Origin of the sequence: Planctomicrobium stercoris (assembly GCF_051465655.1) — a bacterium.
In the GTDB taxonomy this organism is placed as follows: Bacteria; Planctomycetota; Planctomycetia; order Planctomycetales; family Planctomycetaceae; genus Planctomicrobium.
Genome location: NZ_CP195791.1, coordinates 3,114,266 through 3,229,608 on the forward strand (window position 1 = coordinate 3,114,266; position 115,343 = coordinate 3,229,608).

At 54.9% G+C, this 115,343-nt stretch carries 87 protein-coding genes, 1 tRNA gene, 4 pseudogenes and 1 CRISPR repeat array (2 of these 93 running past the window's edge); of the genes and pseudogenes, 42 read left to right on the forward strand and 50 right to left on the reverse strand.

All coding sequences use genetic code 11. The annotated features are described in order from the left end of the window. The 6 genes from SH661x_RS12755 to SH661x_RS12780 all read right to left on the reverse strand — a co-directional run. A protein-coding gene (locus SH661x_RS12755) for a PVC-type heme-binding CxxCH protein (protein ID WP_437221944.1) crosses the window boundary here: on the reverse strand, nucleotides 1-3,812 show its 5' portion. The gene continues 115 nt to the left of window position 1, outside the view; only the first 3,812 of its 3,927 coding nucleotides appear in the window; it begins with the start codon at nucleotides 3,810-3,812; its stop codon lies beyond the left edge, outside the window. Then, the gene (locus SH661x_RS12760) at nucleotides 3,809-5,122 is read right to left on the reverse strand and encodes an MFS transporter (protein ID WP_437221946.1); all 1,314 of its coding nucleotides are present in this window, start codon (nucleotides 5,120-5,122) and stop codon (nucleotides 3,809-3,811) included. The genes SH661x_RS12755 and SH661x_RS12760 overlap by 4 nt, the downstream gene beginning before the upstream one ends. Before the next feature lie 107 nt (nucleotides 5,123-5,229). Next, nucleotides 5,230-6,102, reverse strand: a complete 873-nt coding sequence (locus SH661x_RS12765; RefSeq protein ID WP_437221948.1) for an NAD(P)-dependent oxidoreductase — start codon at nucleotides 6,100-6,102, stop codon at nucleotides 5,230-5,232. Nucleotides 6,103-6,565: 463 nt separating this feature from the next. After that, nucleotides 6,566-6,946 (reverse strand): transposase, encoded by a 381-nt coding sequence (locus tag SH661x_RS12770; RefSeq protein WP_437221950.1) that lies wholly within the window; start codon nucleotides 6,944-6,946, stop codon nucleotides 6,566-6,568. Nucleotides 6,947-6,974: 28 nt separating this feature from the next. Further along, on the reverse strand, nucleotides 6,975-7,244 hold the full coding sequence (locus SH661x_RS12775) for a LamG domain-containing protein (protein ID WP_437221952.1): 270 nt from the start codon (nucleotides 7,242-7,244) through the stop codon (nucleotides 6,975-6,977). A gap of 267 nt (nucleotides 7,245-7,511) precedes the next feature. Continuing rightward, the gene (locus SH661x_RS12780) at nucleotides 7,512-8,885 is read right to left on the reverse strand and encodes a neutral/alkaline non-lysosomal ceramidase N-terminal domain-containing protein (protein ID WP_437221954.1); all 1,374 of its coding nucleotides are present in this window, start codon (nucleotides 8,883-8,885) and stop codon (nucleotides 7,512-7,514) included. An 842-nt stretch (nucleotides 8,886-9,727) separates the two neighbouring features. On the opposite strand from SH661x_RS12780, the gene SH661x_RS12785 reads away from it, so the two are divergent. The 3 genes from SH661x_RS12785 to SH661x_RS12795 all read left to right on the forward strand — a co-directional run bounded on the left by SH661x_RS12785 (nucleotide 9,728) and on the right by SH661x_RS12795 (nucleotide 17,549). Continuing rightward, nucleotides 9,728-10,924 carry an alpha/beta hydrolase family protein gene (locus SH661x_RS12785; protein ID WP_437221956.1) on the forward strand — a complete coding sequence of 399 codons (1,197 nt, stop codon included), beginning with the start codon at nucleotides 9,728-9,730 and terminating at the stop codon, nucleotides 10,922-10,924. 558 nt (nucleotides 10,925-11,482) lie between these two features. Then, complete coding sequence (locus SH661x_RS12790; protein ID WP_437221958.1) at nucleotides 11,483-16,204, forward strand: autotransporter domain-containing protein; 4,722 nt, start codon at nucleotides 11,483-11,485, stop codon at nucleotides 16,202-16,204. Nucleotides 16,205-16,511: 307 nt separating this feature from the next. Next, nucleotides 16,512-17,549: an IS630 family transposase gene (locus tag SH661x_RS12795; protein WP_437221960.1), complete on the forward strand. Its 1,038-nt coding sequence runs from the start codon at nucleotides 16,512-16,514 to the stop codon at nucleotides 17,547-17,549. A 49-nt stretch (nucleotides 17,550-17,598) separates the two neighbouring features. On the opposite strand, the gene SH661x_RS12800 is transcribed toward SH661x_RS12795, so the two are convergent. From SH661x_RS12800 to SH661x_RS12845, 10 genes and pseudogenes are all read right to left on the reverse strand, one after another. Continuing rightward, the gene (locus SH661x_RS12800; protein WP_437221962.1) at nucleotides 17,599-18,912 is read right to left on the reverse strand and encodes a DUF1552 domain-containing protein; all 1,314 of its coding nucleotides are present in this window, start codon (nucleotides 18,910-18,912) and stop codon (nucleotides 17,599-17,601) included. Nucleotide 18,913: 1 nt separating this feature from the next. Then, nucleotides 18,914-21,523, reverse strand: coding sequence for a DUF1592 domain-containing protein (locus SH661x_RS12805; protein WP_437221964.1), 2,610 nt, complete (start codon nucleotides 21,521-21,523; stop codon nucleotides 18,914-18,916). 74 nt (nucleotides 21,524-21,597) lie between these two features. After that, complete coding sequence (locus SH661x_RS12810; protein ID WP_437221967.1) at nucleotides 21,598-22,032, reverse strand: hypothetical protein; 435 nt, start codon at nucleotides 22,030-22,032, stop codon at nucleotides 21,598-21,600. A gap of 73 nt (nucleotides 22,033-22,105) precedes the next feature. Further along, the gene (locus tag SH661x_RS12815; RefSeq protein ID WP_437231195.1) at nucleotides 22,106-22,249 is read right to left on the reverse strand and encodes an H-X9-DG-CTERM domain-containing protein; all 144 of its coding nucleotides are present in this window, start codon (nucleotides 22,247-22,249) and stop codon (nucleotides 22,106-22,108) included. Then, nucleotides 22,226-23,070, reverse strand: a pseudogene (locus SH661x_RS12820) (DUF1559 family PulG-like putative transporter); the annotation flags it as partial. The pseudogene SH661x_RS12820 and the gene SH661x_RS12815, both read right to left, overlap by 24 nt. A 128-nt stretch (nucleotides 23,071-23,198) precedes the next feature. Further along, entirely contained in the window at nucleotides 23,199-23,885 is a 687-nt protein-coding gene (locus tag SH661x_RS12825; protein WP_437221969.1) for a GntR family transcriptional regulator, read from the reverse strand. Between the two features lie 178 nt (nucleotides 23,886-24,063). Beyond that, complete coding sequence (locus SH661x_RS12830; protein ID WP_437221971.1) at nucleotides 24,064-25,278, reverse strand: ISL3 family transposase; 1,215 nt, start codon at nucleotides 25,276-25,278, stop codon at nucleotides 24,064-24,066. Nucleotides 25,279-25,798: 520 nt separating this feature from the next. Beyond that, nucleotides 25,799-26,512 carry an SDR family NAD(P)-dependent oxidoreductase gene (locus SH661x_RS12835; RefSeq protein WP_437221973.1) on the reverse strand — a complete coding sequence of 238 codons (714 nt, stop codon included), beginning with the start codon at nucleotides 26,510-26,512 and terminating at the stop codon, nucleotides 25,799-25,801. A gap of 266 nt (nucleotides 26,513-26,778) precedes the next feature. Next, nucleotides 26,779-28,440, reverse strand: a complete 1,662-nt coding sequence (locus SH661x_RS12840; protein WP_437221975.1) for an alpha-keto acid decarboxylase family protein — start codon at nucleotides 28,438-28,440, stop codon at nucleotides 26,779-26,781. Between the two features lie 703 nt (nucleotides 28,441-29,143). After that, a complete protein-coding gene (locus tag SH661x_RS12845) occupies nucleotides 29,144-30,580 on the reverse strand; it encodes a transposase (RefSeq protein WP_437221977.1) in 1,437 nt (478 codons plus the stop codon). Between the two features lie 840 nt (nucleotides 30,581-31,420). On the opposite strand from SH661x_RS12845, the gene SH661x_RS12850 reads away from it, so the two are divergent. Both SH661x_RS12850 and SH661x_RS12855 read left to right on the forward strand, forming a co-directional pair. Further along, nucleotides 31,421-32,458: an IS630 family transposase gene (locus SH661x_RS12850; RefSeq protein WP_437221979.1), complete on the forward strand. Its 1,038-nt coding sequence runs from the start codon at nucleotides 31,421-31,423 to the stop codon at nucleotides 32,456-32,458. A 227-nt stretch (nucleotides 32,459-32,685) separates the two neighbouring features. After that, nucleotides 32,686-33,081, forward strand: a pseudogene (locus tag SH661x_RS12855) (SMI1/KNR4 family protein); the annotation flags it as partial. Nucleotides 33,082-33,123: 42 nt separating this feature from the next. Here the strand turns inward: SH661x_RS12855 and SH661x_RS12860 are convergent. After that, nucleotides 33,124-33,923 (reverse strand): IS5 family transposase gene (locus SH661x_RS12860; RefSeq protein WP_437221910.1). Its coding sequence is split into 2 segments (ribosomal slippage): nucleotides 33,124-33,584 and nucleotides 33,584-33,923, totalling 801 coding nucleotides; the frame shifts between segments, so codons are not numbered across the junction. 1,108 nt (nucleotides 33,924-35,031) lie between these two features. Between SH661x_RS12860 and SH661x_RS12865 the strand changes: the two genes are divergently transcribed. The 4 genes from SH661x_RS12865 to SH661x_RS12880 all read left to right on the forward strand — a co-directional run bounded on the left by SH661x_RS12865 (nucleotide 35,032) and on the right by SH661x_RS12880 (nucleotide 38,531). Continuing rightward, a protein-coding gene (locus SH661x_RS12865) for an IS5 family transposase (protein ID WP_437221910.1) occupies nucleotides 35,032-35,831 on the forward strand; the annotation gives its coding sequence in 2 pieces (ribosomal slippage) (nucleotides 35,032-35,371 and nucleotides 35,371-35,831; 801 coding nt in all). A gap of 1,260 nt (nucleotides 35,832-37,091) precedes the next feature. Further along, nucleotides 37,092-37,370, forward strand: a complete 279-nt coding sequence (locus SH661x_RS12870) for a hypothetical protein (RefSeq protein WP_437221981.1) — start codon at nucleotides 37,092-37,094, stop codon at nucleotides 37,368-37,370. 4 nt (nucleotides 37,371-37,374) lie between these two features. Next, nucleotides 37,375-37,779: a DUF1559 family PulG-like putative transporter gene (locus SH661x_RS12875; RefSeq protein ID WP_437221983.1), complete on the forward strand. Its 405-nt coding sequence runs from the start codon at nucleotides 37,375-37,377 to the stop codon at nucleotides 37,777-37,779. 161 nt (nucleotides 37,780-37,940) lie between these two features. Further along, nucleotides 37,941-38,531 carry a hypothetical protein gene (locus SH661x_RS12880; RefSeq protein WP_437221985.1) on the forward strand — a complete coding sequence of 197 codons (591 nt, stop codon included), beginning with the start codon at nucleotides 37,941-37,943 and terminating at the stop codon, nucleotides 38,529-38,531. 146 nt (nucleotides 38,532-38,677) lie between these two features. On the opposite strand, the gene SH661x_RS12885 is transcribed toward SH661x_RS12880, so the two are convergent. Continuing rightward, nucleotides 38,678-40,129 carry a sulfatase family protein gene (locus tag SH661x_RS12885; protein ID WP_437221987.1) on the reverse strand — a complete coding sequence of 484 codons (1,452 nt, stop codon included), beginning with the start codon at nucleotides 40,127-40,129 and terminating at the stop codon, nucleotides 38,678-38,680. 472 nt (nucleotides 40,130-40,601) lie between these two features. Between SH661x_RS12885 and SH661x_RS12890 the strand changes: the two genes are divergently transcribed. Then, entirely contained in the window at nucleotides 40,602-42,101 is a 1,500-nt protein-coding gene (locus SH661x_RS12890; protein WP_437221989.1) for a sulfatase, read from the forward strand. A 199-nt stretch (nucleotides 42,102-42,300) separates the two neighbouring features. Here the strand turns inward: SH661x_RS12890 and SH661x_RS12895 are convergent, their stop codons facing one another. Beyond that, nucleotides 42,301-42,780, reverse strand: a complete 480-nt coding sequence (locus SH661x_RS12895) for an NAD(P)/FAD-dependent oxidoreductase (protein WP_437221991.1) — start codon at nucleotides 42,778-42,780, stop codon at nucleotides 42,301-42,303. Here SH661x_RS12895 and SH661x_RS12900 point away from each other — a divergent pair. Continuing rightward, nucleotides 42,763-43,554, forward strand: a complete 792-nt coding sequence (locus tag SH661x_RS12900; protein WP_437221993.1) for an IS630 family transposase — start codon at nucleotides 42,763-42,765, stop codon at nucleotides 43,552-43,554. The genes SH661x_RS12895 and SH661x_RS12900 overlap by 18 nt on opposite strands. Nucleotides 43,555-43,615: 61 nt before the next feature. Beyond that, a CRISPR array of direct repeats spans nucleotides 43,616-44,774; the repeat unit is 36 nt; unit sequence GCTGTAGTTCGCAGGGAAGCTTCGCTCGGATACACT. 50 nt (nucleotides 44,775-44,824) lie between these two features. Here SH661x_RS12900 and cas2 read toward each other — a convergent pair. The 7 genes from cas2 to SH661x_RS12935 form a co-directional block, all read right to left on the reverse strand. Further along, on the reverse strand, nucleotides 44,825-45,130 hold the full coding sequence (gene cas2, locus SH661x_RS12905; RefSeq protein ID WP_437221995.1) for a CRISPR-associated endonuclease Cas2: 306 nt from the start codon (nucleotides 45,128-45,130) through the stop codon (nucleotides 44,825-44,827). 4 nt (nucleotides 45,131-45,134) lie between these two features. Then, on the reverse strand, nucleotides 45,135-46,058 hold the full coding sequence (gene cas1 / locus SH661x_RS12910; RefSeq protein ID WP_437221997.1) for a type II CRISPR-associated endonuclease Cas1: 924 nt from the start codon (nucleotides 46,056-46,058) through the stop codon (nucleotides 45,135-45,137). Between the two features lie 241 nt (nucleotides 46,059-46,299). Then, the gene (locus SH661x_RS12915) at nucleotides 46,300-46,500 is read right to left on the reverse strand and encodes a YegP family protein (RefSeq protein WP_437221999.1); all 201 of its coding nucleotides are present in this window, start codon (nucleotides 46,498-46,500) and stop codon (nucleotides 46,300-46,302) included. A 358-nt stretch (nucleotides 46,501-46,858) separates the two neighbouring features. Continuing rightward, nucleotides 46,859-50,062: a type II CRISPR RNA-guided endonuclease Cas9 gene (gene cas9 / locus SH661x_RS12920; protein WP_437222001.1), complete on the reverse strand. Its 3,204-nt coding sequence runs from the start codon at nucleotides 50,060-50,062 to the stop codon at nucleotides 46,859-46,861. Between the two features lie 721 nt (nucleotides 50,063-50,783). After that, nucleotides 50,784-51,230, reverse strand: coding sequence for a GNAT family N-acetyltransferase (locus tag SH661x_RS12925; RefSeq protein ID WP_437222003.1), 447 nt, complete (start codon nucleotides 51,228-51,230; stop codon nucleotides 50,784-50,786). A gap of 406 nt (nucleotides 51,231-51,636) precedes the next feature. Continuing rightward, nucleotides 51,637-53,025, reverse strand: a complete 1,389-nt coding sequence (locus SH661x_RS12930; protein WP_437222005.1) for a hypothetical protein — start codon at nucleotides 53,023-53,025, stop codon at nucleotides 51,637-51,639. Between the two features lie 95 nt (nucleotides 53,026-53,120). Then, nucleotides 53,121-56,183, reverse strand: coding sequence for a PVC-type heme-binding CxxCH protein (locus tag SH661x_RS12935; RefSeq protein WP_437222007.1), 3,063 nt, complete (start codon nucleotides 56,181-56,183; stop codon nucleotides 53,121-53,123). A gap of 1,372 nt (nucleotides 56,184-57,555) precedes the next feature. Here SH661x_RS12935 and SH661x_RS12940 point away from each other — a divergent pair. The 6 genes from SH661x_RS12940 (at nucleotide 57,556) to SH661x_RS12965 (ending at nucleotide 64,289) form a co-directional block, all read left to right on the forward strand. Then, complete coding sequence (locus tag SH661x_RS12940) at nucleotides 57,556-58,308, forward strand: helix-turn-helix domain-containing protein (RefSeq protein ID WP_437222009.1); 753 nt, start codon at nucleotides 57,556-57,558, stop codon at nucleotides 58,306-58,308. A 91-nt stretch (nucleotides 58,309-58,399) separates the two neighbouring features. Further along, nucleotides 58,400-59,296 (forward strand): sugar phosphate isomerase/epimerase family protein, encoded by an 897-nt coding sequence (locus SH661x_RS12945; protein WP_437222011.1) that lies wholly within the window; start codon nucleotides 58,400-58,402, stop codon nucleotides 59,294-59,296. Nucleotides 59,297-59,963: 667 nt separating this feature from the next. Next, nucleotides 59,964-60,998: a DUF1559 family PulG-like putative transporter gene (locus SH661x_RS12950; protein WP_437222013.1), complete on the forward strand. Its 1,035-nt coding sequence runs from the start codon at nucleotides 59,964-59,966 to the stop codon at nucleotides 60,996-60,998. Between the two features lie 233 nt (nucleotides 60,999-61,231). After that, entirely contained in the window at nucleotides 61,232-62,215 is a 984-nt protein-coding gene (locus SH661x_RS12955; protein WP_437222015.1) for a Gfo/Idh/MocA family protein, read from the forward strand. Between the two features lie 187 nt (nucleotides 62,216-62,402). Next, the gene (locus tag SH661x_RS12960; RefSeq protein ID WP_437222017.1) at nucleotides 62,403-63,752 is read left to right on the forward strand and encodes a Gfo/Idh/MocA family oxidoreductase; all 1,350 of its coding nucleotides are present in this window, start codon (nucleotides 62,403-62,405) and stop codon (nucleotides 63,750-63,752) included. A gap of 138 nt (nucleotides 63,753-63,890) precedes the next feature. Then, a complete protein-coding gene (locus SH661x_RS12965) occupies nucleotides 63,891-64,289 on the forward strand; it encodes a hypothetical protein (protein ID WP_437222019.1) in 399 nt (132 codons plus the stop codon). 162 nt (nucleotides 64,290-64,451) lie between these two features. Here the strand turns inward: SH661x_RS12965 and SH661x_RS12970 are convergent, their stop codons facing one another. Further along, nucleotides 64,452-65,570, reverse strand: a complete 1,119-nt coding sequence (locus SH661x_RS12970) for a formylglycine-generating enzyme family protein (protein WP_437222021.1) — start codon at nucleotides 65,568-65,570, stop codon at nucleotides 64,452-64,454. A 48-nt stretch (nucleotides 65,571-65,618) separates the two neighbouring features. Further along, entirely contained in the window at nucleotides 65,619-66,536 is a 918-nt protein-coding gene (locus SH661x_RS12975) for a beta-propeller domain-containing protein (protein ID WP_437222023.1), read from the reverse strand. Between the two features lie 692 nt (nucleotides 66,537-67,228). Here SH661x_RS12975 and SH661x_RS12980 point away from each other — a divergent pair. The 3 genes from SH661x_RS12980 (at nucleotide 67,229) to SH661x_RS12990 (ending at nucleotide 70,219) form a co-directional block, all read left to right on the forward strand. Then, nucleotides 67,229-67,921, forward strand: coding sequence for a 3'-5' exonuclease (locus SH661x_RS12980; protein ID WP_437222026.1), 693 nt, complete (start codon nucleotides 67,229-67,231; stop codon nucleotides 67,919-67,921). 39 nt (nucleotides 67,922-67,960) lie between these two features. Then, nucleotides 67,961-69,199 (forward strand): ISL3 family transposase, encoded by a 1,239-nt coding sequence (locus tag SH661x_RS12985; RefSeq protein WP_437222029.1) that lies wholly within the window; start codon nucleotides 67,961-67,963, stop codon nucleotides 69,197-69,199. Nucleotides 69,200-69,589: 390 nt separating this feature from the next. Continuing rightward, nucleotides 69,590-70,219, forward strand: a complete 630-nt coding sequence (locus SH661x_RS12990) for a DUF4145 domain-containing protein (protein WP_437222031.1) — start codon at nucleotides 69,590-69,592, stop codon at nucleotides 70,217-70,219. 277 nt (nucleotides 70,220-70,496) lie between these two features. Here the strand turns inward: SH661x_RS12990 and SH661x_RS12995 are convergent, their stop codons facing one another. After that, complete coding sequence (locus SH661x_RS12995) at nucleotides 70,497-71,534, reverse strand: IS630 family transposase (protein WP_437221960.1); 1,038 nt, start codon at nucleotides 71,532-71,534, stop codon at nucleotides 70,497-70,499. A 623-nt stretch (nucleotides 71,535-72,157) separates the two neighbouring features. Between SH661x_RS12995 and SH661x_RS13000 the strand changes: the two genes are divergently transcribed. Further along, a complete protein-coding gene (locus SH661x_RS13000) occupies nucleotides 72,158-72,592 on the forward strand; it encodes a hypothetical protein (protein ID WP_437222034.1) in 435 nt (144 codons plus the stop codon). Between the two features lie 51 nt (nucleotides 72,593-72,643). Here SH661x_RS13000 and SH661x_RS13005 read toward each other — a convergent pair whose 3' ends face one another. Beyond that, a complete protein-coding gene (locus SH661x_RS13005) occupies nucleotides 72,644-72,943 on the reverse strand; it encodes a hypothetical protein (protein WP_437222037.1) in 300 nt (99 codons plus the stop codon). Nucleotides 72,944-73,703: 760 nt separating this feature from the next. Between SH661x_RS13005 and SH661x_RS13010 the strand changes: the two genes are divergently transcribed. After that, nucleotides 73,704-73,792: transfer RNA gene (locus SH661x_RS13010), tRNA-Ser, on the forward strand. A gap of 238 nt (nucleotides 73,793-74,030) precedes the next feature. Here the strand turns inward: SH661x_RS13010 and SH661x_RS13015 are convergent. Continuing rightward, nucleotides 74,031-74,663 carry a tyrosine-type recombinase/integrase gene (locus tag SH661x_RS13015; RefSeq protein ID WP_437222039.1) on the reverse strand — a complete coding sequence of 211 codons (633 nt, stop codon included), beginning with the start codon at nucleotides 74,661-74,663 and terminating at the stop codon, nucleotides 74,031-74,033. A 9-nt stretch (nucleotides 74,664-74,672) separates the two neighbouring features. Next, a complete protein-coding gene (locus SH661x_RS13020) occupies nucleotides 74,673-74,921 on the reverse strand; it encodes an integrase core domain-containing protein (protein WP_437222042.1) in 249 nt (82 codons plus the stop codon). A gap of 77 nt (nucleotides 74,922-74,998) precedes the next feature. Between SH661x_RS13020 and SH661x_RS13025 the strand changes: the two genes are divergently transcribed. Then, nucleotides 74,999-75,292, forward strand: coding sequence for a hypothetical protein (locus tag SH661x_RS13025; protein ID WP_437231196.1), 294 nt, complete (start codon nucleotides 74,999-75,001; stop codon nucleotides 75,290-75,292). Here SH661x_RS13025 and SH661x_RS13030 read toward each other — a convergent pair. From SH661x_RS13030 to SH661x_RS13040, 3 genes and pseudogenes are all read right to left on the reverse strand, one after another. Beyond that, nucleotides 75,179-75,460: pseudogene (locus SH661x_RS13030) on the reverse strand (transposase); the annotation flags it as partial. The gene SH661x_RS13025 and the pseudogene SH661x_RS13030 overlap by 114 nt on opposite strands. Beyond that, nucleotides 75,378-76,175, reverse strand: a complete 798-nt coding sequence (locus SH661x_RS13035) for an IS110 family transposase (protein ID WP_437222045.1) — start codon at nucleotides 76,173-76,175, stop codon at nucleotides 75,378-75,380. The pseudogene SH661x_RS13030 and the gene SH661x_RS13035, both read right to left, overlap by 83 nt. Further along, nucleotides 76,129-76,713 carry a hypothetical protein gene (locus tag SH661x_RS13040; RefSeq protein ID WP_437222047.1) on the reverse strand — a complete coding sequence of 195 codons (585 nt, stop codon included), beginning with the start codon at nucleotides 76,711-76,713 and terminating at the stop codon, nucleotides 76,129-76,131. The genes SH661x_RS13035 and SH661x_RS13040 overlap by 47 nt, the downstream gene beginning before the upstream one ends. A gap of 231 nt (nucleotides 76,714-76,944) precedes the next feature. Between SH661x_RS13040 and SH661x_RS13045 the strand changes: the two genes are divergently transcribed. From SH661x_RS13045 to SH661x_RS13070, 6 genes are all read left to right on the forward strand, one after another. Then, nucleotides 76,945-79,515 carry a PVC-type heme-binding CxxCH protein gene (locus tag SH661x_RS13045; RefSeq protein WP_437222050.1) on the forward strand — a complete coding sequence of 857 codons (2,571 nt, stop codon included), beginning with the start codon at nucleotides 76,945-76,947 and terminating at the stop codon, nucleotides 79,513-79,515. 139 nt (nucleotides 79,516-79,654) lie between these two features. Beyond that, nucleotides 79,655-80,398 (forward strand): SGNH/GDSL hydrolase family protein, encoded by a 744-nt coding sequence (locus SH661x_RS13050; protein ID WP_437222053.1) that lies wholly within the window; start codon nucleotides 79,655-79,657, stop codon nucleotides 80,396-80,398. A 409-nt stretch (nucleotides 80,399-80,807) separates the two neighbouring features. Then, complete coding sequence (locus SH661x_RS13055; protein ID WP_437222055.1) at nucleotides 80,808-81,791, forward strand: DUF1559 family PulG-like putative transporter; 984 nt, start codon at nucleotides 80,808-80,810, stop codon at nucleotides 81,789-81,791. 151 nt (nucleotides 81,792-81,942) lie between these two features. Next, nucleotides 81,943-82,329, forward strand: coding sequence for a hypothetical protein (locus tag SH661x_RS13060; protein ID WP_437222058.1), 387 nt, complete (start codon nucleotides 81,943-81,945; stop codon nucleotides 82,327-82,329). An 81-nt stretch (nucleotides 82,330-82,410) separates the two neighbouring features. Continuing rightward, the gene (locus SH661x_RS13065) at nucleotides 82,411-82,944 is read left to right on the forward strand and encodes a sigma-70 family RNA polymerase sigma factor (protein WP_437222060.1); all 534 of its coding nucleotides are present in this window, start codon (nucleotides 82,411-82,413) and stop codon (nucleotides 82,942-82,944) included. Continuing rightward, on the forward strand, nucleotides 82,941-84,434 hold the full coding sequence (locus SH661x_RS13070) for a LamG-like jellyroll fold domain-containing protein (protein ID WP_437222062.1): 1,494 nt from the start codon (nucleotides 82,941-82,943) through the stop codon (nucleotides 84,432-84,434). Before SH661x_RS13065 ends, SH661x_RS13070 begins: the two co-directional genes overlap by 4 nt. On the opposite strand, the gene SH661x_RS13075 is transcribed toward SH661x_RS13070, so the two are convergent. Then, nucleotides 84,431-85,867 carry a transposase gene (locus tag SH661x_RS13075; RefSeq protein WP_437222065.1) on the reverse strand — a complete coding sequence of 479 codons (1,437 nt, stop codon included), beginning with the start codon at nucleotides 85,865-85,867 and terminating at the stop codon, nucleotides 84,431-84,433. The genes SH661x_RS13070 and SH661x_RS13075 overlap by 4 nt on opposite strands. 214 nt (nucleotides 85,868-86,081) lie before the next feature. Next, complete coding sequence (locus SH661x_RS13080; RefSeq protein WP_437222068.1) at nucleotides 86,082-86,570, reverse strand: transposase; 489 nt, start codon at nucleotides 86,568-86,570, stop codon at nucleotides 86,082-86,084. Between the two features lie 118 nt (nucleotides 86,571-86,688). Between SH661x_RS13080 and SH661x_RS13085 the strand changes: the two genes are divergently transcribed. Beyond that, a complete protein-coding gene (locus SH661x_RS13085; RefSeq protein ID WP_437222070.1) occupies nucleotides 86,689-87,075 on the forward strand; it encodes a hypothetical protein in 387 nt (128 codons plus the stop codon). 20 nt (nucleotides 87,076-87,095) lie between these two features. Here SH661x_RS13085 and SH661x_RS13090 read toward each other — a convergent pair whose 3' ends face one another. From SH661x_RS13090 to SH661x_RS13100, 3 genes are all read right to left on the reverse strand, one after another. Next, nucleotides 87,096-88,520, reverse strand: coding sequence for a neutral/alkaline non-lysosomal ceramidase N-terminal domain-containing protein (locus tag SH661x_RS13090; protein WP_437231197.1), 1,425 nt, complete (start codon nucleotides 88,518-88,520; stop codon nucleotides 87,096-87,098). Between the two features lie 71 nt (nucleotides 88,521-88,591). Continuing rightward, complete coding sequence (locus tag SH661x_RS13095) at nucleotides 88,592-89,032, reverse strand: LamG-like jellyroll fold domain-containing protein (RefSeq protein WP_437222072.1); 441 nt, start codon at nucleotides 89,030-89,032, stop codon at nucleotides 88,592-88,594. 436 nt (nucleotides 89,033-89,468) lie between these two features. Beyond that, the gene (locus SH661x_RS13100; protein WP_437222074.1) at nucleotides 89,469-90,383 is read right to left on the reverse strand and encodes a c-type cytochrome; all 915 of its coding nucleotides are present in this window, start codon (nucleotides 90,381-90,383) and stop codon (nucleotides 89,469-89,471) included. Between the two features lie 221 nt (nucleotides 90,384-90,604). Between SH661x_RS13100 and SH661x_RS13105 the strand changes: the two are divergent. Beyond that, nucleotides 90,605-90,991, forward strand: a pseudogene (locus SH661x_RS13105) (ATP-binding protein); the annotation flags it as partial. A 306-nt stretch (nucleotides 90,992-91,297) separates the two neighbouring features. Here the strand turns inward: SH661x_RS13105 and SH661x_RS13110 are convergent. After that, nucleotides 91,298-92,683, reverse strand: a complete 1,386-nt coding sequence (locus tag SH661x_RS13110; protein ID WP_437222077.1) for a DUF5690 family protein — start codon at nucleotides 92,681-92,683, stop codon at nucleotides 91,298-91,300. Between the two features lie 47 nt (nucleotides 92,684-92,730). Continuing rightward, nucleotides 92,731-93,924 carry a substrate-binding domain-containing protein gene (locus SH661x_RS13115; protein ID WP_437222080.1) on the reverse strand — a complete coding sequence of 398 codons (1,194 nt, stop codon included), beginning with the start codon at nucleotides 93,922-93,924 and terminating at the stop codon, nucleotides 92,731-92,733. A 196-nt stretch (nucleotides 93,925-94,120) separates the two neighbouring features. Here SH661x_RS13115 and SH661x_RS13120 point away from each other — a divergent pair, with 196 nt between their 5' ends. The 9 genes from SH661x_RS13120 (at nucleotide 94,121) to SH661x_RS13160 (ending at nucleotide 106,170) form a co-directional block, all read left to right on the forward strand. After that, the gene (locus tag SH661x_RS13120; RefSeq protein ID WP_437222083.1) at nucleotides 94,121-95,203 is read left to right on the forward strand and encodes a DUF1559 family PulG-like putative transporter; all 1,083 of its coding nucleotides are present in this window, start codon (nucleotides 94,121-94,123) and stop codon (nucleotides 95,201-95,203) included. Nucleotides 95,204-95,430: 227 nt separating this feature from the next. Next, a complete protein-coding gene (locus SH661x_RS13125; protein WP_437222085.1) occupies nucleotides 95,431-96,510 on the forward strand; it encodes a DUF1559 family PulG-like putative transporter in 1,080 nt (359 codons plus the stop codon). Nucleotides 96,511-96,637: 127 nt separating this feature from the next. After that, entirely contained in the window at nucleotides 96,638-97,075 is a 438-nt protein-coding gene (locus tag SH661x_RS13130) for a carboxypeptidase-like regulatory domain-containing protein (RefSeq protein ID WP_437222088.1), read from the forward strand. A 426-nt stretch (nucleotides 97,076-97,501) separates the two neighbouring features. Then, nucleotides 97,502-98,758, forward strand: coding sequence for an NAD(P)/FAD-dependent oxidoreductase (locus tag SH661x_RS13135; protein ID WP_437222091.1), 1,257 nt, complete (start codon nucleotides 97,502-97,504; stop codon nucleotides 98,756-98,758). 23 nt (nucleotides 98,759-98,781) lie between these two features. Next, the gene (locus SH661x_RS13140; protein ID WP_437222094.1) at nucleotides 98,782-100,152 is read left to right on the forward strand and encodes a Gfo/Idh/MocA family protein; all 1,371 of its coding nucleotides are present in this window, start codon (nucleotides 98,782-98,784) and stop codon (nucleotides 100,150-100,152) included. Nucleotides 100,153-100,205: 53 nt separating this feature from the next. Further along, entirely contained in the window at nucleotides 100,206-101,309 is a 1,104-nt protein-coding gene (locus SH661x_RS13145; RefSeq protein WP_437222097.1) for an alkaline phosphatase family protein, read from the forward strand. Between the two features lie 90 nt (nucleotides 101,310-101,399). Beyond that, the gene (locus SH661x_RS13150; protein ID WP_437222099.1) at nucleotides 101,400-102,479 is read left to right on the forward strand and encodes an alkaline phosphatase family protein; all 1,080 of its coding nucleotides are present in this window, start codon (nucleotides 101,400-101,402) and stop codon (nucleotides 102,477-102,479) included. Nucleotides 102,480-102,606: 127 nt separating this feature from the next. Then, nucleotides 102,607-105,693 carry a PVC-type heme-binding CxxCH protein gene (locus SH661x_RS13155; protein WP_437222102.1) on the forward strand — a complete coding sequence of 1,029 codons (3,087 nt, stop codon included), beginning with the start codon at nucleotides 102,607-102,609 and terminating at the stop codon, nucleotides 105,691-105,693. 81 nt (nucleotides 105,694-105,774) lie between these two features. Next, complete coding sequence (locus SH661x_RS13160; protein ID WP_437222105.1) at nucleotides 105,775-106,170, forward strand: DUF1552 domain-containing protein; 396 nt, start codon at nucleotides 105,775-105,777, stop codon at nucleotides 106,168-106,170. 3 nt (nucleotides 106,171-106,173) lie between these two features. Here SH661x_RS13160 and SH661x_RS13165 read toward each other — a convergent pair whose 3' ends face one another. The 4 genes from SH661x_RS13165 to SH661x_RS13180 form a co-directional block, all read right to left on the reverse strand. Beyond that, nucleotides 106,174-107,211: an IS630 family transposase gene (locus tag SH661x_RS13165; RefSeq protein WP_437221960.1), complete on the reverse strand. Its 1,038-nt coding sequence runs from the start codon at nucleotides 107,209-107,211 to the stop codon at nucleotides 106,174-106,176. 106 nt (nucleotides 107,212-107,317) lie between these two features. Continuing rightward, nucleotides 107,318-107,929: a hypothetical protein gene (locus SH661x_RS13170; RefSeq protein ID WP_437222107.1), complete on the reverse strand. Its 612-nt coding sequence runs from the start codon at nucleotides 107,927-107,929 to the stop codon at nucleotides 107,318-107,320. Nucleotides 107,930-107,932: 3 nt separating this feature from the next. After that, nucleotides 107,933-108,732, reverse strand: a protein-coding gene (locus SH661x_RS13175) for an IS5 family transposase (RefSeq protein WP_437221910.1) whose coding sequence is annotated in 2 segments (ribosomal slippage) — nucleotides 107,933-108,393 and nucleotides 108,393-108,732 — 801 coding nt in all. Because the reading frame shifts where the segments join, the coding sequence is not laid out codon by codon here. A 1,056-nt stretch (nucleotides 108,733-109,788) separates the two neighbouring features. Then, entirely contained in the window at nucleotides 109,789-110,856 is a 1,068-nt protein-coding gene (locus SH661x_RS13180) for an IS110 family transposase (RefSeq protein WP_437222110.1), read from the reverse strand. Nucleotides 110,857-112,182: 1,326 nt separating this feature from the next. Between SH661x_RS13180 and SH661x_RS13185 the strand changes: the two genes are divergently transcribed. Further along, on the forward strand, nucleotides 112,183-112,743 hold the full coding sequence (locus tag SH661x_RS13185) for a hypothetical protein (protein WP_437222112.1): 561 nt from the start codon (nucleotides 112,183-112,185) through the stop codon (nucleotides 112,741-112,743). A gap of 156 nt (nucleotides 112,744-112,899) precedes the next feature. On the opposite strand, the gene SH661x_RS13190 is transcribed toward SH661x_RS13185, so the two are convergent. The 4 genes from SH661x_RS13190 to SH661x_RS13205 all read right to left on the reverse strand — a co-directional run bounded on the left by SH661x_RS13190 (nucleotide 112,900) and on the right by SH661x_RS13205 (nucleotide 114,986). Continuing rightward, the gene (locus SH661x_RS13190; RefSeq protein ID WP_437222115.1) at nucleotides 112,900-113,073 is read right to left on the reverse strand and encodes a hypothetical protein; all 174 of its coding nucleotides are present in this window, start codon (nucleotides 113,071-113,073) and stop codon (nucleotides 112,900-112,902) included. Between the two features lie 417 nt (nucleotides 113,074-113,490). Continuing rightward, nucleotides 113,491-113,790: a hypothetical protein gene (locus tag SH661x_RS13195; RefSeq protein WP_437222118.1), complete on the reverse strand. Its 300-nt coding sequence runs from the start codon at nucleotides 113,788-113,790 to the stop codon at nucleotides 113,491-113,493. Nucleotides 113,791-113,854: 64 nt separating this feature from the next. Further along, a complete protein-coding gene (locus SH661x_RS13200; RefSeq protein ID WP_437222121.1) occupies nucleotides 113,855-114,475 on the reverse strand; it encodes a ferritin-like domain-containing protein in 621 nt (206 codons plus the stop codon). Between the two features lie 4 nt (nucleotides 114,476-114,479). Continuing rightward, complete coding sequence (locus tag SH661x_RS13205; RefSeq protein ID WP_437222123.1) at nucleotides 114,480-114,986, reverse strand: plasmid pRiA4b ORF-3 family protein; 507 nt, start codon at nucleotides 114,984-114,986, stop codon at nucleotides 114,480-114,482. A gap of 16 nt (nucleotides 114,987-115,002) precedes the next feature. Here SH661x_RS13205 and SH661x_RS13210 point away from each other — a divergent pair, with 16 nt between their 5' ends. After that, on the forward strand, nucleotides 115,003-115,343 hold the 5' portion of the coding sequence (locus SH661x_RS13210; protein WP_437222126.1) for a transposase. Its footprint extends 1,096 nt past the window's final position; only the first 341 of its 1,437 coding nucleotides appear in the window; its start codon is at nucleotides 115,003-115,005; its stop codon lies beyond the right edge, outside the window.

Genomic DNA, 115,343 nt, shown 5'->3' on the forward strand with positions numbered 1-115,343 from the left:
TTACCAGGAGAGACCGTCACCTTGCTGGGTTCCCCTTGCTGCATGGCTGCCCGTCCGAACGGGTTGGCGACAATCAACCCGTAGTTCCGGACGTGCCACCAGGCCGGGCGGAAATTGGAAGGAGAGGACATGACGGCAATTCCATAGGGACGCCCCTCCATCACCTCTGAGGCATCGCACCACTCCGCTGGCTCTCCCCAGATGTTCTCCGCAGTCCGTTTCTGTCGGCTGTCGAGCAGCGTTCCCCCCTGAAGTTCTGTCAGCGGCCCCGAGAGACGAACTCCGAAACCCATTTCCTCCTGATCCCCGAGCCTGATCTCGCCCCCGTCAGCAACAATGCTGGCGTCCCAGATGGCACGCCACCCGTGAGGTCGGCGGGAGAATGTCAGCCTGTTCAGAAGGCGGCCGAGTGGTTGCTGTCTGGAACTCAGAAGCTGACTTTCTGTCGTCCATGTCAGATTCCCGTTGACGTCTCGAGGTTCTTCAATGAACTGAAGGTGCTGAATCCGGGCCTGATTTCTCCAGAAGTCCTCACCATTGAGATCTCCAAAGGCCAGCCAGATGCCGGGGTGCATGGTGTCGTGATCGATCGCGTCGACATCTGGAACCGGCGGATTCGGTCGCGTGATTCTTGTTCCATTCCCGGTCCGAATATTGGCCAGATGCGGACGCAGGATCCGTGGATCCGCATAGACGTATTCCGCGACTTCCTGATCTGCCAGCAGAACGCGGACCCGGTCTGAGGTCCGTTCGAATCGAAACCCCTCAGGCGTCGACGAGGACGTCGAAGCGGAGAGTCCGGATTTTTGCGTGAGGAGGAAAGCGGTGAGATCGGCAATCTGTTGAGACGTCAGCAATTGAGCCTGTGAGGGCATGGCCGAGATGCGGGCAGATTGCCGAGTCTCGATCTCCTGCTTGCGAAGTTTGACCGCTTCGCCGGTTGTCAGCCCCAGCGAGACGAACAGTCCACTTTCTTCCAGGAGCACTCCCGAGTAGATCCGTCCATCGTCCATGACAATTTGCTGAAGTGTGAATCCCTCAGTGATCACCGCACTGGGATCGATCATTGATTGCACGATGTGTTTGGGATCGGCCCGTCGTCCGAGATCGGCGAGGTTCGGGCCAAAGCCATTTCGAGTTGTGTCCAGGCTGTGACATTTGAAGCAGCCCGCTCCTCCCCGGTGCTTGAAGAGAATCTCTCCGCGTGCGGGATCGGCATTTGCGAGATCCTTCAATGCCGAATCGATCGTGGCAGGTTGAAGCTGCTGCGATAAAGGTAACGGTTCCAGAACGACGATGTACTGACTCTTTCCGCCAGGGACTGCGTTGTCGGTATTTCCCCCGAGTTCAATGCGGCCTGGAGGAAATTCCCGCGTCACCAGCTGGAACTCCCAGTGATCGGCCCCGATCGACAGTGAACTGGGGGTGAAGCTGTGTGCCCAGGTCGGCAAGGAAGGGAGGCGACGATCAAACGCCACCCAGACCCGCAACGGCAACGGGGAATCGAAACTCAGGAAATCTTCCCCGGAAGACGCATCATCTTCATTGAACGTTTGGATGAAATCGGCGCCGAGCAGCGGTTGGGGTATCTGCGTGAACGTGTAATTGCGGTCGCAGTAAATTTGACTTCCCGGAGCCAGTCCACCCGCCACCACTCGATACCCCGCTTCGTTCCCACGCACATGAAGATTCAAGGCACATGGAACCGCTCCGGCCGTCGTATTCGCGGTGGACAGCGGCTTTCCCGCGAGCATCGGGGCGACGTCGGCAGCAGATTTTTCAAGCCAGCTTTCGACAATCTCCCGCACGTCAACGGCAGGATCCGATTGCAGTGAAGCCACTTCCGGGCGAGTCAGTGCGTGAGTTTCCAGCAACGCCAGCAGGGCTCCCCTTCGAACGCGGTCGCGGTCATCATGCAGGAGCGATTTCAGCAGTGCGGGACTGGACAGGGTGACAAGACCTCGCCACGCGGAGTAGTAGGTGACGGGATCGGTTTCTGTTCCGAGGTGATCGACCAGCAGTGCGACCGCATCCGCTCGACCGGACTGAGCCAGGGAAATCACAGCTGCGGATCTCAACCGGGGTTCCGGGCTATGAAGTTGTTCAGTGATGACGTCCGGAATGGGGCGGGACGGATCCGACTTCAGGTCTCTGCCAAGAATTCGAACCGCCTGCAGTTTCAGATTCAGGCTTGATGTGGAAGCTGGCTCTAGAAACGTGAGGAGATTTCTGGTGATCGACTCTCGTGCTGAGGGCATCAGCCGACCGAGAACCCAAACCGTCCATGTCTCCTGGTGTTGAGAGAAACTCCCCTGCTTCAACGTTTCAAAGAGTTCCGGGACGAGTGACGGTCCGCGACGCACGAGTTCATCCTGTGCATCGATGACCCTGACAGGCAGAAGTTCATCCAGTTCATTGATCAGTTCGGCAACCGACCAGCCTGAGAGGTCCGAATGAGCCGGACGGGCGGGAACTGCCTGCTGAGTTCCATTTTCCCAGGTGACGCGAAAGATTCGGCCTTCGCTGATGATCTGCCCGTTTTCGTACTCGGCCCCATAACCGCGGCTCCATCCCAGAATCCACAAGGCACCATCCGGTCCAAATTCCATATCGGTGGGGCGGAACAGAGACGCTCCCCCCTCCACGAACGGTTGCCAGTCCCCCTTTTCTGGACGCATCATTCCCCCGTCCCAATGGGGGCGCCAGACGAACGTCGTTTTTCGCAGCCAGTCGTTGATGAAGAACAGATTTCGATATTCCGGGGGGAACGCCTTCGATCGCCCATAGACAATGCCTGTTCCTGAACCTTCAAACAGCGGCCCGCTCACCGGCGCTGTCGGCGCGTTGAACTGATGGGACCAATGCGCGCTCCAGGGATGGTTCCACCCAAAATCCGCACCTTCGAATGGCATGAAGACGCGATCTCCCTGCGTCTGGTCGTTGTCGGTTCCCAGCATCTGGAAACCGCTGTCGAACGTGATGTCCCAGGGATTGCGAAGCCCGCGCGAGACCACTTCCAGGTTCGCCCCGCCGTCATCGCATCTTAGAATTCCGCCACAGACTCCCCAGTCATCCACCGGATCGTGGTAGGCCCGACGATATGTTTTTGCGCTGAAGGTTTTGGGAAGTGGAATGTCGGGAGTGCCGGGAGGCGCGCTGACTCCCCACAGGTCACGGAAAGGTTTGGGGGCGACCCAGTCCGGAAGCGTCAACCCTTTCGAATTCCCTTTACTCATGTAAAGCTTTCCGTCCGGAGCCCAGTTGAGGCCATGGAGTCCATGCTCGAGATTTCCCAGATCGGTGTAAACCAGCACGTATTCGTCGGCCTCATCGTCGCCGTCCAGATCCCGCACAATCGTGAAGTCCGGAGCGTTGGCGACCCACAGGTCTTTCCCATGCCATGCCAATCCTTGAATCGCATTGAATCCGGTGGCAAAAGTCTTCGTCGTCTCCGCGATTCCGTCCCCGTCTTGATCCGTCACCAGCACGACAGAATCGCCGGGTGTTTCGGGGGTCGGGTTGCGGTACTGCGGTCCCATCCCGATGAACAGGCGTCCGTGGGTATCAAACGCCATGGAACAGGGCTGCCGAATCAGCGGTTCGCGGGCGAACATCGTGATCTTGAATCCCGGCGGAACCGACGGAAGAAGATCAGGATCGGCAGTGCGATCTTCGAACTGGGCAGCTGCGGGGAGGGTGCACAGCAGTGCCATGCAGAACGTGAGTCTGCAAAGCAGCGAACTATTCATAATCCGAGTCAGTTGCATGTTCACATCTTTTTGCAGCAGAGGCCGGGCCAGCAGAATCTTCACTTCGATACTCCACTCAGTTCCTGGGAATGGAGACGATCCGTGGCGACACGTGGAGCGGGAGAGTCATTGGAAATCTCACTCGACGTTCTGGGGATCAGCCAGACGGCAATCAGTCCCAGTCCGTAGATCGATGCGCACAGCGTGCCGACTCTGGGATAGTCTCCGCCCATCCAGGCGAAGAGCATCCCCACTCCCAGCACACCCGCAGCGGTCGCAAACCGTCCGGAATTGAATGCCAGACCGCTTCCCGTCGCACGCAGCCGTGTCGGAAAGATCTCGGGCAGATACACCGCCAGCCAGCCGAAATACAAGGTCGCGACAAACCCCTGCAGAAAGACGATGGGATGGAACGACCTGGTCAGCGGAGCAGTCCCCTGGAACAGCAGCACGGTGAATGCAAACGCTCCCAGGCTGATGAAGCCGTAACTCCATCGCCGTCCCATCCAGCTGGCAAGCTGTGCTCCCAGAAAGCTTCCCAGGACTGCCCCCAGAGCCCACCATCCCTGCGTGATCGCTTTGTATCCTGCATGTGAATCTCCGGCGACTTTATCAGCCCATGGGATCATCCATTTGCTGGCGGCCCACGCACCGACCATCGGAATGGAACTGATCAGGATGGCCGTCAGCGTGATTCGACGGAGGTCCGGACCAAACAGTTCCGACAGGCGGGGCGTTTCCTTCTGTTCGATCTGTCTGCGTGATGCCAGCCAGCGAGGCGATTCGGGAACAAACAGCAGGATCAAAACTCCCAGCAGTGCCGGAAGACCGGAAAGTTGAAACAGCCACTTCCAGGATTGGGGAGTCACCGGCCAGAAATGAGCCAGTTGTGAAAGAGCGAGAATCCCGACGTTCAGTCCGGCGCTCATGACCCCTGAGACGGTGGGCCGGGAGGCGTTCGGCCAGCACTCCGAGACCAATGCAATTCCGTTGGGCCACATCCCGCCGACTCCCAGTCCGACCAGAAATCTCAGCAGCAGCATCTGCTCCTGCGTCTGCACAGACGATCCGATCGCGGAAAAAACCGAGTAGAAAAGAATGCTGATCCCCATGGCACGGGTCCGGCCAATTCGATCGCCAAGGTTGCCCATCAACAGTCCGCCCATCGCTGCTCCCAGCATCAGTGCTGCGGTGAATCGTGCAAACCAGTCCCCTCCCAGAGTTGGCGTGTAGGCTTCTCCGAGAAGACCCTGTGAAACAGACAGCGAGGCCAGCGGCATCAGCCCCAGTTCCATGCCATCGAATAACAGACCTAGAAATGCTGCCGTCAGCACGGTCGTTCGCGCGGACACGGAAAGCGGAGCCAAGGCCATCAGCACGCCTCTTTCAAAAAGTCCATTCCATCGTGATCCGGAACAGGTGTCGTTGTCGGGGCGGAGATTCAACAGGTCAGGTTTTCACGGGACTCAGGAGGCGGTCGCTATCCAGGCTCTTGTGCGCACTGCCAAAGGACATCGATGATTGCGCTGTTGTCCAGTTCGCCGAGTCCAGCTTCAACAGCCGCTTCCAGTAATCTGTGGTGTGTCCGCGACATGGGCAGGTTGATGTGATGATCCTGCGCTGCATCGAGCATCAGGTTGACGTCCTTCAGATGCTGAGACAGCCGGGCCTGAACACTGAAATCCTTTTCGACCATTTTTCTCCCTTTGGCTTCGAGCACCTTGGAGTTCGCTGCACTGTTCTTCAGGACTTCGAGCGCAATTCCCGGTTCCACCCCGATGGCATCGGCGAAGACCAGTCCTTCTGCCAGTGCGGCCCGGTTCAGTCCCAGCACCAGGTTGGTTACGAGTTTGAGCTTGGCTGCGTTCCCGCAACTCCCGACATGAAAGACACGCTTTCCCAGGACAGGCCACAGGTCGGCGCACTCCTCGAACGCCTGCCGTTCGCCCCCCACAATGACGGTCGCGTGCCCCATCCGCGTCTGTTGGCTGGACCCGGAGATGGGCGCATCGAGATAGCGGACTCCACGGTCGGCAAGCCAACGTTCCATCATCACGCTTTGCTCGGGAACTCCGGTCGTCGTGTCGACGAAGCATTGCCCATCCCGCAGCGTCGGTTCAATTCCGTTGATGACTTCGTGGACAACGTTGCTGGAGTACAGGCTGATGACCACGCGGTCGCAGTCACGTCCCGGTTCTTCGCTCCAGACAGCTCCCTGATCAATGAGCGGCTTGGCTTTTTCCCGCGTCCGGTTCCAGACCCGGACGTCGAATCCCTGCTCGAGCAACCGTTCGGAAATGGCAGTCCCCATGAGCCCCAGTCCAATGACGCCAACCTGTCCGCGGGTACTCATGAGATTGTCCTTGATGAATCGCTCGCTGACTGGAGACCAGCCGGCGCTGGAGTCTCCAGTTTGAAAACTGACTGCGACAAGGATGATTTTCTAAACCAGAGTCCCATTCCGACATGCCAGAAGTGACAAATGGTTTGTCAAAACTGATAAGACTCCGCTGATGCATGTTCGGGTTAAGGGCCGTGAATTTCGCACACCGCGAACAGTGACTGAGTCACTTGTGAAGTTCACTCAGCCGCAGGCGAACAATGGGGCTTTCATGCAGAACGTCTTCCGAATCACCGGAGTGCAAACTGCACGAGGGAGTACGGACATTCAAAAAGAGCCGGTGATGAAGGCTGAGAACCAGATGAAGCCTGCAAAATTGCAGGCTTTTTTCTCGTAACGTGTGGCCACTCTCCAGCATCGCTTGATCCGGCAGAAGAAACGTTCAATCACGTTGCGGTGTTTGTAACGCTGTTTGTCATAACGCGTCTTTCGCTGACGGGTCGGGTTGGGACGAGCAGACTTGGGCTTTCAACTGTCGGGATTGCTCCCGGATCGCGTGACTGTCATACGCGGCGTCGGCCACCACGTGCCCCACGGTACCCGGAACAATCTGCTCCAGCAGCACCTTCGCCTGAGGAGCATCGCCCCGCTGACCTGCTGTCAGAATCAGATTCAGAAGTTGCCCGCATCCGCTCACAGCCGTGTGCAGTTTTGTCGTCAGTCCTCCTCGGCTGCGTCCCAGGCAGCGCCGCGGGTGGGCGTCTTCTTTTTTTCCGACGGTTTGAGTCGTCCGGTCGACGAGACTGGATGGGCTTTCACACTGCTGAGATCTCGCCAGTCTCAAGGAAATCGCCATTTCACGCCAGACTGAATGTCCGTACTTCCTAGCGATGGGCCTCGTCGGCGAGGTCCTTCAGCTCCTGTGCAGTCAACGCCCGGCTGTAGAGGCGGACATCCCGGAGTCTTCCGTTGAAGTCGTCATGCCGGCCGCTTCCGATCTTGAGCGGGAGATTGTTGGTGAGATCGAACTGGTCACGTTGAAGTTCCGTGGACTGGCCGACCTTTTCACCGTTCACAAAGAGTTGCAGGGATGCGCCGTTTCGCGTCGCTGCAACGGGCTGCCAACCGGCAGGGAGCTCATGGTCATGTGTCACGCTTTTGCCGGCCTCAAGCGAAAGGACACGTCCAGAAGGCAGAGTTCCGCAGAATAATTTTCCATCATAACTCGAAGCGGCCGATAGAGGCTCACCCATTCCGCAGGCCGCGCGTTGCCCGCAACCTTGTCTTCATGTCGACTCGTCACAAACCCGTGCTGCGGATGCTCGCTGGCCAGTCATCTCTCACCCCACTTCTCAATTGCTCCTTCATCAATAGCAAACGTAGGAATGGCAATGTGAAGTTGAAACGGTCCGGCTCAGGAGTCATTGAGTTGCGAGATCGAGAGTAGATTTCACAATGATTTCTTCAACCTCAGGAGCCCAGATGCTCGGCTGTCCGTAATAAACCATTGCTCCTCCCGCTTCGTACCCCCCTTCAAGCAGAACTCGTCTGGAAGGAATGTATGCCATGACGTCGTTGCTGTAGCTCGCGCACCAGATGCTTGTCGGCACGGCTGCGATGCCGGAATTCTCTTTGAGGCGAATCGCGTAATCGACGACGACTTCTCCCCCCAGAAAGACAAACGACACTTCGTTCCCCAGCTTCCAGACTTCAACAGGATAGGGGTAAGACGGATGGAGAGGGTGACCGCTGCCGATTTGTTCCAACAGCATTTTGGCACAGGCCGCGACATACTGATTCGTTGATTTTGCGTCTTCTTCAAGTCGCTCATTTGTAGGAAGTGCGGCCAACGGCAGATCCACTTCCTTGTAATGCGTCTTCAATATCGGGCTGACGGACTCCATCTCAACGTCGACGACTCGTTGAACGGCGTTTGCCAGTTCCGCGCCATAGCTTTTTGCCAGGTCAATGGTGCGGCGGGGAAGAGGGTTCTGATCTCCACCACAACCCGCCCAGAACATCGCCTGACAACCGGGGTAGGTCTCCTCCAGGCTCAACTGAGCGAATCCGGCGTAATCGCCAGACCATTGCATGATTGACAGGACTGTGTTGTGGCAGGCATACCCAAACACGATCGCCTCAATTTTTCCCTCCTTCCGCACAACCAGGACCGGCACATCGTGGTCGCTGGGGCCTTGCAGCTTCCCTTCCATTCGAAGTGAAACCACATCGTCCTCTTTATTGGTGCGGCGGTTCACCGCAAATGTCGCCTGCCCGCTGCCCCATTTTACTTCGGCTGGCTTCAGCTCTGATACCGCTTCGGCGACCGCACCTACGATCGCCGCTCGCAAGAACACGGCGTACTCTTTGACCAGATTTTGATTTTCTGCATCGAAAAGAAATTGCTGCATTGGCCTGAGGTTGCCATCTACCACGGGGCCGGTGTGCGTGTGAGAGCAGCAAATCGCAATCTGGCTTCGATCCCAGTGCTGTTCGCTTTGAATTTCATCGCAAATCTTAAGCGAAAGTGTGCGGTCGATCCCCACAAGGTCCAGTGTGATCAACGCCGCCTGGTGTCCTTGTGCATCCTCCAGAACCAGCACTTTGGCCCACAAATCGGTTAAAGCGCCGTCGGCATGTTTCATGCCGCGGCCGGCATAACCGGCCATCGGCATCGGCATCGGTGGCGTGATCCTGGCACGAGCCGTTCCAGCTCGCCAGTCAGCTGCATCTGCAGATGTGACGATGCTCAAACCGCAGAGACATGCCAGAATGAGGAGTGATTTGAACTTCATTCGATCGTTTTCCAACAACAAATCTCAGCGTCGATATCAATACCGAAGGACTAATGTCTTTTTGAGGGACGATGCTATAAGACAGGTGCAACGGATTCTTGAAGGATTCGCGCATTTTTTATAAAAACTTGCGCATGGAGCCGATGAAGGAGGATCTCGCAATTTTTGGGACCGGCGAGGGGCTCACCGACGATGACTGCATCTTTTTCGGTTTCTAACCGATGCCCGGGGCCGCGCTAAAGACCGGCGCGGACAATTCACCTTGGCCAATCCGGCCCCTGCCGCTTTTCTTGTCTTTCGGCAGGAAATCCGCCTGATGGAATCAGGTGTCGATGTTATCGGATGATTTGTATTCGATGACAGAATTGCTGAAAGTAGCTGATCGAATGCAAAGAAACGATCTCGTTATCGTGCGAACCGCTTCACGGATGGGACATTGTTGATCACCCCACTTCTTCTTAAAACTCTCGCCAAACGCGGAGATCGAGGATTGGTTGCTGACGAGATGTGTACTCCTTTGATCGGAGGAGGCAAGGAAGCGAATCTAAACCGCTGAACGTCACAATTTCTGGGATAGATGGAACAGTTTGCACGGTGAAGTTCGTTCCAAGTTTTGCCGGCAATTCTCTCGAGAGGTCAAATGTCGGGGATCCTGTCTGACTCTTCCTGAATGAGAGCGCTCCAAGCTCATTCTGGACAATTCTCGAGTTATCTTGATTTCGACGACATGCGCAATCCTTTCAAAATAATGCGCAGCTTGTTCAATCTTCTTTCGCTGCGGAAGACGAGAATGAATGTCTGGCTTATAATGATTTTTCTTCCGAACATCACGTTGAATGAACATGTCGTCATCCCACCAGCAAACGCGAAGAAGCAAGGGTCTTTCATGCCGGGCATTCGAAGGTTCCCCGTCCTATCCGCTTCTCATCGCACTGCTGGTGGCGGTCATTGGTTCTTCCGGCCTCTGTGATGATCCAACTGCCGAAGGACCGGCAACGATCGCCACGGAAGAACTTCCTGTGCGGAGGCTTCCCCGAGAGAACCAGCTTCTCTTTCATGATCCTCAGGGAAATGTTCAGCCTGTTCAGACCATTGACGATTGGCAGCAGCGGCGTCTTGAGGCTCTTCAAGGGCTGCAGGCCATCCTCGGAAAAATGCCCGGTCCCGAAAGAGGCTGTCCGCTGGAGGTTCGCGTCGAAGAAGAGGTGGACGCAGGAACGTATCTTCAGCAGAGAATCACCTACCAGTCAGAGCCCGATTGCCGTGTCCCCGCGTTTCTCCTGATCCCCAAGGGAGCGCTTCAAGAGAAATCGTCAAAGTGTCCGGCTGTGCTGTGCCTGCATCAGACCAGTTCTCTCGGGCCGCGCGAAATTGTCGGGCTCGGCGGGAATCCGAACCTCTGGTATGGCAAAGAACTCGCTGAGCGCGGATATGTGGTCCTCGCTCCTAACTATCCCCTGTTGGCCGAATACCATCCCGATCTGAAAAAGCTCGGATGGGCCAGCGGGTTACTCAAAGCCGCTTGGGACAATCAGCGCGGACTGGATCTTCTGGATTCCCTGCCGTATGTGAAATCGGGACAGTATGCCACGGTCGGACATTCGCTCGGGGGGCATAATTCCGTCTTCACAGCCTTGTATGACAACCGTTTGAAAGCAGTTGTCTCCTGTTGTGGTCTGGATGCGTTGATTGACTACTACCGAGGAGATCCCAACGTCTGGTTGCCGGAACGAGGATGGACCCAGACCAGGTACGTCCCTCGACTTGGTGCTTATCGCGGCCGGTTGCAGGACATCCCTTTTGATTACCATGAAATCATCGCAGCATTGGCACCACGCTCGGTCTTGATCGTGGCACCCGTCAATGACAGCAATTTCCGTGCGGACAGCGTTGATCGGATCGCCCAGGCAGCCAGGCCGATCTTCAACTTATATGGTGTTCCCGAAAACCTGATGATCGAGCATCCCGATGCAGGTCACGACTTCCCGCCCGAGATGCGTCAAAAATCCTATCTGCTCATTGACTCCGTCCTGAAATGAAGAATCGTGGGACGCTTTACGGCCAATGTGATTCGCAGTGTCAAATTGCGGCATGCGACTTTACTGCCATCTCGAGCGTCTTCTGCACCTGACGACACAGTTGTTTCGCATTTCGCTGTACTTTGTCCCGTTGACGAGATGGTTTGAACAGATCAAGAGGATCGACGCCCTCACACAATGTCCGGCAGATCGATTCCTGAACATGGGGAGGCACCAGCGGTCAGGAAGTGCATCAGTCCTCCCCACCGTAAACATCCGTCGTTTCATTGCCCCGCTGGCGATGATTCGGAAGGCGGGGCGTATCTCTCAAAATGCGTCTACAGATGCGAATTCGTCTCGCCCGTTCCTGTCCGCAGCGTACTGCAAGGGGATCAGTGAGCGGGCCGATGGTGCAGGATGTAGGGGATTTCCCGGTCTCAACGAACGCACCGATCTCAACCGGTTTACCTGTCGAACTGCTGCTAAATTGCAGCACACATTTTATGGAAAGGGATGTCTTTCTACCGACTAACTGGGTGGGATATTTTCCTAGACCTCCACTGCCTCGCAGGATGCGAGATGAAAGGCCGAGTCATGAAGACGGGCAAGTTTTTCGGTTTGCTTTGGAAACGATCTGCTCTACGTAACGCGGCAGCTTCGCTGCTGGGATTGAGCTTGGGATTCAATGGAATCCCTCTCTGGCCATCACTTTACGCCGCTGAGTACACCGTCACCAGCGAAGCCGACACGGAAGATGAAGGGACCCTTCGCTGGGCCATCAATCAGGCAAATGCGAATCCTTCTCAATCGGATTCGATTCAATTCGCTGCGGATGTCGCGCACATCACTTTGTCCAAGAGTCTCCCGGTCATTGATAAGAAGGGGGGCTCGCTCTCAATCGCAGGCTCCGGCGCAGCCTCTTTGAAAATCGATGGCGCGTCAGGTTCTCGTCCCTTCTTTGTGTATCAGGGGGAAGTGGAGATCAAGGACGTCACAATCGCCAACGGCAGTGCTCAAGGTGGTGACGGAGGATCGGGACTGGCCGGGGGAGGGGGCGGCCTGGGAGCAGGGGGTGCGGTCTTCGTGGATCAGTCCGCAAATGTCACGTTACGGAACGTCGAAATTGTCAACAGCTCCGCTGTGGGAGGGAATGGGGGCAATGCAGGATCCGGCGATGGTGCTAAGGGAGGAGGGGGCGGAGGCGGTCTCGGAGGGGCAGGCGGTGATTCCGTTGGAGCTAATGCAACCGGGGGAGGTGGAGGCGGTGGATATCTCGGGAGCGGCGGAAATGCCGTGTCGGGTGGTGGGGGCGGCGGGGGAGGTGTCTACGGAGACGGCGGGCAAGGATCTCTGGGGGGAGGCGGAGGAGGGAGCTTCGCTCAGGGAGGAAATGGGGACGAGGGTGGGGGTGGAGGAGCGGGCCTGGGGGCTGGAGGGAATAGTTCCGGAACGACGGCCGGAGCTGCAGGTGCCGAGGGCGGCGGATCGGGCGCTCCCGTCGTGATGTCTTATGGGGGCGGGGGCGCCGGTGGATCCCCAAGTGACCCCGGAGGAAAGGGAGACTTTACCACCGGTGGAGATTCCGGGTTGTACGGTGGTGGAGGTGGAGGAGCCGAGGGTAATTCGCCAGGTGGACATGGGGCCGGTGGAAATGCCCGCGAGTTCGGCGGTGGCGGCGGTAACGGTGGTAATGGGGGTGATTTTGGCGGGGGAGGCGGCGGGGCTGTTGGTCGAACGAATGGAGGCTTTGCAGGCTTTGGCGGTGGCGGAGGAGGCGCGAGCGCAGACGGATCGAGCGGAAGCGCGATGGGGGGAATGGCATCGTTCGGCGGAGGAAATGGCGGAGGCACCAACGGCATCTCTGGCGCGACCGGCCCCGGCGCCGGGGGTGGGGACGGGGGTGGCGGCTACGGGGGTGCGATCTTCGTGCGTCAGGGGGGAACGCTCACGGTCGTGAATTCGAATGTCTCTGAGAGTTCCGTGCATGCCGGAACTGGAGGGCAAGGTTACGGAGAAGGCTCTGCCGCCACGAACGGGGCGAATGGAGAGACTTTCGGGGCCGGCTTCTTTTTCATGAGCGACACGAACATCAATCTCAAGGTCGATGCTCCTGATACCGTGACCTATGACGACGACATCCACACCGGTGCCACGCTCAACAAGGCCGGTGATGGAACGTTGACGATCAACGGCATCATCTCCGGAAAAGGGGCTGTCAAAAACAGCGATGGCGGGACCCTGGAGCTGACGGGCGTCAACACTTATTCGGGGGGAACGACGGCCAATGCAGGGACTATCGCCATCACGGATGACAACAATCTGGGAGACAGTTCCTCAGGGTTCACCTTCAACGGGGGAACACTTCGGACCGATGCCGCCCTCTCGTCGGCCCGCACCATGAATCTCAATGCCGGCGGCGGCACGATCGACACCAACGGGTTCGACTCCACCTTTACCGGAGAGTTTTCCGGACCCGGTGGCCTCACCAAGGACGGCGAGGGGACGCTCACTCTCACCGGTGCCCTGGATTATGTTGGTGACACTCATCTGAAGGCCGGAACTCTCGCTCGCACCGGAGAGAATGCAGGCTTCGGGACAGGAACGATTCAGGCTGATGGAGGGAATTTGCAGTTCAATGGCGGCTCCGAGAAGCAAAATGTCTACAACGGAATCGCGCTCAACCAGGACCTCACGGTGGTCCAGAATGGACCTCCAGAAGAAGAGAGCCTGTTAGTTCTCTATGGGAACCTCTCGGGACAAGGGAAGTTGACTTTCGAACGCGGGCAGGAGGACTCGGCGTCTTCCCTGTGGCTATACGGCGATAACAGTGAGTTCACCGGAGGGATTGAAGTTGGTGAAAATACCGCTGTTACCGCCATGGGCGGGAAGTCCCTGACCCAGCAGAACGATGTTCATATCAACGAGAACGGCCTGCTGACCATCTACAGCTTCAATACTGCGTCAGTGGGAAACCTGACAGGCACGGGAACTCTGCAGGTCGACCTTGGCGCGGAAGTGACCGTAGGGACCGATGAAGATGCGACCTTCGATGGGGACATCGCCGTCGTTTACAACGGAATCCTGATCAAGGATGGCACGGGAAGTCTGACTTTGACAAAGGACTCGGCTCTCGACGCAAAGCTCTCCGTGACCGTTTCGGAAGGAACGCTGATCGGTTCAATTGCGGCTTTCAACGACCACGCGTTCACCAACAACGCGAACCTGATGATCGATGATGACAAAGACGGAACTTATGGTGGAGTGATCAGCGGCACAGGCGTTTTCACCAAAGCGGGTAAAGGCGATCTCGAACTCACGAAAACCAACACCTACTCCGGTGGAACCAAGCTTCAAGGCGGAACGCTGTCGATCAGCAAAGATGGGAATCTTGGGAATCCCTCTGGCGGGATCACGTTCGACGGAGGAAAGCTGCTGATTCTGGACGACCTCGAAACCAGCCGGGACGTGATCGTCGAAGCGAACAACGGAATCTTTGACACCAACGGCTTCGATTCCATCTGGGACGGCACTCTGTCCGGCAGCGGCACGTTGGACATCACAGGCAAAGGCCTGTTGACACTGGAAGGCACGGGGACACACACCGGAACGTTGAACGTTGTCGACGGACATCTGGTGGTCAACGGAACTTATGGAGCTAGTCGGGCGGAGGTGGCAACAGGCTCGCAGCTGTCCGGCTCGGCAACGCTTGGCAGTATTGTCAACTACGGACTGGTCAGTCCCGGAAACGGCATCGGGACGATGACGCTCAATGGATCGTACACTCAGTATGCTTCCGGAACACTGCAGATTGAGATTAACGATGGCTCGTCCACTCCCGTGGCGGGGGTGAACAACGACTTCGTCAACATCACCAAGGGAAAAGCCAATCTCAGTGGAATGGTGGACGTCGTTGCGACCAGCGGAGAGGGATACACCAACGGGATGCGTTTCGACTTCTTCTATGCGGACGGAGGTCTCGACGGCGAATTCGACGGCATCACCGACAACCTCGCCTTCTTCAACGCGGTCCTGGGATACGATGGCGGTCTGGCCTACTTCACGCTCAAGTCCGCTGAATCTGACTTCGCGAAGTTTGCCACGAACTTCAATCAGCTGAACATCGCTAACTACCTCGATTTTCACAGCGAATCTCCCAGTGAGGAACTGAGCGCCCTGATTGCACAGCTCGAGCAGATGACGGAAGAAGATCTGCAGATGGCGTTAAGCCAGATGACCGGCGAAATCTACGGCAGCGTCGCGCAGATTCAGGTTCAGAATGCACTGATGCTGCAACTGATGCTCCGGCAGAACATCCTTGGTGATCAACAGACCGTGAATGGCTTTGCTGCCAATGCTCAGCCGGCGATTCAACGAGGAACGAATCAGGCCAACATCTCTGTGGTGAAGCACACAAACGCCGGGAAGTCGATCTATCTGATCGACTATATGGATCGCCTCACCGCGGATCAGACTCGTGGCTGGATCAGCGGTTACGGACTCGGCGGTACCGCCGACAGTGACGGCAATGCCGGGGCTGCTCGCTATGGGATTGGCGGGACCCTGTTCGGCCTGGACCGAAGCCTCGACTCGATCCACACTGTCGGTCTCTTCGGCTCCTACTCGTATCTCGATCTGAAGACTCCCAGCCGCGGTCAGTCTGTCTTTTCAAACGGAGGACAGTTTGGAGCCTACGGGATTCGCGATCTGGACTGGACCTACACGATGCTCACCGGTGCCATCGGGTTCAGCGAGTACGATTCGACACGTCACATCACCGCCGGCGGACTGGGGTCGAAAGCGACTGCCAATTACCAGGGGTGGCAGGCGAATACCTGGCTTGAACAGGGACTGCGGTTCCGCAATGGAGAAGTCGTTCTGCAACCGTTTGCTGCTCTGAATTACATCTACGTCGGTCAGGATGCCTTCAACGAGTCCGGTGCTGGGGTGATGAACCTGTCGGTCGATCGCATCGACGCCAATGCACTGCGCGGCGTGCTCGGAACTTCACTGTTCACAAACGTGACTGGACGTCGTGGAGGAGTGTGGACTCCGACAACCCGGGCCATGTGGCTGCACGAATTCCTGGATCCGGAAACGAGTCTGAACACCACCTTCACCGGTGTCGGCGGGCCGAGCTTCGCGACTCAGGGGCTGAACTTCGGTCGTGACTGGGCTGTTCTTGGGGGGGGACTGAGCTGGCAGGCCACCAGCCAGTTCTCAGTCTTCGCGAACTACGACATCCAGATGAACGATTATCAGGTCTTCAACGTCGGCAGCGGAGGTCTGCAGTACATCTGGTAAGATGAGCTTCGCGGAATATCCGATCTGAAACTCGCCCCGTGAGATCCTTCAGAGGTCAGCATCTCTGAACTCTCACGGGGCCTGTTCGATTTAGACCAGTTTGGTCTATCATGTGCAGGCGATTCAGGATTTTCACCGCATGAAAGTCCATATGATCGCCTGCGGAACGGAATAGATTATTGGCAAAACCGCTCTAAATAGCTCCACATCGTTTCCGGAGCGTCGTTTTCGATTGGTGTAGGAACAAAAACAGGCTTGGTCTACGTTGGGGAGGTGTACCACCACTTCCCTTTCGAGGAGTCAAGCCATGGATGGCAGTATCCAGCTCACAGCTCAGGAACGCAAGATGCTTTTGCAGGCCTATCGCTCTGGAGCCGATCTCTCCACTTCTCGACGGGCTCATATTGTTCTGCTCCGGGCCCAAGGCCTGACCTGGCAGCAGATCAAAACCGTGCTGTTTTGCAGCTTCGACCTGATTTCGACCACGTTGAAATTGTTCACGCAAGGGGGAGTCGCTGCTGTTCTGCAAAAACCGTCTCCGCAGCGTTCCTTTCCAGTCTGGATGACACAGGTCCTGCGGTGGGTCACTCAGTCCACTCCCCGGGATTTTGGATATTTCCGCTCCCGCTGGTCCTGTGAAACGCTCGCTCACCTGCTGGCGTTTGAAACCGGCCTGCGATTGAGCGGAGAAACGATCCGCCGGGGACTGCATCGGCTGGGCTTGGTCTGGCGTCGCCCCCGTCCAGTGGTCGGCCCGGTTGATCCCCAGCACGCTGAGAAATTTCAGGCAATCCAACATCTTCTGAAGAATCTTTCCCACAACGAAGTCGCCGTCTTTCAGGATGAAGTGGACCTGAATTTGAACCCCAAGATTGGCAGCATGTGGATGAAGAAAGGTCAGCAGGCCGAGGTGGTCACGCCGGGGAACAATCAGAAGTGCCATGTGGCAGGCTCGCTGATCTGGGGGACGGGAACACTGCTGGTGAGTCGTCCCTGCTGGCGACGAAACACGGTCCAGTTCCTGGCCCATCTGGACGACCTGCGTTTCCGACTCAGGAGCTTCCGGAAGATCCATGTCATCTGTGACAACGCCAAATTTCATGACTCGAAAGCGGTGAAAGCCTATCTGCAGAAATGGAGTCACCGGATCGAAGTCCATTTTCTTCCCAAGTATGCTCCGCAGTCGAATCCCATTGAACGAGTCTGGTGGCACCTGCACGAGACGATCACGAGAAACCACCGCTGCCAGACCTTGGAAGAACTGATTGACCAGGCGTACGAATGGTTCGAGGTGAATAATAATCACTACCTCGACATGCGACACTCCTTCGCCAAAGCCGCTTAAAACTCACTCCGAGGACGTGGAGGTCCTATTTAGTGACGGGTGAAGCTTTTCACGCTTCCAGGCCCGTGAGAGACCCTGTACTGGATCCAAACTGGTCTGTTTCGATTTCCATCCGCTGCAGCATCGACACGAACAGATTGCTCAGCGGAGTATTGTGGTCGCTGCGGAAGGTGAGATGCTGGCCGTGCTGAAATCCACCCCCCGCCAGCAGGCTGGGAAGATTCGTGTTGTCGTGAGTATTCGCGTCCCCCATGTTGCTCCCGTAGAGAACCATCGTGTGATCCAGCAGGCGGCCGGGGCCTTGAGTGTTTTCTGCCAGTGACTGCAGCAGTCCGCGAAGGAGTTTCATCTGCAGATAGTCCGCTTTGCGGAGCTGCGCCACCTTCTCCTCCAGTTTTCCGTGATGGCTGAGGTTGTGATAGCCATCCGTGGTGGTGGTCTTCTCATCAAGTTCGAACGCGGGAGTCGCGAAGGCATCGACCATGAGAGTGACAATCCGGGTCGAGTCGGACTCCAGCGCCAGCCGGGCCATGCGAAGCATCAGATCGAACTTTTTAAAGAAGAGTCGCTGCTCATGACACTCGTCGGGAACGGGGAGTTCCGTGACGGGCTTGGGCCGCTTCTCCCAGTCCCCTGCTGACTGCAGTCGATCTTCAACTTCCCGAATGGCGGTGAAATACTGATCCAGCCGGGATCGATCGTCCCGCCCGATTCTTCCGTTGAGCACCCGGGCATCATCCCGGATGGCGTCGAGGATGCTGGCCCGCTGCTCGAGTCGTTTGAGCTGTCGTCCCGTCTCCTCCGGATTCCCTTGCAGAAACATCTTGCGGAACAACGCGGGGGCACTGTCTTCAGCCGGCAGCAGCGAACCGTCCCGCGTCCAGGAAAGGCTGCGGTTTGCCTTATCGATGTTCACCCCGAGATTGATCGTCGAGAAGCGAGTGACCGGGCCGAGTGCTTCAGCAGCATACTGGTCCAGAGAAATCGTGTTGCGAAAGCCACTGTGAGTCGGCCCGCGTGCCGCGGTCAAGAAGCAGTTCTCGGTACTGTGTCCGCCATCGACATCCGGGTGAGAGAGGCCGCTGAACACCGTGAAGTCATCACGAAAATCGGCAAGCTCCTGCAGGTACGGGGAAAGCTCCATCTCCCGTCCAGCACCTCGAGGAAAGAACTCATCGGAGAGAATCCCCAGGTTATTGGAGATCAGCAACATGCGTGTGGGAGGATGATCGGCAGCGATGTCCCCTGCCCCCGAACGTCGATTCAGCGATTCCAGCCAGGGGAGAGCCAGACTCACCCCCATCCCTTTCAGAAAAGAGCGGCGAGGGAAACCAGCCACGCGGGCAGGTCGATGGGTGTTCATGTCAATCATCCTTCTTCGCCTGGCAACCTGGTTGTCCCAGGAAGATTCTGCTGGTGATCAGCCCGCGTAGAAGATCCCCGACGCGATAATCGTTCGGGGCACAGTCATCGAGAATCCGTTCGATCTCATCACGATCGGAGAACCGAACAGGAGTTCCTGTGGAATACACCGTGAACTGCTGGAGGAGATTCCGCGCCAGCGGACGGTGATCTGCCAGGAACAACTTCTTCAATTCGTGGATGTCCGAAAATTGTTCGCCACTGAGCAGCTTCCCGCCGGCTTCGACAGGAGCGGTCAAGACATAAGCAAAATCATGTCCGGCGCGGTCGATGCCGGTCACCTGCTCACCTTCTCCGAGTCCGCGATACCGGGTCTGCCACGCTCCGAGGATGTCGAAGTTTTCCAGGGCCAATCCCACCGGGTCGAACTTCGCATGACATCCGGCACAGGCAGCAGACTTCGTATGAAGCGACAGAAGGCCGCGGATGGTCTTGGCTCCCCGGATATCAGGTTCGACCGCGGGGACCTTCGCCGGGGGTGGCGGAGGTGGCTGACCGATCAGACGATCCATAATCCACGCCCCTCGCACCACGGGCGAGGTGGTCGTTCCATTGGCTGTCACTTTTAATATCGCTGCCTGAGTCAGCAGTCCGCCATACGGACTCCCATCCGGGATCGTCACCTTCCGCATGGCAGAGCCGTCAACGTCAGGAAATCCGTAGTGCCGGGTCAGTCGATCGTTCACAAACGTGAAATCGGAATCAATCAGCACGTTCGCCGGAAGGTTCTCACGGAACATCGCGGTGAAAAACGCCTGCGTCTCCCGTTCCATAGACTCGACCAGATAATTGTCGAAGCGGTATTCCGGATGGAGTTGCACATTCGGCTCATCTCGCTGGAGATGACGCAGATTCAGCCAGTAGTCGGTGAAGCTGTGAATGAACCGCTCGAATTCCGGAGATCCGATGAGTCGATCGGCCTCCGCGCACAGGGTGTCGCACTCGCGGAGCCGATGTTCCCGGGCCAGCTGCATCAGTTGAGGATCCGGGCGGGTATTCGCGAGGAAATGAGACAGGCGGTTCGCAATTGCAAACTGATCTTCCTGTCCGACAGGCTCCTGCAGATAAAGCATATGGCTGGAACACAGGAACGCCTGATACCCTGTCAAAAGGGCTTGAGTCAAACTCTCACCCCGATCCAGCTGCGAGAGGACGAGCTGCTCGAACTTCTGAATGGAGTCCTCGGGAACAGGGGCGCGAGCCGCTTGTGCGATGAATCGCCGCAGCAGCCGGGATGCGTCGGCAGCAGGGTTCTCTGAAATCACCTCCACAGCCAGTCCATCCGATCCCGAACCGGGCCCAATCGGGAGCTCGTCAAAGAGAACGCGATGCGAGGCGGGCGGCCACTCGGCGGGTGTCAATGGCCCTTCGATTTCCAAGAGCTGAAACGCTCCCCCCGGCTGCCCGTCCTTTGGAAACGGAGGATACCGGTAGGTCGGTTCTCCTCCGTTCACGTTACGGGCGAGCGGAACAGGGAGACCGAGCAGACTGTATTCGATCGTCTCTCCGACTTTCAGGAGGACGGTCGTCTCGTAAGTGGCAACCTCAGGCTGAAGATCAATCAGTCCGCCGGTCGCACGGACATCGCCGGAGACGTCAGGCCCGGAAGGCTTCCGGGCGCGGAACGTCATCGGAACAGGCCGGGTTGCCGGCTGGAGGATGAATCCCGGGAGCTGCACGACCGCGCGACCGGTGAACCGGACTCGATATTCACCAGCTTTCTGAGCCACGAACCCGACGGGGTACCCGTAGTACGGCCAGTGAGCGGAACGGAAGATCGCCAGTTCCACGGTCTCGTCATCGCGCAGCTCTTTTAACTGTTCATCGCTCAGTCCCTTCGAATCCCGGGCGAAAAACATCGCCTCGCGATTGCCGAAGGTCCAGGTCTCGGCAAACAGGTTGCGTCCCACCGCCCGGTATTTCGCTGGAACCGGAGGCTGCACCGCCACAGCGACCGCCTGATGCAATGCTTCTTCGGCAGCGTTCAAATAGGCGGTCAACTGCACGCGCGAGAGGTCGAGAACTTCCGTGGACTTGTTGAAGTGAAAGGCCTCACGGTCCTGCGGAAGCATGTCCCGAATGTCAAGCAGCGGAAGCTGGAGGACGTCCCGCAGGTTCTGCTGATACTCATCCCGATTCAGCCGACGCATCGGCCCGCGACCGTGATCCGCAACGTCTGCAAGATCCGCTTCGAGAAGAGGTCCGCGCAGCGAGGTGACGAATAGTTCGCGTTGATCCTTCGGTAAGTCGTCCGCATCCGGCGGCATCTCTCCGGTCCGGACCCGGTCAAAAATCTTGACCCATCTCGCACGGACTCCAGCGTCAGCAAGATCCGTAGAGATCCCGCCGATGTTGAGTCCCCCTTCAGCGTTCTCCTCGCTGTGACAGCCAGTGCAGGTGGATTCGAGAACGACTGAAACAGGCTCGGGGAAACTGAAGCCTCGGGCGTCTTCACTGTTCGCGACACCGGATATCCCCAGGCAAATCGCCATAGTCAGGGCTGAAAGCACAGCCTTGTCACGGTCAGTCATCAGGTCGAACGCAACTTTCATAGTTCACAGAGCATCTCTTCGTGGCCTCTGGTTCCGCAATTCGAGTGATCTGCAGAGGCAGATGCCTGGCAGCCTCACTTTTTCTTGTCTGGATCACTCGTTAATTGAAAATCGTGACCACCGGAAGCAGCTGGCTGCAGATTCACAGTCAATGTCGACTTTCGGTTGTATTTCGTGGGAATGATGCTGGCATATTCATCCACGAGCTTGCCGCCGAAATCGGTGATCTTCTTTCCGTTGGGAGCCGAGGCATTGATCTCGACGCGATACTCCCCTGGAACCGGTCCGGTATTCAGCGGAAAATGATAGTCACCATTTTCGATCCGGGTGCCCACGACCGGCCCATCACCCCGTGGGAAGAATGTAATCGAACCGTCTTTGAGCGGCTCGCCATCGAGGGTGACTTTCCCACGCACTTCGACGCGGTTTAAACCGTCTCCTCCTGAGCACCCTGCCAAGAACAGGGTGCTCAGAACGAACACAACGACACTGAAGTGGCGATAGCGCATTTCATTGTAACTCTGGTTAAGTAGTGGTAAGTCGATCAGGTACGCCGATGCTCGAGGCTGCATCCGTTACCCATCACCACTCCCCAAGCACTTCCCCCCCGTTCATCGAACTGAGCCCTCGCCACGTATCCAGATGGATATTATTGGAAACAAAGCGAACTGAACCGTCTCCGAGAAGTGAGTGAACGCCGCCGGTATGCAGGCTTCGGGCAGCCAATGTGTTATCATACCATTCGCCTTTCACAGCTGGGAGATTTCCTTTGGCGTCATGGGCCGCTCCATAGTACACGACGTCTTGTGCAGTCGAATTTGGGCTGAGCTTTGTGCTGATGCAATAGGTATTGGGCTCGTCATTCCAGGTCCACCCGCGGAAATCAACTTCCCCTTCCGTGCTGGTAGCACTTGTGGCGGCTTTCACCATTTCCATCATCAACAATGTGTTGCTTGTTCCATCGGTGAAATCAGCTAAACGAGCGCCGAAAGCGTTTCGAAATGGAGGAAAATTACTTCCAGTACCGATGAGGGAGCTCCTGGTGTCGCGCACGTCGTAGTCACCGTCTCCATTGATGTCACTCCAGGTTCCTGACCCCCAGTTGACCCCATAATTTCCGCGAGGACCGTACGAAGTCGTCCCGTACATCATGATGGACTCTTTGTCGGTCGGGCAGTACCAGGTGGGGATTCGAGCGAGCAGCACGTCGAAAGTCAGCTGATTATTCCATGAGCGATTGTGGTCATATTTATTGTAGATCGCCGCCTGCTCAATAAAGGGAGCACAAACAGCATGAAGGGAGTCCGTTTTCCTTCTCCGCTGGCTGCCCCGACCCGGTAAAGCATGCCTGGAGGCATGCGATTGTGGGTATCGGAATAATTGTGGATCGCCAGCCCCAGCTGCTTCAGATTGTTTTTACATTGACTCCTGCGGGCGGCTTCCCGTGCCTGCTGAACCGCCGGAAGCAACAATGCAATCAAGACTGCAATAATCGCAATGACCACCAGCAACTCGATTAATGTAAATCCCCGGCGATTAGAAACCATCTCACGCTCCCGATGTTTAGAACAGCTTCCTCCGCCCTGGAAGAGTTCCCAGGCACGAGGATGCAAGACAGGAAAGACCAGCAACGAAACAGATGATAAATCAAGAATCAGTATGTTTTGTGCAACGCTCAGACGCCTGCAAATAAGCCACTGACAGCTCTCTCACACGCAACACTCAAATGCCGGGCCATAGCCCGCCCGGCAGTCTCCGGATCTCGCTTCAGAATGGCCTGTAGAAACTGCTGGTGTTCCAGCAGAATCCCCTCGGGGGTCTCGGAGACATCCTTCACAAGGACTCGAACCACATGCATCATGCGGTCGTAGCGCGTCAGTTCCGCCTGCAGACGCAGAACACCGGCCGCCTTCGAAATGGCCTGATGGGCCGCTCTGTCATTTTTGACGCAGACATCGACCCATTCTTTCGTTCGCGGCGCCGAGATCAGGAAATCCGTCTCGTCAGCGACCCGCTGCAGCTCGTCCAGATTTTCGGCAACGCAGGCCCGCCGGACCGACTCCACCTCAAGAAGACTTCGGACCAGATAGATCTCACGAACCTCTGCGGCCCCAAACGGTGCCACCACCGCTCCCCGGTTCGGATACAGCTCGACGACTCCCAGCCCCGCCAGTTCGACAATCGCTTCCCGAACGGGCGTACAGCTGACCCCGAAGTGGGCAGCCAGATGCTGCACCTTCAATCGTGTCCCCGTCGGGAGGTCGCCCCGGAAGATCGAGAACAGAATCTGACTGAGGATGTCTGATTTCTTCAGTAATCCAATCTCGGAATCGCTGGATTGCGGGGCAAAGAGTGTCGCCATGTTGTCTGCCGATCACTAAGTCCGAATGCCGCTTTCCAGAGATGGGGAAGCGTGGGCGATCCGCCAAATCCCAAGTAGAAGTCACCACGTTGTCGATTATCGATAATATACAAGAAGAAGTCAACAATATTTGATGCGTACAAAAAAAGGGTTCATCCGGGAGATAGGGGTGTTGTCGTTAACCGACGATCTCGAAGCGGGTGGTATGCAGGGACAGGATGCGGAGCTGGAACAGTTCCAGGTTGCGGTAGCCATAGGCTCGCCGCTGCAGCAGCTTGATCTTGTTGTTCACCCCTTCCAGCGGACCGGTCGAAATCGGGTGATGATACCAGGCCAACAGCCCACTGCGGTGTCCCTGTAACGTCCGGGCGAACTGCTGCAGGATGCGAATGCCCGAGGTCTGGGCTCGCCTGCACCAGTCTTCCAGGAACTCCATTGCATCACCCCAGGTCTCCTGCTCCCAGAACATCCGCAGCTCATCCTTCAAGTAGTAGGCAATCGCCAGCGGTTGGTTGAGCTGCAAGGCTTCCTTCAGCCGAAGGTGCTCTCCTTTTGAATGATCCAGGCTCTCCGGGTTCTTCAAGAGCAGCCAGCGGGTCCCTTTGAGCACCTGTCTTCCCAATGGGCCTTCCGCTTCATGAAACAGCTCCCGACGCAGTTGCGTCAGCTTCTCATTCAGCAGCTTCATGATGTGAAATCGATCAAACACCAAAGACGCATCTGGCAGGTTCTCCAGCACCGCACTGATGTACGCGGGCGACATGTCGGTGGCCACCGCCTGCACCTGGGCACGAGAGGATGTCAGCCGTTTCCAGAATGGCTTGAGAGCATCAGCTCCTTTTCCCTTGCCGACGAAAACCACCGCTCCACTCTCCAGGTCCAGCACCAGCGTGATGAAGCGGTGCTTCTTTCCGACATGGATTTCATCAATGGCAATTCGCTTGAGGTGCTTGAGCCTCGGTTTGGAGAAGTGCTTTCGTAGTCGCTGCTTTTGAATGTCGTTGGCCAGGTCCCAGGAGATCCCCAGATGTCGACCAACATCCTGCGGCGTCATGAACGTGAGCAGTTCCATGACGTATCGCTGAAAGCTTCGGGTGTGACGCCGCTTGACCTGAGCGAACGTGACTTCCACCCGTCGTCTGAGCGAACAGCGTTGGCACTGCACCTTGGGAACATCCATTTCAATGAAGACCGGCCTCAGACCGATGGAGACGGTCCTCCACATGCGCGGAAACCGCTCGATGACGTGGACACGCCCGTGCCCGCAGGCCGGGCATCGCAGCTTCTCCCGGGGGAGTTCGATGCTCACGATCATCTCCCCCTGCTCAAACCGTGTGGACAAATATCGATAGCCCCGCACGCCGAGTGCGTGGTACAACAGACAACTGGACATGCTGAGTTCTTCCTTCAGGAATTGCGTAAGACACAACCCCTGATCAGACCAGCATGTCCAACTTTTTCAACCAAACACCCCTATCTGCCGGATGAACCAAAAAAAGTTATGAACATTCGAGCCTAGAATTCGCCCTGAATATCTCCCCAAAATCCCCATCCGACGGTCCTTAGAGCTGTTGAGGGGACGTTCCAGGAGCACTTGCCCCAGGAAATTCGACTGAATTCCATGAAGTGGTTTCATAACTGATCAGTCAATGGCTTCGGCAAGGCGACGCTCGAGCGGAGCCGCATCAAAGATCACGCGTGAAATTCATAGCGGCTCGGCAGGAGCCGCGCCCTCCCAGTTATGAAACCGCCTGATGGCTGGGCTGGGATTTCTCAATACGAGGTTACGAAGGCAGTTCTCATCGCAAGAACCTCTGTCCCCAGATGGATCGAAGCGGTTCATTGCGGAAACCCGGCGATCATGGACATTGGGGATCAACGACATCCCTGGGGCAGCCTGCTGCGCGAGTCACTCACCAGTGTCCGGCGTGTGCCCCTCCATCGACGTGCAGCGTTTCGCCCGTGATGAACGAGGCGGACTCCAGATACAAAACAGCGTCGACCACTTCCTGCACCTCGCCCATTCGATTCATGGGATGAAGGCCGGAGAGAAACGCGTGTGACTCCGGCTTGTGCATGGGCGTGCGAATGATTCCGGGAGCGACAGCATTTACTCGAATTCCCCGGTCCGCATACTCGATTGCCAGTGACCGCGTTACCGCATCCAGGCCCCCTTTCGTCAGAGAGGCTAAAGCTGAGGGGACTTCCTTCAATGGTTGCTGGACCAGTGTCGTGGTGAGATTGACGATGTGGCCACCCCCCTGCGTCAGCATCTGGCGGACAGCACGCTGGGAGATGTGAAAGAACCCGCCCAGATTCAGGGAAATTTTCGCGTTGAAGTCCGCTTCGGTATACTCGGTGAACGATTTGGCAATGAACATGCCCGCATTGTTGACGAGAGTATCAACCCGACCGAACTGCGCGACAGCCGTTGCAATGACACGGTCTGCCACATCGGGATCGCTGATGTCTCCCGCGACAGTCACCACACCCGCGGTTGAGTCGGACTGGATCGACCGCGAGTTTCCGACAACGCGATAGCCACGATCCAGAAATCCACGAACCAGGCCCGCCCCGATTCCCTGCGATGCACCTGTAATGACTGCGACTTTGGGTTGACTGTTCATCTCGGTCGTCCTTTCAGAAGTTCGTAGAATGGAGAACTGACTACCATTTCCATGTCGGCAAGTACGTTATTGAATCCGCTGAGTCGCGTTGAATTCACGAGCGACGTTGCCTGAAGCAGAGTTCGCCTCAACGTCTGCGAGTCGGGATTCTTTTCCCGACTCGCAGTTCAACAGTCGCCTTGGCTTCTCGGGAGAACTGAACAGGAATCAGGCTGCCTCGAAGGGTCGATCCTGTCTGTCTCCCATCAGCTTCACCGAATCAATCGTTACGGGATCACCGCTTTGCTCACGGGATATGTGGGAGTCGCGCGGTGCATCTTCATTGCCAGGGGGGGAGCTGTGTACTTGTCTGTCACCACTTCGATATAAGCTCCGGTGCCGCAGGACTCGGCTTTTGCCATCGCAGCATCCAGTTCCCCGCAGGTCGTGACACGTGAGGAGTACCATCCCTCGCAGCCGAGCGCCTCTGGAAGGAGATGATAATTCCACGGCGCGAGTTCGTTGTAGTAGATGTCCGGAGACTTGCACAACAACCGCTCGATCAGATAGCCGCTGTTATTGAGCACAAAGATGATGGGTTTCAGCCTGCGTCGATGGAATTGGCTCAGCTCCTGAGCTGTGAGCTGGTGAGATCCTTCACCGGTGATCAGAACGGTTCTGCGGTCCGGGGCGGCCATCGCTGCGCCGAATGCTGCTGGTGTCGCCCAGCCGATCGCTCCCCACAGAGTCTGGTTGTGGTAGGTTGCCCCCTTCGGAAGCAAGGCGGGAGTGAGGCCCAGCGCGGGAGTGCCTGACTCGGCCACGACAATGTCATTCGGGCGGAGAAACTGCTGCCAGCGCGGATAAAGCGTTTCCGCGGTGATCTGATCCTCCCCCTGGCCAACGGGTTGTCCAAGGCCACTCGGGGCCGGGAAGCCGGCGTTGCTCTTCCTGGGGAGACTTCGAGTCAACGCGATCAGGACGTCCTTCATTTCAACATCGTCAAACCAGGTCTTCCCCACCCTTGTCCGGTGGTGCATGACATTGATGATTTTTGTTTCGTCCAGCCGGGCGGTGTATGAAGCAGTGTTGTAATCACTCAGGAGGCTGCCGACGGTGAGGAGGCAATCGGCTCCCTCCACATACTCCTGCACCACCTCATTCACCCACGAACCGGCGTAGACTCCCATGTAGTTGGGATGACTTTCGTCGAGGACCGATTTGTCCATCATCATAGTTGCGAAGGGCAGCCCGGAAGCATCAATGAGAGCTTCCATTTCTCGCTGCAGGCCTAAACGCGACACGAAAATCCCGGGCAAGACACAGGCGGTTCTGGCTTTGGCGACGGCATCGACAATGGCCCCCACAGCACGCTCCAGCGTGGCAGGGTCGCTCTTCGGTTCTTCAAACGGGACTCCAGATCCGAGTGCGGGAAGGTTCGCGACATCTCCGGGAAGTGCCATGTAGACGGGACGGCGATGATAAAGTGCGGCAGCAATCAAACGTTCTGTTTCGGCAACGCAGTTCTGCGGTGTGATGATCGTCCGGGCACAGACCGCAGGAGCGGTCATGTCATAGAACAGATCGAATTCTCCGTTCCCCAGTGTGTGGTGGACAACCCCTCGGTCGCGCTTGGTTGTTCGGGGCGGCTGACCTGTCAGATGGAAGATCGGAAGGTGTTCGGCATAGGCTCCAGCGATCCCCGGGAGTGCCCCAAGTTCTCCGGAGCCATAGGTCGTATTGATGGCTGCAATTCCTTTCACTCGAGCGTATCCATCAGCCGCGTAGGCAGCGTTCAACTCGTTGCAGGAACCGATGAAACGCAGGCCTTCATCTTCACAGATGGCATCATTAATCGGAAAAGCGAAATCCCCGGGGACGCCGAAGATCTCCGAGATTCCAATTTGCCTTAAACGTGACAGAACGTACTGGATCGTTGTTTGAGACATCGTCGATTCCTTAGGCTTGAACTGGGATGACTGGATCGAAACTTTGAAAGACCACATCTGGTCATCGCAGTCCAATGGCAATCCACGTGCCGGGCGTCGAGAATCTGCAATCTCATCAATTCCAGGTGCTTTTCGCCTGATAGGAGCCGAATTCGCGGCGTCGGATGGAAACTTCCTGCACTCCATGACAAGAAATTGGTCGAGAGAAGTCTGATCACAGTGTGATTCCAAAGTCGGTCCCCCGCATTTACGGATCGTGCGACTCGAGTTGGAAATCCATCAGCCTTGTGACGTCAATCACCCGGTCCTTGGTGCGGTCAGAGATTAGAGACGTCCATATCGCTTGGTCCTGCCCCAGCTGCCGAAAGGTCGTCTCGGTCGCTCCAGGGTTCGAACCTCTCCAGTGTGATGAGTGCCAGGTCAAGCCGCTGACTCGTGTTCATCGCTCACGTCTGGCGGAAGAGCCCACTTGACGATGCAACTGCTTCTGAAGGGTGTGCCTATGCAGCCTGCTTGTTGGCTTTCTGGATTAGCGTTGTCTCTGCGGGTGTGGGCGCGCTGTGCTTGATCGCTGGAGTCGCTCAAGCAGACGCAGTCGCAGCACTGATCCGTGCCTGGATGATCGGCAGGTCGCTCTTACCGATCGCGATCGGTGGCATCGGAATGCCCTTCTTCATCACGCGCGATGATGCCTCAACGTCGACTAACAGCCCGTTGAAGTTGGCATGATTTGGAGTTTCCGGGGTGTACGTGGTCGCTGTGGGGTCAATTGCCAGTTGATGTCTCGGAACGCCATCGGATGAGCTGTCCTTGCCTGGAGCGATCGCAGGCGGTTTCTCAGGGCGGCCCAGAGCAGCGTGCAGGTTCCCCAGAGTGCCAGCAGTGCCCTCTGTCCGCTTTGCAATCCTCTGGGTTTGCCGATGCCGAATGCTTTGAGCATCAGCAAACCCAGGTTCCTGGCTGCAGCCACGATCAGGTAACGCTTGTTGATCTTCTCAATTCCTCGCAGCCACGTTCGTCTCGCTCCGCCGGTTTCGCACACATTGGCGAAGCTGCGTTCGACCTTCTCGCTGCGTTGACGCTGCAGGTCCTTTCCCTTGGATCGACTCATGCGTTGGCGGTTGTTGAGCACTGCCTGTTGCACTTCCACTGGTTTGTCCGTCCACGTCCGATGATGTTGTGAGTTCGGTTCCGGGATGTACGTTCGCAGTCCCAGCTGCGTGGCCTGCGTGATCGTCTCGTTCTTGTGATACCCCTTGTCGGCAGCAACCTCTTCAATCTCTTCCGGACTCCCAGCGAGAATCACGTTCTGCTGGGCATTCACCACGCTTTCGATGAGCGTGCCGGCATCACTGTTCGTCCCATGACACACCGTGGCGGAGAGGATGAACTCATTCTCCAGGTCGATCACATGTTCCGCTTTATAGCCTAGGTGAGTGCGGCCATCTTTCATTTTCACGATGCGGGAATCGGGGTCTGACGGCGATTCCCAGTCGGCATTAGAGACCTTCTTCTTCCCCTGCTGATGACGGGTTTTATCGAACTTCCGCAGGTCATCGTCGCTGGGATCATCGTCTTCTTCGATCAGCCCTTCCTCCTGCATCAGGCGTTTGAGGAACTCCTTCCAGTCTTCGCCCGAGTCCTTTCTCACGATTGTTTTCATGGCGGCGTTGGCTTCCAGCAACGTGGAGTCGACACCGGTTGATTTCAGCTTGAGAAGTCCATGCTCATCGATGATGCTGAGCACCTGCTGGAACACCTGCTGGTGAATCTCCAGCGGCAACCGATCCCGAATGCGGGTCAGGCTGCTGTGATCGGGAGTCTCTTTCCCCAGCGGAATGCCCAGGAACCTTCGCAGCGAGAGAGAATCTTCGCACCGCCAGGCGATGCCACGCTGGGAGTCGATCCCTTCAAAGTACCCGACCAGCAGCATGCGGAAATAGACGCCCGGGGGGATCGACATGCGACCTGTGCTGGCATAATACGGGGAGCAGAGGTCCTCGAGAACCTTGTCGAATCCCGCCTTGGCCAGCACCTGATTGAGCTTGTCATAAAAGACATGCCCCGGCCCTTTGGAGAGATTCGCTGTCGGAGTCCAGAACTCCTGCTGCTGCGACTCCTCCCGCTTCCCCAACGCCATCGGTCACCCTCCCTGAATGCCTGAAATCCGAACCACCGGCAATCTACCAGACCTGTCAAGCGAAGAAAGGAAATTCAACGGGCTGCTAGGTTGTCATTTTGGATCTAATGTCGTGTTCGCGCCTTATGTTGTGCTAATTGGCATTGCGGAACTGCTTGGTGAGGACAGCCTTGTCACAATTATTTTATCTATGATATCACAAGTTGTATTATTGTGCTGGTGGCCTCTTATAGGAGTATGCCTTTGTGGAGACGCGATGAGAGACAAAAAGAGCTATAAATTCCCAGTTACGATCATTATCTATTATTTCTTCGTTGCAATTTCTGTGATCACTTTTACTTCTCGGGAAATGTGCTGTGGTTTTGATGCCCGTTTCTGGATATGGGTGATTATATTTATCATGTGGCAAGCAATGTTATTGGCATTCTATGTATTATCATTCGGTAATATGACTGAGACACGAGCGATGTAGGCTCCGCTGTGTGGATCTCTGGGTTGAGCATTGGAAGACCGTTTCTCGATAATTTGATGAAGTCCTTCTCAAAGATTGTGCGCACGCATTCCTTTGCGCGAGGACACTCGCTCACGCTTCGTGCTCTGATGGCTTGCAACCATGCTGGATATTATGCGGAGAAGAGTTCGTGTTGGAGCCGCGATCTTCAGTCACGACAGGGTCCATACTGGCCATATTTTCCAGGCCCCAATTCACCATAGCGCTAGTGATTTCTAAATAACTCCACACCTCAATCGGAGTGGAAATTCCAGTTGGTGTAGGAACAAAAACAGGCTTGGTCTACGGTTTGGGAAGTTCTCACACAACCCTTTCCGAGGAGCCAAGCCATGGATGGCAGTATCCACCTCACAGCTCAGGAACGCAAGATGCTTTTGCAGGCCTATCGCTTTGGAGTCGATGTTTCCGTCTCTCGACGAGCGCATCTTGTCCTGTTGCGAGCTGATGGCCTGACCTGGCAGCAGATCAAGACCGTGCTCTTTTGCAGCTTCGACCTGATTTCCACCACGCTGAAATTGTTCAGTCAAGGAAGAGTCGCTGCGGTTCTGGAGGTGCAGACTCCGCAGCATTTCACCCCGGCCTGGATGATGAATGTCCTGCGGTGGGTCACCCAGCACACTCCCCGGGACTTTGGATATTTTCGCTCCCGGTGGTCGTGTGAAACACTGGCCCACCTGCTGGCGTTCGAAACCGGGCAGCGTTTGAGCGGTGAAACGATCCGCCGGGGGCTGCATCGACTGGGGCTGGTCTGGCGTCGCCCTCGACCTGTCGTGGGACCAGCTGATCCCGAACACGCCGAGAAATTCCAGCGGATTCAGCAGCTTCTGGAGAACCTTTCTCCCCAGGATGTGGCTGTCTTTCAGGATGAAGTGGACCTGAATCTGAACCCCAAAATTGGCAACATGTGGATGAAAAAAGGCCAGCAGGCCGAGGTGGTCACGCCGGGGAACAATCAGAAGTGCCATGTGGCAGGCTCGCTAATCTGGAGGACAGGGACGCTGCTGGTGAGTCGTCCTCACTGGCGGCGAAACACGGTTCAGTTTCTGGCTCATCTGGACGACCTACGTTCACGGCTGCGGGGTTACCGGAAGATTCACGTCATCTGCGACAACGCCAAATTCCATGACTCACGGGCAGTGAAAGCATATCTGCAGAAATGGAACCACCGGATCGAAGTTCACTTTTTGCCCAAGTACGCCCCGCAGACGAACCCGATCGAGCGTGTCTGGTGGCACCTGCACGAGACGATCACGAGGAACCACCGCTGCCAGACTCTGGAAGAACTGATCGATCAAGCGTATGAATGGTTTGAGGTGAACAACAACCACTATCTTGACATGCGACACTCCTTCGCCAAAGCCGCTTAAACCTCACTCCGGTTCGGTGGAGGGCATATTTAGAGCCCCTTTCATAACACTACAGGTAACGCTTAAGTTTTGCGTCAGTTTTAGGCGTCATGGAATTGACTCTAATTTCGCGTTAATTCCAACTGATTCATTACAGCCGGTTGAAGTAGTACGCACGATTGCAACTAAAATGCAAAAGTTAACGTATTTTCTCGAATAATTTTCATTTTACTGAATTGTTAAATTATATGAATAACGTACTTGATGAAATAGCCGACCATCTCGTCCCAAATGCCCCGATTAAATCCTCAGCCATACCACACTCGGTCGCAAACAACGGACACACATATCAAATTCCGGACGACTTAATACAGCTGTGGCAAAAAATGGATGGGGCATCATTGTTCGACAAATTGGATCCTCCGTATCGGATCCTGCCATTGTCTGAATTTGTGCCTGCGTCTGAGGTGCTTGTATGCGAATCAGATCCTAATCCTGGGTGGTACGTGTTTTGCGATGTTCGTGATGGGGATTATATCGGCGTAGATCTCTCAACCGTTAATGGAAATCGCGTTAGTGTTATCGACATGTTTCATGAGGTTTTTCCAGATACAGATTATTGCAAAACGATTTCTGACTCTACAGAGAATTTTCTGGTCAAAGCGCTTAGGGCGTCCGGACAAAACCTATTCAGCGATGAGATATCTCCAGGTGATGAGCGAGTTGGCGATGTCATGGAACGCTTGGTGCACTTCCTCCAGCCTGTCCCAGCGAATCCGCAACCTGCGGAATTGTTTGAGCCAGCTGATGGTCCGTTCAATCGGCCAGCGGGTCGCACCCAGAGACGAGTCCTGCCGCTGACCTCGTTTGGGAATGAAGGTCTCAATGCCAGCCAGTCCCAGCAGGTCCCGAGTTGCCTGGCAGTCGTAGCCTTTGTCGGCGGTCACACTCCGTGGGCAATCCAGGGGGCGTCCCCGCTTGCCACCAATCTTCGGGTACCTCAGAAACACCAGTGGCAGAAGTTGTTTCAGATCATGAACATTGGCGGCCGTCAGGATGTTCGCCAGCGGAATCCCATTGTGAGTGGTCATCAGGTGAGACTTGCTGCCGCAGCGACCACGATCCGTCGGATTCGGTCCGGTTTTTGTCCTCCCAACGGGGCCTTGATCAATCCGGCATCGACGAGCACGTCCGCCAGTTCCAGACGCCCGGCTGCGTTCAGCACGGTGAGGAGGTGGCGATGAATGTCCTGAAAGACTCCCAGGTCGATCCACAGCTTGAGACGTCGATAGCAGGTCTTGTAGGAACACCCCAGTTCCAAGGGCAGGTCCTCCCAGGCGATGCCGGTCTTGAGCACGAACAGAATGCAGGTGAAGACGGTCCTGTTCTCCGCTGGCGGTCGGCCGCCTTTGACAGAGAACTCGTAAGTCGGAAAGAACGGCTCGATCTCGTCCCACAAGTCATCACTCAGCAATCGGGTGGCCATATCAGTTCCTCCGTGAACGGGAAAAACCAGACCTTCCCAAAATTTTCAAACCATGCCAACATTAGTTTTGTCCGGAACCTCTTAACTCAAAGGGACGGAAGTTTTGGCTGTAATTTCGGCAGGGTGGCTGACAACGCCGTTAACCAATTGGGGTGGATCGGCAGAGTGGCTGGGGCCCTTCGGTCCAATTGATGTGAACCAAGAGAAGTTCTGAAAGTAGCCGGGTGCCCGGGTTGAGAAAGTCTTGAACTTGGGTGCCACTGCTCTGCGAGCAGTGCTGAACGTCACGTGGCCCCCGACTTGTCTTTTGGCAATCAAAATTACAGCCTTTTATTGGAATGAAAGCTTCTCGCTCCTTGCAGGCGGGACACTTGCTCACGCTTCGTGCTCTGATGACTTGCAATCATGCTGGATGCTTGATGGAGAAGAGTTCGTGTTGGAGCAGCGATCTTCAGTCGCGACAGGGTCCGTTAACTATATTCTTTGGGGAGTCATGTCGCGGCTTAGTGGCATGTGGCTAAATGATGCAAAATCATACACGGCCATCCACAAACACGTTAAATACATTACTGGACAATCAGAATGCGGTCACGAGCTCACGCATAGCGTACTAAAATGGATTGAAGCGGGATGGAGATTTCCCGGAGATAATAGCTCCAGCTGGAATAAGTTTAGTGGAACCCGAAACGCGGTATCGAGGCATATGCCGCAGTACGATGACCCAGCATTTAAAGGCTGTGAAAGCTGCCCAACCGACGACTATCCTGGCGATCGTGCTGCACGTGAATTTCGGTGGTTTGACAACAATGATGTGACACCATGAAGGTAATAGGATGTGCTATGTCGCGGTTCAAAGAAAATGCATACACTTGCATTCTAATTGCTGCTTTCTTTGCTGGAACTGTGCTTTTGGTGATGTCCTACATCCATCAGGGGCAGCAACGACAAAATCGACGGACGGCATTGCTCGTTTTTCGCATTGCAACATTGGCCGCAAACAATGATGCCAACAATCGCGATTTACTTAGAGGTTCCGGACAAAACTAATGTTGGCATGGTTTGAAAATTTTGGGAAGGTCTGGTTTTTCCCGTTCACGGAGGAACTGATATGGCCACCCGATTGCTGAGTGATGACTTGTGGGACGAGATCGAGCCGTTCTTTCCGACTTACGAGTTCTCTGTCAAAGGCGGCCGACCGCCAGCGGAGAACAGGACCGTCTTCACCTGCATTCTGTTCGTGCTCAAGACCGGCATCGCCTGGGAGGACCTGCCCTTGGAACTGGGGTGTTCCTACAAGACCTGCTATCGACGTCTCAAGCTGTGGATCGACCTGGGAGTCTTTCAGGACATTCATCGCCACCTCCTCACCGTGCTGAACGCAGCCGGGCGTCTGGAACTGGCGGACGTGCTCGTCGATGCCGGATTGATCAAGGCCCCGTTGGGAGGACAAAAACCGGACCGAATCCGACGGATCGTGGTCGCTGCGGCAGCAAGTCTCACCTGATGACCACTCACAATGGGATTCCGCTGGCGAACATCCTGACGGCCGCCAATGTTCATGATCTGAAACAACTTCTGCCACTGGTGTTTCTGAGGTACCCGAAGATTGGTGGCAAGCGGGGACGCCCCCTGGATTGCCCACGGAGTGTGACCGCCGACAAAGGCTACGACTGCCAGGCAACTCGGGACCTGCTGGGACTGGCTGGCATTGAGACCTTCATTCCCAAACGAGGTCAGCGGCAGGACTCGTCTCTGGGTGCGACCCGCTGGCCGATTGAACGGACCATCAGCTGGCTCAAACAATTCCGCAGGTTGCGGATTCGCTGGGACAGGCTGGAGGAAGTGCACCAAGCGTTCCATGACATCGCCAACTCGCTCATCACCTGGAGATATCTCATCGCTGAATAGGTTTTGTCCGGACGCCCTTATTCCGTATCAAGAAGGGTACGTGAGGTATAATGGCGACCCGATTCGAGATAAGCAGACGAATTCGCTTTTTGTGTGGCGAGCCAAAGATGCTGAAGGGAATTTAATGCCACTGGTTGCGAGCAAGGCCAGCGAAGCTAGATTTTTCGCCTGTTCGGAGAACTGCAATTCCAATCACGAACGATGGTATGTTTTTTCAAGTCCGATTCATGCGGTCTTTGTCAGAGATGATCAAGTTGATCTAAATACTCATAAAATGAAATAGTGAGGTGGCGTAGCGGCGGGGTGGCCGGGGCTAGCTGCCCGTTGAAAATCACCCCTTCGCTTGACAGATCTGGTAGATTGCCGGTGGTTGGGGTTTCGAGTGTTCAGGGAGGATGACCGATGGCGTTGGGGAAGCGGGAGGAGTGATGTAGGCTGGGTTGAGTGAAGCGAAACCCAGCCTGCTTGGCGTGCTTTTAGTTTTCGTCGATCTTTGGCAATTTGATATGAGCTGTATCTTGAATTGCAATCGCTCACCCCCTTGCAAACGTACACTCGCTTACGCTTCGTGCTCTCTGATGAGTTGCAATCATGCTGGATGCTTTATGGAGAAGAGTTCGTGTTGGAACCGCGATCTTCACACGCAACGGGCCGATCCTCGGTTCCCGTGGCGTCTTCTGCCGCATGCAGCTGGTTCGGGTACTTTGAAGGTGCAGATGATCCACAAGCAGGGGTATGGCGGTCTGCAATTTGGGCTTGCCTGTAGGTTCCAAGATCCCTCTGCAGCCTCCAGGCCGCCTTCAAACCACTTCCACCGCCCCACTTCCTTTCCACCGAAAAGAGCTTCCTCCGCCAACACCTCATCCGATGGCTCAGCGAAATCTCCCCAATTTCAACGGGCTGTCAGACGTTCTCCTACACGTCCCTACGCACAGCGGCAGGTGCCCACCACAGCCTGGTGGTTTTATCCCGCAATCGTCGCGATAAATACGCTCCCGGCCGTACCCGCGGGAAACGGTCATCCCGGGGAAGTTTCAAGTAATGATCACGCTTGGAATTTTCAACAGCTGCATGAAAGACTTTTCGAAATTTGTACACGATTACAGCAGTTCATCTTCTCCGGTCCTGCGATCAGCGATCCAGGCAACATTCGACTGATGAAAGACTCCCGTGCCCAGGGAGCCTCCCTGAGCGCTCACTAAATAGCGCCACGCCGTAATCGGAGTGGAGTTTTCAACTGGTGTAGGAGCAAAAACAGGCTTGGTCTACGTCGAGAGGTGCAGCACCACTTTTCTTGCTGAGGAGCCAAGCCATGGATGGCAGTATCCAGCGCCGGAGATCATGTCGAGACACCTCGCCAGCCAGTCTTTCTTCGTGTTCGCTCACTGCGTGATCGACACGAAATCCCTGAACAGACTTCACAACGCCATTGTCACGCTTGAAGCACCACATCCCGATTCTCACAGATTACCCAGCATCGCGCAATCGCCCTGGGATCTGCTGGATCACTTCACAGAACTGGCTGAATTCACGCATTGATCCCTTGGGCTCCATCTGGCCCAACAGCCGTGTTCGGATGAGAGACATTACAGACGGCACCAGCAATACCATTCTCGTCGGAGAACGGTCCTGGCTGGATAAGGCGGCGTTCTGGATTGGAGTTCACAGCTACCTCGCCCACGGAGACATGGGTCTCCGCGGGATCGTCGGAACCAGCGTGCATAAGATCAACCATGGTGGACCAGATGCAACCGATGGGTTCAGCAGTGAGCATGTCGGCGGCGCACACTTTCTCCTGGGCGACGGCAGCGTCCGGTTCATCAGCGAGAACATTCAGCACAACAACAATCCAGCGCATCTGCCGGCCAGCAACCCAACAGTTGCTAACAGCGGGTTGTTCCAAAGGCTCGCCCGCCGGGAAGACTGGCTGTTGATTGGCGAATTCTGAAATGTCGGCGAAGGATGCTCCTCGGCCTTTGTTCCCGAGGAGCATCTCGACGTCAGTTGCGCTCACCGCCTTCAAACAGTGCAGACGTGCCGCGTTCTCCAGGAACTGATTCAGTCACAGAGTGTCGACTCATGGAAGTCAGACGCTGAGCTGGAGTCTCCGTGGGAACTGCCGCTGATTTCCCCGTCACGATCTTCGTGCGTCAGTCGACTCGATACCGACATGGCCCGAATCATCACAAGAACATCATTCCCCTGAGAGTCATGAAGTCTCCTCACCGTCGCACAACCGCTCACTCATTCGTTTTCTTGCTGCTCGCAGGGATGGTTCTTCTAGTCGGGGGAAGTGGATGCTCCCGCCGTCCTGGGCCGGAACTGGCAAGTGTCAAAGGGATCGTCCTGCTGGATGGCAAACCCCTTCCAAATGCGTCTCTGTTATTCCAGCCCAGCGGGGAATTTGCTTCCCCTTCCTATGGGGTAACCGGGAAAGATGGCCGGTTTGAGCTGTCGTTCAATCGTTACAAGAAAGGGGCCATGCCCGGTGAGCACGAAGTGTCGCTGTCCACCGCAGGGCTCGTGGTTGCGACGGACGGCAAGGAGACCTATCAGGACGAGAGCCTGCCCGCGCGCTATCATCGCGACTCGAAATTGACCTATGTCGTGAAAGCGAATGAACACAACTTCTTCGAAATCAAGCTCACGTCCGAGAAAGATCCAAAACCCTCGAAAACGGGTCGTAAGACTTCACGGTAGAGAAGTTTAGTCAACCGTGGGCATGCGCTTGTGGCGTTATCCGCACTCGGAACGTCATGTCGAAAGACGCTCCGGGAACGGTTCTCTGGGACGCGATCACCGCAGTCGAGACTCTCGCTGGTCACTTTCACATTGCCGCTGGCAAGTTACTTCGGCTCTGCAACCTCGACTCCAGTGAAGACGTCCGCCGAATAAGATCGTTTGAGCATCTCTGATTGTTGGGGCGTGCGCCATTTCGGTTCGGGCAGCTGTTCGTTCCACTCCTTGAGGGACTGGAGTAGCGCAGTCGCGATGTCGGGATGCGCGGCAGCGAGGTTACTCTTTTCACCTGGATCCGATGAAAGGTCATACAGCTCGCCTGCTTTCTCAGGCAATTTGACAAATTTCCACTGGTCCTTCCGGATCGCGAGCTGTCCCATCCATCTCCAGTACAGGACATCGTGAGGGGGACTGGGATCTTCGCCACGCAGGTGAGGAAGCAGATTCACTCCGTCCAGCTCCGGTGCTTCAGGGACATCAGCCCCCACTGCTGCCAGTGCCGTCGGGATCAGATCCAGAGAACTCACCGGATGATGAAAGAGAGTGCCCGGTTCGAACTGGCCTTTCCATTGCATGAAAAAAGGGACCCGGATGCCACCTTCGTAAACATCTCCTTTTACTCCGCGGAACGGATCATTGAGAGAGGTATTCTGGCCAAACTGGAAGGGTGCCTTCGGATTCGATCTGACATGCCCCGTCGGACCACCGTTATCGCTCAAGAATACGACGAGCGTTTCTTCTTCCAGTTGAAGTTCCGCCAGCGTTGCCAGCAGACGTCCGATCTCCTGATCCACGCCATAGAGTAACGCGAGAAACGAGCGACGGTGAAGATCCTCGATGTGCTCGAAACGTTCGAGATGCTCAGGTTTCGGCTCCATCGGCCAATGTGGTGCGTTGTACGAGACGTACATGAAGAACGGTTTCGACTGATGCGCTTTTATGCAGGCAATCGCCGCGTCGGTCAGTTGCTCAGTCAGGTGTCCCGACTCTTTCAGAAGCTGCGTCGCGCTCTTCCGATACCTGTTGTAAGAGCTCTCGTTGTCGTCGACGATGGGATAAAAGCTTCTGGAACCTGTGTAAAATCCCTGAAATTCGTCGAATCCACGTGTCCACGGCTGCGAGTCCGCAACCGCACCAAGATCCCATTTTCCGACTCCCATTGTGGCGAGGCCCGCCGCCGAAAGCCGTTCAGCCATGGTCAGTCGAGCCGGGGGGAGCCCGAAAGTTCTGAGATATTCATGCTGCGGATTTGCCTCGAATCCGAAGCGCTGCTGGTAGACTCCGGTCATCAGACCTGCCCGGGAAGGCCCGCACTGGGGAGCGGTGACATACCCGTCGGTGAAGCGGATTCCCGCTGCCGCGATGGAGTCAATATTCGGGGTGATGGCCGTCTTCGAACCATGGCATCCAAGATCCGCGTATCCGAGATCATCGACGAGAATGAGGAGGACATTCGGCTGTCTTTTGACAGGGGCCGGGACAGCCTCCGCGACAGCAACCGACATCAGCAGCACTGCAGCAGAAAAACATGCGATCTGAATCTTCAAAGACGTTTGCATTCTCTCGTTGCTCCAGGAGAACTCGTTGAGGCGAAGCTCTCTCTAGGTCGCGCAAACTCCCTTGGAGTTCGACACGACAATCATTCTTCACGACCGGGAGTTGTAGCGTCTCCCCATAAACGTTCTGTCGAAAATTGACGACCTGGTTCCGGCGAAATTGTGAAAATCTCCCGAATGATCCGTTGAACCCATGTGATTTTCATGACTCGAAGGACAATGCTGAAAACAGTTCAAGTCCCGTCGACGAACGACGTGCCAACGCTTCGGAGTCAGTCCGTCGAGCTGGCAGTGGGCGGAGTTCAATGTCGGCACGTGGTCAGTTCCCCAAATGCGTTTTCAGCCGGTGATTTCCGGGATTTCCGCAAGACACTCGATGCGTAGATCTGTAACATCTCGTTGTCTTCCGTGTTTCGGAGGACAACGTGTTCGAGCTCCTCGCGTCGAACAATTTTCGTCAGCGGAGGCTATCAAGATGAACAAGAGTTGTCGACATCCCAGCCGATCATATGGCTGTCTTCTGTTTTGTATTGCGGTTGCCCTTTTTGCATCAACTCCGCGATTCGCGATCGCGGATGACCGGCCTAATATCGTGATGATTGTTGTGGACGATCTCAATGACTGGGTGGGGTGTCTTCAAGGTCACCCACAGGCACAGACGCCACATATTGATGCCCTCGCGTCACGGGGAATGCTGTTTGCAAATGCCCATTGTCAGGCACCGTTATGCAACCCCAGTCGGACCAGCGTTCTGACAGGCAAACGTCCCTCCTCGACCGGCGTCTATGCCCTCGAGCCGTGGCTGAGAAAGGCGCCTGCGCTGCAGGATTGCGTGACACTCCCCGAGTACTTCAAGAAGAACGGCTACGAAGTCATCATTGGCGGGAAGCTATTCCACGGTGGCGGTCCCCCGCAAGAAGAAAGGGCTCGTTATGCGGACATCTGGGGACCGGAGAGTTCGATCGGTGCACGTCCCCGTTCCAAACTCGTCACAACCCCCGCAGGAAATCATCCACTGGTTGACTGGGGGACCTTTCCACATGCCGATTCCGAAAAGGGGGATTACCAACTGGCCAGCTGGGTCGAACAGGAACTCCCCAAGCGAACCAACCAGCCATTCTTCCTGACCGTCGGATTCTTTCTTCCCCATGTTCCATGCTATGCCACCCAGGAGTGGTTCGATCGCTACCCGCAATCGTCTCTCATCCTGCCAAAAGTTCTCGAGTCTGATCGCAGTGATATCCCTGAGTTTGCCTGGTACCTGCACAGCCAGTTGCCAGAGCCGCGATTGTCATGGCTCCGAAAACAGGAGCAATGGAAGAACCTTGTCCAGGCCTACCTTGCCTGCGTTTCGTTCATGGACGCGCAGGTCGGGCGAGTGGTCGCTGCTCTGGATCAGGAACCGTATCGCGACAACACCATCATCGTGTTCTGGTCGGATCACGGATGGCATCTGGGCGAAAAAGGGGTGACAGGGAAGAATACTCTCTGGTCAGAGTCGACACGGGTTCCCATGATTTTTGCAGGGCCGGGAATCGCCCAGGGAGTCTGCCAGCAGCCCGTCGAACTGCTCGATCTTTACCCGACTCTCGCGGAACTGTGCCGGCTCCCGGTCTCTTCAGAACTGGAAGGGCACAGTCTCGTTCCACAACTCCGCGATCAGAACGCCGAGAGGAACTGGCCCGCGATCACGACGCAGTCTCAGGGCAATCATTCCGTGGTGAGCCGTGACTGGCGGTATATTCGTTACGCTGATGGCTCGGAAGAACTGTACAACATTCGGACAGATCCAGACGAATGGCACAACCTCGCCAAACAACCCGGAGTCGAGGAAGTGGTGGCGGCCCACAGCAAGTGGCTTCCCAGTCACAACGAACGTGCTGCACCGGGCAGCAAGTCGCGACTCCTTGAACTTGTCGATGGAAAGTGGCACTGGGAAGGCCAGCCCATCAACCCGGATGCCATCGAGAAATGAGTCGAAAGGGTGAGCGTAGCCGTGAACAGGAATCTCACCATCGGCAGTTCAACTGACCACCGGTGAAAAGCGATTCACCTTTGATATCGATGAATGAGCGGCCTCGGTGGGGAGTCAAATTTTCCAGTGCGGATGATCCGATCCCTCTCTCGCTGGAAAACTGCATCATCCTCATTTCTGGGATCGATCAGCATGTTCGTCATCTGACTGACTCGCTGCGCCAGAACCGGGAGTATAACCGTGTCGCCCCGTGAACGAGCCAGGTTCGACGCAGCCCGAAGGCGAGTTGCCGACACATCCATTGTCGACGGTGCAGCAGTCGCTTCAGGCTGCTCGCCCATTCATCCTGCAGGGCGGGTGTCCAACACTTCACTCCCCGTAAGACCAGTGGAACGACAGCCTGAGCGGAAGCCAATGCCCACGCGATCCCCTCCCCCGTGAATGGCTCGACATAACCAGCGGCATCTCCGATCACCAGAACTCGTTCACTCGCAGGGACGGAAAGACGGCGGGTCAAACTGGGTGTCCCCTGCCAGTGGGCACTCTCCAGATCGGAGAAACTTCGAAAACCGCTTTCACTGAGGATCCGGGACGCTGCGGCCCCCGGAGTTCCACAGTTTCGAATGAAATCTCTGTCGAAAGCGGCAGCGACGTTCAGTCGATGATCTTCGAGTCGCACCAGTCCCACGTAGCCACCCAGCACACTCCCCGGGACTTTGGATATTTTCGCTCCCGGTGGTCGTGTGAAACACTGGCCCACCTGCTGGCGTTCGAAACCGGGCAGCGTTTGAGCGGTGAAACGATCCGCCGGGGGCTGCATCGACTGGGGCTGGTCTGGCGTCGCCCTCGACCTGTCGTGGGACCAGCTGATCCCGAACACGCCGAGAAATTCCAGCGGATTCAGCAGCTTCTGGAGAACCTTTCTCCCCAGGATGTGGCTGTCTTTCAGGATGAAGTGGACCTGAATCTGAACCCCAAAATTGGCAACATGTGGATGAAAAAAGGCCAGCAGGCCGAGGTGGTCACGCCGGGGAACAATCAGAAGTGCCATGTGGCAGGCTCGCTAATCTGGAGGACAGGGACGCTGCTGGTGAGTCGTCCTCACTGGCGGCGAAACACGGTTCAGTTTCTGGCTCATCTGGACGACCTACGTTCACGGCTGCGGGGTTACCGGAAGATTCACGTCATCTGCGACAACGCCAAATTCCATGACTCACGGGCAGTGAAAGCATATCTGCAGAAATGGAACCACCGGATCGAAGTTCACTTTTTGCCCAAGTACGCCCCGCAGACGAACCCGATCGAGCGTGTCTGGTGGCACCTGCACGAGACGATCACGAGGAACCACCGCTGCCAGACTCTGGAAGAACTGATCGATCAAGCGTATGAATGGTTTGAGGTGAACAACAACCACTATCTTGACATGCGACACTCCTTCGCCAAAGCCGCTTAAACCTCACTCCGGTTCGGTGGAGGGCCTATTTAGAAGTCTCCTGCTGTCCAGGATGAAATCCGCTGTAGTTCGCAGGGAAGCTTCGCTCGGATACACTCAAATTGCTATACGCGCCGGGCGTTGCCCCGCTGTAGTTCGCAGGGAAGCTTCGCTCGGATACACTCGGAAATGTGCCGCACGAATTCCCGGCTCGGCTGTAGTTCGCAGGGAAGCTTCGCTCGGATACACTATCAGGAGTTGACTTATCTCCGCAAAGTGTGCTGTAGTTCGCAGGGAAGCTTCGCTCGGATACACTGCGGAAATCGCCCGGATGATCGAAACCGGTGCTGTAGTTCGCAGGGAAGCTTCGCTCGGATACACTGACGAGATGTACTCACTGACCATTGCCACAGCTGTAGTTCGCAGGGAAGCTTCGCTCGGATACACTTCGAGTTGAAGCCGGTCATGTACAACTGATGCTGTAGTTCGCAGGGAAGCTTCGCTCGGATACACTAGCAATGCTCTCACGTAAGCCGCGAAAGAAGCTGTAGTTCGCAGGGAAGCTTCGCTCGGATACACTCCAAGCCGTCTGAGGTGTGGGAGATGACCCGCTGTAGTTCGCAGGGAAGCTTCGCTCGGATACACTGAGCCACACGAGCCACATAAGCCGCCGCATGCTGTAGTTCGCAGGGAAGCTTCGCTCGGATACACTCCAGTCGTGCTTCGCCGTCGACCTTTGCATGCTGTAGTTCGCAGGGAAGCTTCGCTCGGATACACTCAGATTCCGCTGCTGTTTGAGGTAGTATTCGCTGTAGTTCGCAGGGAAGCTTCGCTCGGATACACTAGGCGGGCACATGAAGACCGATAAAGTTCTGCTGTAGTTCGCAGGGAAGCTTCGCTCGGATACACTGAGACCAGTTGTCGCTTGCGTGTGAGTCCTGCTGTAGTTCGCAGGGAAGCTTCGCTCGGATACACTAGCAGCATAGGATCACTTGTCTTTTCGTTATGCTGTAGTTCGCAGGGAAGCTTCGCTCGGATACACTCGCTCGCGCAAAACACTTCGCCTTCGTATTGCTGTAGTTCGCAGGGAAGCTTCGCTCGGATACACTTATGGTCGCATAAGACCAACGTCAAAATGAGCTGTAGTTCGCAGGGAAGCTTCGCTCGGATACACTCGCAGATGGGGCGACTGTTACTGCGTCGGAGCTGTAGTTCGCAGGGAAGCTTCGCTCGGATACACTACCTTCCGCCGAACTGCCAACGACATAACGACTTCCAGTAAAAGGAGGCTTCAAAAAAGCAGAAGCTGCGATGGGGCTGACTCATTTGTGGCTCGCTTTTTTCCGTGAAAACTTTGCATCTTCCCAAATTGCCGATCGGTCACTGCAAGCAATCGCACGTAGCCGTCCGGCGGCAGTTTGGATTCGATCGATCGCCGGTACGTCTCCGCGATTTCCTCGCTGCCACAAAAGCGGGCGTAGACAGAGTATTGCATCTGTGAAAAGCCTTGATCAAGCAGCAGGTTGCGAAACCTGCAGTAGTCCCGGCGGGCCTGCCTGGTGTCGACCGGCAGATCAAACATTGTGAACAGCCACATACTCTTATATTCCGACAGCTCGTCCCCTGCTTCTGGCATCGAAAAACCCTTCTGGCAAGATCAGATCACGAGATTCCCCGACAACACATTGCACCAGGGAAGCTGCTGTTTTTGACAAGGCATCAAACAGCGAACGCGACTCACCCTGAATCCTGATCGGCTCGGTCAGTGCTCCCAGCAGGTCGGCCCTGATCATTTGCGTCACTTCCGGAATCGCCTCAAGACCGTCCAGAATTCCTGCCACGGCGCGATCGACGAGAGGGCGATAGGGTTCCATGACGTCATCAGCGAGGCAGAAGCTGTTGTATTTGTTGTGATGGTGCAGTCCGATCGTGGGATGCAGTCCGGCAGCCACGATGGCGCGGGATGTAGCTGCCCTCAAGACAGCGTAGCCGTAATTCAGAAGGCGGTTGTGATCCGATGCGTTCCGGTCGCGGCGAAAATCGCTGCCGAAGAGCGCTCCCCAGTATCGGCGCGCGGCCTGCGCTTCAATGTTCGAGGGGTCGCCAGAACGAATCAGCGATATCAGCCGCCCGATGCCATGATCGGTCCCCTGACGTTCGCGGAGCAGCATGGACTGCATGTGGACTTTGCTGCGGATGAGTTGTCTCCAGAGCTGTTTTCGGCGAGGTACGGTCAGCTGCACCTGCTTTTGAAAACGTTCCGTCTGAACGACATTTCCGTCCAGAGGCAGCAACAACCCAGAGGGCATGCGGGATTCATCGCAGGTGAGAAACGCTCCGCCTGCTGCGATCAATTCATTGAGGACAGCCTGAGTGTACGAAACCTGCGGATGTGCGACGACCAGAACGGCCAAGTCTTCGAAGGGGACGCGAAGGAGCGGTCCCCCGGCATCGATGACAAGCTGATGACGCTCCACCCGGAGACGCGCGGGATGTTCCGCAATTTCAAGAATCCGATTCCGCATCACGCGGACTCCGAAGGAAGGCCCGACCTCCGGTGTCCTGAAAGTGAACTTCCTGCGATACCTTTATGATTTTCAGCGACTCATGAATGACATGCAAGGAAATTTCTGCCATGTCGCCAAAGTGGAACTGATCAGGACGCCCTGTGACCTGTTGAACAGGTAAACTACTTGAGCAAACTCATTCTTCAGAAAAGAGAAGGGCCGGCGTCCTTTAAAGGACGCCAGCCCGGATCATTGTCGTTTATACTTCGACGACGGAAGCTCCGTTGCTGCTTTTCACAAGTTCGATTGCAGATTTACAATCAGCTTTGTTGTGGTAGCTCTCCCCGGAGACAGCAATGATTCTGGTGTTCGCAGCCCTGAGCCGCCAACACCACTCTCCTGATACGTCTTTGAAGACTACGTACGTCAAGACAATCTCCTCTAAAACAGCAGATCTCAAAACGGTGGATCTGTTGCCTAGAGCGCAGTGGACTGCCTACAATGGCAAAATCGACGCCACTGGCGCTCGGTCAGAGGCCGGACGTGTTTTTGCTTACGAGGCGACACGTCCTGGCCTTTTTTCGTTCAATGAGTATTGCGTCCTTAAAATAAAATGCAATATCTAACTCCTCGATAAAACTGAAAATTCACTACAGTGCCGTTCCGTCTAGGTGCTACTCTAGCCGCAACTTGATACCCTATTGTGGAGTGAGCTGGATCATCGGACCGTAAAAAGTTCCGTCAGGTGCAACTCGCTGTAGTTCGCAGGGATGCATCGCTCGGATACACGGTCCCTCGAACGGGAATCTGGACGCTCGTCAGCGCTTTGCCTTGGCGAGAGTCCGGAATTTCCTCTCTTCTTCAATAGTTCCGTCCGGAGAAAGATTTACGGGCTTCGCTCCGCGCTTCCTGAGGTTGTCGATGCTTGTGATGCGATTCCAGGGCGTACGCTGGTCGTTTGTCACGGTCGTCAGATGATGTTCGCACAGCTGTAGCTCGTTCTGGGAGAACTTCTGCACACGGTAGAGCATCTCTGTTCCGTCTGGTCCCTGGGCAAGGAGCATGTCGTTCTTTCGCAGCGCGAATTTGAACTTGCGGCTTTCCGTCTCGTTGGGGATCAGCACCTTTTCTCCCGGCTTCCCATGGTTCCGGGAAAAGTTCTGATGTGCGGTCAACCGGTCCAGGATTTCATGTTCCCAGCGGACTTCCTTTCCGTCTTTATCCAGCACCGCATAGACGAGACTGGCGTAATTGGAATCTTTTCCAGATGCGTAGTTCCTGGCGCGGGGACCTTTGCCGACAGTACGGGGTTTCGCATCGGTGATAATGCGCACCTTGCGGATGATGGCTCCACCCGATTTCTGATTCTTCCCCGTCAGTCGCGGAAAGTTCTTTTCATTGTCGTCCGCGATCGCCCAAAGCTTGTCCGGCTTTCCGCGGCCCAGCTGTTCCCACTTCTGCTGGACTGCCGCCCGGACATTCACGTCAGCAATCTGATCACCGCTGATCTCTTTGGCAGTCAGTTTGCTCAGGTGCTTCCGGACCCGATGCTGGGGCCTCTTCTCGGTGCCGAAGTTCTTGCTGTAGATCGTCTCGGCATGGAGCGGACCAGCAAGGGTATGGGTGGGGCGATGGGAAACGTGGATGGCTTCAATCGCGAAGGCCACATCATTTTTGAAGCTGGCCCATGGCCACTTGATCGATTCGAAGAAGTGTCTGGAATGATGTTTCTCGCTATTGCTGGCAGCTTCGGAGAGTCGTTGAATCTGCTTGTGCGTCATCAGGGCAATGACCACGGCGTCGATGGCGTGGTGACGATGATCGTCGCGCTCTTTCTCTCCGTCTTCCGCCCCCAGCAGGTCATTCAACTGCCAGTTCGCACGCACTTTCCCGGTCAACTGACCTGTGGGCGACAGAATCCGCTGCTCTCCTGAAGCATCGACCCGGCCTCCGTAGAGAAGTTGAAGGTACTCGGAAGCGAGTCTGGAATTGTACCGGGTATCCACGAGTTGCCGGGCAGTGAATTCATCTTCAATCGGATCATTTTTGAAACGGAAGAGCTTCACGTCCCGGGCAGTTCCCTGAAACCGTTCGACTCGCTGCAGGATTTCTTCATATCGGGTCCCAGCGAACGCTTGCGATGGGGTTCGATCCCCTTTCTGGTCGTTGCAGCTACGACAGGCGACCGTTTTATTGAGGAAGGAATCGTCCAGATAACGTCGCGGGTAGATGTGCTCGATATTGAATTCGGCATCATCAGACAGCAGACGTTTGCGGTTAATCGCCTTTCCACAATAGGGACATTCCCAGCCGCATTCTTCCGCCAGCAGCCACTTCTCGATGTCGCTGCGGCGGGGGTTGGAACGATTCCCCTGTGTGACGATTGCAGCAGCAGCTTCAAGTCTCCGTTTCTGATTGGACTGATTCTGCGCATGAACTTCTTTTCGTTTGACGCGGGAGTTGCGGATTTCCCGAGCCAGTTCAATATGAATGTGCTCTGGCTTCCCAAATCGGTTGATAATGGAATTGACGACTTTGCGAAGTTCCGTCAGCGCACGAATGACGGCAGGATTGCGAACGTCCGACTTCCACTGATTGAGGGGCGGAAGCGAGGGGTAGATTTTGCCGCTGGTGAATTTCTCGGGATAAAGTGCACGTCGAACCGTGCTGTAGGAGGCGCCGGCGTGCAGTCCGGGAGTGCCGGGTTGACCTGCAATCAACTTCTCCATCGCCCGGCGGCTATGGCTGGCATAATCCTCTTCAAGATGAGTTTTGTTCGCCAGCAGACTTGCGGCAGCTTCATCGAGTCCCCAGATTTTCATGGCCCGCTTCTGCAACGCTTCAGGCTTTCGATAGTGCAGCACTTCCTGAGCGATCGTGGTCTGCTCTTCCTCTGAAAGTTCCAACCATCGGGGGCCAAACACGGGGATCATCTTGGCATTTGTTCGATTCCCGATGAGCTTGTCGTCCCACTCCTCCAGCGAAAACTTGGCATTCTTGAGATTGAGCTGCTTTTTCACTTTCTGCCAACTCAACTCTCCTGTTTCATTGAGAGCGGCCAGAAGTGATTGTCTTTCAGCTTCTGATAACGGGTCATTTCGTCTGCTCGCTGTGGTGACACGCAGATCGTTCACCTTCTGGAGAATCCGGAACGTTTGAGCGATGGGAAGCGCGAGTGGGCACCGCTTCAGTCCCTTTCCCCGCTTGTCGAATTCCAGTTCGCAACGACCAATGAGGTGGCTTTGGGATTTCAAGGGTCGCTGGAAGAAGATGACATCATCAATTTTGTCCCAGACTTCTGGCGTCAGTTGTGGATGTGCCTTTTCCTGGGCTTTGCGAATCGCAGCGAACTCGTCCCGATATTGTTTTCGGCTGAGCCAGCGACGGCGAATCCGCTCTTCCTGCGGTTTCACCTTGCGATTCAGATAAGCCCCGAGGGGCAGTTTCGCCTGCTCTAACTTCTTGTCCATGACCCCAATGGAACTCAGGACCACGCCTGTATCTTCATCCTGACTCTGACCCTTTCGATTACTTTGATATCCCCGGCGCTGAGCCAGATGATAAAGGGCCCGACCAAGTTCATACGGGGCAACGGCCCCCGAAGAAGCACGGTCCCGCAGCAGATAAGGAAGCTTCTGCCGGGCCTCATGATCATCCACGGCAATGTATTTTTCGGTCAGCTGCGAATCGAGATCGCCGAGCAATTGCTTTCTTGCGACCGAATCATTCCCGGTGGATGGGGGAAGCAGTCCAAGTTGCTGCAACAGAATAAAAAGTTTCTGCTTGCGTCTCTGCCGCCGCCACTGCATGCGTCTGGGCTGACGAGCCTGTCGACGAACAACGGCTCGCGACGCATCCCGGCCCTGATCGATGTCCCCTTCGACACCCGCTTCGAAGATTCGAACCCCCGCAGCAACAATCCCTGCAGGCTCTCCCCCAGGCCGATCCAGTTGAACAACAGCCCACCCGAGAGAAGATGCCCCCAGATCCAGCCCGAGACGATACGGAAATGCGTTGACCATGAATGTGCCCGTGAAGATCAAAGAAGACGATCGAGAGTTGGTCTTCGATCATATCGGAGTTGAATTTTCCGTAAAAGGGTGTACACTTGGCGAAGTGTATCCGAGCGATGCTTCCTTCCTATTACAGTAAGGTTTTATCGCGCACGGTTAAATCCGTTGGGCGCCTCCTGAAGGCGCCCATTTTTATGCGCGGTCGGTCAAACGCTGACGAATGTCTTCTATTCAGGAATGCTCAGTGGCAACGCGTACTTGCACTTGCCTGTGAATGGTTCTGAAATTCTTTCGTGTTGATTTGCTTATTCCGTCGTCGACCTGCGCCGTCGTGGGATTCACGATGTTTGTCATCGTCACCAGGCTGGTCCCCACCGCGCGCAGAAGCTGCCTGCGGGGTCGCGGTTCGTTTGTCGGATCCCTGCCGGCGGATCAATGCTCGGTCACGAGTCGCAATGAGGAGGTGAAGCCGTCGACACTGCTTCTGAATTCTCCTTCGACACGTTTGAGCCTTGGTGGCAGACCGGTGGCGTGGGTTTCGGTCCGCTTTCGCTTTTCGAATTGTAAGTCACATTGAGACGGGCGGATTTCGGGAAAAGTCCCCAATCCCGCAGGCTCGTGAAGGGGCCAGGTCGACTCTTACGCCAGTGCAGCGAAAGGGGGCGAGAACTCGACTTCCCCGACAACGTTCTGTAATGCGTTTTCGACGAGCTCAAGGGCCATCCACGCATCACTGCCACCGAAGGGTGATTTTAATCTGGCGGGCCAGCTCGGAAGAGAAGCTGAAGCGGCCATAGAACTGCGGATGCCCCAGAACCAGCACGATTCTGTGCCCGGCTTCTTTGCATCGTCCCAGACCGGTCTCAATCAGTCGCGACCCGATCCCTCTTCGCTGGAATTCCGGATGGACCGCCATGGGAGCCAGAGAAAGTGCGCTCACGGTTCCCTGGTTTGTGACGATCGTAACGCGACTGAACAGAATGTGCCCGACGATGCGTCCGTTGCCTGTGACCACCAGTGAAACTTCTGCATGGCCTTGATCACGCAAGGCATCCACCAGGTCCGATTCGGCTTCACCGCCAAAGGCCTCGTGATTGAGCCTCCGAATCGCATCCCGATCTGCGGGCAATTCTTCCCGGATGAGATACTCAGCGTGCTCAGGAACGTACTGTGTCATAATGTTCTTCCAGCCGGCTGCTTCTTGCTGCTCAATGCCATTGCATCTGGAGATGTGCAACGGAGCCCTAAACGTCCCCGGGCAGTCCCCTGCCGACGTCTCACTGCCGGGAACTGAATCATACAGCAATGGCAGCGGTCGTAGGTACTGCGCACAGCATCGCCGGCTGGAAAGGCGAATTGTTGGAATCACAAGAACGGGGGGACGCTGCTCATGTGAAGTGTGCAGCGAGAGCGAATCTCGCGACAGTGTGGCGTCCCGGCAGCGATCAACACAACTTTCGAACGTCAAATCTCCCCGAATCGCCGCTACACTCCCCAGAGAGAGCGGCCAACTTCTCGGTGGACCAATCCATCGGGATCTCGACCGTTGTTTCGTGTCCCCGCCTGGATCTGAGTTCCCGGCTTCAACTCGGGCGATTCTGTGCCAGGGCCGCCGAATGTGCGGTGAGCGTTTCATCCGTCAACGCGGAACTGAAAGCCCTCGAGACTTCATAGCCCCCTTGAGGGAATGCTTCGCGGGTGGGGACATACCACGTTCCGCCATCGCCGTACGCTGCTGTGGCCACGAAACGTTCGGGAGCAGTCTGCTGGGCTCGCAGCTGATATTCGACAAAACATTCGCCGGGAAGGTTCAAGAGTGTCGCCTGATTGATGTGCAGGGCGCTGAGGACCACCGGGATCTGCTGCTGACAGCGTCGCATCCAGGCAACCTGCATCGCCGGAACCACCCGGTTGATCGCAGCCGCCGCCGGGTTAGCGACCTGCTGCATGAGCGCTTCCTCATTCAGCGATTCCATCGGCGAGAAGTTCATGCTGGCGGCCTGCCAGCTAACCTGCGACACCGGCTCGCGACTGGTTGCAGAATCACACTCGACCATCGCTGTGTAAATGCGATCCGTCAATTCCTGTCGGGCCTGTGGGGAACCATCATTGTACTTCCCGGCAGCAACGTCTCCGGAGCAGCCGGTGAAATATAGGTGAGTGCAATCGGGGGAGTCCGCCTGTCGACGCTTCCGGGCCAGTCCGGTGAAGTCGCTGTTTACACGTCCGTCCCCGTAATAGCTCATGGGATGCGTGGAGTAGAAATAGCAGGAGAGGACTTTGCGGTCGTTGTTGAAGAACGAAATGTTTTTCATCCAGGGGTCAATGAGCCCCTCGGGCAGATCACGCAGTTCGGGAACCCTGCAACTGCTCCCTCGCCAGCCGGAAACTTTTCCGTCCTTGTCGATGCCAATTCGCCGGTTGCTGGCCACCTTCTCGACTTTCGCTTGAGACACCGCCAGATGCGTGAGCGGGACCATTTCGGTCAGTGCCTGCTGCACAGCAGCCTTGCCGCGCTTCAGGCATTCTTCGAAGAATTCGACCTGAACATTGACGGGGCCTTGCGGAACGGAATCAAGAATCTTCTGCGAGTCCAGGCAGACGAATGGAGCGTTATGCTGATGAACGCACTGCACAGCAACCCGCTCAGGGGACGTCCCCGCAGCCTGAGCAAGTGCCTCCCGCCACCGGATGTGAGCTGAGTTCAGGAGCCCGGTCCAGTCGACCGTGCAAACCACGATCGGATCACCAGCACCGGTCAATACGAATCCGATCGACTCCAGCGAATCGTCGATCACGGTTGCCGGCTTGATCCATCCGCCACACAGGGGGTGCCCGATGGGGGGAGTGACATCGAAGCGGAACGGAGCGATCTTGAGATCTTGCGTTGCATTCGCCCTCGCAAATTGCGGCGAGAGAATCGCTGCGATTCCCGAAGACAGCACCGTTCCTAGAAAATCTCGACGGTCCATGGCAGATCCTGAAGTCAGAAATGAGTTGTCAAAAGTTCACGATGTCTATCGACGCGGCATCCTCACCGCATCGCATCAGACCCGCGTCGTATGATTCATTGGGGTGTCTGTTTGTTTTCAGCAGACGACAAGGTACGGATGAACTCGATCACGTCGGCAACATCCTGCTGAGACAACTGCTTCTCCAGTCCTTCGGGCATGAGTGACTGCCCGCTGGAGATCAGTTCTTCAATCTGCGATCGCAGAATGACGTCTTCTTTCGCTTCGGCTCTGCGGAGGGTCACACTCCCGGCCGTTTCGGCGGCAATGATTCCCGAATGAACCTGTCCGGACTGTGTGGCAATGGTGAAGCTGAGAAAGTTCAGTTGCGATTCCCGGTTGGGATCGAGAATGGCCGTGAGAAGGTCAGCGGGAATTTTGTTCTGCACGGAGACGAGGTCAGGTCCCACTTGAAAACCCTCGTTCCCAAGCCGATGGCACATTGCACAGTTCTTGAGATAGACCTGATGTCCGCTCTGACGGTCGCCTGAAAGGTTCAAGGCGGGCTGATACTGTTCGACGACCAATTGCCGATCGGGATTGGCCTCACTGACCAGAACCTTTGCGGAACGTTCACGCACCTTCGAGTTCGGATGCTTCAGCAGATTCGGGAAGAAGGTCCTGTCCAGATCCCGTGACTTGATCGTCCCCTCTTCGAGGGCTTTGAGTAACTGTTCCGTCCAGTTCAATTTCGAGAGGAAAACTTGTGTGGCTGCGGACCGGGAAGCGGGAGTCAGACTTCGCCATGATGCAACGAGAAGCTCGGCTGCCTGAGGATCCTGCACGTCACCAAGGGCATCCAGTGCGTCCAGTTGAACTTGCTGGGAGACTTGCGGCTCGAGTAAGGATCGGAATACGGTTTGCGAAACTGACCACGGAGCGATCGCGAGCAGCTGCAATGCTGCCTTGCGATTCTGTGCGGAACTGTTTTCGTCCAGGGCAGTCTCGCTGGCATTTTCAAAGAGTTTGACGACTTCAACATGTTCAAGGCTGTCCGCCGGCAGTTCTTCAGTCAGACGTTGAAAACTGCTGCCCGACCGCGTCAATCCCTGCCCCATTTGCCGCAGCAGTGGTCCACGCCAGTCGTCGGGAGTGCGGGCATCTGCGATTGTCTTCAGCATGGCAGCCTGAGCTGGGCGCTCGGGACGAGACCCGACAATCTCGGCGATCTTTTCCAGCAATGCCTGTGAGCCCGGCCGCTGACGAAGTTCGTCATCCTGAATCAGCAGTTCGCTGAATCGGGCTCCTTGATCGGCGATCGAGAGCAGGAATGCCGACTGCAGATCGCTGTCGTTCTCGCCTTTCTTCGCGACGTCAAAGAGCCCCTGCAGCATCTGCTTTTCATTCATCCAGCTGAGCGCCAAGGTCGCCTGGAAGCGGACGCGGAAATCATCGTCATCGGTCAGGAAGGACAGGACGACCTCCGCCAATTCGGGATTCTCCGACAGGAAGGGCTCGGAGAGTTCGATGGCATGTCGCCGCACGCCGGGATGCGCATCTTTCAGAGCGAACAGAACATGCTGTGGAGTCAGCGCTCCAAGTCCCTGCAATGTGTACAGGGCGTGGAGACGTCCCAGTGCAACGGGCGTGGTCTGCAGCAGTTGTTCCACGAGCGGAATCGATGCCGGGTCCTGCCGTTCCCAGAGCAGTCGCTGGGCCGTTTCGCGATTCCATGAATTCGGCGCGGCAAGCTGTTCGACCAGTTCCGCGATCGAAGCATCCCCCAGACGTTTCACGGGAAAGCGTTTCATGTCCGGAGAGACCAGTCGATAAATCCGGCCACGGTCGTTCCCGCTTTCCAGATTCAACAGTTCACGAATGTCGGGCGGGATGGCGACGGGATGTTCAATGATCTCCCGGTACATGTCCAGAACATACAATGAGCCGTCCGGAGCGTTCACATAATTGACGGGACGGAACCAGGTGTCGGTCGAGGCGACCAACTCGGTGTTCTCGTCGGCGCGGACCGCCAGAAATGTCGCCTTGTTGGGGGTCAGAGTTTTCCGGTGGATGAGGTTGCTGCCGACATCACTGACGAACAGATTTCCCTGAAATTCTTCGGGATAGGCCGCTCCACGATAAATGGTGATTCCCGCTGCGGAAGTGAAGAACCCTCCAGCGACGCGCTCTGAGGGGGGAAGCCCCTTGAACGCGGGATCCGCATTCCGCCTCTTTGTCCGGACCACGCGCCACGGTTCGAGCGGGCTGCGTCGAAAGACCGGAGCTGCCCCTCCTTCCTTGGCGATGCTCCGTGTGGAAGAAGACACAGCCACAAAAGGATTTCGTGACAGGTATTTGTCTTTCCAGACAACGTGCATCGCATGCACGCTGTTGCTGCACAGGAATCGATCCCCCCAGTCATCCATCGAGTGGCCGAATTGAATGCCGCCGGTCTCCCGCCTGACCGATTCGGTTCTGGGATCAAACGACCAGTCGCCCCTCGCGGAAAACGTCTCCTTTTCATCTCGACGCCGGATCGCTCCGCCGTTGGAACTGCTCGCGACATAGATGCGATTGTCCAGTCCCCATTTCAGGTTGTTGGCGATTCCCTGAATGTTATTTCGTCCCAGATCCGTAAAGACGGTCTCCCGGACATCCGCTTTGCCATCGCCATCGGTATCTTTCAGGTAGTAAAGGTCGGGTGGATCAATCACGAAGATTCCACCGCGATACGGCGCCACGGAGACAGGCCAGTCCAGCCCGTCGGCGAAGATCGAACTGCGATCGACTTTGCCGTCGCCATCGGTGTCTTCCAGCATGCGGATGATTCCGCTTTCCGTGCGTTTGGTCCCTGCTGGAACAATCTTCTCCTTCTCGGCTGCGTAAGGATACGCGTGGAACTCAGCGACGAACATCCGGCCGTTCTCATCGAAACAGGCATCGACCGGATCGCTCACCAGCGGCTCGGCAGCCACCAGTTCCAGCGAGAACCCTTTCTCAAGGTGCATGGTCGCGAGTGCATCCGCAGGTTCCACCGCCGGAAAGCCCTTGAGCTGTTCCTTGAGGGAGACTTCTTGCGCGGAACTGGTCGCGGGCAACAGCACGTTGACCAGGCACGCGAGACTCAGCGAGAGCTGCAACGAGGCAGCTGACCGTGGAAGGAAAGTTTTGATGTACACTGGGGATCACTATTGAAGGATCAGGGGTAGGTGTCAGGTGGGGGCTCGGCTGTGGAAAAGCTCGAGTCAATCAGGCGGTCAGCAAGCTCACGCAAGTGGGAAGTTGAGACCTCCAGCAGGGGGGGCGACTTACAGGTTTCCGGAAGCTCCGTCGTTCGGGAGACAGGCTGCGGACGGGAAGCCTGGACGAGTCTGATTTCACAACCGTGTCGGGGGCTTCGTCCCCAGCAATCACCCCTTGACTCCAGAGAGGGCAGACCACCAGGAGAAAGATCTTCAGCCATTGAACTGACGGGCTCCGCAGATCACTTAACGGCAAGCATTGTGTGATCAAATTCAGCATCTCGTCGGCCTCTTGAGGTCTACCGCCTTCACTCCTTCGGGTGATTCCATCTTATCCTGACGAGCTGTGACAGATAGAACAATTTGCGCGACTTTTTGATGAAATTGCGCGTCGCCATGCCTGAATTGCAGTCGAAATGGCGGGTTTGAAGCGGTTCTGCCTGAGACCGATCAAACGGGGCCCAGCCGTCCGTTGAAAGTTGCATCAACGTGAGACGACAGAATTTTCAACATTGGTGGAACCTGGATCACATCGGCCACTCCGGAAGCGGACCGTTGCAATTCGATGACAGGTCAATTCACCGGAACGAGCACAGGCAAGTGCCCGGAACCGTCAGAGGTCAATGTTGATGTCGGCTGTTTTGGCTGTGACTTCAACGATAACTTCGCGGTCCAAGCAAGGAAGTGCTGAAGCACTGGCAGCTGCGGAAATCTGACTTTCCGCGACCGAAATCTGACTGATCCGGACGATGTGCTTCCCTGGACTGGCAGCAGACCCCGATCCAGACGGATCCGAAGTATTGAGCACTGCCAGGAATCGATACTTTCCCGTTCGACCTGTGCTCACCGACAAAGAACGTGTTGCTCAATCCATCTGTGACCTCCAAGTGGTTTCATAACTGCTCAATCAATGGGTTCGGGAGCGCGACGCTCCTGCGGAGCCGCATCAAAGATCACGCGTGAAATCCATAGCGGCTCGGCAGGAGCCTCGCCCTCCCGGTTGTGAAACCACCTCATACGTTTTTATTAATTCCACCGACAGTGTCCGTGGGGCATATGTAGCCGGACAGCACATCGTTTGTTGTCGGATCGTTAATACACCAGACATCGAATGCCGAGCGTCGAGGGGATATGGGCTGGTTCCTTGATATCGAGGCCACAATGAGCCCCGCCGACCTGCGAGGCAAAAATGGAATCAGAAACAGAATCGCATCGCTGAGAGGCGCAGGACACGGAATGTGGAGTCAATCTACGGATTGCCCCACGCGACGTCTTGCAGATTCTCCGCATTTTTTAGTACTTTCTGCGCATGGAGCATGAAAACCAAGAGTTCCCGACCTTCGGAGCCGAGTTCAGTTCTCAGCTGCAACTCCTGGAACTCTTCGCACATCTTCCCGATGCCTGCGTGTGTGTGAAGAACCGCCAAGGCCGATTTGTCTGGGCAAATCAGGCGGAAATTGCACTGCACGGGATGAGCCAGATCGGGCAACTGACAGGCAAGACAGACTTCGACATTTACGAAAATCGGCTGGCCGAACAGTATTCCGGTGACGATCATCGGGTGATGACCACCAAGTCACCCTCCTGGAACCAGGTCTGGCTGCTGTCCGACCATTTCAGCAGACTGCAATGGTTCGTCTGCAGCAAGGTTCCGCTCTATGCGGAAGGCAAGGAGGCTCACGGAATTGCGATTGTCATGCGCCAACTTGCGCAGGCCCGCCCCATGGTCGCTGCTTACCACGGAATGGAAAGCGTGCTTTCCGAAGTCGTGAATCGTCATGCAGAACCGATCCGGATCCAGGAGCTGGCGGACATGGTCCATCTCTCACACAGCCAGTTCGATCGACGTTTCAAAGAAGTCTTCCGGCAGACACCGCAGCAGTACATCTTACAGGTGAGACTCAACGCTGCCTGCCACGCGCTCTGCCACACCGACGACTCCATGGCTGAAATCGCAGTGCGGACCGGGTTTTCGGATCAAAGCCATTTTACAAGACAGTTTCGCAGTGCCATGAATCTGACTCCTCTGGCTTATCGCAAGAAATATCGTTCTCAGGATTAGGATCTTGGTTTGGGAAATCCTGATCGCGATATACATTATGCTTCGATCGCTTTGAGTCGACTCTTCTGCTTGTGGTCTGGACAATCTTTCTATGCGGTGGAAACTTTCTTTACACTCAATCAGCTATTCCGGCAGCTGGCCAGGTCAGACTCGCCTGAGTGTTCCTGCATTTCTCAAGAAGGCCAGCAGCCTCGGATTCGATTCTGTGATGCTCATGGCCAAGCGGCCCCACTTGTCACCGGTCGACTATTCTCCATCGCAGCGCCAAAGGCTGCGTGAACAGGTCGACTCTCTGGGACTGACGGTCGACTGCCTGGCTGCTTATACGAACTTCTGCATTTCCGACCAAAGCTTGAAGATCCCGCATCGCGAACTCCAACTCATGTACCTCACCGATCTGGCGAAGTTTGCAAGTGAACTGGGGACGCCATTGATCCGCGTGTTTACCGGTCAGCCGGATCCGGAAAAAGGCTATCAGGAGAACTGGGACTACTGCGTCAGCACGCTGAGGGAGGCGAGCCAGAGAGTGGCGGACTATGGCGTGACTCTGGGAGTGCAGAACTACCACGACCTCGCCATGAAGGCTCACAGCCTTCGGCAGCTGCTGCGCGATGTCGACCAGCCGAACTGCCGGGCGATGTTTGATGCCTGGGCACCGACGATGCAAGGAGATGACCTGGTCGAGTCTGTCCGTACCATTGCTCCTTATGTCGTGCACACGACCGTTGCAGACTACGATCGTCGGCCGCACCTGTCCTATGTCCCCACGGTCCCTCCGCTGGTCGACAAGGTCCGGGAAGAACAGATCCTTGCTGTGCCGGTCGGCCAGGGGATCGTTGACTACCGCGCGTTTCTCAAGACCTTGGCGAAGACTGGTTATCAAGGGACGGTTGCTTACGAGATGTGCACGTCGCTGGTCGGTGGCGGGAGTGAATCGAACCTGGACCAGTGCGCAAGACACTTCATTGAATACATGGCCCAGTTCTGAATGGCCCGGTGAACTACGAGGCGCCCGAGCGGGAAACGTCGAGATCCGTCTGCGAGATCTCGAATTCCGGGTGGCGCGCTGCGCAGCCCTGAACCAAAGACCCCTGACAGTGCAGCAGGCCCGCTCGATGGTTGATTGACCCGCTTCCGGTCCACCCTCGGTGTCTGCGACCGCCCGAGCCGGCGCAGGCGCTTGCTGGAAAAAATGCGAGAAGGCTGATTGCCGGTGGAGCAGGCGGGACTGACGATGTGCTTTCACGCATTCTCTTCCGAAGTCAAAGGTCGAAGCCATCTGGTTTGTATGGTTTCAGTGACGATCGTATCCGCCCGAAACACAATCTCGACAATCGCGCACGAACTAACAGCAGCGTGCCCTATCTAAGCTCAGCTGATTTAAGAGGGAATGCACCTCAAGCCTGAAACCGGTCAATGAATGCAGAGTTCTCCTGAATATTTCGGCCCTTTTATCAGCATTTGTCTATTCTTCTTCTTGAAGCTGGACATCGCCGGCGCTAACATGTCGCGTGCGACATTTTGCTTTTCACGGCACGACTGAAGGCTCACCGAGCTTCGCATTGAGTCCCATTCCCGTCATCTCAGCGTCCTGTCGGGCATCCGCCTGACAAAATTCCAGTTCCGTTTTTCACCATTACTTGAAGGAATGAAGTATGCCGTTTGCTGCTTCCACCGCATCATCATGCAGACAACCTCGAGGCCTGCGCCGCGGGTTCACACTGATCGAATTGCTCGTCGTGATTGCGATCATCGCGGTTCTGATCGCCTTGCTTCTCCCCGCTGTGCAACAGGCCCGGGAAGCAGCTCGCCGTTCCCAGTGCAAGAACAATCTCAAGCAGCTGGGACTGGCGTTGCACAATTACCACGATGTCTACAACAGCTTTCCCATTGGCTCCCGAGCAGGTCACCCCATTCCGAACATGGCGGGCTGTAACTGGCGGGTTTCCATCCTGCCCTACCTGGAGCAGGCGGCTGCCTTCAACAAGCTCAACTTCTCCGGCGGGAGTTTTGCTTCGGGAACCTTCGACACGTTTTCGGTTCCGTTTCAGGGGAACGAGGTACTTTCCGGGTTGCTGGTGTCGGCCTACAAGTGCCCATCCAGTCCGATTCACGCCTTCGAAGATGAGCCCAACGCTGGGAACGAAGCTCGCCTGTCAATGATGCCTGACTATGTGGGCATTTCCGGGGCTGCTCCCGATCCGGCTGGTCGTACAAATGTGGTTCGCAACACGATGCGAGGGATTATCTCCTCAAGCGGTCTGTTGATTCCGACTGAAGCAAAGGGCGTGCGTGACGCAGTGGACGGATTGTCCAACACCATCGTCGTTGCTGAACAGTCCGGATACGTCGGACGGGATGTCATCCGTTCCAACTACATGGGGGCCTGGGCTGGTGCGGCATGGCTCCATACAGTCAGTGCAGTGCCCGAGGGGGATAATTTCTACCACGCCGGTCTGACAACGGTTTACTCGCCGATCAATTCCAAGACTCCGATCGCAGCCACGGTTGGAGGTCCCGGAAGCAGCGCTCCTTATGAAACGAACACCATCGTGAATTCCATGCATACCGGGGGAGTTCATGCTCTCCTGGGTGACGGTGCGGTCCGCTTCATCAGTGAGAACGTCAACATGGACACCCTGCGAGCACTCAGTGCTGCAAACGATGGCCAGGTCGTCGGTGAATGGTAATCACTGGCGTTGAGTTTCAGGTTCCGTGGAGGCAGCAACATCCGCGTTGTCTCCACGGTACCGAACTTCTGCCCGGCGATTGTATATGATCACCGGCTTCTCTGGGCACTGGCGACGCCAGTCCTTCTGTAGACGCTGGGCACTCCTTCAACCGTTCTGTACCCTGCGTCAGTCCTGAAAAAAACGTCTCCGAGTGGAGACCTGCTTTGCCGCTGCAATCAATGGAGTTCACTGTGAGTCGCCGACATCTGATGAAACTGCTGTGCGGACTGTTCCTCGGAACGGGGCTTCTGAATGGGCCGACCGCGATCGCGGAAGACAATGTCATTCGGATTGGAATTATCGGGACGGACACATCTCATGCTCCTGCTTTCACGCAGTCATTGAACGCGGTGCCTGCCAAACCGGGAATGGAAGGGGTGCGGGTCGTCGCTGCGTTCCCAGGGGGAAGCCCGGATCTGCCAGACAGCATCAATCTCGTCGACAAATACGCCGAACAGGTTGCTTCGCACGGGGTCAAGATCGTCGGCAGTATCGAAGAACTGCTGGGGCTGGTGGACGTCGTGATCCTCAACAGCATTGACGGCCGGGTTCACCTGGCGCAGGCCAAGCCTGTGATCGCTGCCGGCAAGCCGCTGTTCATTGACAAACCGATGGCAGCGTCCCTGAAAGATGGCAAAGAGATCTTCCGTCTGGCGAAGGAAAACAACGTTCCCTGCTTCTCCTCTTCCTCTCTGCGATACACGCGTGAAGCGGTCAAGTGGAAAGACCAGAAGCAAATCTACGGATGTGAAGCCTGCGGCCCCAGCTTCACCGAACCTCATCACCCGACTCAGTTCTGGTATGGAATTCACGGGGTCGAAACCGTCTTCACGTTCATGGGAGCCGGGTGCGAATCTGTCACCTGCATCCGCACGCCGGAACAGGAAGTTGCCATCGGTGTCTGGCCGGGCGGACGCATTGGAACGTTCCGCGGGACCCGCCTGCCGAAGAATGAGTTCGTCGCGATGGTGTACGGCAGTGACGAGTTTGTCGGCGGCCCCCTCGGCGTGAACTACGACCTTCTGCTGGAGAAAGTCGTTGAATTTTTCAAGACCGGAAAAGCTCCGATCGATCCACAGGAAACACTCGAAATCCTCGCGTTCATGGAAGCTGCGGATCGCAGCCATGAGCAGGGAGGAGCTCCGATTCAATTGAAGACATTGCTCGACCAATAGTGTGAGTGTGCCTTCTTCCCCGGTCTGCGATTTCGCACGCCGGGGGAGAAGCACTCTGACATGACCTCCCTTGATTCGCACCTTGGTCAGGACGATCGCACGAGCCAACACGGTCTCACGCAGATCTGTTCTGATCCCCCACGTTTGTCCTCACTTTTCTGATCTCTTTTTCGAAAGAAAGTGCTTCATGTTTCAACAGGCGAGTCGACGTGAATTTATGGCGACCTCTGCATCTCTGGGTGCGGCGGTCTGGGTTGGAGGCAGTATTGCGCGAGGCGAAGACAGGTCGCCGAATGCCAAAATTCGATACGCCTGTATCGGCCTGGGAGGCAAAGGGGGAAGCGATTCCGCGGATGCTGCAGCTCATGGTGAAATCGTTGCCGTCTGTGATATCGATGATCGCACGCTCGAGAAGGTCGGAAGCCGTCCCGGGTTTGAAAACGCTGCTCGCTTCTTCGACTACCGTGAAATGTTTGACAAGATGGGAGACAAGATCGATGCCGTGACGGTTTCGACTCCCGACCATATGCACGCTCCCGCGACGGCCCATGCACTCAAGCTGGGCAAGGCCTGCTTCACGCAGAAGCCGCTGACGCACACAGTCTGGGAAGCGCGTCGCCTGCAGGAGATCGCCAAGGCTGCCGGCGTAGCGACTCAGATGGGTAATCAGGGGACAGCAAATGAAAGCGGTCGCCGCAGCGCTGTGTTCCTGCAGCAGGGAGGCCTTGGAAAGGTCAAGGAAGTTCACGTTTTCACCAACCGACCGATCTGGCCGCAGGGGGGAGCTCGTCCCGCCTCCAGCCCGGTTCCCCCGTTTGTGCACTGGGAAGAGTGGCTGGGTGCAGCTCCGGAACGTCCCTACGCTGAGGGATACCATCCGTTTGCCTGGCGCGGTTACTGGGACTTCGGAACCGGAGCACTGGGCGATATGGCCTGCCATACGTTCAACATGCCGTTTGCTGGTCTGAATCTGGCAAACCCCAAGTCGATCGAAGCGACCTGCACCGGTCACAACATGGACAGCTTCCCACAGGCTTCCAAGATCGCCTTCGAGTTCGCTCATCCGTCAGGTGAGGGGATCCTTCCGGTCTGGTGGTACGACGGTGGAAATCTGCCGGATGAATCACTGTTGAACGGACAGAAGTTCCGTTCGAAGGGGGGAGCGATCATCGTTGGTGAAGACCTGACGATGTACTCCTCGGGCGACTACGGCGATCAGTGGATTCTGATCGACAAGGACGGAAAAGAAGTTCCGAATCCGGAAATCGACCTCGAGAAGTCTCCGGGTCATTTCACGGAGTTCCATCAGGCAGTCACCGGCGAACGCAAGAAGGCAACTTCGAACTTCGCAGAGTACGCCGGCCCGCTGACGGAAACCATCCTGCTGGGGAACCTGGCGATCGCTGACGCAGCCAAGGGAAGCAGCCGCAAACTGCTCTGGGATGCGGAGAAGCTGGAAGTCACCAACGCTCCGGAACTCAGTTCGCTCGTCAACAAGCCTTACCGCAATCACTATGACGAGTACCTGAAGGCATAGTTGTTTGGTTCAGGATTGCTCCCGTTGCGGCAGCGGGAGCAATCCTTTGTTGTTCGCGTCTGAGAATCTGTGGGTGTTCAAGTCGATTGAACCGAATTCGTGCAGGCCGTCATTCTTTGAGTTTCAGGAGAGGTTGACATGCGCCACTTGCAGTGCATTCTCGCGTTAGGTCTGTTGCTTGGTGCCGGCTGCGGTTCCAGCGGATCCCGCGTTGAGTCGGGCAAAGTCGAAGGAACCGTGCAGTTTGGATCGGCTCCACTTGTCTCCGGCACGGTCCTGCTATTGAACGAGAGCAATGGAGTTGGTGCAACGGCTGTCGTCGAAGACGGGAAGTTTCAGTTTTCCGAGGCAATTCCTGTCGGCGATTACAAGGTGGCCGTCGGTCCGCTGCCTGCTCCTCCTCCGCATCTCCCTCCGCTGCCAAAAGACAAAGTGGTGAAGCTCCCCAAGAAGTATGGTAAGTCAGCCACCAGCGGCCTATCCGCGACAATCAAGAGTGGTGAGAACAAGCTGCAGTTTCAGCTGGATACCATGTAGTACAGCAGCAGCTCAATTCTGAGCTCCCGGTCCGTCACCATTCGCGACGAGACATTCCAAGATAAAGCAGAAACGCTAGCAGCCTTGTCCTGCTGGCGTTTCTGCTTTGGTAAACACTTGGGTGCTCACGCAGTTGTGTGACGACCTCGGTCACGCTTCCTCTCAACGGGGCTTGCCCAGGCAGATGCGGAAGCCGTCCCGGGAATCCGAATAAGTGACCGACAGAATGCCAAGTCGCACCGCGCATCGCGCGTTGCCGGGAACATCATAATAGTTCCCTCCGCGACAGACGGGGTTCGCAACGGTCTTCTGTTCTTTGTCGAGGTAATGCACCTCTTCGTGACCGCCGGTCGGGTCGAAGTGGTCGATGACGAACTCCCAGACCCCGCCGCACATGTCCGCGAGACCGAAACCGTTGCGGCCCCGTTCACCGTAGTGATCGACCGGAGAGGCCATGGCATACCCGTCGCTCCAGGGCAGCTTCGCTCCGGTCCAGACATAATCTTTTCCGGGAAGAAAATCGATGGCGGAGATATTGAGCCTCCCTTTGGCATCCTCGAGATTGTCCCCCCACCAGTAGAAGCTGCTGTCCTGGCGACCACCGCGACAGGCATATTCCCATTCCGCTTCCGTCGGAAGCCTGTAGACGTGGCCGGCCGGGAGTCTCCCCGCCTCCTTCTCCTTCTGGGTCAGCCAGGCACAGAAGGCTTTCATGTCGTTGTAACTCACGCACACGACGGGAAAGTTCTCTTCCTGCTTCACACCATAGTTCGGATCGCGCCAGCTCTTGTCGTCCATATCGGTCCAGGGATGAGGCGGCTCACCGGAGTGCGTGATATTCGGCTTCCAGTTCTGATCAAAGCACTGCGTCCTGCCGCCTGGCTGCTCGGCATCGGTGATGTACCCGGTTTCATCCACGAACCTGCGGAACTGACCCACCGTGACAGCGGTCCGTCCCATCCAGAATCCCTCCTTGACCTGCATCTCCCGGGGCTCCCCTTCATAGCCCTCCCGGACCCCGCCCCCGGATGAGAATAAGGCTCCCCCATCCTGGCCGACAGCCCACTCCTTTTCGGCTGCTGTACTTCCCATCTTGAAGCGGCCCGGCGGAATGTAGACGACTTCGAGAGCCACTTCCGAGCCCAGATCGATGGTCTTTGCTGCTCCCTGTTTAACGTCTTCCGCGTAGAGCGCTCCCCCCATCATGAAGGCAAAGACAGAGTTCAGTAGGCAGAACAAAGAACCCGCCCGGACAGGAATGCAGACTCGGGAACAGTGCATCAAGTGACCTCCAGCAAAAGGTTGGGGAATTTTCGGGGAACATTCAAGCTACTTTGCATCCAGCACTCGCACCATGCTGATCGACTTGATCAGATCGTGGTTGGCGAACTTCCAGACGAGCCGCTTTTGCTGATCGCGCGTGACTTCGAAAGCATGTGCCCCGCGTCCTTCCTGACCTCGCAGAAAGTTTGCCACAACTACGTTTCCGTTTTCAAGCACCTGCAGTCCGGTGACCCAGCTGAGATTCACTTCCGGAATGTCAGCCGCTGTGAGTTCCCAGACAATCTGTTTCTCAGGCGTCACTTCGATAATCCGCTTCTGGGTTCCACATCCAATCAGAGTGTTGCCGTTCGCAAGCCGGATGGCTTCAAAAGTCTGGGTCACTCCCGGATACTCCCAGACAACTTTGCCAGCTTGATCGTACTCGCGGACAACCCCTTCCCCTTCATGAGCTGCCAGGACATGTCCGTCGGAGAGCTGATGTATACAACGGGTCTGAAGATGTGCCACCTTTTCGGTCGTGGACATCGGCACCGTCCGGACAATTTTCCCTTCTCGATCCACCTCGACAGCCTGACACGGCCCCTGCTCGGCCAGCAGCACATTTCCCGACGGCAAGAGATCAAATCCAAGAACCTGCTCACACTTGGACTGGTAGTCGAAAAGAACCTGATGATCCCGATTCACCTCCTGAATGCGCCCCGGGTGGCCGCCGTCCGCAAACAGAACGTTTCCATTCGGGGCAATCTGAAAACAGACAGAAGCGGTTGGGAACGGATGTTGCCACGTCAGGGCCCCTTCCTCATCAAACTCGGCGAGGCGGTGATTCGCTCCGCTGTACTCACACACAATGACGCGATGCTTGACTCCTTTGGAATCCTGCTCCTCCTCAGCGTTGGCGCCGGAGAGGAGAACACCTCCATGGAACAAAACCACCACGGCAAGTGTGAAAATTCTGGTTTCCATTTCGTTCCTTCCGAGTCATGAGCAGGTAGGAGAAGCCAGCTGGCCTCCCATGGGAGTTTGTTGATATCTGATTATCAGATTTAAAATGATTTTCCAATCGTGGAACCCAGCGAATCGCGAATTGACGGGCGATTCTTTCGAAACTCAACGCTGAACACCACCCCAGCCAGTCCACCTGCGAGCTTCGAGTGAGAAGGAGGTGCGGGAAGCCATTTCGAATGTGCGGCTGACTTCTTCCTCAGATGGAATCATGCGAATCCCGAATCCGTGAAAAGAAAGGACCCGCCATTCCGATTCGGTGCGAGCGAAAGGAAGGCGGGTCAAGAAACCGGGTTTTCCCGGAGCATTCTGATGGTCGTCGCTGGGGTTCTCGCACAACCAGCCAGCGGTGAGGCAATGATTTTGGGGCCTCGTTGGATATCCACGGGAACTTCGGTGGATTTCCATAGTGTTTTCGAAGTTGCTTCAGTATGCATTCGCCATGTAGAACGATGGAATGAAGAAGAAAGCCGCCAAGACTGAGACGACACGGGGACCAGCTTTGCACGTTTGGTGCAAGGAGGAGGACCAGGAAGCGTTCCGTATCGCCGCCGATTCTGAGGGCTTCAATACAGTCTCAGCGTGGGTTCTCTATCACCTGAGACGAATTGCCAAAGAGGGACGCAAATAATCCGATCCAGAAAGGGCCAATCATGAGTGCGGGCATTTCATTCCATTCAATCCACGAAACACCAGTTGCCATTATCGACTTTGAAACTACCGGACTCACGGCAGGTGCAGACCGGGTGATTGAAGTTTCAGTTGTGAGGGTCGATCCAGGCGAGAAACCCAAACTCGTATTCGATACTCTGGTCAATCCTCATCGGAAAGTGTCAGCAACAGAGATTCATGGAATCACTGACAGTGATGTGAAGGATGCTCCGTCATTCCATGAGATAGCCGGGGAATTGCTCGATGTTCTCAGCGGGTGCGTGGTGTCGGCATACAACGTCTACTTCGATATCAAATTCTTGAATTTCGAGCTGTCCAACGCGGGCGTCGATCATGAACCGCCACATTTCTGCCTGATGTATATGCGCCCGCTTCTTGGCCTTGGTTCGAGATGTAAACTCCAGGATGCGTGCAAGCTTCACGGGATCGACTATGCCGCTTCGCATGTCGCTGCACATGATGCCATGGCTTCTGGAATGCTTCTCCGCCAATACCTCAGAGAAATGGAGTCTCAGAACCTGAGGACTTACGACGACCTAACTCGTCGGAGCAGTTATAAATTCCTAGACAGCTTCGTGAATAGCCCTCTGCCTGGCTCTTCACAGTTTGGCCTTAATCGATGTAATCGCAGATCTTCGGGGTCTTCCCGGAATTTTGTGGGTGAGGTTGTTTGAATCTGGCGGGAGTGTGGTCAGTTTTGGAAGCTGTTGTTCATGAACACACTTTCTGAGCATTACGGGTTGTTGCTGGGGCTGGACCGGTCCTGGCGGGTGGTGGATGTCGATCTCTCGCTGGAGGAGAAGCGGGTTCAGATTCAGATTGAGCATGTGCCGGGAGCAGCAGTCTGTTGTCCGGAATGTTCGGCGGTGCGGCCGCTGAAGGATCATGCTCCGCAGCGGTCCTGGCGGCATCTGGACACCATGCAGTTCGAGACCCTTCTCACCGCTCGCATCCCTCGCACCGAGTGTCCCGACTGCGGAGTGAAGACGATTGAAGTCCCCTGGGCCGAGCCGCACGGACGGTTCACATTGGTGTTCGAAGCCTTTGCCGTTCGTCTGCTGCAGGTGGCCAGCAGCATCGAGAAGGCCCGGCTTCATCTGCGGCTGAGCTGGATGAGCGTGCAACGGATTATGGACCGAGCGGTCGAACGGGGATTGATCACTCGAGACCTGACAGACATCAGGCATGTCGGCCTGGATGAGAAGAGTTTTCTGAAGGGGCAGGACTACGTGTCTATCATGACCGACATCGATGGCAGCCGAGTCCTGGAAGTCTCCCCCGGACGTGACGAAACCGCAGCCGACACGCTGTGGAACACCTTCTCCTGGGAGCAGAAGGAACAGATCGAAGCGGTGGCGATGGACATGTGGCAGGCGTATCAGAACAGCGTGGATGCTCATGCTCCTGATGCAGAAGTCGTGCATGACCGGTTCCACATCGCCAAGCATCTGAACGAGGCTGTCGATCAGGTCCGGCGAGCCGAGCACAAGTCTCTGATGAAAGAGCAGGACGAGACGCTCAAGGGGACACGCTCGTTGTGGCTTTACAACCTGGAGAACCTCAGTGAGCAGAAGCGAGCGGAGTTCGAGCAGATCAAAGGTGCTCAGCTGAAGACGGCTCGGGCGTGGGCCATTCGAGAACAGTTCCGCTGGTTCTGGGACTGCCGGAGTGCGGAGGAAGCGGACGAGTTCTTCCAGACCTGGTTCAGCTGGGCCATCCGTTGCCGACTCAAGCCGATCAAGCGTGTGGCGAAGATGATCAAAAAGCGGATCGACAACATCCTGAGCTGGTTCCGCCACCAGATCAGCAACGCCGCAGCGGAAGGGTTCAACAGCATCATTCAGTCCCTGAAATCCGCCGCCCGAGGATTCAGGAACTTCGCCAACTACCGAACAAGAATCCTGTTCTTCTGCGGCAAACTCAAGCTGCTCCCAGAATCAGCAAGCCATTAAATTGTGGGAAGAACCGATCTTCGAGAGTCGGTCATGTCTCTGAAGTGCAGGTAGATCCATCAGTACAATCAATCCGCGAATATTGGGACTCATTGAAGGCCGTCGTTGCCGACTTGCAAATTACTGATGAAGAAATCCAATTCATTATCGCTGAGAGAAAACGTCTTGGCCTAGCAAAAGAACAGGTGCGTCTACTTCACGCAAGGGCGTTTGCGAGCGTGATCAATCAATTCTGTGCTGACGATTGGCTGGACGACAAGGAGACTGTGAAATTGAACCGATTGCACACCTGCCTTCAAACCCTCGGATGGGCACCTGGAAACTAGCTCAGCAGTTCGAATCAGCGAAACGGTGATCGTTCCAGACGGGAAGTAGCAAAGGGAAACGGTTGTGTCTACTTTTATCAGCCATTGCCCCCACTGCGGAAATACGGCTCCTCAGGAGGAGTACGGCAGATATCATACATGCGACGATTTTGAAACGAATGCCTTGTGGACATGCTACTTCTTCATGAAATGCCTGACTTGTGATCGCCCCCTCTTGTATGAAGCAGAGCATCACTCGCGTCTAGACCCCGCTGAAACTCCCTTCAACGCAGCTTGTTCAAACACACTGCAATATCCTGTAATGAAAGGACTTGCAATGTGCGTTCCAGAAAAAATTCGACAGCGATACTCTGAAGCTGCGAAAATTAAAAGACTTTCCCCAAACGGATTTGCGAACCAAATTCGCCGGTCATTGGAAGCAGTTTGCAACGATCGGGGAATCAAATCTACTACGCTCCAAAAGGCCTTGCAAACGCTGTCAGATCGCGGAGAAATCCCCGACAGACTTGCAGAAATGACGGATGTCCTCCGCATGCTTGGCAACATGGGGTCTCACGATAGTGATGATGAAGTTCAGCCAGAATTCGTTCATCCGATCGATCAATTCTTCAGGGCAATAGTCGAGTACGTATATGTCGCGAGACATAACCTCGATGAGTTTAAGCGTATGCTCGATGCCGTAGGGAAAAAGTGAAATTCGGGAGAATCCAATTCTGTGGAACGTCTCTCAGGTCATCCCTGCAACGCAACGCGTCTGAAGTGCCGAAAACTGCGGTTTCAATTGAACCCCCAAACACAAACTCGCCCGGACAGATCCACCATCCGGGCGAGTGCTTCAATGAGCCTGCAAAAAGGAGGTAGACGACTCAACGCAAAGCAAACAGTGTGGGCGAGTCTTGAGCGTTTTGTTGTCGAATTGCTATTTCAATAGGCGTTTTCTAAATAGGACCTCCACGTCCTCGGAGTGAGTTTTAAGCGGCTTTGGCGAAGGAGTGTCGCATGTCGAGGTAGTGATTATTATTCACCTCGAACCATTCGTACGCCTGGTCAATCAGTTCTTCCAAGGTCTGGCAGCGGTGGTTTCTCGTGATCGTCTCGTGCAGGTGCCACCAGACTCGTTCAATGGGATTCGACTGCGGAGCATACTTGGGAAGAAAATGGACTTCGATCCGGTGACTCCATTTCTGCAGATAGGCTTTCACCGCTTTCGAGTCATGAAATTTGGCGTTGTCACAGATGACATGGATCTTCCGGAAGCTCCTGAGTCGGAAACGCAGGTCGTCCAGATGGGCCAGGAACTGGACCGTGTTTCGTCGCCAGCAGGGACGACTCACCAGCAGTGTTCCCGTCCCCCAGATCAGCGAGCCTGCCACATGGCACTTCTGATTGTTCCCCGGCGTGACCACCTCGGCCTGCTGACCTTTCTTCATCCACATGCTGCCAATCTTGGGGTTCAAATTCAGGTCCACTTCATCCTGAAAGACGGCGACTTCGTTGTGGGAAAGATTCTTCAGAAGATGTTGGATTGCCTGAAATTTCTCAGCGTGCTGGGGATCAACCGGGCCGACCACTGGACGGGGGCGACGCCAGACCAAGCCCAGCCGATGCAGTCCCCGGCGGATCGTTTCTCCGCTCAATCGCAGGCCGGTTTCAAACGCCAGCAGGTGAGCGAGCGTTTCACAGGACCAGCGGGAGCGGAAATATCCAAAATCCCGGGGAGTGGACTGAGTGACCCACCGCAGGACCTGTGTCATCCAGACTGGAAAGGAACGCTGCGGAGACGGTTTTTGCAGAACAGCAGCGACTCCCCCTTGCGTGAACAATTTCAACGTGGTCGAAATCAGGTCGAAGCTGCAAAACAGCACGGTTTTGATCTGCTGCCAGGTCAGGCCTTGGGCCCGGAGCAGAACAATATGAGCCCGTCGAGAAGTGGAGAGATCGGCTCCAGAGCGATAGGCCTGCAAAAGCATCTTGCGTTCCTGAGCTGTGAGCTGGATACTGCCATCCATGGCTTGACTCCTCGAAAGGGAAGTGGTGGTACACCTCCCCAACGTAGACCAAGCCTGTTTTTGTTCCTACACCAATCGAAAACGACGCTCCGGAAACGATGTGGAGCTATTTAGGTTACAATCCTGCTGACTCTTGGCGTTCAAAATGAAAGGGGAACCGTACTGATCGATTCGTTTTGATTGTTCCCGGTTTGACCGGGGGCGACTCCAGGCTGAATGACTGGCTTGGACAAATCCTTAACGCGTCGCGGTGGTTCCCACCAAGGAGTCAGTGTGTCCAGTTCGTTCTCGCGTCAGGCAGCAAAAATGCGTCCTTTCGTAGTTGCCGCATATGTTTTGCTTAGCGCTGGTTCTCTGGCTTGTAGCTTCTATCTTGCTTGCCACAAGCTCCCACATGCTCCGTGGTTTCTCGCAGCTTCTTTTGGATTCGGCCTTTGGGCATCTGTGACTGCAACCTGTGAATCAGTGAATCCCGTAGATGTGACGAAGCTGATCGAATTGGCGGGCTGGAAGAGGCATTCACAGCAGCCAGAGCAGTCCCGCATCGGTCAGGGATAAATTCTGATCCTATGAGGAGCAGAAATCGTTATCGTGGTGACTTCCATTCTCACGGAGCCATCACCATGACACCAGATTTCAAGCTGCCTACGGACAACCTCTACAAATTCCTGGCCGTATTCGGCCTTGCCCTGATCGCTCTATCTGTCTGGGGGATGATCAAGGGAGCTTCGAGTGAAGTCGAAGAGAAAGCTCGAATCCTCTTGGCACAGAAGCAAGTCGAAAGCCATCTGGCACTTCACATCTTTAACGATGAGAAGTCTCTGGAAGATCAGAAGACAGAAGACGCCTGGAATTCTCTCAAGGAAATTGAAGCCATTCAGGACGCAAGGAAGACTCTCGACAAGTTTCTAATGGATGGCGTTCAGATTTTATTCTGGTCCGGAGTGTCACTCTCCATAGCCGGGTTTTCTCTTTGGTGGTGGAAGGTTCAGAGATTCCACGACAAAATTCTTCTGTCGGAAGCACAGGCAAAGAGTGAGGGTGTTACCGTAAAGTAAAGCCCCCGCCCACCAGATCGGCAGGCGGGGAGAATCGTTCATCCGCTTCGGCTATGTGATTCCCGGCAAGCCTGCAAATGGCATTTTGTTGGTCACTTCGTGCTTGGTGTAGTACGCGTTTTCTGGTGTGGGGTCCTCGATCCACTTGCCAGCCTCATCGAGCAGAACGGGAACGCTTGTTCGTTGGGGAACAGGGGTTGGCCAGTTGTTTTCTGCAGCTTCATCGATCTGGTCTTCTGAGGGTGGAATGTAGATGTCGTACAGCTTTCCGCTGCCCCCCTTCTCCTTGTAACCCTGGCTGAGAATCTCCAGGTCGAATCCATCCTCATCAACGTCGTCATAGGGTCGCATTCGGAACCCTGCTATTGCGGTATGATTTCCGCCTTGCCCGGTTGAGGTGTCCGAAATCGGACACGTTCAGGAATGCCATCACGTTGCACCTTGCGGGCTGATGTCACGGAACGCTCGCTCACATTCAGGAGCTTGGCCGCATCCGCAACGCAGACTTGAGTCTGCCCAAAACTATTCGGCACTTGTGCGGAACTGTTTTTTACGGCTCTCTGGTTTCCCTTTGTGGCACCAACAGTCATCGTCGCCTACTTTGCAGCAATCGAGGCTCGCTGTGTTTCTCTGAGGTGATGACGATGAAGGTTCATCGCGGTTGCGGAAGCTTCGTTCTCTTCTGCCCACTAAAGTAATTCAGGGGCGTCAGGCCAGTTCAACGCCACAATTGCAGAGAGCCCTGATTGTGCAGTAGTTGTCATCAGACACCCGGGGAGCTTTTCAGCCTTTGGACAGATACGGCCACTGACGATTGAATTGCTTCAGGGCTTCCGAGCCGTCGGGATCCTCTGAAATCTTCCCGAAGTAATGAAACGACTGCCTGATTTTCTCAGCCCAACGTCCGCTGGCATGTGGAAACAGGGGAAAATCCGGATCTGGCTTTGCTGGCTTGCCAGATGTCTGGGAATCATTAGACTTTGCCATCACTCCACCTCACTCAAAACGTTGTGGAGTGTCCAATTCAGGCTACGTGGTGTCAATTTTGGTGTCAAACTACAGGTTTGACACAACCGCAAAAGAGACGCAAGCTGTTAACCTGAAATGGTTTGGAGAGATGGCAGAGTGGCCGATTGCGCAGCATTGCTAATGCTGTTACCATGTCAAAGTGGTACGGGGGTTCGAATCCCCCTCTCTCCGCTTGATTCAGACTCCCCACTGCAAGTCCTTTGAAAATCAGGGTTTGCAGTGGGGAGTTCTCATTGGCACAGTCGACTGTGCCGAAACTGTGCCAATCAGGGTGAGAGCGGATCAAGGGGACGGTCCTGAGTGGGTGTCTTGGTTCTCATCGGAGGTGGGGCGGGTTGTCTCCCTCTTTCTCAAAAACCTCTTCAAAAAAAACTTCCCGGCGCCACGCTGGCTCCGGATGATGCTGCTTTCAATATAACTTCACCTGTTCCATCTGACGACGGGATTCGTCGTCGTGCAGATGATCGTAGCGGTGGACCATCTTGCTGTTGCGGTGTCCGAGCCAGCTCATCAGCACCCGTTCCTTCACACCTCGATTCGCACAGTTCGAGCAGAAGTAATGTCGGAATGAGTGCAGGCGTCCATCAATGAACCCAGGATCGTCTCCCTGTGACGGAAACCGGGAAGACAATGGTGTCAGAACATCGCGGATCAGGATCCGCCGGACGGTATCGGCCTTGATCCTGCCTCCCAGCGGTCCGTGGAAGACCTTGCCATCCAGATGATGGGTGAGCTGTTCCAGCACGATCCGCAGTTCGTCCTGGATAGTGAACGAGCGACTATAGCCCGATTTGGTCGTCCGCTTTTCGCGGGTGCCGCGAGTCTTGTGCGCGGTTTCGTCGGTCAGGGTGATCATCCCTTTTCCCAGATCCACGTCCGTCCAACGAAGTGAAGCCAGCTCTGAAATCCGCAGGCCGGTTCCAGCCAGTCCGATGACGACATTCTGGAGCCCGTGGAGTTCCTCCGTATTGCAGTGTTCAATGATGGCCTGCACCTCTTCCTTCCGCCAGCAATACGTGTCCGTTCCGTCGGCCTTCTTCACCGGGTACGCTCAAAGCCCTTGACGAGTCCACCGACAAAGCACTTCACTTCGATCTCGTCCAGTCGCAGCGTCTCGACTTCTTCCGGATCGTCGCTGGCGACACATGTGGCTGCGGTTCCGGTTGTAATAGTCGCTAAACTCCGCGACGAGATGGCCCAAATGCTGCTTACCAAAGATGATGAATTTTGAAAGGCACTCTGATTTGATCGTGCCAATGAACTTCTCGCAGCGCCCATTTACACACGTTGTCAATTGCACCGGATTGTGATGGTGCGTGTGGAACTTTTCAGGTGGTGCATCCGTTTCATCCCTTCTCCGGCCGTGAGTTTCGGTTGGTGGCGTTTCGCCAGAACTGGGGTGAGGAGCGGGTGTATTTCTACCACGATGATCAGCGGCTGATCTCTGTACCGCTGTCGTGGACGTCGCTTGCGGCGGTGAACCCGTTTGACCCCCGCGGAAACCCATTGACTGGGGCAATCAAACGCGATAGCGGGGACATCACGCAGGGTCGAACGCATTCGGCGAGTGATCGAGCTTTCCTTCAGCCGCTGGTTGTTCTCGCCGCTGTTGCGACAGCCGGGAGTCAGTCCCCAGTAGTTCGCGAGACTTCTGGCTCGAGGGAAGCGTGAGACGTCGCCGATCCCAGCAGCCAGCGAGATGGCTGTGAACGCGCCGATCCCCGGCATGGTCTTGAGTAGCTGGGCATTGGGGTTATCACGTCCTCGCTGTGCGATCAGCTTCTCCAGTTCCAGCAGTCTCTCCTGAATCTGCTTGAGATCGGCTAACAGGAAGTTCATCTCCAGTCGATCGATCTGGGGTAATGAAATCTCTCGGAGCCAGGCAATCGCCTTCACGGTGGGAAAGGTCTTCGTCGGCAGCTCCCATTGCAGGTTGTGTCGCCGGAGGATGTGCTTGATCTTGTTGACCAGCTGGGTTTGTGCCTGACCCGCTTCTTTGCGCAGCGTGCTGAGCTTGCGGGTTCTCCTGCTGAGTGGTGCTGCAGATGTTGACCTGCCGCAGCCCGCGGACGGGTTTGCCTTCGAGGAAGCGATCCCGGTTCACCCACAGCAGTTCACTGAGAGCCGCTGCATCACGCCGGTCGGTCTTGCAGCGTTTGCGTTCCTCCGGCTGAATGAGGATGACCTTGTGGCACCGGTAATCCCGCAGCATCCGAATCAGCCAGTCGTTGAACCCGCACACTTCGACGACCGCGATGAACTGTTCATCCCGCTGAGCACAACTTCGCGTGAGCTGATCGAAGAACTCGAGGACCTTCTCAGGCTGCGTGGAGACCTGACGAGCGAGCAGGACGTCGCCACCCTGGTCACGCAATGAAACAGTCAGCTGACGGGCATGTTGATCGATACCAAGAAAGAGCATGACGCGGTTCTCCTGTGAGAAAAAGGTTGGGACACTCCCACACTGGAAAATCCCGCTCCCAAATGCAATTGCTCTTTCATCGATATCAAAGGGTCTCCGTGAATTCGCGGCGGAATTTCGTGTCCCGGTCATGCATCACAATATCGGGCTTGTGCTCCCGTCCGGCAGTCTCATCAATGAACTTTCGTGTCTGTTCACAGACCCAGGCTGACGTGGGATGCTCGGTCGACTCCGATACGATCACTTCTCGAGTCGAGACGCAGAGCCACACCAACACATACATGTCCCGTCGTCCTCGTCTGGTCACGGTCTTCACGCTGAAGAAATCGGTCGCCCAGAGAGTCTCCTTGTGGCGTTCCAGGAAATTGGACCAGGAGTCGCTGGTTCGATCGTGACCAGGCTGAATCCCCTCCTCCTTGAGAATGTTCCGAACGGTCTGCCGGCTGATCTTTTTAATCCCCAGTTTCCGAAGCTCACCAAGAATCCGGGAATATCCAAACCCGGTTACCGTCGCAATCTGGATGACGAGTTCTCGGATCTCTCTGGGCTTCCGCTGGCCTCCCTTCAGGTTCTGTTTCCGTTTGGGAGTGCCCTCTTCCTTCAGCCAACGGTAGAACGTCGAGGGGGACACGATTGTCAGCAGTTCTTCCACTGCTCTTCCCACTGCCAATCGCCCTTTCGCCGACACTCAACGCCTGGTTCTAGTGGTCAATTCGTCCCAAGCCATTGAAGTTTAATGGCTTGCAAAATGATTAAATTAACGTAAGAACCGCAAAATCTTCAGTAAAACTGGACGCCACTTATCCGCGAGGATCTGTACACTTCTGCCAAAAACGGTCGGAGAGAACAATCATTCGAGTTTTCATTCAATAAAATTCTTATCGGGGTTGGGGATTTCGTGATGAACCCATATCGTTATTTTTTCAGCCCAGTGTGCGTTTACGCAGGGTTCGCGTTCTTAACTTGCTCGGGAGCTGCAGCAGAAATTGCAATCCCGAAATTGAGTGATGACCGCCTGGAAATCGAATTGATGGCGGCGGAACCAGACATTGTCACTCCGATAGGCCTCGCGATTGACAGTAGTGGAAGTCTCTTCGTCGTCGAGTCGCACACTCATGAGCCGAATGAAAACTACAAGGGACGCGATTCAGATGTGGTGAAGCGTTTCACGATGAGAGCAGATGGGACGCTGGGCCCGCCCACTGTCTTTGCGGAAGGCTTCCGTCATGCGATGACGCTGGCGTTTTCGCCGAACGGAGAACTTTATCTGGTTCATCGCAACGGCGTCATCATCCTGCATGACGACGACAAGGATGGTCAATGCGACCGACTCACGGAAGTGCTGCGTCTTGAAACGACGGCGAGTTATCCGCACAACGGCCTGAGTGGAATCGCCTTTGGAGCGGATGGCTGGCTGTACCTTGGGACTGGAGAAAATCTCGGCGAGGATTACACGTTGCTGGGAAGCGACGGATCCCGATGGAAAGGGAGCGGCGGGGATGGGGCGAACGTCTTTCGCTCGCGTTATGACGGCAGCCATGTGGAACTCGTGGCACGCGGCGCCTGGAATCTATTTGGCCTGGAATTCGATCGCAGTGGAAATCTCTTTGCCGCCGATAACGACCCTGATGGCCGCCCGCCATGTCGACTGCTCCACATCATTGCTGGTGGCGACTATGGATATCGTTACCGTCTGGGACGTCATGGGCAGCATCCATTTCAGGCTTGGGAGGGGGAACTTCCAGGAACGCTTCCAATGACGTCGGGAACAGGCGAGGCACCGTGCAGCATCTGCCGACTTGATCGAGCGGCCCTCCCCAAAGGCTACCAGGACGCGATGGTTGTCACATCCTGGGGTGAACATCAACTGGAGCTTTATCGTCCAATGCCGCGTGGAGCTTCATTTGCTTCCAATTCGGAGATTTTTGTCAAAGGAGGACAGCTTTTCCGCCCAGTGGGGATTGCCACTTCCCCTTCGGGTGACATTTACGTCACCGACTGGGTCAATGCCTCATATCCGGTTCACGGACAGGGGCGGATCTGGCGAATTCGGGCTCGAGAAGGCGTAGAAACAGTAGCCCCTCTTCCTGCTCCAACAGAATGGACTCCCAATTCTTCTCAGCAGAAGATGAACGACCTGCTTGGCGATGGCGCGACTGAGGTCAAACAGAAGGAACTGCTGACCGCACTCGCTTCAGATGATCCATTTCTTCGAAGCACCGCGATGCACCGGGCAGCAAGACCGGTATTTCGTGATCGCGTTCTGATGGCCACTCAATCAGAAGACCCAGCACTCCGCGCTGGAGCGTTGCTCGCGCTACGACGTTCAGTAGAAGACTGGACAGGCACGGCGGGGAGATTCCTGAGCCCGACGATCAAGGTCGATGAACGGGAAGTTCTTGTCCGTGCTTTACGAGATTCCTCAGACGATGTTCGAATTATCGCCCTCGCCTGGATTGGGGAAGCCTGCCTGACGGAACTGCAATCGGAGATGGAAGCAGCCCTCACTCAAGTTCCACCGTCACCTCGAGTGTTTCGAGCCTATCTTGGCGCGACCGAGCTCCTCGCCGATCCAGCGGCATCCCGCCAGGGACGACCGGTGGCACAAACTGTCTATGAAGACGCCCGAGGAAAGGTCTTGGAGCAGTTTCTGCTTGATCCCGCTCGACCGACTTCAGTCCGTCAGCTGGCCGCCGCCATGCTGAGTTCTTCACACCGGCAGAGACTGGCGCCACAGTTAATCGAGATCAGCTTCTCTGGTGATGAGTCTTTGCGGTTGGAAGCAGTGCGAGGCCTGATCGATATCCCCGGCGAGTCGATCAATGACGTCCTGAAGAAGATTGCGAATGACAAGAGCCAACCAGAGCGACTGCGGGCCGAAGCTGTCTGGGGCTTGGGGCGACGAGGGGCCGGGGAGTCGCTTCGACAGTTGCTCGGTGATCCCTCACCAAGCGTCAACTTGGAGGTCCAACGTGCCACATCTCCGGTCAATGAACGTGAAAGCGAGTCGCGTCCCGAAACGCTGGCTCAATGGCAGGCAGCGACGGAAATGAGCGGCGATGTTGATACTGGCCGCAGAGTGTTTTTTGGCAGCCAGGCGAATTGCAGTACCTGCCACCGGATCCAGGGGCGCGGTGCCTTCGTCGGCCCGGACCTCTCCCAGATTGCCCGTAGCTCAACTCGCGAGAAACTTGTTGAATCAATTTTGGAACCGTCTCGCGAAATCGGACCTCTGTACGCCCAGCATCTGGTGCAATCGGCTGACGGCAGGACGGTGGCCGGACTGTGGATCAACCGCGGACCTGGCCAGATGCAGCTGATTACCTCCAAAGGCGAAACGATCAGCATTCCGGAGGATCAGATCGAAGATCATCGCATCTCGGACCAGTCGCTGATGCCGACCAGACTCGAGCAGTCTCTTACAGTGGCCGACTTCCGTGACCTGATCGCCTTCCTGCTCAGCCTGAAGTAGCTGACTTCAGGTGCCCCTCCTGCCAGAACATTCACCATGAGGTTCTGGACAGAGTCAAAATGCATGCCGTAAAGGCGGAAGCATTTCCCGATGAGAGGTCGACAGGCCGATGGAAATAGAACTTTGAAAGAACAACATCATGAATTGCACTCACTTCTCCGCTCCTGTCCTGATCGTAATGCTGGCAATGACGTTATGGGCCGAGTCTCCCAGATCTGCCGTGCCAGCCATCTTTACTCCCAACAGCCGCGTTCTCTTTCAGGGAGACTCCATCACCGATGGAAACCGCGGTCGAAATTCCGACCCCAATCATATCCTCGGTCACGGATATGCCTTTTTGATCGCTGCGAAATTTGGGGGCGAAATTCCCGAGCTCAACCTCGACTTTGTCAATCGCGGAATCAGTGGAAATACAATTCGAAATCTGAAAGAACGCTGGCAGCCCGACACCCTCGATCTGAAGCCCGATGTCTTAAGCATTCTGATCGGAGTGAATGATCAGGACAGCCAGATTCCGATGAACGAATTCGAGCAGACGTACGATGAACTACTGGCCCAGACCCGGAAGTCTCTCCCCGATGTCAAGCTCGTGCTCTGCGAACCGTTCGGATTACCCGTCGGGGGAGTCAAAAGCAACTGGGAAAGCTGGTCTCGTGGACTGAACCAGCGGTCTGTCATCGTCGAAAGGCTGGCGCAAAAATACGATGCCGCGGTCGTTCACTTTCAAACGGCGTTCGATCAGGCCGTCGAGGAAGCACCTGCCGAGTACTGGATCTGGGATGGAATTCATCCGACTTATCGCGGTCATCAGCGAATGGCGCAGGAATGGGAACGGGCTGTTCTTGCAAAGTGGCCTCAGCTGCAGCCGACCTCACAGGACTGATCGGCGTTCCGCTACCAGGAGGTTACTCACAGCTCGATCTGAAGAGAAGATCCTGAACGGCGGGGCCATGTTTGCAAACCAAATTTCGAAATATTTCGTTCAGCTTCAGATATTGCAAGTCTTGATTTGAAATCCACTTGCGACTATTGCATGGCGACTGATGCTACTCTGGATTCAGTGGTGTCGAAAAAACAATCAGCAATTTCTGAGATTGGCGGAAATTGGATGGGGTTGAGTTTTTAATTTCCGCTCAATTTATCGCTTTTAGTGGTCCACTGCTGATGAGGCCAGGCTTGGAAGCAATTCGATCTTCTGCTGCCCATGAAGATCACTTCCGCCTCGGTGGCAAAAACAGATGCGTTTTTTTTGTCGATCTTCACTGAAATCGAACTTCTCCTGGAGCTTTGTCATGCCGTTTTCCAAACGACTGAGACGCGGGTTCACGCTGATTGAGTTGCTGGTGGTGATAGCCATCATCGCAGTTCTGGTCGCATTGCTTCTTCCTGCCGTGCAGCAGGCCCGCGAAGCCGCACGCAGAAGTGAATGCAAAAATAAACTGAAACAGCTTGGACTGGCAACTCATAACTATCATGACACCCACGGCACATTCCCGATGGGCTCAATTTTTACGATCCCTGTCAATTGGAATGCTGTCAATTTCGGCCACACATACAATTCTTTTATCCTTCCCTATATTGACCATTCGGCCGCTTATAACCAATTGAACTTCAATCTTCCGTCTTCCTCTTCACCCAACCTGGAAGTGCTGCAGAGAAAATGGCCATTCCAGGCCTGTCCGAGTAACCCTGATGGGGCGAGACTCGGGCCTTACGATGGACCGTTCACGGTGAATCACCAGGGAGCATCGTATATGTGCAGTTGGGGTCCAGCGACCTACGATGACACAAACGCATCCGATTGCGCCGCCTATGGAAAGCCAGCGTATTGCTCGACGATTGCAACGGGATCTCAGGTGACCTACACATCCGGAATTTTCGGTGTCGGCATGAAAGTGTGGGGAACGAATGGTGTGAATGGGGGCTATGTCAGTCGAATGAGAGACATTTCTGACGGCACCAGCAATACAATTCTGCTCGGAGAAGTACGTCCGGAAGGAAATTCTTACTTTGGAATGTTCTCAAATCTACTGCACGGAGTCTCAACAGGACTTCGAATCAACAGTCCTGTTCGCACCACCAATCCCAACAAGTTTCCCTTGGATGGATGGCCGGATCCTTGGGCAAAGAATGGTGGCATGGCCAGCGCCCATGTGGGAGGTGCACACGCGGTATTCGCCGACGGAAGCGTGAGGTTCTTGAGCGACAACATGAATTTTCAGACATTGTGTCATCTGGGTAATAAGCAGGACGGTCAGGTCGTGGGCGAATACTAATCTTCAAACTTCAGCATCAAGCATGAATTGAGGCTGGCACATTTTATTATCTCGAAAATAAACAATCATAAATATGAAATATTTAATACTCCTTGCTGTGTTGTTCATGTTCTCACTGGGCTGTGGGAATTCGACGGATTCGCTCCCGGATATGATTCCGGTCCACGGCATCGTCTTCTTCGAAGGCAAGCCGCTGGAGCAGGGAGACATTAAATTCGTCCCAGAGGATCCAGGCCGAGGAGATGCCGCAGTTGGAACGATTCGTTACGGGCAATTTCAGATGATCACCACGGTTTCCTCTCCCGGGGCTCGGGTGGGAAGATATCAAGTAACGATCACCTCCTATGATTCGAACGCAGAATCTGCCAGAAAAATGCCTTTACCGGGAGAAAAGGTGACGCTGCCGACAAGCCTGATCCCCGAAAAGTACGGAAACCCTTCCACATCAGGCCTGATTGTGGAAGTAGTTCCAGGATTGAAATCGCTCAAATACGAGCTTGATTCCATGACATTTTCAGGAAGTCATGCTTCACGTTGACGGTTTGCAATGGATTTCAGGAAGACCCTCGCTTCTTAGGCACTGCAACGTGCGATAGCAGTTCAAGAGTAAGGAAGTCGCGTGAAGACTCAGGCTGATCGCCACGCAGAATTTACTCGTGAGTTTACCCAGCATGAGCCTGCCATTCGGGCTTACGTTCGAAGTCTCGTTCCGACACACAGCGATGCCGCAGACGTTCTACAGGAAGTTGCCGTTGTGCTTTGGGAGAGGTTTGACGACCTGCTGCCGGACTACAATTTCAAGTCTTGGGCATTTGGGATCTGCCGGTATAAGGTTCTTTCCAGATTGCGAGATCTGAGACGCGATCGAGTGGTTTTGGCGAACGACGTTGTGAACCTACTCGCGGTCGCCGCCGAGCGGCAGGAACAGCAGTTTCATCGAAAACTCGTTGCGCTCGAATTTTGTTTTCAGAAGCTTCCAAAACAGGATCAAAAATTCCTGATTTCCGCATATCAGCCTGGAATGTCTATCCAGAAGGCCGCCCGGATGAGCGGTCGCTCTGTCTCCGGTTTCTATCAGTGGGTGCGTAGAATGCGTCATCAACTGTTGGAATGTATGCAGCGGGAGCAACTCTCGGAGGAGCATTTACCATGAAATTTTCTGTCTTCGACGAGTTGGTCGACAGTTACTCTGAGGGCCGGGCTTCTGCGACAGAAGTCGAGCAGTTGAATCAATTGATTCGAGATGATGAACGTTCGCGGGATCGATTTCTGGAGCTGAAATACTTTGACTCTGGAATCAGGGACCTGGTCGGGAAGATTTCCTACGAACCTCTGGAGGATTTGACACAGAAGCGGGACACCGCACACCGAGACGACGGACGGAGGCGCCAGCCAGTCGCATTGTGGTCGCTAGCCTGCTTGATTCTGCTGCTGATCACCTGCCCGTGGAGACTCTGGCTACCTGATACAAATCATTTTGCAGTGGTCGAGAGCTGTGTTGGTGACAACAGCCTTCAGGAAGGGATGCAACTCGATGGTCGTTGGCATTTCCTCAACAGCGGAACTGTCTCACTGATCACGGCCAAAAAAGCTCGAGTCGTGATCGAAGCTCCCGCGCAATTGCGATTCGAATCCAGCGATCGCTTGAATCTGGTGAGAGGGCGACTTGCAGCTGATGTGCCCCCTTCAGCGAAGCGATTTACTGTGCTGACACCCTCTGGGAACGCAATCGATCTGGGGACGCGATTTGGTGTGGACGTTTCACAGCGGGGAGATGCAGAGATTCATGTCTTTCAGGGGGAAGTGATCGCTGAAGTGCAGGCCGGAGGCAAAAACCGAAATCTCTTTCACGGAGACGCTGTCCATATGCATGCCGGCTTGGAAGCGTCTCGTTCTTTGCGATCGGGCGCATTCATCCAACCCAATGAGATTGCCTCGTTACACGCAGCGATCCAGTTGGGGCAGCAAACGAAATCAGAATCCATGCTGGCGCGGTTGAGGCGGGATCCATCGCTGATCATGCTGCAGGATTTTGAATTGGGATCGACGCTTGATGGCAGGTTTCAGCTTGTCCAGGGACGATGGCCAGGATCCTGTGCATTGGAATTCGTCCACGTAGGCGATCATTTGAAGCTGGACGTTGGAGGAGATCAGCCCCATCCGCAACTAACGATGGCGGTATGGACACGACTGGATCATTTGACAGAGGAGTTGCATTCGATTCTGCACACCAATCGCTGGTTCGGTCCTCAAGATCAAGGCGCACTGCATTGGATGGTGACGCAGTCGAAAAGCATGCGACTGGCAATTCGAGACAACCGTCGAGTTCTGGGAAGCCGGGCGCATTCTCACGAAATCGAGTCGCAAGCATCCGACTTGTTCGACCAGGGGCGTTGGGCTCATCTGGCGGTGGTGTACGATTCGGAACAAAAAGTGGCTCGCGTTTACCTCAATGGGCGGAAAGATGGAGAAGTGAAATTTGACACTGCCTATCCCGGGCTCCTCGGGGCCGCGCAGATTGGCAATTGGGACACTTATGACCGTCGACTCAGTGGCCGTATCGATGAAATGGTGATACTTGGTCGAGCCCTGAGTGATCAGGAAATACAAGAGCTTTATGATGCGGGAAATCCTTACGGCTAGCAGCCTGTTGAAGTTGGGGTGATTTTGAGTTGTCTGGGGGTGAATGTTTGATGTGGACTGGATTTCCAGTTGGGGTGCTGGAGCCTCGCCTGAAGTGTTTTCTTTGCTGTCAGTGAGTGCAGCATGCTTCTCAGAGCGATCCAGAGCAGTAGGCAGGTTCCCCAGAGTGCCAGCAGTCCCCTGATTCCGCCTTGCAGGTGTCTGGGTTTGCCGATTCCGAATGCTTTGAGCATGAGGAGGCCCAGGTTCCTCGCAGCCGCCACGATCAAGTAACGCTTGTTGATCTTCTCGAGTCCTCGCAGCCACGTTCGCCTCGCTCCGCCGGTCTCACAGATGTGGGCGAAGCTGCGTTCCACTTTCTCGCTGCGTTGTCGCTGCAGATCTTTTCCCTTGGCTCGATTCATCCGACAACGGTTGTTGAACACCGCCTGCTGCACGTCCTCGGGTTTGTCGATCCACTTGCGGTCATACGGTGAATTCGGCTCGGGAATGTAGGTTCGCAGTCCCAGCTGCGTGGCCTGCGTGATCGTCTCGTTCTTGTGATACCCCTTGTCGGCAGCCACCTCTTCAATCTCTTCGGAACTGCCTGCGAGGATCACGTTTCGCTGGGCATTCACCACACTTTCGATGAGTGTGCTGGCATCACTGTCCGTTCCATGGCAGACCGTGGCAGAGAGGATGACTTCATTGTCCAGATCAATTACATGTTCGGCTTTATAACCAAGATGAGTGCGACCATCCTTCATTTTCACGATGCGGCAATCGGGGTCTGAAGGGGATTCCCAGTCCGTGTTGGAGACCTTCTTCTTGCCCTGCCTGGCTCGGGTTTTGTCGAACTTCCGCAGGTCGTCGTCGCTGGGGGTCTCTCCCTCTTCGATGAGTCCTTCCTCCTGCATCAGGCGATTGAGATAGTCCTTCCAGTCTTCGCCCGAGTCCTTGCGGACGATCGTCTTCATGGCCGCATTGGCCTCCAGCAAGGTGGAGTCCACACCGGTTGATTTGAGCTTCAGCAGGCCGTGTTCATCGATGATGCTGAGCACCTGCACGAACACCTGTTCGTGAATCTCCAGCGGCAACCGATCACGGATGCGAGTCAGCGAGCTGTGGTCGGGGGTCTCTTTCCCCAGCGAAATCCCCAGGAATCGACGCAAGGACAACGAATCTTCGCACCGCCAGGCGATGCCTCGCTGCGAGTCGATCCCTTCAAAGTACCCCACCAGCAGCATGCGGAAGTAGACCCCCGGTGGAATCGACGTGCGACCCGTGCTGGCGTAAAACGGGCTGCAGAGCTCTTCGAGAACCTTGTCGACCCCAGCCTTGGCGAGGACCTGATTGAGCTTGTCATAAAAGACATGCCCCGGCCCTTTCGAGAGGTTCTGGAGCGGCATCCAGAACTCCTGCTGCTGCGATTCTTCACGCTTCCCCAGTGCCATTGACCACCCTCCTTGAAGACCTCAAACCCCAACCACCGGCAGTCTACCAACACTGTCAACCGCCAGAGAGAAATTCAACGGGCTGCTAGAGTCTGTTATGGGCTTGAGTGTTGCGTCTTGAATCGCGCTGTCCAATTGATGCAATGGACGCAAAAATGTTGATGAAAAAGAAGTTTCGACGAGAAATCAGCGCCAAAAACTGAGCGGGTCGGAATTAGGGTGAACCTCTGCGTCCATGCAGTTTTGGTCGATCACGGAGAGTCTCAGTGCGTCGTCTTCTCCTGATCTTCTTGTACCATTCCCGCAGTCGACCATCCTTGCGGAGCACCTGATAGGTCACCTGGGCGAGCAGCCACCGAGCCGTGTTGTTGTCGGCCTTGGTGATTCTCCCGAGTCGCTGGTTGTTCTCGCCGCTGTTGCGACAGCCGGGAGTCAGTCCCCAGTAGTTCGCGAGACTTCTGGCTCGAGGGAAGCGTGAGACGTCGCCGATCCCAGCAGCCAGCGAGATGGCTGTGAACGCGCCGATCCCCGGCATGGTCTTGAGTAGCTGGGCATTGGGGTTATCACGTCCTCGCTGTGCGATCAGCTTCTCCAGTTCCAGCAGTCTCTCCTGAATCTGCTTGAGATCGGCTAACAGGAAGTTCATCTCCAGTCGATCGATCTGGGGTAATGAAATCTCTCGGAGCCAGGCAATCGCCTTCACGGTGGGAAAGGTCTTCGTCGGCAGCTCCCATTGCAGGTTGTGTCGCCGGAGGATGTGCTTGATCTTGTTGACCAGCTGGGTTTGTGCCTGACCCGCTTCTTTGCGCAGCGTGCTGAGCTTGCGGGTTCTCCTGCTGAGTGGTGCTGCAGATGTTGACCTGCCGCAGCCCGCGGACGGGTTTGCCTTCGAGGAAGCGATCCCGGTTCACCCACAGCAGTTCACTGAGAGCCGCTGCATCACGCCGGTCGGTCTTGCAGCGTTTGCGTTCCTCCGGCTGAATGAGGATGACCTTGTGGCACCGGTAATCCCGCAGCATCCGAATCAGCCAGTCGTTGAACCCGCACACTTCGACGACCGCGATGAACTGTTCATCCCGCTGAGCACAACTTCGCGTGAGCTGATCGAAGAACACCAGAAAGTGCATACTGAGGTACTCCAGCGAGAAGGGATGGGAAACTCCCACACAGGGAAATCTAGCCCCGCTTCGCCTTCGCTCTTGCATTGACTTCAGAGTGAGAGGCCAATTCAGTCATCTTGATTGACTTGAGTCACAAGTCGATCGACTGTCGCTGCGATGAGCTCTTCGATCCCGCTGCTCCAACGAAAGGCAGGACGACCATACTCAAAGAGATTTGCTCCCCCTTCGTAGCCCCCTTCGACCCAGACTCGTTCCGAAGGGATGTAAGCAATCATGTCATCCGCATAGCCCATCACCCACGTGTTCTGACCATATTCGATCTTGTAGCGCAAGGCGTAGTCAACAACAGTCTCTGCGCCTTGCCCGATCATGAGTATGTCTGTCCCGAGTTTCCAGACATGGACCGGATAGGGGTATGCGGATTCAAACTTGTCTCCGGCGTCGAGCCTGTTCAAGAGTCGTCTCGCCCAGCGTGATCGGATGACGCCGGAAGATGCTGCTTCTCGCTCCAGATCCTCACGGGTCACGACGCTCAGGTACGGAAGCTCCACATACGCAAAGGAAAATTTGAGCGTGGGAGACACAGGTAAAAGAGGCTGTACCAAGACATTTTCCACGCTTGCAGCCAGCTGGTCGCCGTATTCTTTGCAGAGTTGGACTGAGCGCCGGGGTATTGGATTTTGATCCCCGCCGCATGTGTTGACGAACATCGCTATCGCCTCTGGATGCGACTCTTCGATTTTCAGCTGCGCAAAGCCCGGATAATCGCCACACCATTTCAGAAAATTCAAAGTCGTCGGGTGGCAGGCATACCCAAAGAGTATTGCCATGAGCGTCCCATCTTTTCGGCGTACAGCCATAACCGGCACATCGTGGTCTACCGGGCCTGCCAGTCGTTGGCCTTGTTGTAGTAAAGCGGGAACATCAGCTTCCCGATTGTTTCTTCGATTGACAGCGAAAGTACATACTCCTCGACCAACTGAAATTTCTGCAGGTTGAAGACTCTCCAGTGCTTTGCCAATCAGCGCGACCATCTTATCAACCATTGTGCGTGTATAGGCCGCAACTAAACCTTCCTGATCCGCATCGACCGGATAGTAATCGATGAGATCATCACCTAAACGCGGGCCACAATGGTTGTGCGAAAATGTGATCATGATCTGGTCGCGTTCGAGTCCAAAGTTTTCTTTGACCTGCTCAAACACCAGGTCACTCATCGAACGAGGAACTCCTTGAAAATCGCTCGTCACCAGTACGACCCGATTCCCCTGAGAGTCTACCAGTGCAAGCACCTTCATCCAGATGTCATGCAACTTTCCATCAGGCACTCGCTGCGTTCCGTAGCCAGCGAGCCAGACCGCATTCTCCGGAGTAATGACTTCCTTTGCAGTCCCCGCCTTCCAGGATGCAGCGGGAACGGTATCAGCAAAGAGGGATGTCGCTGTCAATGAGATCCAGGCGACTGCAATGAACTCGCCACATCGCAGGGGTTTGAACAAGAGTCGTCTCCACTTAGGAGAATGAGATATCACGGACAACGCTCCCTGGACCTGGCGTTTGCTATGAGTGAAAAATCTGTTCAAAAATGCATATCCGTATTGATTTAATACAGATCTGCAACACCGTTCTCCAACTTGTAGAGTTGCTTAACTTCGAATTCGTCTAATGACCGGTCAAACACCGACAGATCGTCCATATGTCCAATAAAAGAAGCCCCCAGTACAAGTCGAGTCTGCTGTGGATCCCATCCGAATGTCAGATCCCATTCCTCGATATCCGCGATTACATCTCCATTCAGGTAAAGGCGGCCTGACTGTCGCCTCGATTTGTCATTGGCATTGGAGACGGTAAAAACGACGTGAGTCCAGAGATCTGACGAAAACGGTGCGTTCTCGACTTCCACCATCGGCCGCTTATGAACGGGAATTTCATCCCATTTCAGATTCATGGGGTTCCAGATGGGGAAAAGAGGTCTCATTGCGTAACGGAAGCGGCGCGGCGTTTCATCCTTGGACCATTCCAGAAAGACGAATCCTTTCTTCATGTCGTCCCCGACGATCTGAACGGGATCGCAGTACCCAGGTTGCAGCTCAATGTCTGGATTGATTCGCAGCCAGATCGAAACGGTGGTGTTCCAGGATTCCGGACGATAATTCAGGATTTCGCTTCCACTATAGACCGGACAAGCGGGTGATTTGGTCTTGAAATGAAGTGAATTTCCGAATCGCCCTGCCCCATTTGAAATCTCGATTCCATTGCCCAGCTCGCGTATGCAATCTCTCCTCCCACGGGAAAAAACTGCATCTAATCCGGTGTCAAAGGAGACGTGAAAGGTGAGTGACTCCCGCAAGTGTTGGAGCTCATCTGCCGACACTGCGACTCCAAATGACAGCCACACGAGGATAATTGAGACATGAAACTTGATCTTATACATCACGATTACTTCAGCTACTCTCATTCGTTTTCCATGTCTGTATCTGCTAACGCACGGTCATCAAGTATTCGACCAGGTCTGCAATCTGTTCCGGAGTCATCTGCTTTTCCAATTGCTCCGGCATCAGCGAGAGCCCCGAGTTTCGGATTTGATCAATCTCGCTTCTCAAGAGAGAGTCCACCTGATTCTCCGCCCGCAGCAGTGTTAAACTTCCAGCGGATTCGTTCCGGATCATTCCCGACTTGGTGCGTCCATCCGAGAGGCTGACAATATAGTTCAAGAACTCGGGATTGATTTCACGATTCGGATCGAGAATGTTCACAAGAATTGTTTCTCTGCCGCGATTCTTGATCGTCACTAAATTGGGACCAATCTCATGCCCGACTCCTTCCAGTCGATGACATGCCGAACAGTGCTTTTCGAAATTGCGTTTCCCAGCGCTTGCATTGCCCGATATATTCACCACGTGAGAGTATTGCTTGAGAACATCGGCTCGCGTCGTCACTCCTGTTGAATCATACAATCGCCTGGCCCGTGCCTGAAGTTCCGGGTCTCCGCCGGCCATGACCGCGACCAGTCTCGCGGGGGAAATGTCTCGTGGAGATAAAAGGCCCTGTTCCATATTCTCCAGAACGATCTCAATGCACTGCTGCCTTGAAAACAGGAGCTCTTCGGCACTCGCACGAAGGGATGGTGTCAACTCAGACCATCTTGCCAGGATGATCGATGCAACATCTGCACTGGAAAATGTCCCGAGTGCGGTAATGGCCGCAGACTGAACCTCTACAGGCTCACTTGGGACAAGCAGGCTGGCGAGGAGGTGATGGTCTTCGGGATTCGAACTGAGCTGGAGCACGGAGATCGCATCAAGACGCTTTCCTAAAGGATGCGATTCACCGATCTCAGCCCGCGCCGAATTGAAAAGAGATTCGAGAACCGAAGCCTCTGGGCCATCTGACATTCGCCGTTTTAGATCCGGACTATTGGACATCATGCTGACGAGCAATTCCGTTTTGAGAGATTTCCTTTCACCAGACAGCGAGGCCACCAACTGGAGGATATGAGCAGCTTCACTCGCATCAGACTGCCTGGCGATCTGACTGGCCAGTCGCGGTAAAACCGGGGAATCGCTGACTGTGGAGTCATTCAAGTGCGACTTCAGGAGCCGAGAAAAAAATTCGACTGACGGAGCTGATCACGGAACTGCTGGAAGCGCGTGAAGAACGGACACTGCTGAAACTGAAGAAGCAGCTCTCTCGGCTCGACCTGCTGATCCTGGATGAACTCGGCTATGTCCCTGCCAGCAAGGTGGGGGCAGAGTTGCTGTTCGATGTGATCAGCACCGCGTACGAACGACTGAGCCTGATCGTGACGACGAACCTGCCGTTCGAGAACTGGACGGAGGTTCTGGGGAGCGAGCGTCTCACCGGAGCCGCCCTGGACCGGCTGACGCACCGCTGCCATATCCTGGAGTTCAGCGGTGAAAGCTACCGCCTGGCCGACGCCAAACGGCGTCGGCAGAATCTGAAGGCAAAACCCTCAAGCCCCGCTGTCACCGCGACGACATAACAGCAGCGAGTTCTCACAACCGCAGTTCAACCCTCCCGGCACGACACCCTCTCCCCGCCGGGTCTTTTTCAACCACCAGCGCCACACTTTTCCGCCGACAGGCGCTACGTTTTTACACTGATGTCTACAAGTCGAATGCTCGAACCACACACCAGGGGTGATGAAGTATTCATTAGGGAGTTCCGTACCGTCTCAATGCCGCATCGACGGTGTCCCAGCCAATTTTGGCTGCCATGTCGAATGCACGCAGCCCGTTGCCGATTCGCTCTCGACGTGAAGTGAAGTCGCGGAACCGCAGGAGCGTAGTTATTTTTCCTTTTGGTTTTCAAAGTAGAATCCACACCCTGCTGCAAGTAGCGGTACAAAGATCATCACGACATCGCTAGTCCAGATCAGCAGATTCGCCCAAGGAAGAGGAGAGCGCGTAGCCGATTGATAAAAATCGTGCGATAAATAGGTGACAACGACTGACAGATATCCGTATGAATCGCACAGTGCGATCAGGAAGGTTGCTGTCGCCGCAGTTGGCAAAGAGGCCAGCAGGCGATCGAGGAGGATGCTTTGGTACGGGACGAGGGCGGAATATAGTCCGATCCCGTTGAGAATATAGTAGGCGGTCGGGGTCAACAGACCGACCTGCATCAACTTGGTCGAAGCGCCCAGCAGGATTGATCCGCAGATGATCACACACAAGTTCGCCCAGGTCGCTCTTCGGTTGTCTCGAACCAGCGAAAGTGTGCACATGGCTGCGATGACTGCCACCCCAACCCAACTTTCGATCGTCGCAAAATCGGCCGGCCTAATCTGATGTCCAAGGTCGTTCAAGATACTGTCCATGAAATCGTCGCGGATGCTCCGATACGTCATCAGCAGGATGTGTCCGAGCACGAGCATGATCACGCCCGGCCAGTAACGAACGATGAAGGCCCAGCGGGCCCTTCGGTCCATCGGCACTCTCTGGGTTCGCTGGGCGATATCTTCCTCATTTGGCGGAGGAAGATGCCACAGCATGAGCAGCGACAGCATCAGCACCGGCAAGAACAGTACTCCCGTCACCGCCGGCATCCAGAATTCGGAGACGTTCCAGGTGTGCATCGTCCAGGAGCCGACCCCCTTCACCCATCCGGAAGAGAAGACGATGCTGAGACTCATCCCGAGCATCAGGAATTCCGTGATCCTCCGTCCTTCCAGGATCCCAAACAGCATCGACCAGACCATTCCCAGTGGGAGGCCATTCGCAAACAGCAGCAGCACGTTATAAGGAAATGGGGTGACTGCGAGCAGAATGAGCATCAACTCCGCCAGCAGAATCAGTCCGAAGGCGATGGGGATCCGCCGCTTCAGGGGAGCCTCCGACGCAAATTTGATCGCCATGAACTTGGAGCAGGTATACCCCAGCAGCTGACTGATGATCGCGATGGTTTTATAATCAAATGCGATCCCCAGGAACATGATCGGTGGAAGGTTTTCATACGCGCTTGCCGTGAATGGTTTGCGAAATGCATACACACTCACATACCCGATGAAGGCTGCGAGCATGGCATAGATCGTGAAGAGCCAACCGGACTGACAGCTCAACCCTCGCCTCAGACCTGATAGGAAAGTCTCGGCGGAGAGACTCTGAGACGCGTTCATCTCCGAGACCGATGGAGCGGTCAGCGTCGAGGCTTCATGTGGCGGAACTTCGTACAACGGACCTTCTCCAGAATACAGAACGCTGATTTCGGCGGGGCACAGGGTCAGTTCTCTGGGGCTTCAGCACGTGGGATCGTACGGGGCGATTTGCGGAACTCGCCAGGGGTTTGTCCGGCCTCTCTCTGGAAGCTGCGAATAAGCACAGAAGGGTCTTGAAAACCAGACCGGGCAGCGATTTCCTCCAAGGTGAGATTCGTTTTGCGCAGAAGATCCTTGACCAGTATGAGTCTGACACGACGAATTTCAGCGGCCGGACTATGGCCAAGTTCAATCAGAAATCGGTGTTCCAGTTGCCGACGACTCATATCGAATTCTCTTTCGAGATCAGCCACAGCAATCGGGCTGGATGCTCGGTTGCGAATATACCGCATGATACGCGCTACCAGGGGATCACGAACAGCGACAGCATCCGTTGAAACACGTTCTACAACATGAATGGGAGGAATTAGAATTGGCTCTGTGGGTGGTGGCGCTCCAAACATCATCGATTCGAGAACAGAGGCCGCCTGATAGCCTACGGCATCACCATCCTGATCGATATAGGAGAGGGGAACCGGACACAGGGATGAAACAAGGGGCTCAGCCTCCAGGCATAGCACCGCAATCTGGTCTGGGATCTGGAAAGAGGCACTCAGGCTGGCGAGCACCACTTCCCGTCCCAGGTTCGTATCCCAGACGACCAGTGCCACGGGCTTTGACAGACCTCGCAACCACTTAATAAGACGTGCGCGGTCGCGCGTCGGACCGCCAGGACGCGGAACAAAACGTTGATACTCGAAGCCTTCGACCAATGTTTGATAGCTCTTCTCAAACAGGTCACTGTACCCCTCGCGGCGTGGTCCCACGGAAGCAAAGCTGCGAAACCCTTTCCCCAGAAAAAAGCGGGCAGCCAGCTCGCCACAGCCTCTTTCATCAGAGATGACCTTCGGGACGGTGGAGCTGTGCTCTCCTAGCCACGAAACATTCACTGCCGGGATGCGTTTCCGAGCAATGGCCGCTTGCAGGCCCGGATGTGTGAGCCGGAGAATGACGCCATCGGCTTTCCAGTCGCGCGGCAAAAACATTCGTTCATCGACTCCGCGGGGTTCCAGGTAACAGTCCCAGCCCAGGCGTTCATCAGCATACCTTGCAATCCCCGAGAGAACCTGACGGCTCCAGTCAGTCGCCGTCTGAATCAACAGCGTGACTCGACGGTGATTCCAGAATGAAGAGCCAGCAGGAGGGGGGGGAGGACTCATGAATCGAACCGAAAACGTTTTTCAGGAAACTCTTGGCAGATCGTACAACGCTGGGCGGTCAATGTGCAAATCGACAATTCGATTGTAAAAAACGCCATGGAGATTGCTGATGGAACTTGAAACAATCATCACCACAAATACCCTTCCAATATCTTCTTTCAACGCTTTTGATATCGCTCAACCTGAAGGATAGAACATGTCGCATTCGACAAAATCGCACAAACGTGGCTTTACCTTGATTGAACTGCTGGTCGTGATCGCGATCATTGCCGTTCTGGTCTCACTGCTGCTGCCGGCGGTTCAGCAGGCACGTGAAGCGGCCCGGAGATCACAGTGCAAGAACAATCTGAAGCAGCTCGGCCTGGCCATACAGAATTACCATGACACCTACAGCATTTTCCCGTCCCGGGCGAACGGGCCTGGTTTGTACAATGGCGGAGATTCTGCCACCACCTATCGAAACTGTTTGAGCGGTTTTGTCGCCCTGCTGCCATTCTACGACCAGCAGGCCATGTTCCAGCTGATTCAGAGCAATACATCCCCGACCAGTCCCTGGAACAACACGTTCGCCCCTTGGACGACGCAGTTAAGCGTACTTCTGTGCCCTTCCGACTCGCCGACCGCCGCGAGTGCTACTGTGGCTACAGTCGGACGATCAAATTATGCCTTCTGTGGAGGAGATTCGCGGAGCGACACGCAGATGATGATGCTTGACTTCACTCCAGCTTACACTCACGGACAATTCAATCGGGGGATCTTCGGCCATAATTCGGCCATTCGGATCCGCGAAGTGTCCGATGGGACGAGCAACACGATCGCGCTGTCTGAACTTGATCGGCCTGATACAGCCGACGGCAGCGGGCGCGGGAATATTGCAATCAACCTGGGTGAGACCAGCCCCGCATCCTGCTTGACACAGTTCGATAACTCGACTCGAGCCTATGTTTCCGGAACCACCATGAACACAGGTTGGCCTCGAGGACATAGCTGGGCCACAGGGAAGATCGCCTTTGTCGGGTTCAACACCATTCTTCCTCCCAACTCCGCGCCATCCTGTCTGGTTTACGGAGACTATGGAGGCGGATTCCTTCCGGCAGCCAGCCAGCATACTGGGGGAGTACAGGCTGTGTTTGCGGATGGTTCTGTCCGTTTCATCTCGGAAAACATCAACACAGGCAATCTCAGTTACTCCGGTGAAGTGTCCACTGGAAACAGCCCCTATGGCGTCTGGGGAGCCTTGGGAAGCAAGAGCGGCAAAGAAGTGATTGGAGACTTCTAGCAGATGTTCCAAGGTTGTTAAGCAATCTCAAAACCTCCTCTGTTGCTGGAATCCTCCAGGAGAAGCGCCGACAAGATTTCGGGGCGAGCCTTCATGTGCAAATCGACAATCGTATTGTAAGGAATATCATGGAGATCGCTTGCCCTGAAAAGAATAATGAGTTCCATCACACAACTTCAAATTCCATTCTCTCAGGCATTTTACCTAGTCAACTCGAAGGACGACTCATGCCATATTCGACAGCGTCTCGCAAACGTGGCTTTACGCTTATTGAGTTATTAGTGGTGATCGCGATCATTGCGGTCCTGATCGCACTCCTGCTGCCAGCTGTCCAACAAGCTCGTGAGGCGGCCCGCCGGTCCCAGTGCAAGAACAATCTGAAGCAACTTGGGCTGGCAGTGCAGAACTATCATGATGTCTACAACATGTTCCCCTCAAGAGCCAATGGACCTGGACTTTACGATGGTGGAGATTCTGCTACCAGTTACCGAAATTGTTTGAGCGGTTTTGTCGCGTTGCTGCCGTTCTATGACCAGCAGGCAACGTATCAAGTGATTCAGAGCAATCCCTCTCAAGTTGTCCCCTGGAATGCTTCCTTTGCTCCCTGGACAACTGAGTTAAGCATGCTTCTTTGTCCGTCGGACGGGCTTACGGTACCAGGCTCCGTGGCTGTTGTGGGGCGAGTCAATTACGCATTCAGCGCAGGAGATTCACGGACCGACGCGCAGATGATGGGAACATGGATCGGCGGTTATAGCCAAGGACAAAATAATCGAGGAATCTTCGGTCATAATTCGGCCGTGCGAATGCGCGATGTGTCCGACGGGACGAGTAATACGATCGCGCTTTCCGAACTGGATCGGCCAGAGTCGGCTGACGGAAGTGGCCGTGGAAATCTGGCACCTCACCTGGGGATGGACATCAGCCCGATTACCTGTTTGGCCATGTTTAATAGATCGACCGATGCATATGCTTCCGGAACCCCCATGTACAGTGGTTATATCCGGGGGCATGGCTGGGCGATGGGGCAGACCGCGTACACCGGATTCAATACGATTCTTCCTCCCAATTCTGCGCCATCCTGCATGTCGATGGGGGACTATGGGGGCGGATTCCTTCCAGCGGCCAGCCAGCATACCGGAGGTGTCCAAGCTGTGTTTGCCGATGGTTCGGTTCGCTTTATCTCTGAAAACATCAGTACCGGTGACCTGAGCTACTCCAGTGAGGTGACCGGGGGAATCAGCCCCTATGGTGTCTGGGGCGCCTTGGGAAGCAGGGGTGGCTCAGAAGTGATCGGGGCCTTTTAGTCGGCGGCAAGTCTCTTTAGATGTGACGAATTCCTTGCAAAATTTCTCTGAATAAAGAGGAGAAACCGTGTCTTCCCCATTCAACAATCCCCTGCGGCATCGCCTTGTACAGTTAATGAGGGGCTTAATGCTGGCCGTGATTATCATCTCCGCAGGCTGCTCCACTTATAAAGATCCATGGGCGGAGAAGCGTCCGAAAGTATTCCCTGCAAGCGGTCAGGTTCTTTACAAGGAAAAGCCACTTGAAGAAGCCATGGTCGTCTTTCACTCGGAGGATAAATCAGCGACGGTCTTTGCCCGAACTGATTCCCAAGGCCGCTTCCGTCTCGCGACTCAGGCTTACGGGAATGCCGACGGAGCGCCGGCAGGTCAATATCAGGTGACCATCGAGAAACGCAAAATCACTGGTGGTTCAGATAAGGTGGGGCCAGACGAAATCCCTGGTGCCAAAGTTCAAGAAGTTTTCCTGACCCCGAAGCAGTACAGTCAGCCTGACAAAACTCCGTTGAAGGCAGAAGTGGTTCCTGATAAGGACAATGTATTTGAGTTCAGATTAACGGATTAATCATGTAAACCGATATACTCCGTCAGTTTCAGGAGAGCTTCTCAACATTCCCAATAATCCCGCCTATTCATGCTCAAGTCCACTTGAGACGTGATCAAGGAGCTGTTGTCGGTGCATTATCCGTGTCGGCAGCACGCTCACTGAATTAAAAGAGTTAGCGGTTGTCCTGTATCGAATTTCAACGCGGATTTCGCTGATAAATAGCAGTCGTGGCAAGTGTGACATCTGCGGATATGACTGCAAAAAGAAGAATGATGCAGCTGTGAGAGTATCGAGGAGTTCAGATCACTTGCAATGAAACGTTGAGACCCGCCATCGCTATGCCTCCTCGGACAGATTCAATCATAACTTCACATGTTTATACCCAATGGTCCGAGAGGAGCAAAACAGCAGTCTCAGACGTTTCACTCATCAATCGGAGAACACATGGTCATTTCGGATTTCGACAGGCACTATGATATCGCCATCGTCGGAGGCGGAATCTGGGGACTCAGCACCGCGTGGCATTTGATTGATGCCGATCCTCAATTACGGATCGTGGTGTTCGAGCGAGCAACCGCAGTAGCATCGGAGACCACTCTTCAGGCTGCGGGGCAGATCGGCCAATTGCGTTCTGATCCCCTGATGATGAACGCCGTAGGCTATGCACTGGATCTATATGCGGATTTCGAACAGCAAACCGGAATTCCCACCAGCTTCCAGCGCAGCGGCAGCCTGCATTTATCATTGAATTCACAAAGAACTCAGGCATTGCGAAAGCAATCCAAGTCGGCGCAGCAACACGGTATCGACATATTCGAAATCTCTCGCAGGGAAATCAGTCATCTGGCGCCGGAGCTTGAAACTGATCGCGTCGAATTTGCATTGTTTCTCCCTAATGATGGTTTTGTTGACGCTGCAACGACTGCCAGAGCGCTGGGGACGGCAGCGGAAAGGGAGGGTGTAAATATCTGTTGCGGTGTTGAGGTTTTGAATATTGAACCAACGTTACATGGCGAACTTGATCTTTCTACGAATCAAGGAAGATTTCACGCGAGCCAGCTCGTTGTGACTTCAGGGCCATGGACCCGTCATCTGGCGGCGGTATGTGGTGTGGACCTTCCCGCTCAACCCATTCGGTTGCAGCAGTTGAGGACGTGCCCTTCGACGCGCATGCCGGCACATCACCCTGTTGTTCGAATTCCGGATCACAGTTGTTATTTGCGACCCGAAGCAGGGGGATATCTTTACGGCCTCTTTGATGAAGAAGCATTAGCTTATGATCTGGAAGAGCAACCGGATTGGCGAACCGCGGACGTTTTGCCGACGCCCGCACTCTCTGCAGAGGCAACGCGCCGCCTGTCATCTTTGTTTCCGGTGTTAGGCAAACTGTCCGTGGCTCAATACCGACAAGGAATGGTCACCTGTACCCCGGATGGCAAATACGTGATTGGTCCAGTCTCGGGATTGGAGAATGTTTTGTTTGCGACCGGATGCGGAGGAATGGGGATTGCAGGATCGGCAGCAGTGGGTCGCTGGCTGGCAAAATGGCTCATCGATGGACATCCCGGAGATGATTTATCGAGATTTTCCCCCGAGCGGTTTGGATTACTCTGTCACGATTCAGCATGGATTCGGGATGAGAGTCGGCGAATATTTTCCAGCTATTACGCCTTGGAAAGCTGTACATATACAAGTCATTAGAAGTCCTGCAGGAGAATTGCTGAATGCTCAAATTTGATCCCGCCGAATTATCTCGCCGTGACATGCTGAAGACCACCGGAAATTTAGCGGTGACTGTAGCCTCGAGTCAATTGTTGTTTTCCAAGGCATTTGCCAGCGAAGAAAACACGATTAATCTAGCCTTGGTAGGATGCGGTGGTCGTGGAAGCGGAGCTGTTGCCGATGCTCTTTCGATTGATGCCGGCCCCATCAAATTGAAGGCAATGGCAGACGTTTTTAATGGAAATTTATCTCTGAGCTACAACGCCATCAACGGAGCATTCGAAAACAAGATTGATGTTCCGCCCGAGCGTAAATTCATTGGGTTTGATGCATACAAGCAAGCGATGGACTGCCTGAAACCGGGAGATGTCGTCATTCTGACAACTCCTCCCGCCTTCCGTTGGGTGCATTTTCAATACGCGATTCAAAAGGGGCTGAATGTCTTCATGGAGAAGCCGGTCACTGTTGACGGGCCGACGTCAAAGAAAATGCTTGATCTGGCCGAACAGGCTTCGCAGAAGAACCTGAAGTGCGGTGTCGGCCTGATGTGCCGTCACAGCCCCGCTCGCCAGGAGCTGTTTAATCGCATTCAGGACGGAGAAATCGGCGAATTGAACCTGCTGCGGGCTTACCGGATGCATGGCCCTGAAGGCTCCGCTTTTGTCCCTCCTTATACAGGCAATATTTCTGAAGTCCTGTATCAAGTAGCACACTTCCACGGATTTCTGTGGGTAAGCGGAGGCTGTTTCAGTGATTTCTACATTCACAATATCGATGAGTGTTGCTGGATGAAAGATGACTTCCCTGTAACCGCTCAGGCTTCCGGAGGTCGTCACTATCGAGACGATTATGTCGATCAAAACTTCGACAATTACTCCGTCGAATATACCTTTAAAGATGGCTGCAAGATGTTCGTGTTCGGTCGCACTATGCCGAACGTAAAGCAAGAGTTCGGCACTTACGTCCACGGCAGCAAAGGCTGTGCGGTCGTCTGTGAAAACGGACATTTCCCAGCTAAGACTCGTATCTACTCCGGTCAGAACTTTGTCCGCTCAAAACTGGCATGGCAATACCCCGTGAAAGAGGGGTCGCCCTACAAGCAGGAATGGGCCGATCTTATCGACGCCATCCGCAATGACAAACCCTATAACGAAGTTCCGCGGGGCGTGCGGTCCAGCCTCGTCACTTCGATGGGACGTATGGCTGCTCATACCGGCCAGGAAATCACGTTCGATGAATTGTTAAATGGCGATCACGAATTCGCACCAGGACTGTCAGAGCTGACTTCCGATGGCCCAGCCCCTGTGCAGATGACGGAGAACGGCAAGTACCCGATCCCTGCCCCAGGGCTCAAAGGGAAGCGAGAGTACTAAGAGAGGCTCCGCAGAAGATCACAATTGAATCTTTCAAAATGGAAATCTTTTCAATGACTTTTGGCAAAAAAATTCTCCAGGGATGCCCCCCCGTCTGGGTGTTCGTTTTGAGCATTGTCTGGAATGGAGTTTCGGCCTCTGCCCAGGACTTGAAGACGCAGAATGTTGTGCTGATCACGATCGATGGACTTCGTTGGCAGGAAGTCTTCACGGGGGCCGAGGAAGATCTCCTCAGGTTTGCAGATGACACGAAAGCCGCCAGGGACAAGTATTGGCGAAAGACACCCCAGGAACGACGCGAGGTACTAATGCCGTTCCTCTGGAGCAAGGTAGCGAAGGATGGGCAGATTTTCGGCAATCGCAATGAGGGAAGCGTCTCGCAGATCACCAACAAAACGAAAATCTCCTACCCGGGCTATAGCGAAATTCTCACTGGTTTTGCCGACCCGAAAATCGACAGCAACGATTTGATTCTCAACGAAAACTCGACTGTTCTGGAATGGCTGCATCGTAAACCCGAGTTCGATGGCAAAGTGGCGGCCTACCACTCCTGGAAAGGATTGGCCTTCATCATCAACCGTCAGCGGTGCGATTTTCCCGTGATGGCGGGTTGGGAGCCGGTTCCTGAGGAGCATCCCAATGCCCGACAACAGGAGATCAATGATTTGATCGCTAAAAATCCTCCGGGCCAAATTGATTTTGTGGCGTTTCAGGCAGCACGTGAACATCTGCTCCGCCATCAACCACGTCTGTTCTATGTCGGTTTCTCGGAACCGGACATGGCCCATTATATCCAATACGACCAGGTCCTGGGCTTTGTGCATGAGGCAGACGACTACATTCGACAGTTATGGGAAGTAACACAGTCCCTGGACCATTATCGGGACAAAACGACGTTCATCATCACCACGGATCACGGCCGGGGCTCGGGACTGGAAGACTGGAGACAACACGATCCCGAAACCGTGGGAGCAGAGTACATGTGGATGGCCTTTCTGGGGCCGGATACTCCCGCTCTAGGAGAACGAAAGCAGTGCCATCGGGTCACGCAAGATCAGATCGCCGCAACACTGGCGGCGTTTCTGGACCAGGACTATCGCGCCGAAGTTTCGCGAGCGGGCAAAGTGATTCCTGACGTATTACCTCCGGCAAAATGAACGGTTCGTGATTGATAGTTGGCAGCGCCGGTTCGTGCATTTTTCAACTAAGAAACGTTTTCGATGATATTGAGAGGAGAGCTTTTTCTCATGAGTTTTCTGGGTTGGCTGTTCCTCTTGTGCGTGATCTGGACTGCAACTTTCGCCTTTGCGCAGGACCTAAAAACGCAGAATGTTGTGCTGATTACCACCGATGGACTCCGTTGTCAGGAAGTCTTCACCGGCGCTGAGAAAGATCTGCTTGAAGGTCTAGCAGATGTGAAAGCGTATCAGGACAAATACTGGCGCAATACTCCTGAAGAAAGGCGAGAAGCACTCCTGCCGTTTCTCTGGAGCACAGTGGCCAGGGACGGACAGATTTTCGGCAATCGGGACAAAGGAAGCCCCGCGCAGATCACGAACACGATGAAGTTTTCCTATCCAGGTTATAACGAAATTCTCACCGGATTCGCTGACCCAAATATTGCCAGCAATAACAAAAGTCCTAATGAAAACTATACGGTGCTGGAATGGCTGCATCGTAAACCTGAGTTTGATGGAAAGGTGGCCGCTTTCCATTCCTGGGAAGTGATGCCTTACATTATCAATCGCCAGCGATGCGAGTTTCCAGTCATGGGTGGCTGGGAACCGGTCCCCGAAGAACATCCCAATGCGAGGCAGCAACAACTCAATGAATTCATCGCACAGAATCCTCCAACGAATATTGACTCCGTCACGTTTCAAGCTGCCCGTGAGCATCTGATCCGGCATGAACCGCGGGTACTCTATGTTGGTTTTCTGGAGACAGACAAGGCGGCCCATGCAGGACAATATGATGTCGTCCTGGATGATGCCCATGCCGTCGACAACTATATCCGGCAACTGTGGGAGATAGCACAGTCTCTGGGTCAGTATCGTGACAAGACGACATTCATCATTTCAACGGATCATGGTCGAGGATCGGGACCTGAAGACTGGAAAAATCATGATCAAATCACCGATGGGTCGGACGACATCTGGATGGCATTCATCGGTCCTGATACGCCGGCTCTGGGGGAGCGAAAGCATTGCCAACGGGTGACCCAAAATCAGATTGCCGCCACGTTGGCTGCTTTTCTGGGCCAGGATTATCACGCCGAAGTCTCGCGTGCGGGGAAAGGGATTCCCGACGTCTTGTCAAAACCGAAGTGAAAAACTCGCTGTAATGGTGCTTCATGCTCATCAGCTCAACTCTTCGATCTCTGGCTCATCCATCAGCTTTCAATAAGCGTGTGCAATAAGTCTCGATAGACTAGCTATTTTTAGTTAGACATCACTCATGCCAGACAGGGAACGCGAAATAAGTTCCCGTAACTATGACGAGGTCGTTGTGAAGCGAGGTGTCTCAATAGTTCAATTGTTTGTTGCGGTTATTCTTTTAGTTGATTTGAGTCAGGCAGAAATCCCAGTGCCGGACGATGCTCCACAGCCCAAAACTCCGGCCGAAAGCCAGAAATGTTTTCACGTTCCAGACGGATTTCGTCTGGAACTGATCGCCTGTGAGCCCGTCACCCAGCAACCTTCTGGGGTCTGTTGGGATGCCCATGGCCACCTCTACGTGTCCGAGCTTCACGGCTATAACCTCGAAGGGCATTATGACATTCTGGAGTTGAACAAGACTGGAAAGCTTGATCGGGTTGTGCAGCGAATTCAGGCCAGTTCTGAGGCAAAAGAGGCAGCGAAACCAGGAGTTTATGGAACAGTTAAGCGATTACAAGACACCGATGGTGACGGTGTCATGGATAAGGCGGTGGTCTTTGCCGACAGGCTTCTTCCTTGCTATGGGATCTGTCCGGCCCGTGATGGAATCATCGCGGTCTGTACTACGGATATTCTTTTTCTGGCCGACAGAGATGGCGATGGCGAAGCAGAGATCCGCGAGGTTCTTTACAGCGGGTTCTCAATAGATGCGCTGGACCGGTCCATCAACTCGCCGCAGTGGGGAGCGGATGGTTGGATTACCGTCTCCATGTCAGGTCACGCTGGGTGGATTACAGGGCCGCAATTGACCGAGCCGACTTACATACCGAACACAGACTTTCGTATGAAGGATGATGGGTCGGCCATCGAGCCGATTCCGGGAATCAGCTATACCTTTGGGGCCACATTTACCGAACGTGGAGAGCGGATTGTCAATCAAACAGTCAACCCTGCCGTAATGGTGGCTCCGATTTCGTGGCGCTACCTTGCTCGAAATCCGGATTTCGCCGCCAGCGGACTGGAACTGCCATCGGAGATACAGGTGGCGTACCCTCTCAGCAAACCCCATCCCTGGCGGACACATCGGGCAGCAGACCCCGGGTTTTCCAAGTTCTATATGGACAGCTATGGCATCGCTGAAACGGCACCGAATGGATATTTCACTTCGGCGTGCACTCCGCTTGTCTATCGGGATAACGTTCTGCCCGGGTTGCATGGAGAGCTGTTGATCTGCGAACCGTCTCAGAACATGGTGTTTCGCGGTTTGCTGACTCGAGAGGAGACTCGTCTGTTGCTCAGCAGAATCCCCGAAGAGCAGCAGTCGGAATTTCTGGCGTCGACTGACTCCTGGTTTAATCCAATTTCGTTGTCGCTTGGACCTGACGGCTATATCTACATTGTCGATTACTATCGAGAAATTATTGAAGATTATTCTGCGGTACCCCGTTATCTTCAGCAGCAATATGGTTTGGCGAACGGCAACGATTACGGACGTGTCTGGCGATTGACACATTGCGACGCTCACCCGCTACCCATGGTTGATATGACACGCTTCCCGCCGGAAGAACTGGTCGAAGAATTGGCCAGCCCCGGTTTATGGCATCGTCAGACCGCCCGGCGGCTTCTCGTGGAACAGAGACAGAACTCCGCGGGTCCAGCCATTGCCCGGCTCGCAAATGAGTCGAGTTCTCCGGAAGTCGTCATCAATGCTCTGCAAACTCTGGCGGAACTAAATGTCCTCCAGGTGCAGACGGTTCTGGAAACACTGTCTGCTGCTGACGCCGGCGTACGTATCGCGGCGATGAGATTGGCGGAACCATGGCTTCATAGCCAGCCGAAGATCTTTGACAAGATTCTTGAGCTGGCACAAGAGAAGGATACGTCGGTTGTGTTGCAAGCGGCGTTATCTTTAGGGGAGAGCGAAGCCCCGCGAGCTTTAGCAATGCTGGCGGAAATTGCCCGTAAACATGGCCAGGTGCAATGGATTGACACCGCAATCATGAGTTCACTGGGAGGCAGCCGGGCTGGAGAAATGTTAAGTACGCTCTTGGCGGCTCCCCAATCGATGGAGCAGGCCCGGCAACTGCTGACTCCGCTGGCATCTGCCGTGGCGGCTCGCAGGAATCCGGAGGAGTTATCCGGCCTGTTGACGCTGCTCCCGCAGATTGAGGATCTGGACTGCCAGCGGCTGTGCTGGGAAGGACTGGCGGCTGGAATCGCAAGTCCTGTCAGTGTGGCGCTTTCCTCAGAAGCGGTTGCTGCTCTGAAAATATCGCAAGAACATCCGGATAACGTAGTCGCCGAAGTGGCAAAGATTCTTATTCAGCGTCTCCAACTGGAATCGCCGGAAGAAAGAACAGCTCGGCTCGCTCTGGCATTCGAGACAATGAATGACATCCAGGCAGAAAGAGACGCCCGTCTGGCCGCGGTGAGTGAAATCTCCGGTGAAAATGATCCTGCAGTGACCTCGGGATTACTGGCTGCGATTACTGGCAGCACTCCCCAGGTTCGCGATGCAATTCTGACTGCAGTATTCTCCCGTCGGGACCGCCTGCCGGAGGTCGTCTCCGCACTGGAAGCTCAGGCTTTCCCCGTGGCATTCCTTTCGGCCGTCCAGCGATCGGCCCTCCTGAGTGATGGCAATGCAGAAATTCGCGACCGCGCCAGCCAGTTGTTCAAGGCACAGACGCGGGATATTCAAGATTTGCTTGAACGCTACTCCGCAGCATTAAATGGTGAAAGGAATCTTTCACGTGGACAGGTCCTGTATGAAAAGCACTGCGGTATCTGCCATCAAGCACATGGCGTCGGATCTGCAGTCGGGCCGGATTTAACGGCGGAATTCAAGCGAGCTGAAGAAACGATCCTGAAGGACATTCTCGATCCCAGCGGCACCATTACCGGCGGGTACACCACTTATTCTGTGCTTTGTACTGACGGTCGCGTGCTGTCGGGCGTGCTGGGAGGAGAATCGGCCAGCAGTATCACGCTCAAGCAGCCCGAAGGAAAAATTCAAACACTGCTGCGAAAGAATATTGAGGAAATCAAGGCCAGTAATGTTTCGCTGATGCCGGAGAACCTTGTCGAATCACTGCAGCCCCAAGATGTCGCTGACATTCTAGGCTGGTTGCGTGCGGGAAAAAGCAAACCGGTGAATGAGAAATGACCAGCTACATTTTCCCGCTGTTGAGCGACACACGGAAAGTGTGTGGAATTTTAGGTTCGCCCCCATTGTAAAGAGTTTGACATGAGATCCATTTCGACTTTCAATCGGCACTTGAGTCGCCGTAAGTTTCTGAGAGGAGTGGGGGCCTGCCTGGCACTTCCTGCTCTGGAGTCGTTCGTCCGCGCAAAGGAAATTGAAACTCCGATCCGCCGGCTTGTGTGTGTTGCGAATCCGTTCGGAATGATTCACGAGTCTTTTTTTCCAAAAGAAGCTGGACCTGCGGTTCAGTTGCCGGAGAACCTGCAACCGCTGGAGTCGCTTCGTGGCAAGTTCACGGTCTTTTCGAATCTGGACCATGGCAGCAATTCGGGCCATTCAGGAACTCACACGTTTCTCTCCGGTGTCCGGGTCAATGAGGCTGCCGGGCTCCCTAATGGTAACATCACACTAAATAGGACCTCCACGTCCTCGGAGTGAGTTTTAAGCGGCTTTGGCGAAGGAGTGTCGCATGTCGAGGTAGTGATTATTATTCACCTCGAACCATTCGTACGCCTGGTCAATCAGTTCTTCCAAGGTCTGGCAGCGGTGGTTTCTCGTGATCGTCTCGTGCAGGTGCCACCAGACTCGTTCAATGGGATTCGACTGCGGAGCATACTTGGGAAGAAAATGGACTTCGATCCGGTGACTCCATTTCTGCAGATAGGCTTTCACCGCTTTCGAGTCATGAAATTTGGCGTTGTCACAGATGACATGGATCTTCCGGAAGCTCCTGAGTCGGAAACGCAGGTCGTCCAGATGGGCCAGGAACTGGACCGTGTTTCGTCGCCAGCAGGGACGACTCACCAGCAGTGTTCCCGTCCCCCAGATCAGCGAGCCTGCCACATGGCACTTCTGATTGTTCCCCGGCGTGACCACCTCGGCCTGCTGACCTTTCTTCATCCACATGCTGCCAATCTTGGGGTTCAAATTCAGGTCCACTTCATCCTGAAAGACGGCGACTTCGTTGTGGGAAAGATTCTTCAGAAGATGTTGGATTGCCTGAAATTTCTCAGCGTGCTGGGGATCAACCGGGCCGACCACTGGACGGGGGCGACGCCAGACCAAGCCCAGCCGATGCAGTCCCCGGCGGATCGTTTCTCCGCTCAATCGCAGGCCGGTTTCAAACGCCAGCAGGTGAGCGAGCGTTTCACAGGACCAGCGGGAGCGGAAATATCCAAAATCCCGGGGAGTGGACTGAGTGACCCACCGCAGGACCTGTGTCATCCAGACTGGAAAGGAACGCTGCGGAGACGGTTTTTGCAGAACAGCAGCGACTCCCCCTTGCGTGAACAATTTCAACGTGGTCGAAATCAGGTCGAAGCTGCAAAACAGCACGGTTTTGATCTGCTGCCAGGTCAGGCCTTGGGCCCGGAGCAGAACAATATGAGCCCGTCGAGAAGTGGAGAGATCGGCTCCAGAGCGATAGGCCTGCAAAAGCATCTTGCGTTCCTGAGCTGTGAGCTGGATACTGCCATCCATGGCTTGACTCCTCGAAAGGGAAGTGGTGGTACACCTCCCCAACGTAGACCAAGCCTGTTTTTGTTCCTACACCAATCGAAAACGACGCTCCGGAAACGATGTGGAGCTATTTAGTCTGCTCACAGACCCAGGCTGATGTCGGATGTTCGGTTGACTCGGAAACGATCACTTCCCGAGTCGAAACGCACAGCCAGACGAGGACATACATGTCCCTGAGTCCTCGACGGGTAACGGTCTTCACGCTGAAGAAATCAGTTGCCCAGAGAGTCTCCTTGTGACGTTCCAGGAAATTGGACCAGGAGTCGCTGGTCCGATCGGGGCCGGGTTGAATCCCCTCCTCCTTGAGAATGTTCCGAACTGTCTGTCGGCTGATCTTCTTGATGCCCAGTTTCCGAAGTTCTCCCAGGATCCGGCTGTAGCCAAATCCAGTGACCGTCGCGATCTGGATCACAAGTTCCCGGATCTCTCTGGGCTTCCGCTGGCCGCCTTTGGGGTTCTTCTTCCGCTTCGCAGGCCCCTGCTCTTCTCGCAGCCATCGGTAGAACGTGCTGGGGCTGACAATGGTCAGCAACTCTTCGATGGCGCGGCCGATGGCTTTGCCGAACTTGATCAGTCGTTCTCTCTCCGCTGGCTTCGTGTGGATCTGCCCGGGAACTCTCGCCCGCAGAATCTTGTTCTCCTCCTTCAGAAACTGAATGTACTTGGGGCGTCCGGACAAAACCTATTCAGCGATGAGATATCTCCAGGTGATGAGTGAGTTGGCGATGTCATGGAACGCTTGGTGCACTTCCTCCAGCCTGTCCCAGCGAATCCGCAACCTGCGGAATTGTTTGAGCCAGCTGATGGTCCGTTCAATCGGCCAGCGGGTCGCACCCAGAGACGAGTCCTGCCGCTGACCTCGTTTGGGAATGAAGGTCTCAATGCCAGCCAGTCCCAGCAGGTCCCGAGTTGCCTGGCAGTCGTAGCCTTTGTCGGCGGTCACACTCCGTGGGCAATCCAGGGGGCGTCCCCGCTTGCCACCAATCTTCGGGTACCTCAGAAACACCAGTGGCAGAAGTTGTTTCAGATCATGAACATTGGCGGCCGTCAGGATGTTCGCCAGCGGAATCCCATTGTGAGTGGTCATCAGGTGAGACTTGCTGCCGCAGCGACCACGATCCGTCGGATTCGGTCCGGTTTTTGTCCTCCCAACGGGGCCTTGATCAATCCGGCATCGACGAGCACGTCCGCCAGTTCCAGACGCCCGGCTGCGTTCAGCACGGTGAGGAGGTGGCGATGAATGTCCTGAAAGACTCCCAGGTCGATCCACAGCTTGAGACGTCGATAGCAGGTCTTGTAGGAACACCCCAGTTCCAAGGGCAGGTCCTCCCAGGCGATGCCGGTCTTGAGCACGAACAGAATGCAGGTGAAGACGGTCCTGTTCTCCGCTGGCGGTCGGCCGCCTTTGACAGAGAACTCGTAAGTCGGAAAGAACGGCTCGATCTCGTCCCACAAGTCATCACTCAGCAATCGGGTGGCCATATCAGTTCCTCCGTGAACGGGAAAAACCAGACCTTCCCAAAATTTTCAAACCATGCCAACATTAGTTTTGTCCGGAACCTCTTGGCCAGTTCCCGGTCCGTGGCTGAGGCGATCAGCGCTAGAAGTGGGTGGAAAATGAACGTCATTTGACTATTGTCGCAATCTGTAATTTGGAATGGTTTTACACTTTCGTTGTACCCCACTATGACCTGATTCCAGCTCCCAAAACGGGACCTCGAAAACGGGTTTTTCGAGGTCCCGTTGGGATGCGGATATAGGTCCGAAAGGCGGCAGAATCCGAAGAAGGTTTTCATCCTCACATTGGGGAGCCAGAGGGACCAGATGTAGGAAGCGAAGGCAGTGAGCGAGGTACGGAGGTCAAATTCCAACTTACGTCATGTGAAATTCACACGGATGTACCTTTATCAACCCACACGCCGACAAACTACGGGCAAACTCGACAAACTCACGGTCGGTTTTAAGCAATTGCTCCACAAGCGGTTATCGTCGCAACATGATTAAAGACAGTGTGTTGCAGGATTTCTGGCGATCGTCCTACGGAACCGTTCCTGAAAGAGATTGTCAAGCGGGAAAGAGATTTCCTGGTGCGGGTCTGTAGTGCGATCCGCAAAGTTCCGGGCTTTGTTTTGAAGTTCATGGTGTGTGGACTGGGTTGCGTGTTGTTGTTAATGATCATCTCACCGGTTGTCGTTGCTACGGGATGTTGCAATCGTTCTTTTCAAACGCGATTGCTCCCCACACATTCCTTCGCGAGGCACGAGCCCTGATTCTCAGGGATCGCTCTGCTGTGATCAGCAGACGCGGAATTATCGAGATGCGAATTCCTCTCTGAAGAGTCTGCTCCATTCAAAGGGACGTGTCCTTCTGCTGTACCTTTTCATGTTCAGCAGCGACATCCACGGTTCCGTGCGAGCTGGACTGATCGGGAGGGATCTCAGGTGAATTGACTCACCTGGATCGAACAACCGGGTGAAGGTTTTTTGATGGGTCTCCTTGGTCAAAATGGTGATGAATGCTGATTCACTGCTGAAGACTTCAGGCTGCTGCGATGGCCCGGCACTCAAAGTAACTCTGCTGTTTGCTGAGGATGTGCCAGATGACCGTGGCCAGCTTCCGCATGACCGCGACTCGAGCTACCCCGCTCCCCCGTCGCCTCTTGATCTTCTTGTACCATTCCCGCAGCCGACCATCCTTGCGGAGCACCTGATACGTCACCTGGGCCAGCAGCCATCGGGCCGTGTTGTTGCCGGCTTTGGTGATCCTCCCCAGCCGCTGGTTGTTCTCGCCGCTGTTGCGACAGCCGGGAGTCAGTCCCCAGTAGTTCGCCAGGCTTCTGGCTCGGGGAAATCGTTTCACATCACCGATCCCGGCAGCCAGCGAGATCGCTGTGAACGCACCGATTCCCGGCATGGACTTCAGAAGCTGGGCATTCGGGTTGTCACGACCCCGCTGGGCGATCAGCTTCTCCAACTCCAGCAGTCTCTCCTGAATCTGCTTGAGATCCGCCAGGAGGAAGTTCATCTCCAGCCGGTCGATCTGGGGAAGTGCAATCTCTCTGAGCCAAGTGATGGCCTTCACCGTCGGAAAAGTCTTGGTCGGCAGTTCCCATTGCAGGTTGTGCCGCCGGAGGATGTGCTTGATCTTATTGACCAGCTGTGTCTGAGTCTGACCCGCTTCTTTGCGAAGCGTACTCAGCTTGCGATTCTCCTGTTCTGTCGTGCTGCAGATGGTCACCTGCCGGAGGCCGCGAACGGGTTTGCCTTCGAGAAACCGATCCCGGTTCACCCACAGGAGTTCACTCAGGGCCGCTGCATCACGCCGATCCGTCTTACAGCGTTTACGTTCTTCCGGCTGGATGAGGATCACCTTGTGACAGCGGTAGTCCCGCAGCATGCGAATCAGCCAGTCATTGAACCCGCAGACCTCCACCACGGCGATGAACTGTTCCTCGCTCTGAGCACACCGCCGCGTGAGCTGATCAAAGAACTCCAGGACCTTCTCGGGCTGCGTAGACACCTGACGGGCCAGCAGGACATCACCCTGCTGGTCACGAAGTGAGACAGTCAATTGACGGGCATGTTGATCGATACCAAGAAAGAGCATGACGCGGTTCTCCTGTGAGAAAAGGGTTGGGAAACTTCCACACTGGGAAATTCCGCTCCCAATCGCAATTACTCTTTCATCGATATCAAAGGCCTCATGACACTGGGCGTGATGCTGGCTTCCTCTGCAACGACCTGTTCGATGTGCTCTCCCGTCACGGCATGTTGGAGAGCCGTTTTTCGGAAGACGTGAAGGTAGGCCGCTCCATTGGGGAGAGAGTCCGACCATTCTTTGACTCGGTGGTACATCCAGTCACCGAGGTTTTCTGGAGCGAAATCAGATCGCAGACGTCCCACCAGCTTTGAGGCTCCTCGGCTGGAATAGGAATTCCGCAATTGCTCCGGGTAACCGCCAAACACAAATTCGCTACCAACTCTCAGTTGATCGAGTTCTTTTCGCAATACCTCGGGGATTGGGATGGTGACGCAAAAGTATAATGGCGCCGATCATTACATTTGGATCTGGCACACCCAGAAGATGCGATTGGTAATGAATCGGCTAGGGTTCGTACCTCGGGCGATTGACTTGCCAATTGAATGAGGACGTCAGGCGACATGAAATTATGGTTTACGTGCAATTTTTGTGGCGGTTCATCTCAATGGACATGTGGTTCTCCAAATTTCAAAAACATATTTTTGAAAATCGAAATGTAATTCTATAAAGTCTTGTTATATATTTTAACTTCAAAAAATTGGTTTTTCAAATTTGTGATTCCTTGGCTTTGATCCGTCACGCCGTCCCTTGCTCTCCCTTGGCTGTACCGGGGCATTAAAATGCTCCCACTGCTTGCTCAACGGGTGCGGAAGATGTCGAGATGAGAAATCTGAATGCGCCACATAACCCCCACCTACAAACAATGATAAGTGCAAAATTGTGAAGCCATGGAAAATGCAATGAATCATTCGCCAAGACACAATGTAACACAAAAGCAAGCCATGTAAAATTGCTATATCAATTTTTATTTTGTTGAATATCATGCCGTCTTTCAACTTGCTTAATTTGAAAGGAGCATGCAATGAATTTCTCAATAGTGAAGATTAAATTGACGGACAGAGTAGAATGGTGGGTAATCGTAACTCCTATTAACACTGCCATCTACTTGAACGAATACTACAAACGAAAAGGTAAGGATATGCCGCCGCTTGATCCCAGTACATTCATTGTGGCCGTCTGTAGAAGTCGTGACATGGCTCGTGACCTTGTTGAGATCCTGACATGGAGATCGAAATTTGTTGGAAAGCCAATAAATCAGTGGTTGAAGTCGGAGGAGAGAATCCGGAAACGTAACAACGCCATGTTACGTGGATTGTATGTAGGAGACGAATCATGAAAAGGCTTATTGACGGGAGTGTGTGCCCTGATTGTGGTGCTGAAGTTGGACAGTCGCACCGAGATGAATGTGACATTGAACGTTGCTCCTCCTGCAAGCAACAGAAAATAACTTGCGATTGCTCAGACCATGATCCACGGATGTCGGTATGGACGGGAGAATTCCCAGATCATTTTGCAGGAGAAATGGCAGAGGAATCGGAAGGCTTGGGGCCGATGGTATTGTCATTTGGTTCAATTGGGTATGAGCCGGATATTAACGGTCCCGGTGCAGTGCTCGTTGAGTTCAAGCCGACACGAGCAGAATTGACTACCTTGGCTTACTATCATTTGGATCGATTCTTTGGCATCCAGGAATTGTATGCGATGGGACAGAGCGGCTCGTGGGAAATCCGTGCGGCACCGTTTTCCTGGCGTCGATTTGAGGCCATTGCTGAAGCCCTGTCTCCCGGTACAACTAAAGAATTCGAGAATTACATCGAGCAGCGATGGAAGCAAATCGATGAAATCCAAAGAGAGTTCGAAGCTGAGTGGGGGAATGTCGATGGCCAAACGTAGTCTTGGTTAGAACGTTTGAGTCTGCTTACGAAAGGCCCCATGAGGGGGCCTTTTTCATTTGACCATCGAATTTTTGACACTTTGACAGATTGCCACTGTCTTTCTTCGAGTGCCCGATCAGAACGTCAACATTCATTTCTCCCAATCGAAGGTGGTCTAATGCATGGACCGCACCCAGTGGGCGAGTTCCTTCAGTTCAGACACATTCATTTCGGTGACAATCTCTTGCCGATGAATATCATGGACGGCGAGGATATGGTCTTCGTGGAAGACGATTTCGCCCCCTTGGGTCAGTCCATGCAGGCGGGCCTCAACCAAAGGATTATCCACGACGCCCCGAAAAAAGTCCCCTGACCTGTCTTTCACTCGGACCCAGAAATCTTCGCCCCATCCTCGGGACGGAATATTCTGCTGAGGCACGGGAAAAAGCGACGCTGGATGTGCGTGCCGAAGGATCGGCTTTGTCAGTTCCCCGTTGCATGAGGGACATGAACATTTCTCGGGGGCATCTTCATGGACTGAGAATCTCGACGAATCGATTCTGAGTTCCACAAGCTGACCAGGTTTGATGTGCCGCTTGATGACCTCGGGCGGAATATGAAAGTTATCAGGGTTCTCGGTGTGCATCAAGACCCCATTCACCAGCTGGTAGTCGTTGGAGAAGTGCTGGGAATCGAATTGGTGGTTCAATGATGTCATCAGTGCTGGATCGCAGAGGGGTATTCTGGTTCGACTTGATCTGCTGATTTATTCCTCGTCCAATTCGTCTGGATCAATTCCATAACGGCGGAGCTTGTCTTTCATCTCATCAGTAAGGTCGCCCCCAGAATTCAATGCAGATTTCAGTTTGTCGTAACTCAGTTTCAGCCTCTTGTTCAGTTGCACTGTCTGATAGGTCAAGGCTGCATCTCTGATCGCCTTGCTTTCCTCTGATTCTGGTGGAAATTGACTCGCAACTGACCCCAGAATATCGCATACCCTGCGAAAATCAGCTTCAATGGACTCCAGGCTTGGTGTGTTCAGTGGCGCTGCGGAAGTTTCGTCCATTAAATACACCTTCGAAAAACCATCCAGGGCTAAAACGACCTGTTACTGCACAAATGGGAATGGCCTACTTTCGATGTTTGCAATATTCCTTGGATTCTTCGACGGGATGTTTGGTCGCCAAATCTACGTCGTTGAAACTGCTTTTGTTGCCCCATCCGAAGATTCTCTCGAACAGCGGCAACAGCGGGTTGTTATGAAGGCCATTCTGAAAATAGACTTCGTGTTCCTTCTCCTTCATCCCCATTTCGTACAACACATCATCGTGTGCGGTAATTCCGATCTCGTTGAAATATCGCATCATGATGAAATACTCGCAGACGTTTCCGCTTTCCAATCGTCCTGCAAAGTAGTACGGCATGAACCAGCCGATGACATAACAGCTCGCCGAGATGATCCTGCCGATGATGTGATATTTGATTTCGAAGTACCGTGACGGCGGAATTGCGTGTTGCTTCATGATAGAGAGAACGGCTTCTCGGTGTTGCCATTCATCCATTTCAATTTGCTTGATCGCCACTTTCTCGTCCTGGTTCTTCACCGAACCGGCGTGGCCGATGTACGCAAACGCCGCTGCTTTCTCGGCTGAGTAAGCCAATTGCAGGAGCTTCACGAGTTTTGGATGCTCTATCTTGACCGACTCGTTCACCGTGTAAGCTCCATCTCGTCCCGTCACAGGTAGGCCCATTGTCTTACTTCACTTTCCTCATCTCCTTCGTCGCCATTTTTGCATCAAACTCCGAAGGATCAAAATTCCCCCACCATTCCAGCATTTCATCATGTTGCTCGTGTTTGGGGTCGGCGATTGCTGCGAGATATTCAGCATAGCCCCAAGGACCTCCACAATCCTCGGGTGGGCAGGCTCGTTCCCCTTCGAGGCATAACGGATATTTCGTTTTGGCTTCGGTTTTTGGAGATCCTTCGAACAAGATCTCATGACGCCAGCCGTCTCCGAAGTCATATTCGTAGATCCAACGGGACGGTCGCCCTGACTTTGGGATGATTTTGCTCAGCTGCACGTTCGTCTCATCTCTGAAGTCTATCTCGAAATCGTCGCCGTCTGGTGCTGGTTGGCTGTAGCGTTCACCATCGATTAGGAACTGATGGAGGTGGCAATTCTCCCAACCTAACAGCCCGTTGAATTTCCTTTCTTCGCTTGACAGGTCTGGTAGATTGCCGGTGGTTCGGATTTCAGGCATTCAGGGAGGGTGACCGATGGCGTTGGGGAAGCGGGAGGAGTCGCAGCAGCAGGAGTTCTGGACTCCGACAGCGAATCTCTCCAAAGGGCCGGGGCATGTCTTTTATGACAAGCTCAATCTGGTGCTGGCCAAGGCGGGATTCGACAAGGCTCTCGAGGCCCTCTGCTCGCCTTATTACGCCAGCACGGGTCGCATGTCGATTCCCCCGGGTGTGTACTTCCGCATGCTGCTGGTCGGGTACTTTGAAGGGATCGACTCCCAAAGAGGCATCGCCTGGCGGTGCGAAGATTCTCTCTCGCTGCGAAGGTTCCTGGGCATTCCGCTGGGGAAAGAGACTCCCGATCACAGCAGCCTGAC

What these genes read in the sequence shown, in the direction of transcription:
- SH661x_RS12760 (WP_437221946.1), bottom strand. Translation starts at nt 5,122, where the DNA reads ATGGCCTTGGCTCCGCTTTCCGTGTCCGCGCGAACGACCGTGCTGACG.
- SH661x_RS12765 (WP_437221948.1), bottom strand. Translation starts at nt 6,102, where the DNA reads ATGAGTACCCGCGGACAGGTTGGCGTCATTGGACTGGGGCTCATGGGG.
- SH661x_RS12770 (WP_437221950.1), bottom strand. Translation starts at nt 6,946, where the DNA reads ATGGCGATTTCCTTGAGACTGGCGAGATCTCAGCAGTGTGAAAGCCCA.
- SH661x_RS12780 (WP_437221954.1), bottom strand. Translation starts at nt 8,885, where the DNA reads ATGAAGTTCAAATCACTCCTCATTCTGGCATGTCTCTGCGGTTTGAGC.
- SH661x_RS12785 (WP_437221956.1), top strand. Translation starts at nt 9,728, where the DNA reads ATGTCGTCATCCCACCAGCAAACGCGAAGAAGCAAGGGTCTTTCATGC.
- SH661x_RS12790 (WP_437221958.1), top strand. Translation starts at nt 11,483, where the DNA reads ATGAAAGGCCGAGTCATGAAGACGGGCAAGTTTTTCGGTTTGCTTTGG.
- SH661x_RS12795 (WP_437221960.1), top strand. Translation starts at nt 16,512, where the DNA reads ATGGATGGCAGTATCCAGCTCACAGCTCAGGAACGCAAGATGCTTTTG.
- SH661x_RS12800 (WP_437221962.1), bottom strand. Translation starts at nt 18,912, where the DNA reads ATGAACACCCATCGACCTGCCCGCGTGGCTGGTTTCCCTCGCCGCTCT.
- SH661x_RS12805 (WP_437221964.1), bottom strand. Translation starts at nt 21,523, where the DNA reads ATGAAAGTTGCGTTCGACCTGATGACTGACCGTGACAAGGCTGTGCTT.
- SH661x_RS12810 (WP_437221967.1), bottom strand. Translation starts at nt 22,032, where the DNA reads ATGCGCTATCGCCACTTCAGTGTCGTTGTGTTCGTTCTGAGCACCCTG.
- SH661x_RS12825 (WP_437221969.1), bottom strand. Translation starts at nt 23,885, where the DNA reads ATGGCGACACTCTTTGCCCCGCAATCCAGCGATTCCGAGATTGGATTA.
- SH661x_RS12830 (WP_437221971.1), bottom strand. Translation starts at nt 25,278, where the DNA reads ATGTCCAGTTGTCTGTTGTACCACGCACTCGGCGTGCGGGGCTATCGA.
- SH661x_RS12835 (WP_437221973.1), bottom strand. Translation starts at nt 26,512, where the DNA reads ATGAACAGTCAACCCAAAGTCGCAGTCATTACAGGTGCATCGCAGGGA.
- SH661x_RS12840 (WP_437221975.1), bottom strand. Translation starts at nt 28,440, where the DNA reads ATGTCTCAAACAACGATCCAGTACGTTCTGTCACGTTTAAGGCAAATT.
- SH661x_RS12845 (WP_437221977.1), bottom strand. Translation starts at nt 30,580, where the DNA reads ATGGCGTTGGGGAAGCGGGAGGAGTCGCAGCAGCAGGAGTTCTGGACT.
- SH661x_RS12850 (WP_437221979.1), top strand. Translation starts at nt 31,421, where the DNA reads ATGGATGGCAGTATCCACCTCACAGCTCAGGAACGCAAGATGCTTTTG.
- SH661x_RS12885 (WP_437221987.1), bottom strand. Translation starts at nt 40,129, where the DNA reads ATGCAAACGTCTTTGAAGATTCAGATCGCATGTTTTTCTGCTGCAGTG.
- SH661x_RS12890 (WP_437221989.1), top strand. Translation starts at nt 40,602, where the DNA reads ATGAACAAGAGTTGTCGACATCCCAGCCGATCATATGGCTGTCTTCTG.
- SH661x_RS12900 (WP_437221993.1), top strand. Translation starts at nt 42,763, where the DNA reads ATGATCTTCGAGTCGCACCAGTCCCACGTAGCCACCCAGCACACTCCC.
- cas2 (WP_437221995.1), bottom strand. Translation starts at nt 45,130, where the DNA reads ATGTGGCTGTTCACAATGTTTGATCTGCCGGTCGACACCAGGCAGGCC.
- cas1 (WP_437221997.1), bottom strand. Translation starts at nt 46,058, where the DNA reads ATGCGGAATCGGATTCTTGAAATTGCGGAACATCCCGCGCGTCTCCGG.
- cas9 (WP_437222001.1), bottom strand. Translation starts at nt 50,062, where the DNA reads ATGGTCAACGCATTTCCGTATCGTCTCGGGCTGGATCTGGGGGCATCT.
- SH661x_RS12925 (WP_437222003.1), bottom strand. Translation starts at nt 51,230, where the DNA reads ATGACACAGTACGTTCCTGAGCACGCTGAGTATCTCATCCGGGAAGAA.
- SH661x_RS12930 (WP_437222005.1), bottom strand. Translation starts at nt 53,025, where the DNA reads ATGGACCGTCGAGATTTTCTAGGAACGGTGCTGTCTTCGGGAATCGCA.
- SH661x_RS12940 (WP_437222009.1), top strand. Translation starts at nt 57,556, where the DNA reads ATGGAGCATGAAAACCAAGAGTTCCCGACCTTCGGAGCCGAGTTCAGT.
- SH661x_RS12945 (WP_437222011.1), top strand. Translation starts at nt 58,400, where the DNA reads ATGCGGTGGAAACTTTCTTTACACTCAATCAGCTATTCCGGCAGCTGG.
- SH661x_RS12950 (WP_437222013.1), top strand. Translation starts at nt 59,964, where the DNA reads ATGCCGTTTGCTGCTTCCACCGCATCATCATGCAGACAACCTCGAGGC.
- SH661x_RS12960 (WP_437222017.1), top strand. Translation starts at nt 62,403, where the DNA reads ATGTTTCAACAGGCGAGTCGACGTGAATTTATGGCGACCTCTGCATCT.
- SH661x_RS12965 (WP_437222019.1), top strand. Translation starts at nt 63,891, where the DNA reads ATGCGCCACTTGCAGTGCATTCTCGCGTTAGGTCTGTTGCTTGGTGCC.
- SH661x_RS12970 (WP_437222021.1), bottom strand. Translation starts at nt 65,570, where the DNA reads ATGCACTGTTCCCGAGTCTGCATTCCTGTCCGGGCGGGTTCTTTGTTC.
- SH661x_RS12975 (WP_437222023.1), bottom strand. Translation starts at nt 66,536, where the DNA reads ATGGAAACCAGAATTTTCACACTTGCCGTGGTGGTTTTGTTCCATGGA.
- SH661x_RS12980 (WP_437222026.1), top strand. Translation starts at nt 67,229, where the DNA reads ATGAGTGCGGGCATTTCATTCCATTCAATCCACGAAACACCAGTTGCC.
- SH661x_RS12985 (WP_437222029.1), top strand. Translation starts at nt 67,961, where the DNA reads ATGAACACACTTTCTGAGCATTACGGGTTGTTGCTGGGGCTGGACCGG.
- SH661x_RS12995 (WP_437221960.1), bottom strand. Translation starts at nt 71,534, where the DNA reads ATGGATGGCAGTATCCAGCTCACAGCTCAGGAACGCAAGATGCTTTTG.
- SH661x_RS13000 (WP_437222034.1), top strand. Translation starts at nt 72,158, where the DNA reads ATGACACCAGATTTCAAGCTGCCTACGGACAACCTCTACAAATTCCTG.
- SH661x_RS13005 (WP_437222037.1), bottom strand. Translation starts at nt 72,943, where the DNA reads ATGCGACCCTATGACGACGTTGATGAGGATGGATTCGACCTGGAGATT.
- SH661x_RS13035 (WP_437222045.1), bottom strand. Translation starts at nt 76,175, where the DNA reads ATGACCGGGACACGAAATTCCGCCGCGAATTCACGGAGACCCTTTGAT.
- SH661x_RS13045 (WP_437222050.1), top strand. Translation starts at nt 76,945, where the DNA reads ATGAACCCATATCGTTATTTTTTCAGCCCAGTGTGCGTTTACGCAGGG.
- SH661x_RS13050 (WP_437222053.1), top strand. Translation starts at nt 79,655, where the DNA reads ATGAATTGCACTCACTTCTCCGCTCCTGTCCTGATCGTAATGCTGGCA.
- SH661x_RS13055 (WP_437222055.1), top strand. Translation starts at nt 80,808, where the DNA reads ATGCCGTTTTCCAAACGACTGAGACGCGGGTTCACGCTGATTGAGTTG.
- SH661x_RS13060 (WP_437222058.1), top strand. Translation starts at nt 81,943, where the DNA reads ATGATTCCGGTCCACGGCATCGTCTTCTTCGAAGGCAAGCCGCTGGAG.
- SH661x_RS13070 (WP_437222062.1), top strand. Translation starts at nt 82,941, where the DNA reads ATGAAATTTTCTGTCTTCGACGAGTTGGTCGACAGTTACTCTGAGGGC.
- SH661x_RS13075 (WP_437222065.1), bottom strand. Translation starts at nt 85,867, where the DNA reads ATGGCACTGGGGAAGCGTGAAGAATCGCAGCAGCAGGAGTTCTGGATG.
- SH661x_RS13095 (WP_437222072.1), bottom strand. Translation starts at nt 89,032, where the DNA reads ATGAAGAAAGGATTCGTCTTTCTGGAATGGTCCAAGGATGAAACGCCG.
- SH661x_RS13100 (WP_437222074.1), bottom strand. Translation starts at nt 90,383, where the DNA reads ATGTCAGATGGCCCAGAGGCTTCGGTTCTCGAATCTCTTTTCAATTCG.
- SH661x_RS13115 (WP_437222080.1), bottom strand. Translation starts at nt 93,924, where the DNA reads ATGAGTCCTCCCCCCCCTCCTGCTGGCTCTTCATTCTGGAATCACCGT.
- SH661x_RS13120 (WP_437222083.1), top strand. Translation starts at nt 94,121, where the DNA reads ATGTCGCATTCGACAAAATCGCACAAACGTGGCTTTACCTTGATTGAA.
- SH661x_RS13125 (WP_437222085.1), top strand. Translation starts at nt 95,431, where the DNA reads ATGCCATATTCGACAGCGTCTCGCAAACGTGGCTTTACGCTTATTGAG.
- SH661x_RS13130 (WP_437222088.1), top strand. Translation starts at nt 96,638, where the DNA reads ATGCTGGCCGTGATTATCATCTCCGCAGGCTGCTCCACTTATAAAGAT.
- SH661x_RS13135 (WP_437222091.1), top strand. Translation starts at nt 97,502, where the DNA reads ATGGTCATTTCGGATTTCGACAGGCACTATGATATCGCCATCGTCGGA.
- SH661x_RS13140 (WP_437222094.1), top strand. Translation starts at nt 98,782, where the DNA reads ATGCTCAAATTTGATCCCGCCGAATTATCTCGCCGTGACATGCTGAAG.
- SH661x_RS13145 (WP_437222097.1), top strand. Translation starts at nt 100,206, where the DNA reads ATGACTTTTGGCAAAAAAATTCTCCAGGGATGCCCCCCCGTCTGGGTG.
- SH661x_RS13150 (WP_437222099.1), top strand. Translation starts at nt 101,400, where the DNA reads ATGAGTTTTCTGGGTTGGCTGTTCCTCTTGTGCGTGATCTGGACTGCA.
- SH661x_RS13155 (WP_437222102.1), top strand. Translation starts at nt 102,607, where the DNA reads ATGCCAGACAGGGAACGCGAAATAAGTTCCCGTAACTATGACGAGGTC.
- SH661x_RS13160 (WP_437222105.1), top strand. Translation starts at nt 105,775, where the DNA reads ATGAGATCCATTTCGACTTTCAATCGGCACTTGAGTCGCCGTAAGTTT.
- SH661x_RS13165 (WP_437221960.1), bottom strand. Translation starts at nt 107,211, where the DNA reads ATGGATGGCAGTATCCAGCTCACAGCTCAGGAACGCAAGATGCTTTTG.
- SH661x_RS13180 (WP_437222110.1), bottom strand. Translation starts at nt 110,856, where the DNA reads ATGCTCTTTCTTGGTATCGATCAACATGCCCGTCAATTGACTGTCTCA.
- SH661x_RS13185 (WP_437222112.1), top strand. Translation starts at nt 112,183, where the DNA reads ATGAAAAGGCTTATTGACGGGAGTGTGTGCCCTGATTGTGGTGCTGAA.
- SH661x_RS13195 (WP_437222118.1), bottom strand. Translation starts at nt 113,790, where the DNA reads ATGGACGAAACTTCCGCAGCGCCACTGAACACACCAAGCCTGGAGTCC.
- SH661x_RS13200 (WP_437222121.1), bottom strand. Translation starts at nt 114,475, where the DNA reads ATGGGCCTACCTGTGACGGGACGAGATGGAGCTTACACGGTGAACGAG.
- SH661x_RS13205 (WP_437222123.1), bottom strand. Translation starts at nt 114,986, where the DNA reads ATGCCTGAAATCCGAACCACCGGCAATCTACCAGACCTGTCAAGCGAA.